Source organism: Peribacillus sp. NJ4, assembly GCF_030348345.1.
Taxonomy (GTDB): domain Bacteria; phylum Bacillota; class Bacilli; order Bacillales; family DSM-1321; genus Peribacillus.
In genome coordinates, this window is sequence record NZ_JAUCFQ010000001.1 from 253,015 (window position 1) to 368,357 (window position 115,343).

At 41.8% G+C, this 115,343-nt stretch carries 110 protein-coding genes and 1 pseudogene (2 of these 111 only partly in view); 96 read left to right on the plus strand and 15 right to left on the minus strand.

Features of this window, described 5'->3' with window-relative positions; all coding sequences use genetic code 11:
• Positions 1–571, minus strand: partial view of a hydrogen peroxide-dependent heme synthase gene (hemQ, locus tag QUF94_RS01290; protein WP_289314274.1) — the 5' portion only. The gene continues 179 nt to the left of window position 1, outside the view; only the first 571 of its 750 coding nucleotides appear in the window; the start codon lies at positions 569–571; its stop codon lies off the left edge, out of view.
• 259 nt (positions 572–830) lie between these two features.
• On the opposite strand from hemQ, the gene pta reads away from it, so the two are divergent.
• Together pta and lipL are read left to right on the plus strand one after the other, a co-directional pair.
• Positions 831–1,817, plus strand: coding sequence for a phosphate acetyltransferase (gene pta, locus QUF94_RS01295; RefSeq protein ID WP_289318255.1), 987 nt, complete (start codon positions 831–833; stop codon positions 1,815–1,817).
• A 34-nt stretch (positions 1,818–1,851) separates the two neighbouring features.
• The gene (lipL, locus tag QUF94_RS01300; RefSeq protein WP_289314275.1) at positions 1,852–2,700 is read left to right on the plus strand and encodes an octanoyl-[GcvH]:protein N-octanoyltransferase; all 849 of its coding nucleotides are present in this window, start codon (positions 1,852–1,854) and stop codon (positions 2,698–2,700) included.
• A 245-nt stretch (positions 2,701–2,945) separates the two neighbouring features.
• Here the strand turns inward: lipL and QUF94_RS01305 are convergent, their stop codons facing one another.
• On the minus strand, positions 2,946–3,692 hold the full coding sequence (locus QUF94_RS01305; RefSeq protein ID WP_289314276.1) for an RsfA family transcriptional regulator: 747 nt from the start codon (positions 3,690–3,692) through the stop codon (positions 2,946–2,948).
• Between the two features lie 292 nt (positions 3,693–3,984).
• Between QUF94_RS01305 and QUF94_RS01310 the strand changes: the two genes are divergently transcribed.
• The 3 genes from QUF94_RS01310 to QUF94_RS01320 all read left to right on the plus strand — a co-directional run bounded on the left by QUF94_RS01310 (position 3,985) and on the right by QUF94_RS01320 (position 6,292).
• Positions 3,985–4,206, plus strand: a complete 222-nt coding sequence (locus QUF94_RS01310; RefSeq protein ID WP_048683566.1) for a YuzB family protein — start codon at positions 3,985–3,987, stop codon at positions 4,204–4,206.
• Positions 4,207–4,442: 236 nt separating this feature from the next.
• Positions 4,443–5,750: an HD domain-containing protein gene (locus tag QUF94_RS01315; RefSeq protein ID WP_148358379.1), complete on the plus strand. Its 1,308-nt coding sequence runs from the start codon at positions 4,443–4,445 to the stop codon at positions 5,748–5,750.
• Positions 5,751–5,782: 32 nt separating this feature from the next.
• Positions 5,783–6,292: a YwgA family protein gene (locus QUF94_RS01320; RefSeq protein ID WP_289314277.1), complete on the plus strand. Its 510-nt coding sequence runs from the start codon at positions 5,783–5,785 to the stop codon at positions 6,290–6,292.
• 29 nt (positions 6,293–6,321) lie between these two features.
• Here the strand turns inward: QUF94_RS01320 and QUF94_RS01325 are convergent, their stop codons facing one another.
• Positions 6,322–6,507, minus strand: a complete 186-nt coding sequence (locus tag QUF94_RS01325) for a 2-hydroxymuconate tautomerase (RefSeq protein WP_061465772.1) — start codon at positions 6,505–6,507, stop codon at positions 6,322–6,324.
• Positions 6,508–6,647: 140 nt separating this feature from the next.
• Between QUF94_RS01325 and QUF94_RS01330 the strand changes: the two genes are divergently transcribed.
• Both QUF94_RS01330 and QUF94_RS01335 read left to right on the plus strand, forming a co-directional pair.
• Entirely contained in the window at positions 6,648–7,322 is a 675-nt protein-coding gene (locus QUF94_RS01330; protein WP_289314278.1) for a site-2 protease family protein, read from the plus strand.
• Between the two features lie 38 nt (positions 7,323–7,360).
• On the plus strand, positions 7,361–7,870 hold the full coding sequence (locus QUF94_RS01335) for a YwhD family protein (protein ID WP_289314279.1): 510 nt from the start codon (positions 7,361–7,363) through the stop codon (positions 7,868–7,870).
• A 148-nt stretch (positions 7,871–8,018) separates the two neighbouring features.
• Here QUF94_RS01335 and QUF94_RS01340 read toward each other — a convergent pair whose 3' ends face one another.
• Positions 8,019–10,088: a transglycosylase domain-containing protein gene (locus QUF94_RS01340; protein ID WP_289314280.1), complete on the minus strand. Its 2,070-nt coding sequence runs from the start codon at positions 10,086–10,088 to the stop codon at positions 8,019–8,021.
• 208 nt (positions 10,089–10,296) lie between these two features.
• Here QUF94_RS01340 and speE point away from each other — a divergent pair, with 208 nt between their 5' ends.
• The 4 genes from speE (at position 10,297) to argS (ending at position 14,404) form a co-directional block, all read left to right on the plus strand.
• Positions 10,297–11,124, plus strand: coding sequence for a spermidine synthase (gene speE / locus QUF94_RS01345; protein ID WP_053348438.1), 828 nt, complete (start codon positions 10,297–10,299; stop codon positions 11,122–11,124).
• Positions 11,125–11,138: 14 nt separating this feature from the next.
• Entirely contained in the window at positions 11,139–12,017 is an 879-nt protein-coding gene (gene speB, locus QUF94_RS01350) for an agmatinase (RefSeq protein ID WP_289314281.1), read from the plus strand.
• A gap of 272 nt (positions 12,018–12,289) precedes the next feature.
• A complete protein-coding gene (locus QUF94_RS01355; protein ID WP_289314282.1) occupies positions 12,290–12,730 on the plus strand; it encodes a YwiB family protein in 441 nt (146 codons plus the stop codon).
• Between the two features lie 3 nt (positions 12,731–12,733).
• Complete coding sequence (gene argS, locus QUF94_RS01360; RefSeq protein ID WP_289314283.1) at positions 12,734–14,404, plus strand: arginine--tRNA ligase; 1,671 nt, start codon at positions 12,734–12,736, stop codon at positions 14,402–14,404.
• A gap of 50 nt (positions 14,405–14,454) precedes the next feature.
• Here argS and uvsE read toward each other — a convergent pair whose 3' ends face one another.
• Both uvsE and cls read right to left on the minus strand, forming a co-directional pair.
• Positions 14,455–15,408 carry a UV DNA damage repair endonuclease UvsE gene (gene uvsE / locus QUF94_RS01365; protein WP_289314284.1) on the minus strand — a complete coding sequence of 318 codons (954 nt, stop codon included), beginning with the start codon at positions 15,406–15,408 and terminating at the stop codon, positions 14,455–14,457.
• A 27-nt stretch (positions 15,409–15,435) separates the two neighbouring features.
• Positions 15,436–16,638, minus strand: coding sequence for a cardiolipin synthase (cls, locus tag QUF94_RS01370; RefSeq protein WP_289314285.1), 1,203 nt, complete (start codon positions 16,636–16,638; stop codon positions 15,436–15,438).
• Positions 16,639–16,939: 301 nt separating this feature from the next.
• Between cls and QUF94_RS01375 the strand changes: the two genes are divergently transcribed.
• The 10 genes from QUF94_RS01375 to QUF94_RS01420 all read left to right on the plus strand — a co-directional run bounded on the left by QUF94_RS01375 (position 16,940) and on the right by QUF94_RS01420 (position 30,825).
• A complete protein-coding gene (locus tag QUF94_RS01375) occupies positions 16,940–19,069 on the plus strand; it encodes a (Fe-S)-binding protein (protein ID WP_289318256.1) in 2,130 nt (709 codons plus the stop codon).
• Positions 19,070–19,269: 200 nt separating this feature from the next.
• The gene (locus QUF94_RS01380; protein ID WP_289314286.1) at positions 19,270–20,460 is read left to right on the plus strand and encodes an acetyl-CoA C-acetyltransferase; all 1,191 of its coding nucleotides are present in this window, start codon (positions 19,270–19,272) and stop codon (positions 20,458–20,460) included.
• A gap of 33 nt (positions 20,461–20,493) precedes the next feature.
• Complete coding sequence (locus tag QUF94_RS01385) at positions 20,494–21,345, plus strand: 3-hydroxybutyryl-CoA dehydrogenase (protein ID WP_289314287.1); 852 nt, start codon at positions 20,494–20,496, stop codon at positions 21,343–21,345.
• A 37-nt stretch (positions 21,346–21,382) separates the two neighbouring features.
• Complete coding sequence (locus QUF94_RS01390) at positions 21,383–22,513, plus strand: acyl-CoA dehydrogenase (RefSeq protein WP_289314288.1); 1,131 nt, start codon at positions 21,383–21,385, stop codon at positions 22,511–22,513.
• 28 nt (positions 22,514–22,541) lie between these two features.
• Positions 22,542–23,681, plus strand: coding sequence for an acyl-CoA dehydrogenase (locus QUF94_RS01395; protein ID WP_289314289.1), 1,140 nt, complete (start codon positions 22,542–22,544; stop codon positions 23,679–23,681).
• A 114-nt stretch (positions 23,682–23,795) separates the two neighbouring features.
• Positions 23,796–24,425: a TetR/AcrR family transcriptional regulator gene (locus QUF94_RS01400; protein WP_289314290.1), complete on the plus strand. Its 630-nt coding sequence runs from the start codon at positions 23,796–23,798 to the stop codon at positions 24,423–24,425.
• Positions 24,426–24,455: 30 nt separating this feature from the next.
• Complete coding sequence (icmF, locus tag QUF94_RS01405) at positions 24,456–27,722, plus strand: fused isobutyryl-CoA mutase/GTPase IcmF (protein ID WP_289314291.1); 3,267 nt, start codon at positions 24,456–24,458, stop codon at positions 27,720–27,722.
• A 138-nt stretch (positions 27,723–27,860) separates the two neighbouring features.
• A complete protein-coding gene (locus QUF94_RS01410; RefSeq protein ID WP_289314292.1) occupies positions 27,861–28,022 on the plus strand; it encodes a hypothetical protein in 162 nt (53 codons plus the stop codon).
• Positions 28,023–28,217: 195 nt separating this feature from the next.
• Positions 28,218–28,808: a DNA-directed RNA polymerase subunit delta gene (gene rpoE, locus QUF94_RS01415; RefSeq protein WP_353957649.1), complete on the plus strand. Its 591-nt coding sequence runs from the start codon at positions 28,218–28,220 to the stop codon at positions 28,806–28,808.
• A gap of 409 nt (positions 28,809–29,217) precedes the next feature.
• Positions 29,218–30,825 carry a CTP synthase gene (locus QUF94_RS01420; RefSeq protein ID WP_289314294.1) on the plus strand — a complete coding sequence of 536 codons (1,608 nt, stop codon included), beginning with the start codon at positions 29,218–29,220 and terminating at the stop codon, positions 30,823–30,825.
• Between the two features lie 349 nt (positions 30,826–31,174).
• Here the strand turns inward: QUF94_RS01420 and QUF94_RS01425 are convergent, their stop codons facing one another.
• Positions 31,175–31,705: a DUF2529 domain-containing protein gene (locus QUF94_RS01425; RefSeq protein WP_289314295.1), complete on the minus strand. Its 531-nt coding sequence runs from the start codon at positions 31,703–31,705 to the stop codon at positions 31,175–31,177.
• A gap of 319 nt (positions 31,706–32,024) precedes the next feature.
• Here QUF94_RS01425 and QUF94_RS01430 point away from each other — a divergent pair, with 319 nt between their 5' ends.
• The 47 genes from QUF94_RS01430 to spoIID all read left to right on the plus strand — a co-directional run bounded on the left by QUF94_RS01430 (position 32,025) and on the right by spoIID (position 75,967).
• Positions 32,025–32,396: a response regulator gene (locus tag QUF94_RS01430; protein ID WP_034315860.1), complete on the plus strand. Its 372-nt coding sequence runs from the start codon at positions 32,025–32,027 to the stop codon at positions 32,394–32,396.
• 245 nt (positions 32,397–32,641) lie between these two features.
• On the plus strand, positions 32,642–33,499 hold the full coding sequence (locus QUF94_RS01435) for a class II fructose-bisphosphate aldolase (RefSeq protein ID WP_214744241.1): 858 nt from the start codon (positions 32,642–32,644) through the stop codon (positions 33,497–33,499).
• Between the two features lie 191 nt (positions 33,500–33,690).
• Entirely contained in the window at positions 33,691–34,341 is a 651-nt protein-coding gene (gene fsa, locus QUF94_RS01440; protein WP_289314296.1) for a fructose-6-phosphate aldolase, read from the plus strand.
• A gap of 210 nt (positions 34,342–34,551) precedes the next feature.
• The gene (locus tag QUF94_RS01445; RefSeq protein ID WP_125159891.1) at positions 34,552–35,835 is read left to right on the plus strand and encodes a UDP-N-acetylglucosamine 1-carboxyvinyltransferase; all 1,284 of its coding nucleotides are present in this window, start codon (positions 34,552–34,554) and stop codon (positions 35,833–35,835) included.
• 99 nt (positions 35,836–35,934) lie between these two features.
• Positions 35,935–36,897 carry a class II fructose-bisphosphatase gene (glpX, locus tag QUF94_RS01450; protein WP_289314297.1) on the plus strand — a complete coding sequence of 321 codons (963 nt, stop codon included), beginning with the start codon at positions 35,935–35,937 and terminating at the stop codon, positions 36,895–36,897.
• Positions 36,898–37,225: 328 nt separating this feature from the next.
• A complete protein-coding gene (rho, locus tag QUF94_RS01455; RefSeq protein WP_289314298.1) occupies positions 37,226–38,515 on the plus strand; it encodes a transcription termination factor Rho in 1,290 nt (429 codons plus the stop codon).
• A 149-nt stretch (positions 38,516–38,664) separates the two neighbouring features.
• Positions 38,665–38,865 (plus strand): 50S ribosomal protein L31, encoded by a 201-nt coding sequence (gene rpmE / locus QUF94_RS01460; RefSeq protein WP_053348458.1) that lies wholly within the window; start codon positions 38,665–38,667, stop codon positions 38,863–38,865.
• 137 nt (positions 38,866–39,002) lie between these two features.
• Positions 39,003–39,608 carry a thymidine kinase gene (locus tag QUF94_RS01465; protein WP_289314299.1) on the plus strand — a complete coding sequence of 202 codons (606 nt, stop codon included), beginning with the start codon at positions 39,003–39,005 and terminating at the stop codon, positions 39,606–39,608.
• A 239-nt stretch (positions 39,609–39,847) separates the two neighbouring features.
• A complete protein-coding gene (locus QUF94_RS01470) occupies positions 39,848–40,303 on the plus strand; it encodes a hypothetical protein (protein ID WP_289314300.1) in 456 nt (151 codons plus the stop codon).
• Between the two features lie 134 nt (positions 40,304–40,437).
• Entirely contained in the window at positions 40,438–41,538 is a 1,101-nt protein-coding gene (gene prfA / locus QUF94_RS01475; protein ID WP_483313674.1) for a peptide chain release factor 1, read from the plus strand.
• Positions 41,531–42,400, plus strand: a complete 870-nt coding sequence (gene prmC / locus QUF94_RS01480; RefSeq protein ID WP_289318258.1) for a peptide chain release factor N(5)-glutamine methyltransferase — start codon at positions 41,531–41,533, stop codon at positions 42,398–42,400. The genes prfA and prmC overlap by 8 nt, the downstream gene beginning before the upstream one ends.
• 149 nt (positions 42,401–42,549) lie before the next feature.
• Positions 42,550–43,479 carry a stage II sporulation protein R gene (gene spoIIR, locus QUF94_RS01485; protein ID WP_289314301.1) on the plus strand — a complete coding sequence of 310 codons (930 nt, stop codon included), beginning with the start codon at positions 42,550–42,552 and terminating at the stop codon, positions 43,477–43,479.
• A gap of 287 nt (positions 43,480–43,766) precedes the next feature.
• Positions 43,767–44,816, plus strand: a complete 1,050-nt coding sequence (locus tag QUF94_RS01490) for an L-threonylcarbamoyladenylate synthase (protein ID WP_289314302.1) — start codon at positions 43,767–43,769, stop codon at positions 44,814–44,816.
• A 75-nt stretch (positions 44,817–44,891) separates the two neighbouring features.
• Complete coding sequence (locus QUF94_RS01495; protein ID WP_289314303.1) at positions 44,892–45,458, plus strand: manganese efflux pump MntP; 567 nt, start codon at positions 44,892–44,894, stop codon at positions 45,456–45,458.
• 144 nt (positions 45,459–45,602) lie between these two features.
• Positions 45,603–46,046 (plus strand): low molecular weight protein arginine phosphatase, encoded by a 444-nt coding sequence (locus QUF94_RS01500; protein WP_289314304.1) that lies wholly within the window; start codon positions 45,603–45,605, stop codon positions 46,044–46,046.
• Between the two features lie 22 nt (positions 46,047–46,068).
• The gene (locus QUF94_RS01505; RefSeq protein ID WP_289314305.1) at positions 46,069–46,326 is read left to right on the plus strand and encodes a hypothetical protein; all 258 of its coding nucleotides are present in this window, start codon (positions 46,069–46,071) and stop codon (positions 46,324–46,326) included.
• A gap of 88 nt (positions 46,327–46,414) precedes the next feature.
• Positions 46,415–46,630 carry a hypothetical protein gene (locus QUF94_RS01510; RefSeq protein WP_289314306.1) on the plus strand — a complete coding sequence of 72 codons (216 nt, stop codon included), beginning with the start codon at positions 46,415–46,417 and terminating at the stop codon, positions 46,628–46,630.
• Between the two features lie 167 nt (positions 46,631–46,797).
• Positions 46,798–47,244, plus strand: a complete 447-nt coding sequence (gene rpiB / locus QUF94_RS01515) for a ribose 5-phosphate isomerase B (protein ID WP_289314307.1) — start codon at positions 46,798–46,800, stop codon at positions 47,242–47,244.
• Between the two features lie 84 nt (positions 47,245–47,328).
• The gene (locus QUF94_RS01520) at positions 47,329–47,922 is read left to right on the plus strand and encodes a TIGR01440 family protein (protein WP_289314308.1); all 594 of its coding nucleotides are present in this window, start codon (positions 47,329–47,331) and stop codon (positions 47,920–47,922) included.
• A 366-nt stretch (positions 47,923–48,288) separates the two neighbouring features.
• Positions 48,289–49,530, plus strand: coding sequence for a serine hydroxymethyltransferase (locus QUF94_RS01525; protein WP_144549282.1), 1,242 nt, complete (start codon positions 48,289–48,291; stop codon positions 49,528–49,530).
• A gap of 237 nt (positions 49,531–49,767) precedes the next feature.
• The gene (upp, locus tag QUF94_RS01530) at positions 49,768–50,397 is read left to right on the plus strand and encodes a uracil phosphoribosyltransferase (RefSeq protein ID WP_289314309.1); all 630 of its coding nucleotides are present in this window, start codon (positions 49,768–49,770) and stop codon (positions 50,395–50,397) included.
• 23 nt (positions 50,398–50,420) lie between these two features.
• A complete protein-coding gene (gene wecB / locus QUF94_RS01535) occupies positions 50,421–51,563 on the plus strand; it encodes a non-hydrolyzing UDP-N-acetylglucosamine 2-epimerase (protein ID WP_289314310.1) in 1,143 nt (380 codons plus the stop codon).
• Positions 51,564–51,649: 86 nt separating this feature from the next.
• Positions 51,650–53,875: a S8 family serine peptidase gene (locus QUF94_RS01540; protein ID WP_289314311.1), complete on the plus strand. Its 2,226-nt coding sequence runs from the start codon at positions 51,650–51,652 to the stop codon at positions 53,873–53,875.
• A 469-nt stretch (positions 53,876–54,344) separates the two neighbouring features.
• Positions 54,345–54,713 carry an ATP synthase subunit I gene (locus tag QUF94_RS01545; protein WP_048685860.1) on the plus strand — a complete coding sequence of 123 codons (369 nt, stop codon included), beginning with the start codon at positions 54,345–54,347 and terminating at the stop codon, positions 54,711–54,713.
• A 22-nt stretch (positions 54,714–54,735) separates the two neighbouring features.
• The gene (gene atpB / locus QUF94_RS01550) at positions 54,736–55,431 is read left to right on the plus strand and encodes a F0F1 ATP synthase subunit A (RefSeq protein ID WP_241589629.1); all 696 of its coding nucleotides are present in this window, start codon (positions 54,736–54,738) and stop codon (positions 55,429–55,431) included.
• Positions 55,432–55,495: 64 nt separating this feature from the next.
• Complete coding sequence (atpE, locus tag QUF94_RS01555; RefSeq protein WP_048685857.1) at positions 55,496–55,720, plus strand: F0F1 ATP synthase subunit C; 225 nt, start codon at positions 55,496–55,498, stop codon at positions 55,718–55,720.
• A 166-nt stretch (positions 55,721–55,886) separates the two neighbouring features.
• Positions 55,887–56,408, plus strand: coding sequence for a F0F1 ATP synthase subunit B (gene atpF / locus QUF94_RS01560; RefSeq protein WP_289318259.1), 522 nt, complete (start codon positions 55,887–55,889; stop codon positions 56,406–56,408).
• On the plus strand, positions 56,405–56,941 hold the full coding sequence (locus tag QUF94_RS01565; RefSeq protein WP_289314312.1) for a F0F1 ATP synthase subunit delta: 537 nt from the start codon (positions 56,405–56,407) through the stop codon (positions 56,939–56,941). Before atpF ends, QUF94_RS01565 begins: the two co-directional genes overlap by 4 nt.
• A gap of 24 nt (positions 56,942–56,965) precedes the next feature.
• Positions 56,966–58,474, plus strand: a complete 1,509-nt coding sequence (gene atpA, locus QUF94_RS01570; protein WP_048685849.1) for a F0F1 ATP synthase subunit alpha — start codon at positions 56,966–56,968, stop codon at positions 58,472–58,474.
• A 37-nt stretch (positions 58,475–58,511) separates the two neighbouring features.
• Entirely contained in the window at positions 58,512–59,372 is an 861-nt protein-coding gene (locus QUF94_RS01575) for a F0F1 ATP synthase subunit gamma (RefSeq protein WP_101223833.1), read from the plus strand.
• Positions 59,373–59,460: 88 nt separating this feature from the next.
• Positions 59,461–60,858 carry a F0F1 ATP synthase subunit beta gene (gene atpD, locus QUF94_RS01580; RefSeq protein ID WP_289314313.1) on the plus strand — a complete coding sequence of 466 codons (1,398 nt, stop codon included), beginning with the start codon at positions 59,461–59,463 and terminating at the stop codon, positions 60,856–60,858.
• Between the two features lie 25 nt (positions 60,859–60,883).
• Complete coding sequence (locus QUF94_RS01585) at positions 60,884–61,285, plus strand: F0F1 ATP synthase subunit epsilon (protein WP_289314314.1); 402 nt, start codon at positions 60,884–60,886, stop codon at positions 61,283–61,285.
• Between the two features lie 361 nt (positions 61,286–61,646).
• Positions 61,647–62,021, plus strand: a complete 375-nt coding sequence (locus QUF94_RS01590) for an NADH-quinone oxidoreductase subunit A (protein WP_289318260.1) — start codon at positions 61,647–61,649, stop codon at positions 62,019–62,021.
• 26 nt (positions 62,022–62,047) lie between these two features.
• Complete coding sequence (locus QUF94_RS01595) at positions 62,048–62,524, plus strand: NuoB/complex I 20 kDa subunit family protein (RefSeq protein ID WP_289318261.1); 477 nt, start codon at positions 62,048–62,050, stop codon at positions 62,522–62,524.
• Positions 62,525–63,745 carry an NADH-quinone oxidoreductase subunit C gene (locus QUF94_RS01600; RefSeq protein ID WP_289314315.1) on the plus strand — a complete coding sequence of 407 codons (1,221 nt, stop codon included), beginning with the start codon at positions 62,525–62,527 and terminating at the stop codon, positions 63,743–63,745.
• Positions 63,746–63,750: 5 nt separating this feature from the next.
• A complete protein-coding gene (locus QUF94_RS01605) occupies positions 63,751–64,848 on the plus strand; it encodes an NADH-quinone oxidoreductase subunit D (RefSeq protein ID WP_289314316.1) in 1,098 nt (365 codons plus the stop codon).
• Positions 64,849–65,856 (plus strand): NADH-quinone oxidoreductase subunit NuoH, encoded by a 1,008-nt coding sequence (gene nuoH / locus QUF94_RS01610; protein WP_289314317.1) that lies wholly within the window; start codon positions 64,849–64,851, stop codon positions 65,854–65,856.
• A gap of 33 nt (positions 65,857–65,889) precedes the next feature.
• Positions 65,890–66,309, plus strand: coding sequence for an NADH-quinone oxidoreductase subunit NuoI (gene nuoI / locus QUF94_RS01615; RefSeq protein ID WP_289314318.1), 420 nt, complete (start codon positions 65,890–65,892; stop codon positions 66,307–66,309).
• On the plus strand, positions 66,306–66,824 hold the full coding sequence (locus QUF94_RS01620; protein ID WP_289314319.1) for an NADH-quinone oxidoreductase subunit J: 519 nt from the start codon (positions 66,306–66,308) through the stop codon (positions 66,822–66,824). Before nuoI ends, QUF94_RS01620 begins: the two co-directional genes overlap by 4 nt.
• On the plus strand, positions 66,821–67,135 hold the full coding sequence (gene nuoK / locus QUF94_RS01625; RefSeq protein ID WP_064467120.1) for an NADH-quinone oxidoreductase subunit NuoK: 315 nt from the start codon (positions 66,821–66,823) through the stop codon (positions 67,133–67,135). The genes QUF94_RS01620 and nuoK overlap by 4 nt, the downstream gene beginning before the upstream one ends.
• Before the next feature lie 34 nt (positions 67,136–67,169).
• A complete protein-coding gene (gene nuoL, locus QUF94_RS01630) occupies positions 67,170–69,041 on the plus strand; it encodes an NADH-quinone oxidoreductase subunit L (protein WP_289314320.1) in 1,872 nt (623 codons plus the stop codon).
• Positions 69,038–70,561 carry a complex I subunit 4 family protein gene (locus QUF94_RS01635; RefSeq protein ID WP_289314321.1) on the plus strand — a complete coding sequence of 508 codons (1,524 nt, stop codon included), beginning with the start codon at positions 69,038–69,040 and terminating at the stop codon, positions 70,559–70,561. Before nuoL ends, QUF94_RS01635 begins: the two co-directional genes overlap by 4 nt.
• Before the next feature lie 3 nt (positions 70,562–70,564).
• Complete coding sequence (nuoN, locus tag QUF94_RS01640) at positions 70,565–72,091, plus strand: NADH-quinone oxidoreductase subunit NuoN (RefSeq protein WP_289314322.1); 1,527 nt, start codon at positions 70,565–70,567, stop codon at positions 72,089–72,091.
• Positions 72,092–72,240: 149 nt separating this feature from the next.
• Positions 72,241–72,483 carry a DUF1146 family protein gene (locus QUF94_RS01645; RefSeq protein WP_061465671.1) on the plus strand — a complete coding sequence of 81 codons (243 nt, stop codon included), beginning with the start codon at positions 72,241–72,243 and terminating at the stop codon, positions 72,481–72,483.
• A gap of 158 nt (positions 72,484–72,641) precedes the next feature.
• Positions 72,642–73,391 carry a YwmB family TATA-box binding protein gene (locus tag QUF94_RS01650; protein ID WP_289314323.1) on the plus strand — a complete coding sequence of 250 codons (750 nt, stop codon included), beginning with the start codon at positions 72,642–72,644 and terminating at the stop codon, positions 73,389–73,391.
• Positions 73,392–73,423: 32 nt separating this feature from the next.
• Complete coding sequence (gene murA / locus QUF94_RS01655; protein ID WP_125159867.1) at positions 73,424–74,725, plus strand: UDP-N-acetylglucosamine 1-carboxyvinyltransferase; 1,302 nt, start codon at positions 73,424–73,426, stop codon at positions 74,723–74,725.
• A gap of 204 nt (positions 74,726–74,929) precedes the next feature.
• A complete protein-coding gene (gene spoIID, locus QUF94_RS01660; RefSeq protein ID WP_289314324.1) occupies positions 74,930–75,967 on the plus strand; it encodes a stage II sporulation protein D in 1,038 nt (345 codons plus the stop codon).
• A 20-nt stretch (positions 75,968–75,987) separates the two neighbouring features.
• Here the strand turns inward: spoIID and QUF94_RS01665 are convergent, their stop codons facing one another.
• Positions 75,988–76,413 (minus strand): VanZ family protein, encoded by a 426-nt coding sequence (locus QUF94_RS01665; protein ID WP_289314325.1) that lies wholly within the window; start codon positions 76,411–76,413, stop codon positions 75,988–75,990.
• Between the two features lie 152 nt (positions 76,414–76,565).
• On the opposite strand from QUF94_RS01665, the gene spoIIQ reads away from it, so the two are divergent.
• The 8 genes from spoIIQ to QUF94_RS01705 all read left to right on the plus strand — a co-directional run bounded on the left by spoIIQ (position 76,566) and on the right by QUF94_RS01705 (position 83,082).
• Positions 76,566–77,504, plus strand: coding sequence for a stage II sporulation protein SpoIIQ (spoIIQ, locus tag QUF94_RS01670; RefSeq protein ID WP_289314326.1), 939 nt, complete (start codon positions 76,566–76,568; stop codon positions 77,502–77,504).
• Between the two features lie 434 nt (positions 77,505–77,938).
• Positions 77,939–78,211 (plus strand): sporulation transcriptional regulator SpoIIID, encoded by a 273-nt coding sequence (gene spoIIID, locus QUF94_RS01675; protein ID WP_034315767.1) that lies wholly within the window; start codon positions 77,939–77,941, stop codon positions 78,209–78,211.
• A 306-nt stretch (positions 78,212–78,517) separates the two neighbouring features.
• Positions 78,518–79,519, plus strand: a complete 1,002-nt coding sequence (mreB, locus tag QUF94_RS01680) for a rod shape-determining protein (RefSeq protein WP_289314327.1) — start codon at positions 78,518–78,520, stop codon at positions 79,517–79,519.
• A 281-nt stretch (positions 79,520–79,800) separates the two neighbouring features.
• The gene (locus QUF94_RS01685) at positions 79,801–80,640 is read left to right on the plus strand and encodes a flagellar hook-basal body protein (RefSeq protein WP_289314328.1); all 840 of its coding nucleotides are present in this window, start codon (positions 79,801–79,803) and stop codon (positions 80,638–80,640) included.
• 55 nt (positions 80,641–80,695) lie between these two features.
• A complete protein-coding gene (locus QUF94_RS01690; RefSeq protein WP_289314329.1) occupies positions 80,696–81,544 on the plus strand; it encodes a flagellar hook-basal body protein in 849 nt (282 codons plus the stop codon).
• A gap of 153 nt (positions 81,545–81,697) precedes the next feature.
• A complete protein-coding gene (locus tag QUF94_RS01695) occupies positions 81,698–81,952 on the plus strand; it encodes a DNA-directed RNA polymerase subunit beta (RefSeq protein WP_063235663.1) in 255 nt (84 codons plus the stop codon).
• Between the two features lie 127 nt (positions 81,953–82,079).
• On the plus strand, positions 82,080–82,508 hold the full coding sequence (fabZ, locus tag QUF94_RS01700; RefSeq protein WP_034315755.1) for a 3-hydroxyacyl-ACP dehydratase FabZ: 429 nt from the start codon (positions 82,080–82,082) through the stop codon (positions 82,506–82,508).
• A gap of 298 nt (positions 82,509–82,806) precedes the next feature.
• On the plus strand, positions 82,807–83,082 hold the full coding sequence (locus tag QUF94_RS01705; RefSeq protein WP_289314330.1) for a hypothetical protein: 276 nt from the start codon (positions 82,807–82,809) through the stop codon (positions 83,080–83,082).
• Between the two features lie 116 nt (positions 83,083–83,198).
• Here the strand turns inward: QUF94_RS01705 and QUF94_RS01710 are convergent, their stop codons facing one another.
• Complete coding sequence (locus QUF94_RS01710; RefSeq protein ID WP_289314331.1) at positions 83,199–83,633, minus strand: YwpF family protein; 435 nt, start codon at positions 83,631–83,633, stop codon at positions 83,199–83,201.
• Positions 83,634–84,000: 367 nt separating this feature from the next.
• Between QUF94_RS01710 and ssb the strand changes: the two genes are divergently transcribed.
• The 9 genes from ssb to QUF94_RS01755 all read left to right on the plus strand — a co-directional run bounded on the left by ssb (position 84,001) and on the right by QUF94_RS01755 (position 95,205).
• The gene (ssb, locus tag QUF94_RS01715) at positions 84,001–84,363 is read left to right on the plus strand and encodes a single-stranded DNA-binding protein (protein ID WP_289314332.1); all 363 of its coding nucleotides are present in this window, start codon (positions 84,001–84,003) and stop codon (positions 84,361–84,363) included.
• A 19-nt stretch (positions 84,364–84,382) separates the two neighbouring features.
• Positions 84,383–84,529 (plus strand): hypothetical protein, encoded by a 147-nt coding sequence (locus QUF94_RS01720; protein WP_289314333.1) that lies wholly within the window; start codon positions 84,383–84,385, stop codon positions 84,527–84,529.
• Positions 84,530–84,973: 444 nt separating this feature from the next.
• Entirely contained in the window at positions 84,974–85,978 is a 1,005-nt protein-coding gene (locus tag QUF94_RS01725) for an ABC transporter ATP-binding protein (protein ID WP_289314334.1), read from the plus strand.
• A complete protein-coding gene (locus QUF94_RS01730; RefSeq protein WP_289314335.1) occupies positions 85,959–86,927 on the plus strand; it encodes an ABC transporter ATP-binding protein in 969 nt (322 codons plus the stop codon). The genes QUF94_RS01725 and QUF94_RS01730 overlap by 20 nt, the downstream gene beginning before the upstream one ends.
• A gap of 41 nt (positions 86,928–86,968) precedes the next feature.
• Positions 86,969–88,585, plus strand: a complete 1,617-nt coding sequence (locus QUF94_RS01735; RefSeq protein ID WP_289314336.1) for an ABC transporter substrate-binding protein — start codon at positions 86,969–86,971, stop codon at positions 88,583–88,585.
• 115 nt (positions 88,586–88,700) lie between these two features.
• Entirely contained in the window at positions 88,701–89,705 is a 1,005-nt protein-coding gene (locus tag QUF94_RS01740; RefSeq protein ID WP_289318262.1) for an ABC transporter permease, read from the plus strand.
• 12 nt (positions 89,706–89,717) lie between these two features.
• Positions 89,718–90,620 carry an ABC transporter permease gene (locus QUF94_RS01745; RefSeq protein ID WP_289314337.1) on the plus strand — a complete coding sequence of 301 codons (903 nt, stop codon included), beginning with the start codon at positions 89,718–89,720 and terminating at the stop codon, positions 90,618–90,620.
• A gap of 207 nt (positions 90,621–90,827) precedes the next feature.
• Entirely contained in the window at positions 90,828–94,565 is a 3,738-nt protein-coding gene (locus QUF94_RS01750) for a S8 family serine peptidase (protein WP_289314338.1), read from the plus strand.
• Between the two features lie 226 nt (positions 94,566–94,791).
• On the plus strand, positions 94,792–95,205 hold the full coding sequence (locus tag QUF94_RS01755; RefSeq protein WP_289314339.1) for a hypothetical protein: 414 nt from the start codon (positions 94,792–94,794) through the stop codon (positions 95,203–95,205).
• A 181-nt stretch (positions 95,206–95,386) separates the two neighbouring features.
• On the opposite strand, the gene QUF94_RS01760 is transcribed toward QUF94_RS01755, so the two are convergent.
• Positions 95,387–96,925 (minus strand): aminotransferase-like domain-containing protein, encoded by a 1,539-nt coding sequence (locus tag QUF94_RS01760; RefSeq protein WP_353957733.1) that lies wholly within the window; start codon positions 96,923–96,925, stop codon positions 95,387–95,389.
• 31 nt (positions 96,926–96,956) lie between these two features.
• Here QUF94_RS01760 and QUF94_RS01765 point away from each other — a divergent pair, with 31 nt between their 5' ends.
• A complete protein-coding gene (locus QUF94_RS01765; protein WP_289314340.1) occupies positions 96,957–97,565 on the plus strand; it encodes a LysE/ArgO family amino acid transporter in 609 nt (202 codons plus the stop codon).
• A gap of 157 nt (positions 97,566–97,722) precedes the next feature.
• On the opposite strand, the gene QUF94_RS01770 is transcribed toward QUF94_RS01765, so the two are convergent.
• Together QUF94_RS01770 and QUF94_RS01775 are read right to left on the minus strand one after the other, a co-directional pair.
• Positions 97,723–100,695, minus strand: a complete 2,973-nt coding sequence (locus QUF94_RS01770) for a DEAD/DEAH box helicase (RefSeq protein ID WP_289314341.1) — start codon at positions 100,693–100,695, stop codon at positions 97,723–97,725.
• Positions 100,688–102,313, minus strand: a complete 1,626-nt coding sequence (locus QUF94_RS01775) for a hypothetical protein (RefSeq protein WP_289314342.1) — start codon at positions 102,311–102,313, stop codon at positions 100,688–100,690. Before QUF94_RS01775 ends, QUF94_RS01770 begins: the two co-directional genes overlap by 8 nt.
• A gap of 115 nt (positions 102,314–102,428) precedes the next feature.
• Between QUF94_RS01775 and QUF94_RS01780 the strand changes: the two genes are divergently transcribed.
• Positions 102,429–102,653 (plus strand): hypothetical protein, encoded by a 225-nt coding sequence (locus QUF94_RS01780; protein ID WP_289314343.1) that lies wholly within the window; start codon positions 102,429–102,431, stop codon positions 102,651–102,653.
• Between the two features lie 177 nt (positions 102,654–102,830).
• Here the strand turns inward: QUF94_RS01780 and QUF94_RS01785 are convergent, their stop codons facing one another.
• The gene (locus QUF94_RS01785) at positions 102,831–103,724 is read right to left on the minus strand and encodes a helix-turn-helix domain-containing protein (protein WP_289314344.1); all 894 of its coding nucleotides are present in this window, start codon (positions 103,722–103,724) and stop codon (positions 102,831–102,833) included.
• Positions 103,725–104,268: 544 nt separating this feature from the next.
• Between QUF94_RS01785 and QUF94_RS01790 the strand changes: the two genes are divergently transcribed.
• The 7 genes from QUF94_RS01790 to QUF94_RS01820 all read left to right on the plus strand — a co-directional run bounded on the left by QUF94_RS01790 (position 104,269) and on the right by QUF94_RS01820 (position 111,783).
• Positions 104,269–104,586, plus strand: coding sequence for a hypothetical protein (locus tag QUF94_RS01790; protein WP_289314345.1), 318 nt, complete (start codon positions 104,269–104,271; stop codon positions 104,584–104,586).
• Between the two features lie 639 nt (positions 104,587–105,225).
• Complete coding sequence (locus QUF94_RS01795) at positions 105,226–106,662, plus strand: hypothetical protein (RefSeq protein WP_289314346.1); 1,437 nt, start codon at positions 105,226–105,228, stop codon at positions 106,660–106,662.
• Positions 106,620–106,874 carry a hypothetical protein gene (locus tag QUF94_RS01800; RefSeq protein ID WP_289314347.1) on the plus strand — a complete coding sequence of 85 codons (255 nt, stop codon included), beginning with the start codon at positions 106,620–106,622 and terminating at the stop codon, positions 106,872–106,874. Before QUF94_RS01795 ends, QUF94_RS01800 begins: the two co-directional genes overlap by 43 nt.
• A 52-nt stretch (positions 106,875–106,926) precedes the next feature.
• A complete protein-coding gene (locus tag QUF94_RS01805; RefSeq protein WP_289314348.1) occupies positions 106,927–107,088 on the plus strand; it encodes a hypothetical protein in 162 nt (53 codons plus the stop codon).
• Positions 107,089–107,292: 204 nt separating this feature from the next.
• A complete protein-coding gene (locus QUF94_RS01810) occupies positions 107,293–109,299 on the plus strand; it encodes a penicillin-binding transpeptidase domain-containing protein (RefSeq protein WP_289314349.1) in 2,007 nt (668 codons plus the stop codon).
• 234 nt (positions 109,300–109,533) lie between these two features.
• Positions 109,534–109,698, plus strand: coding sequence for a hypothetical protein (locus QUF94_RS01815; RefSeq protein WP_289314350.1), 165 nt, complete (start codon positions 109,534–109,536; stop codon positions 109,696–109,698).
• 12 nt (positions 109,699–109,710) lie between these two features.
• Positions 109,711–111,783 (plus strand): SpoIID/LytB domain-containing protein, encoded by a 2,073-nt coding sequence (locus QUF94_RS01820; RefSeq protein ID WP_289314351.1) that lies wholly within the window; start codon positions 109,711–109,713, stop codon positions 111,781–111,783.
• A gap of 39 nt (positions 111,784–111,822) precedes the next feature.
• On the opposite strand, the gene QUF94_RS01825 is transcribed toward QUF94_RS01820, so the two are convergent.
• Positions 111,823–111,981 carry a hypothetical protein gene (locus tag QUF94_RS01825; protein WP_289314352.1) on the minus strand — a complete coding sequence of 53 codons (159 nt, stop codon included), beginning with the start codon at positions 111,979–111,981 and terminating at the stop codon, positions 111,823–111,825.
• Between the two features lie 212 nt (positions 111,982–112,193).
• On the opposite strand from QUF94_RS01825, the pseudogene QUF94_RS28700 reads away from it, so the two are divergent.
• Positions 112,194–112,778: pseudogene (locus QUF94_RS28700) on the plus strand (hypothetical protein); the annotation flags it as partial.
• A 119-nt stretch (positions 112,779–112,897) separates the two neighbouring features.
• Here QUF94_RS28700 and QUF94_RS01835 read toward each other — a convergent pair.
• Positions 112,898–114,328: an alkaline phosphatase gene (locus tag QUF94_RS01835; protein WP_289314354.1), complete on the minus strand. Its 1,431-nt coding sequence runs from the start codon at positions 114,326–114,328 to the stop codon at positions 112,898–112,900.
• 281 nt (positions 114,329–114,609) lie between these two features.
• Here QUF94_RS01835 and secA point away from each other — a divergent pair, with 281 nt between their 5' ends.
• A protein-coding gene (gene secA, locus QUF94_RS01840) for a preprotein translocase subunit SecA (RefSeq protein WP_289314355.1) crosses the window boundary here: on the plus strand, positions 114,610–115,343 show its start. The gene runs 1,648 nt beyond the window's last position; only the first 734 of its 2,382 coding nucleotides appear in the window; its start codon is at positions 114,610–114,612; the stop codon falls past the right edge of the window.

The following is a 115,343-nucleotide window of genomic DNA, read 5'->3' on the forward strand; positions in this document are numbered from 1 at the left end:
CAGAACCGGAAATGATTTGTTTTACTTTACCGGCATAACTGCGGCCAATCAAGCCGTGGGAACGCATTAAGCCTTTGCGTTCTTCCATGGAAAGCATATACCAGTTATCATCTCCATCACGACGCTTGTCCATTGGATAGAAGCATACATGTTTCGCTTTTGGAAGTATCGGATAAAGTCTAGAACGAACATGAGGGTTCTGATAAGGGTCCTCACCATCTCCACCTGCCAAGTAATTGCTTAATTCCACGACGGAAACGTATGAATAAGCGGGAATTGTATACTCGGCAAGCTTCGTTTTGTTGAATTCGTTTTCAATTACATTCAATTCTTCCATGGTTGGGCGGGCAAACATTAGCATGAAGTCCGCTTTTTGACCAACGATGGAATATAGGGCATGGCTGCCTTCATTGTCGCTTTGTGTCATATTCCATTTATCCAGTAAACCTTGGAATTCTGAGATGGCCAATTGGCGTTCGTCACTTGATAACGTTTTCCAAGAAGCCCAGTCGATCAGACGGAAGTCATGTAAACAATACCAGCCATCCAGTGTTTGTGCTGCTTCACTCATTACGATCACTCCTAAGTCTTATTATAACTTTAATATATCATAGTTTCAGTATAAGGAAATTTATATCAACCCGCAAACACCATCACTGTTTTTCGGTGTTCAAACAAATTTCAAATTTACGGAATGGTTGGTGACCAAAGTGGCTGGAATTTACCTAGCTGCTAGAGTATTCTTAAAAGAAGACGACTATGGAATTCTTGCCGAATGGTTAAATATAGGAAAAACAGGGGAAACGTATCTAAAAAAGGAGGAAGAGCCAGTGAGTGATTTATTTGAAATATTGGAATCGAAAGTTATGGGGCATAATTTAAAGATCGTTTTTCCAGAAGGGTTGGATGAACGGATTTTGGGAGCGGCAGGCAGGCTTGCCAAAGCTAAACTGGTGACACCTGTATTGATTGGGGATATCGGGTTGATTCAAGAGAAGGCAAAGGATTTGAAAATCTCCCTTGATGCAATCGAAATATATGATCCGAGGAATTATATCATGATGGATGAAATGGTTGAAGCGTTTGTGAAGGTCCGTGAAGGTAAAGAGACTGATGTACAAGCACGTGAAATCTTAAAGGATGAGAACTATTTTGGAACCATGCTCGTCCATATGAAACTGGCACATGGAATGGTGAGTGGTGCAACGCATTCGACTGCCGATACGGTTCGTCCCGCCCTAAGGATCATCAAGACAAAGCCAGGCGTCCAAAAAACATCGGGTGTATTCATCATGGTCCGGGAAGAAGAAAAATATGTCTTCGCGGATTGTGCGATAAATATAAACCCTGATTCCCAGGACCTGGCCGAAATCGCAATCGAGAGTGCGAAGACTGCACTAATGTTCGATATCGAACCGCGTGTGGCTATGCTGAGCTTTTCTACGAAGGGGTCGGCAAAATCCCCCGAGACGCTAAAAGTAGTCGATGCCGTCGAATTGGCAAAAGAAATGGATCCTGAAATCATATTGGATGGGGAATTTCAGTTTGACGCGGCTTTTGTTCCTTCGGTAGCAAGAAAAAAAGCACCGGATTCCCTTATTCAAGGGGATGCGAATGTTTTTATTTTCCCAAGTCTCGAAGCAGGGAACATTAGCTACAAGATGGTACAGCGCTTGGGTGGCTTCGAAGCGGTCGGTCCGATCCTTCAGGGGCTGAACCGTCCTGTAAATGACCTTTCGAGGGGATGCAGTGAAGAGGATGTATATAAGCTGGCAGTCATTACAGCGGCACAGGGGATTGTGGCGCAGTATCAATAGGCCGCTTGAGGATAAAAAGTAGAGGGAGATTCGTATGAGTGAAACAGATTCATTATTAATGCAGCAAGAGTGGCGGGTTATTGATCAATCCTCCGTTGGACCTCAGTTTCCTGCTCTAGAGTCCTTTGCGATGGATGATACATTTTGCTCTTCCGTAGGGTCAGGTCAATCAGCAGCCGTAGCAAGAGCGTGGGTACACCATCGAACCATCGTCCTGGGTATACAGGATACGAAGTTGCCCTTTCTTAAAAAGGGCTTGGATCATTTAAAAGAACATGATCATCAGGCCATTGTAAGGAATTCCGGAGGGCTGGCAGTCGTGCTGGATGAGGGGGTCCTGAATTTTTCGCTCATTTTTCCTGAAAATGAGCGAAAAATTGAAATCAATCGTGGATATGATGCGATGTGGGAGCTTGTCCAATTGATGTTTTCCGATTTCCTAGTCACGATGGAGGCAAGGGAAATCGTCGGTTCCTATTGTCCTGGAAGTTATGATTTAAGTATAAATGGGCAGAAGTTTGCGGGTATATCCCAACGCAGGATTCGTAATGGCGTAGCGGTGCAAATCTATTTGTGTGTCAATGGAAGCGGGGCTGAACGTGCCAGTCTCGTTAAGGGTTTTTATGATGCAGCTAAAGGAAATGCAGAAACCAAATTCGTTTATCCTGATATCGTCCCTTCGGTAATGGCATCCCTTACAGAATTGTTGGGCGTGCAATTGAGTGTTCAGGATGTGATGCTCAGATTCCTTCATGTCTTGAAGGAACATAGCGGGAGGATATTCTCTGACACTCTTTCTGTTCAGGAATGGCCGTTATATGAGGCATACTTGACAAGAGTGGTCGAACGCAATGATAAAGTATTCGATTCAATAAAGGATTGATATGCAAAAGGCTGTTCCTGTGTCAGGGACGGCCTTTTGGATGTAATACGACTTTAGCATTCACTGAAACTGTAAAAGGGACTGTATGATAGGCAGCAGAGGTGTACCGAACGTCCTTGGACGATTTTATCCTTATTTCTTGGCCATGAAAAAAAGAGCCTTGTTGGCTCCCTTTTTCGGATAAACATGGGTGAATGGCCTTTAGCATGTGGTTGATCTATGTAACTGAACCCCACATTATCAAATTACTCAGCCATTTTTTCCAAATTTCCATTCCGGTCCATCTTGAACTTAGTTGCCGGACGTTCCTCTTCTTCTAACAAGACCAGCTTTCTTGCTCGGTTCATGATATTCATCAAAGTTTCATAATCTTCCTGCATCAAGCCGCTGTTTTGTTCTAAGTGGCTGATTTTATTCTCCAAATCTTCGTTTCGCTTTTTCAGTCCTTTAATTTCGAGCTTCAATCTTTCATTTTCGGTTTTTAATACTTCGGCTTGAAGCATACGGCCATTCATAGATTCCAAATACGCGATGACGGTATCAAGGTTCATGGCTTTTTCCAAAGTTACTGGAGTGTGCTGTGGCTTAGGAGCGAGAGCTTCAGCCACAACGAATTCTTCTGCTGCTTCATAATTGGTGGTATCGACTTCGGATTGCAACTCTAGTTCCTCTTCTTGTACTTGAGAAACCATTATGTCCGAAATCGTTGGGGACGGCGGTGTATAAAGAAGCCGTTTTTTCCCTCCTTGATCTTTTCCAAGAATCCTTTGCCGTTGCTTACGCTGTTTCTTGGCAAGGGATAGCGCTTTATCATAATTATGGCGGACAACTGCATTCCAGCGGAATCCGCATGCGGCAGAGGTGCGATTCAACTTATCTCCTACCTCTTCAAATGCATTTAGCTGAGTGCTGCCTTCCCGCACATGGCGCAATACTGTTTCTGCCAAAAGCAAATCATCTTCTTCTGTCCAGGCGTCTTGACGAACCTTCATTTCTACATACTCCCTTTCTGGTAACTTTTAAAATAAATAACTATATAAAATATCGTGTGGCAGTGATTTATGGAGTGTTCTACTAGCATTTTGGACAAAATTTGGATTTTTTATACAAAAAGGTTGAAAGGATACTAGTTTTTTGATTAATTACATCATTTGCTAGCGGCAGCCCTTTCCTTTTCGCATCATCCAGCCCTCTTGATATTCATAAGTAGAAACGGTAAAATACCTTTTAGTCATATAAATGGAAAGAAAAATAGTTTGTCATGGAAAGGATGGTGACCGGAGGATGTCCAATGAATTCAGAGTGTGCGATGACTGCTTGGCGGTAAACATCAAAACATTAATCCCCCGTCTTGAAAAGCTTGATCCCGACGCGAAAATTGAAGTGGGCTGTCAATCCTATTGCGGTCCTGGCAGAAAGAAGTCATTTGCCTTCGTCAATAACCGTCCAGTTGCTGCACCGACAGAAGACGAGTTACTAGATAAAATCAATAAAAAACTAAAGTAGGATCCATGAGATATAGTTGGAGTGGATTGTTTGCTTTTGATAAATGGAACATGCTGTTCATCACCCAGATTCGACAAACTGCGGTGATTTTTTATTTCCTTATTTTCGAGACTAAACCGACGGGAACTTCCGTTTTCTTACAAAATGACCCCTCTTACTAGAAAGGGGAAAGTTAGGGTTTTTTGTCAAAACACGCTATAATGAGTGCATCGAGATTATGAAAAAGAGGGTAGTTCATGGAATATTCCGGCGAAAAATTACAAGAAGAAAAAGTATTCAAGGACCCGGTGCACCGATATATACATGTTCGTGACCGGGTTATATGGGATTTAATAGGGACGAAGGAATTCCAGCGTCTTCGAAGGATCAAACAGCTGGGAACGACTTATTTAACCTTTCATGGTGCGGAACATAGTCGGCTTAGCCATTCGCTTGGAGTATATGAGATAGTTCGGAGAATCGTCGATGATGTTTTCGAGGGCAGACCGGAGTGGAAACCTGAGGAACGGTTACTATCCCTATGTGCAGCCCTTCTGCATGATTTGGGTCATGGTCCTTTCTCTCATTCTTTTGAAAAGGTGTTTGACCTGGATCATGAGCAATTCACGCAGCAGATAATCGTCGGCGATACGGAAGTGAATAAGATCCTCCTTCGAGTAGGGCGTGATTTCCCAAAAAAAGTGGCAGAAGTCATAGCGAAAACCTATAAAGGCAAATTAGTAGTCAGCCTGATTTCAAGTCAGATCGATGCTGATAGAATGGACTATTTACAGCGTGATGCTTACTTCACTGGAGTGAGTTATGGACATTTCGATATGGAAAGGCTTTTGCGTGTAATGAGGCCCAGGGAAGAACATGCCGTCATAAAACAAAGCGGGATGCATGCGGTTGAGGATTATATCATGAGTCGCTACCAAATGTATTGGCAGGTTTATTTCCATCCAGTTACGAGAAGTGCGGAGGTCATACTTACCAAGATTCTACATAGGGCGAAACATTTATATGAATCCGGTTATGAGTTTGCTCAAGAACCGCACCATTTTTATTCATTGTTCAAGGGAGAAGTGACTTTAACGGACTATTTGAAAATGGATGAAGCGGTGATGCTCTATTATTTCGAAGCATGGGAAGAGGAAAATGATGCGATTTTAAAAGATTTATGCACTCGCTTCGTTAACCGTAAACTATTTAAATATGTGGAATTCCATCCATCGAACAGTCAAATGAACAGATTGATGGAATTAAGGACTTTATTCAAGAAGGCGGGCATCGATCCGGATTATTATCTCGTCGTCGATTCTTCATCAGATCTGCCGTATGATTTTTACCGGCCAGGTGAGGAAGAGGAGAGACTGCCGATTCACTTGCTGAAAAATAATGGCGAAATTCGGGAATTATCGCGTGAATCCGAAATTGTCGATGCAATTTCAGGGAAAAGAAGAACGGATCATAAGTTGTATTATCCAGCAGATTTATTGCGTGATGAATCTACGAAGAAAAATATAAAAAAACAGATTCGTAAGCTTTTGGAGCTATCGGATTAAAGTGGTACATTTTTGGTGAGGAGTGACGAGCCTTGTTTAAGGATCATGCAAACATTATTAATGCAATTTCTACTGCCGGTGAAATCTCGGGTCGGAAAAAATTACAAAAAATCGTTTATATCGCGAAGAAGCTGTCCTTCCCATTTCATGAAAAGTTTCAGTTTCACTTTTACGGACCATATTCGGAGGAGTTGACCTTACGGATTGAAGAGCTCTGCGAAATGGGTTACTTGAATGAAGTAAGGGAAAAAAAAGCAGGGTATTATCAATATTGTTATTCAATTACGGACGCCGGCCAGGATTTCCTATCCATCCAGGAAGTGGAGATGCCTGCTCTTGAGGCATGCTTACTGGATATGAACGAACAGAATGCCCGGTTTTTGGAGCTTGTTTCAACGGTGTTATACTTTGACACGCTTGAAACAGAGGAAGTCACCGAGAAAATTTTCACGCTGAAAAGCAAACAAAAATATACGCTTGAAGAAATTGATGAGGCATATGAATATATTGAGCAGTTAAAAACAAAAGCTAAGCCGAATTGATGGCTTAGCTTTTCCCGATTATGTAAATCTTATTGATCGCTTTTACGGACACCGGCTACTGCCAAGTGATTTTTTGACATTTCTTCAATGAAAATCGTCACGGCTTCAGCTGGTGCTCCAGTTGTTTCCGTAACGGCTGCAGTCACCTTTTCGACTAAAGCCTTTTTTTGTTCGTCTGTACGACCTTCAAGCATTTTGACTGTTACATATGGCATCTATTTTTCCCCCCTTCCTCTCTTATCTTGTAGTGTTTCACAATGGAAAAAGAATTGCAAGACACGGAAGTCAGAGTTTTTTCACTTCTTGCTCTTTTGATGTATACTAACGGTAATAAATATTGGGGGAGAAGCTATCGATGCAATTCTTGGAGCAAATAGAACGGTTTTTGGTTTATCCTTTGGAAAAGCTTCCATATGTCATTGTGTCACTGTTAATCGCATTTACGGTTCATGAATTTTCCCATGCTTATGTGGCCTATAAGTTCGGTGACCCGACTGCAAAGAATGAAGGAAGAGTCACATTGAATCCGATTTCTCATTTGGATCCGATCGGAACTCTGTTGATATTAATAGCCGGATTTGGTTGGGCGAGACCTGTACCGGTTAATCGCTTTCATTTCAAGAATCCAAAATTGGCAGGGGTGCTTGTCTCTTTTGCCGGTCCGTTTAGTAATTTGCTTGTTGCAATTTTGGGGTATTTGATTTTTTACGGGTTGCTGGCGGCAGGCGTTGGACCTGATTTACCGTTCTTCGTTCAGCCATTCTTCGAGGTGCTCATCAACTTAAATATCCTTTTGTTTGTATTTAATCTGTTACCGCTGCCGCCGCTCGATGGTTATAGGATCGTACAGGATCTGGTTTCAGCTGACTTGCGGGCAAAAATGACCCAGTATGAACAATATGGCTCACTGATTTTTTTGATTCTGATCATCACACCGCTGAGCAAGTATACAATTGGCCCGATTTTGAACAATGTTGTACCATTGGTAGGCGACGTCCTGAGTCGGTTCTTTACACTTTTGCTTTTTTAAACGATAGGAAATGACAAACCATAAAGGGGGAAATAAACATGGAAGAACAACCAAAGAAAAAAGTAGGCTTCAATATTATAAAAAATGACCCTACAGAAGGACATGGCGGATATGGAGCGGGGGTTTTAACGCTCGATAATATTTCTCCGGTCATAATCGATGTGGATGCAGGTGAAGCCGAGGTCGATATCGGCGCGATGCATGCAAGGAGTGCAGTGGAAAAAGGAATTAAATTTTTAAAGACTAAAGAAGAGGTACCGAATGCCAAACCTTACTGGCTTGTTTGGGTGACCATTGAAGCCACTCAAAATGGTCCGCACTATGCAGGTGTGACAGCTTGTGAAATGACGGTCGACCGCTCAATTAGACGCGGTTATAAATCGCTTCCGGAGCATGTTAACCGGATGGATAAATCACTGAAACGGCAAATCATCGTCGAGGACATGGATGATAAATCCAAACGTATACTTGCAGACTTCCTGAAAAACCATGATGCAGGAATGTGGGAGCGCTCTTCTGCACTGCTCAAGGAGTCATTGACGGTTTGAATCTGATTTAATCGATGAAATGTTAGGTTTAGTGAAAAATTCACTTGTAGGAAACGGATAAAATAAGTAAACTTAAAGACAGCAGTTTAGACACTGTGGAACTAGGACAGAAAAACCCCGAAGCCGCTACCGGCTTCGGGGTTTTTCGTTATCCCCATGGTTTTAAGACTTTTTTGTACCACGGTGCCTTCTTTTGCTCTTCTTCTTTTGGGGCATGTTTCGGGCTTTCACCCTTAAAGTGCTCGGCACAGTATTCGACAGGTTCGGAGCCTTTAACATAATAAGTCAGTCTTGAGGCAGGACAATCCTTTGTTGCCAATTTTCCACTGACGGGATTTACGTTTACCCCGATTACGTTTTCCGTTTCCTTAAACGATTTTGCTGGTTTACCTTGTAGGCCCTTTTCCATATAAGAAGCCCAGATTTTCTTTGCATAGCCTTTTTCAGCAGGGGTCTCGATCTTTTTGCCTTGATCATATCCAGTCCATACTCCAGCTACAAGCTCCGGTGTGTAACCAATCATCCAGCTATCCGTCGGGGTGGAACCTGATTTGCCGGCATATGGGCGAGTCAGCTGGGAGCTGATGGTGCTGCCGGTCACTTTCGTATAGCCATTTAAGGTTTCATCGAAAACCCCGGTAAGCATCTGAGTCATGACAAATGCCTTATCCTCATCCAAAATCTGTTCCGGTTTCTTATTTTCATCAAAAATCACTTCACCTTTTTGATTTTCCACCTTTTTGATGAACACGGGTTCCACCTTCTTGCCGCCGTTAGCCAGAATGCTGTACGCATTTACCATTTCAATCGCCCTTACACCTGACGTACCAAGTGCAAGGGACGGAACGGCATCCATTTTCGCCGTGATGCCGAAACGATGCGCCGTATCAACCAGGGTCTGTTCTCCAAGGAACAAGTGCGTTTTTACGGCGAAGATGTTATCGGAAAGAGCAATGGCCTGAGCCATCGTTATTTCGCCTTCCGCATATTGATGGTTATAATTATGCGGTGTATATGACGAGTGACCATCATCGAAAGAAAATGTAGTGGTCTCACTTTTTAAAGTGGTAGATGGTGTGAAACCATTCTCCAGCGCTGAGTAGTATAGCAATGGCTTCATCGTGGAACCGGGCTGGCGAACGGCCTGTGTAGCTCGATTGAATGGCGACTCCGTATAATCTTTACCACCGACCAGTGCACGGACTTCCCCGGTGTCCGGATCCATTGCCACTATCGAAGCTTGAATCCCTGAAGACTTGGGTATGGTAGTGGAAAGGACCTCTTCGGCAACATCCTGCTGGGTTTCATCCAGTGTGGTATAGACCTTAAGTCCGCCCAGCTCGATCGTCCGGTCATCTAAGTGAAGCTGTGATTTTAAAGCCTGCTTGACCGCATCCTGGAAATAAGGAGCGGTTTTATTGGTGACCGTTCCGTGCTCGCCCTTTAATGTAAGGGATGTTTGCAACGCTTCCGCGATGTTTTTTCCTGAAATGTAGCTTTTGTTTTTCATGGCTTGCAGGACAACTTTCTGCCTTGATTTCGCTTTTTCAAAGTTATCCAATGGAGAATAATTTGACGGACCTTTTGGTATTCCGGCCAGCATGCTCGCTTCAGGTAGAGTCAAATCCTTGGCATCCTTGCCAAAGTAATATTGACTTGCAGCTTGGGCTCCATATGCGCCATGGCCATAGTAAATCGTATTTAAATAGCCTTCTAGAATTTCCTTTTTAGAGTAGTTCATTTCTAAACGTACCGTATAAAAGGCTTCATTGAGTTTCCGCGACCACGTTTTGTCATGACCAAGAAAAAGGTTCCTGGCATACTGCTGGGTAATGGTGCTTGCACCCTGGACTTTGGACATTGCCTTGATATCCGCAAGGATGGCACCGCCGATCCGTTTTATATCAAATCCATTATGAGTGTAAAATTGACGGTCCTCAACAGCGACAGTTGCTTTGATGAGCTGTGGTGAAATCGAATCCATTCCGGCCCAATAACGTTTCTGGCCATTATCGGTTTCCCCAATCACATTTCCGCTATCACTATAATAGAGCGTGGACTGCGGCACGACCAAAGGAGGCGGACCTAATATTTTTGCATAAATCAGTAAGGAGAGAAGCAATACAAAGAGTATAGTGAGCCCGATTGTGGCAAGGATAATGAAGGCCCGTACATATTTAGTTGTCCTTTTAAATCGTTCGCTTGGAATCAATTCCATTGCTTTCACCTCTCTTATCAGAAAAAGAATCTATTATCTATTACTATTATGGAAAAAAAAGAAATTTTTAAACATAAGAACTGCATTTACGAAATTTATCTTGCATTTCTGCTAGATTCGTCTATAATTTTTCTAGCTAATGACTATACCGATTTTGGGGAACCTATTAGGTGACTGACAATATGAAATGGAAAAGGAGCGTTAATAAATGAGCATTTGGTTTACTGAAAAACAAACAGAGAATTTTGGTATTACGATGAAAGTGAATCGTACTTTACATACGGAGCAAACTGAGTTTCAAAAGCTGGATATGATTGAAACGGAAGAGTGGGGCAATATGCTATTGTTGGATGACATGGTAATGACTTCACAGCGCGATGAATTCGTTTACCATGAAATGGTAGCCCATGTTCCTTTATTCACTCATCCTAATCCAGAAAACGTTTTGGTTGTAGGCGGAGGGGACGGAGGAGTTATCCGTGAAATCCTGAAGCATCCAAGCGTAAAAAAAGCTACATTGGTGGATATCGATGGGAAAGTCATCGAATACTCAAAGAAATTCTTGCCTGAAATTGCAGGCATGCTTGAAGATCCGCGTGTAGACGTACAAGTGGGGGATGGCTTCATGCACATCGCCAAAAGTGAAAATGAATATGACGTGATCATGGTCGACTCAACTGAACCTGTTGGACCTGCTGTCAATTTATTCACTAAAGGTTTTTATGCCGGGATTTCCAAAGCTTTGAAAGAAGATGGGATTTTTGTGGCACAATCAGACAATCCTTGGTTTAAAGCAGACTTAATTCGTGATGTACAACGTGATGTAAAAGAAATATTCCCAATCACTAGCCTTTATTTAGCGAATATCCCGACGTATCCAAGCGGCCTTTGGGCGTTTACGATCGGGTCGAAAAAATATAATCCACTAGAAGTGACGGAAGACCGTTTTCATGAAATCGAAACGAAATATTATACAAAAGAACTTCATAAAGCAGCTTTCGTTCTGCCTAAATTCGTTCAAGATTTAGTGAAATAAGGGAGGCGTGGACCATGAAATTCGATGAAGCCTATTCAGGCAATGTATTCATTAAAAGCCACCCAGTTTTTGACGAATCTGAAGCTGTGCTATACGGTATGCCTATGGACTGGACCGTAAGTTTCCGTCCTGGTTCCCGCTTCGGCCCTACCCGGATTCGAGAAGTTTCGATTGGTTTGGAAGAGTACAGCCCATATTTAGATCGTGAATTAGAAGAAGTTAAATTCTTTGATGCCGGAGATATCCCATTACCATTTGGAAATCCGCAGCGCAGCATCGATATGATTGAAAAATTTGTCGACAGCTTGTTGGATGCAGGTAAGTTCCCAATGGGGATGGGGGGCGAACACCTTGTCACATGGCCTGTCATCAAAGCCATGTACAAAAAGTATCCCGATATGGCCATCATCCATATGGATGCCCATACAGATTTACGTGAGGATTATGAGGGAGAACCACTTTCCCATGCTTCCATCATCCGCAAATCCGCGGAGCTTATCGGTCCGAAAAATGTATATTCTTTCGGCATCCGTTCCGGTTTGAAGGAAGAATTCCAATGGGCAAAAGAAAACGGCATGCACATCTCTAAATTTGAAGTTCTTGAACCTCTTAAAGAAGTACTGCCGCAGTTAGCAGGCCGTCCTGTATATGTAACGATCGACATCGATGTTCTTGATCCTGCGCATGCGCCAGGAACAGGCACCGTAGATTGTGGAGGCATCACTTCAAAAGAGCTTTTAGCTTCGATTCATGAGATAGCCCGATCTGAAATTAATGTAGTCGGCTGCGATTTAGTTGAAGTTGCACCGATTTATGACCCATCCGAGCAGACAGCGAACACGGCGAGCAAGCTGATTCGCGAAATGATTTTAGGTTGGGTTCAAAAAGGTTAATGGATGGAAGACTTGACTGTTCCTGTTTTTTAGCAGGAATGGTCTTTTTTTATCCATCCCTGAAAAGAATTTACACCTGATTGACTCTTTTTTAATTCCACCCCAATGGAGTCATTATTGCGTTAAAATCAAATGAATTGCAACAAGATGATTTCGACAGTTTATCCTCAATTTTTTGGAATTACATTTTATTTTCCGCTCCAAGTTGAAACTTCCTTGAAGAGTATTTATACTTATAAAGTTAAGAACGACATGATGAAGGAAGTGTAGCTTTGACTCTTCATGATATAGATAAGCATGCTATTAAAGTGACTTTACAGACAAAAATCAAGCATGGCTCAGAAACCGAAACGTATGAGCTTGTCACATTTGGTACAAAAATGTATAAAGGTTCAGATTTATATTTGCAATATAAAGAGGAAAGTGAAGTCGGTCAAACACAAACGACCATCAAGCACAAAAAGGATGAAACGATCCTGCTTAGAAATGGTGCCATTAAAATGAGGCAGCTTTTCCGCCTACAGGAAGCGACAAATGGACATTATGAAAGTATATATGGCAGGTTAGGGTTACGGACGACCACGAAGAAAATTCATCATCAATGGGATGAGCAGTCCAAACAAGGGAAACTTGTTCTTAAATATACGTTACATATGCAGGGAAGCGAACCCGGTCAATATGAGATGACGATTTCCTATAAGGAGGAAGCATAGCACATGAATATAGTAAAAGAGGTACAGGAAAAACTGAAAGAAGAAATTAAAGCTGCAGTCATTAAAGCTGGTTTAGCAACGGAAGAGCAGATTCCAAATGTTGTATTGGAACTTCCAAGAGATAAAACACACGGAGATTACTCCACGAATATGGCCATGCAATTAACGAAGGTTGCAAAGAAAGCACCGAAAATGATAGCAGAGGCAATCATCGAAAACTTTGACAATTCAAAAGCGTCCATCGAAAAAATAGAAATTGCAGGACCAGGTTTCATAAACTTCTACATGAATAATTCTTATTTGACAGAATTGATTCCTGTCATTTTGAAAGTGGATGGAGCATATGGGGAAAGTGACTTTGGAAAAGGTGAAAAAATCCAAGTGGAGTTCGTTTCCGCGAACCCGACCGGTGATCTCCATCTAGGTCATGCCCGTGGTGCAGCAGTAGGTGATACGTTATGTAATATCCTGTCTAAAGCAGGTTATGATGTTTCACGTGAATACTACATCAATGATGCAGGTAATCAAATCAATAATTTGGCCATTTCCATAGAAGCCCGTTATTTCCAGGCACTTGGCCTCGAAAAGGATATGCCTGAGGGCGGTTATCATGGCGAAGATATCATTGGAATCGGTAAAACGCTCGCAAGTGAATATGGGGATAAATATGTAAATGCGGATGAAAAGGAACGTTTTGAATTTTTCCGTGAGTATGGCTTGAAATATGAAATGGAAAAATTGAAAACGGACTTGGGAAATTTCCGTGTCGGATTTGATGTATGGTACTCGGAAACATCCCTATATGAAGACGGTAAAATTGATGAAGCACTCAAAGTGTTGAGGGAAAGGGGCCATGTCTATGAGGAAGAAGGGGCTACATGGTTCCGCTCTACGGAATTAGGCGATGATAAGGACCGGGTGCTTATTAAACAGGATGGGTCTTACACATATCTGACACCTGATATTGCCTATCACCGTAATAAATTGGAGCGCGGCTTTGAAACGTTGATCAATATCTGGGGTGCGGACCACCACGGCTATATCCCGCGTATGAAAGCAGCGATCGAAGCATTAGGGTACAAACGCGAGCAGCTTGAAGTGGAAATCATCCAGCTTGTTCACCTGTACAAGGATGGCGAGAAAATGAAGATGAGTAAGCGTACTGGTAAAGCAGTTACGATGCGTGATCTAATTGATGAAGTAGGACTGGATGCAACACGTTATTTCTTTGCGATGAGAAGTGCGGATACTCATATGGACTTCGATTTGGATCTTGCGGTATCACAATCCAATGATAACCCGGTTTATTATGCACAATATGCTCATGCCCGCATTTCCAGCATTTTACGCCAAGGTGTGGAACAAGGGATCAGCTATGAAGGAATCACTGATTTCTCTTCCCTTTCTACTGAAAAAGAAGTGGAGCTATTGAAGAAATTAGGTGAGTTCCCGCAGGCAATAGCGGAAGCAGCCGAAAAACGTATGCCTCACCGCATGACGAATTATATATTCGATCTCGCTTCCACATTCCACAGCTTCTACAATGCCGATAAGGTTTTGGATGTTGAAAAGTTGGAGAGAAGTAAGGCACGTCTAGGACTGGTTAAATCCGTCCAAATTACTTTAAAGAATGCATTAGCTATAATCGGGGTTTCGGCACCGGAAAAAATGTAATGGAAAAAGCGGCTGTTTCTAGCGAAACAGCCGCTTTTTTTTTAGGTTAATTAGCACTCGACTGCACCGCCACTCACCCTTTTTACACCACGAACCTTAGTTATATCTTCAATCAGCTGCAGCATTGCCCGGTCCTTCATCTTGGCCTCGATCATGAAATCCACGTCCTGTCCAAGCTCTTTAAGAACTTTAAAAAGGGGCATGATGAAGTCCAAATCGATATAATCGGCATGCGAGCGAAATTCACCTGCCGATTTTGGGGATGAAATATGAACCTTTGGTACCGCCCCTGCCTGACTCCAAGTGGTGAACACCTCGGTGAGCAGCTCGTTAAGCGGCTCATCTGAAAGGTTTGCGAGATGATGGTGGTAATCGAATACAAGTGGGATGCCTTCCCTCTTACATACGCTCAGGGTTTCAGATGCTGTATAGGTTTTATCATCATTCTCCAAAGTCATTCTTTCCTTGACATGCACAGGAAGCGATTTAAGGTTGTCATGAACCCTTACTATGGCGGACTCTTTATCACCATAGGCCCCACCGACATGGATATTGATGAAAGAGGTGTCCGCAATGCCCATTGCTTCCAGCATTTTATAATGGAACTCCATATCTTTTACGGCATTTTGTGTAATCTCGGGTTTAGGGCTGGTAAATAGCGTAAACTGATTGGGGTGAAAACTGACCCTCATCTTGTGTGCAGTAACCCAATCCCCAAGCTGTTTCCACTCTTTTTTGAAAGGAGTCACGAAATCCCATTCTATTTCGGGATGTGTGGCTAAAGGCACAATGGAACTGGACATCCGGTATATTTCTACTTGATGGGCGGTGTTATATTGAAGGACCCTTAAGGTATTTTCAATGTTCTGCCGTGTCACACTCAGGAGTTTTTCCATCCCTTTTTCCGTGCCAAGTGTGCTATATCGCTTGAAAGTAAGTGTTTTAGCTGGAGAAGCTTCCCATAAACAGGTGGCGTTGGATACGAAACCAAATCTTATTTTCATTATATTTTCTCCTTGAACAACGGGATTTCAAAGAAAAGGGGATAGGATGGAAGCCAACGATTCTTTTATTGAACGGACTACATTCATGGAGGATAGTGCGTCCCCGCTTAATGGCTTGGATTCAGCTAGGTCGTCCGCCAATTCCTTTTCTACATCTCTTATGAATGTCGGGTCAAATACCAGACAATTGATTTCACCATTTAAAAAACAACTGCGTTTATCAAAATTAGCCGTACCGATATCACAGATTGTATCATCAATCAGTATCACTTTGGAATGGTAGAACCCTTTTTGAAGTTGCATGATTTCTGCCCCTTCTTTTAATAGTACCCGAAAGTAGGGAAAGGAAGCTTCCTTGACAAGGGCATGGTCTGAATTTTCGGGCACGATCACCGTAACGGAAACATTGCGTGCAAGGGCTTCCCTTAATTCGTGAAATAAAGTTTCACTGGGAATGAAGTATGGAGTCCCGATAATGATTTTTTTATTGGCTTGCTGAATCAATCGTGTCATGGCCAATTCAAGATCACTTCCATTCGTGACAACAACCTGATTTGCCTGCGACCCGGGATTCAGTGTCGGGAAATAGGCAGGTGTTCTTCTGTAATCCTCGTTTGTATCATGGAACCAATCCGTGAGGAAGACTTCCTGAAGGTCCCTGACCCCCTCTCCGGTCATTTTCAAATGATAATCTCTCCAAGGGTTCAGCTTCTCCCCTTGGTTTATATATTCCTTACCGATATTAAAGCCGCCAAGATAGCCGATTTTGCCGTCTATCACTGTAATTTTACGGTGGTTTCTTTTTTGTATTGTATAGAAAAGGAAGGGGAGTTTCGGTTTAAAGCTAAAAGAAAAATGAACGCCGCTTTTAGTTAGTTCCTGAATGGATTTGCGGGACATCTTTTTACCTCCTACCCAATCGACTAAAAGCCGCACTTCCACGCCCTCTTCCGCTTTTGATTGCAGTAAATTCAAAAAGTCCTTGCTGAATTTATCATTTTTCACAATATAAAAAAGGATATGGATGGAATCCTTAGCTTGCTGGACCTCTTTCATAAAATCATCAAACAGGATTTTCCCTGAAGTGAATACAGTCATGTCACTGTTCCGAGGCGGATATTTAACGTTGGTTGCCTGTTTCATATAACGCTTATGCCCTAACTTAAGATCAACCCAGCACCAAGTGAAGATCAATAAAAATATAGAGGCAAGCTTAGTGATTATTTTCAAAAAAAATCCCCCCTAAATGATTTCATTTTAGTTTGGCTCAAATTCCCTGTTAGTAACCATTAAAAAGCGGGGGAAAGGGTTCTCATTTTTTTTAGAATACAGAAGGGTAATTTACGGAATTGTCGAATTATACATTAATGTGCAGTAACTAAATTTTTTTTAGAAAGAAAAAAGTTGACTGAATGCTCATTCATTATATAATGGAATTAATCAAATTTCAGAAAAATGCCATTTTTCTATTTTATTTAGATGGTTACCTGGCATTTACAATTTACTTAGAGGGGGGAAAGACTGCATGGAAATGAATGGCTTACTATGGATCAACTTAGTTGCATTCCTGCTTGTAATCGCTTACGCCGCCGGTTTATTTGTCTATTTGATAAAAACTCGTATAGCTTATATAAAACTTGGCAAAAAAGTGGAATTCGATAACCGTGTGAAAGATCGTCTTGTGAAAATAGGGGTTTATGTATTTGGACAGAAGAAGCTCTTTAAGGATAAAAAGAGCGGAATCATTCATGCCTTGTTATTTTATGGTTTCATCTTAGTGCAATTTGGCGCAATTGACTTTTTCGTCAAAGGTTTAAGACCGGGGTGGCATTTACCGTTTGGCCCTGTTTATCCAGCCTTTACTTTCTTCCAGGAAATAGTGACGCTTACCGTTCTTGTTGCAATCCTATGGGCGGCTTACCGTCGTTATGTCGAGAAGCTCGTTCGCTTGAAAAGGGATTTTAAAGCAGGTTTGGTTGTCATCTTCATTACCGGTATCATGATTACCGTATTACTGGGGAATGGAATGGGAATGATCTGGCATGGACACGATGCAACTTGGTCAGAGCCAGTCGCATCAAGCATCGCTTTCCTATTCGGCTGGATGGGAACAACAGCAGCAACAGTCGTTTTTTATGTAGCTTGGTGGCTGCATTTACTGATCATATTATCTTTCCTTGTTTATATTCCGCAATCTAAGCATGCTCACTTGATTGCCGGTCCGATAAATGTATTCCTGAATCGCCTGGACAACCCGGGGAAATTGAAACCGGTTGATTTGGAAGAAGAGGTCCTCGACAAAGAAGGCAATCAATATTACGGTGCCAAATATATCGAAGACTTGACGCAGTATCAAATGGTGGACCTCTATGCCTGTGTGGAGTGCGGGCGCTGTACGAATATGTGCCCGGCTACAGGTACCGGTAAAATGCTGTCACCGATGGATATCATCATCAAGATGCGTGACCATTTAACAAATACAGGCGCTGCTGTTACAACGAAGCAGCCATGGGTACCATCTTTTGTTTTTGGAAATAACAAGGGAAATAAGATAGCTTTGGCTGGTGCCGCGCAGGGTGCTCAGGAATCAGCTGCAGCAACGGAAGCTTACAGCCCGAGCCTGATTGGTGAAGTCATTACGGAAGAAGAGCTTTGGGCTTGTACCACATGCCGGAACTGTGAAGATCAATGCCCGGTAATGAATGAACATGTCGACAAAATCATCGATATGCGTCGTTACCTAGTGTTGACAGAGGGCAGACTTGATCCTGATGCTCAACGTGCCATGACAAATATTGAACGTCAAGGGAACCCTTGGGGACTGAACCGTAAAGAGAGAGAAGATTGGCGAAGCCTTCGGGAAGATGTTAGCGTCCCTACAGTGAAGGAATTGCAAAAGGCAGAAGAAGAATTCGAGTATTTATTCTGGGTGGGTTCAATGGGGTCGTACGATAACCGAAGCCAAAAAATTGCCCTTTCCTTTGCTAAATTAATGAATGAAGCGGGCGTCAAGTTTGCGATTCTCGGAAATAAGGAGAAAAACTCAGGGGATACTCCTCGTCGATTGGGTAATGAGTTTGTTTTTCAGGAACTTGCAATGAAAAATATAGAAGAATTCCAGAAGAATGAAATAAAGAAAATCGTTACGATCGATCCGCATGCATACAATATCTTTAAGAATGAGTATCCGGATTTCGGGTTGGAAGCGGAAGTGTACCATCATACTGAATTGTTAGCCAAACTTGTTAGTGAAGGCAGGTTGGTGCCACAGTATCCGGTGAATGAGACCATTACATTCCACGATTCCTGTTACTTGGGAAGGTACAATGAAGTTTACAGCCCGCCGCGTGAAATTTTACAATCCATTGATGGTGTGAAACTTATCGAGATGGAGCGTAACCGTGAAAAGGGTATGTGCTGTGGAGCTGGAGGCGGTTTGATGTGGATGGAAGAGGAAACGGGTAACCGCATTAATGTGGCCCGTACTGAACAAGCACTAGCCGTCAGTCCAACAGTGATCAGTTCCGGATGTCCTTATTGCCTGACCATGCTATCTGATGGGACGAAAGCAAAAGAAGTTGAGGAAAATGTTAAAACGTATGATGTAGCAGAACTACTCGAAAAAGCGGTCATTGGTGAAAATAAATCGATTGCATCTTAATTTAAAATGGAATTGCCTGCTTCTTCTATATGGGATGAAACAAATGGAAGCAGGTATTTTTTTCAATATTTACAAACTAAATATTTTCATTTTTGGGAAAATTGTATAATATAGAATAATATTAAGCGCTTACAACACTATTTTTTTAACTCCATATTGAGCGAGCGTTCAATCAATGTTACTTATAGGGGGAAATAATGATGGCAAAAACAGTGATTATTAGCGGTGTGAGAACACCTTTTGGTAAATTTGGCGGTGGTCTTAGCAGTTTGACGGCATCACAACTTGGTGGAATAGCAATCAAAGAGGCACTTGTTCGGGCAGGGATTGAAGGCAGCCAAGTAGACGAGGTCATCATGGGGAATGTGCTTCAAGCGGGCCAAGGACAAATACCTTCCCGCCAGGCAGCACGTCATGCTGGGTTGCCTTGGGAAGTGAAAACGGAAACCATTAATAAAGTGTGCGCATCAGGACTTCGCAGTGTCACATTTGCTGATCAGATCATTCGCCTTGGTGAAGAAGAAATCATTGTTGCCGGCGGAATGGAATCGATGAGCAATGCGCCTTATATCCTTCCGAAAGCAAGGTGGGGACTAAGGATGGGTGATGGCGAACTGAAGGATACCATGATTTCGGATGGACTTAGCTGCAGCTTTACAGGCGCTCATATGGGGACTTACGGAAACAGTACTGCAGAGGATCTTGAAATCACCCGTGAGGAACAAGATAGCTGGGCTTACGAGAGTCATCAAAAGGCGATAAAAGCAATCGATGGCGGTATTCTTGCAGAAGAAATCATTTCCGTACAGGTGCCCGTGAGAAAAGGCGAACCAATTACCATCGAACATGATGAAGCCCCAAGAAAAGATACATCTGCCGGGAAGTTAGCTAAATTAGGTCCAGCTTTCAATAATGAGGGGACCATTACGGCAGGTAATGCTCCAGGTGTCAATGATGGGGCAGGTGCACTCGTATTGATGAGTGAGGAACGTGCGGAAAAAGAAGGGAAAACGCCTTTTGCCTATATTTTAGCTCATGCAGAAGTGGCAGTGGAAGCAAAGGACTTCCCTAAAACGCCAGGTTTGGTCATAAATGAACTCCTGAAGAAGACAGGTAAATCGATAGAGGAAATTGATTTATTTGAAGTGAACGAAGCATTTGCAGCGGTTGCACTGGCAAGTGGGAAAATTGCCAACATTGAGCCGGGAAAAGTGAATGTTAACGGAGGGGCTGTAGCATTAGGTCACCCAATCGGTGCAAGTGGTGCCCGCATCATCATTACACTGATGCATGAATTGAAACGCCGCGGAGGAGGTTTGGGCATCGCAGCGATTTGTAGTGGAGGCGGTCAGGGAGATGCCATTTTAATTGAAGTGCCGAAGCAAGGATGATAGTTTCATAGATTTTATTGAGGAGGGATTTTCATGAGCATTCAAAAAGTGATGGTCATTGGTGCGGGACAGATGGGATCTGGCATTGCCCAGGTTTGTGCAATGAGCGGTTATGAAGTTCTTTTACACGATTTAAAAGATGAATATGTAGAAAAGGGATTAGGGACAATCACCAAGAACCTTTCCCGGCAAGTTGAAAAAGGGAAAATGGAATCCGGGGAGAAAGATTCAATCCTTTCCCGCTTGACGTCATCGACGGATTTGAAAAATGCAGCAGCGGTGGATTTAGTGATTGAAGCTGCAGTGGAAAATATGGAAATAAAAACGAAAATATTCGCCGAGTTGGATGAAATCACACCACAGCACGTCATTCTTGCATCCAACACTTCTTCGCTTCCGATTACCGAGATAGCCGCAGCCACGAAAAGGCCTGAAAAGGTAATTGGCATGCATTTCATGAACCCCGTTCCAGTCATGAAGCTGGTTGAAATCATTCGTGGCCTTGCTACATCGGATGAAGTTTATAAAGAAGTTGAAAAGATGGCAGAAACCTTGAACAAGGTGCCGGTGGAAGTCAATGATTTTCCAGGTTTCGTAGCGAATAGGATTTTAATGCCGATGATCAATGAGGCCATCTATACACTTTACGAGGGCGTCGCTACTAAAGAGGCGATCGATGATGTAATGAAGCTGGGAATGAACCATCCGATGGGCCCGCTTGCACTAGCTGACTTCATTGGGCTCGACACATGCTTATACATAATGGAAACCCTTCACCAAGGACTGGGTGACGATAAATATCGACCGTGTCCGCTGTTAAGGAAATATGTAAAAGCTGGGTGGCTAGGCAAGAAATCAGGACGCGGCTTTTACGAATATAACTAATCATAGAAAGAATTTGCACCTAGGAAGGAGTGAAGGAATGGATTTCAAGTTTACCGAAGAACAGGAAATGATACGGAAGATGGTAAGCGACTTTGCGGTGAATGAGATTACCCCTCATATCGAGGCAATGGAAAGAGGCGAATTTCCAAAAACGATACTGCAAAAAATGGGTGTGCTTGGTTTGATGGGAATCCCTATCCCGGAACAATACGGTGGCACGGGTATGGACTTCATGTCTTATATCATCGCCATCAATGAGATTTCCAAAGTAAGTCCCACTCTCGGTGTCATACTGTCCGTTCATACCTCTGTTGGCACAAATCCAATCGTTTATTTTGGAACGGATGAGCAGAAGCAGAAATATGTGCCTAAGTTAGCTGCTGGTAAATTTCTTGGCGCCTTTTGCTTAACTGAGCAAAGCTCAGGTTCGGATGCTGCGAGTTTGAAATCAAAGGCGGTAAAGGAAGACGGAGTATATCGAATAAATGGATCAAAGGTATTCATCACAAATGGCGGGGAAGCTGATGTGTTCATTGTTTTTGCCTCAACCGATCCGCAGATGGGAAGCAAGGGAATATCAGCTTTTATCGTGGAAAAAGGGACACCAGGCTTAATCATCGGTAAAGATGAACGTAAAATGGGTCTTCATGGCTCGAGCACCGTGCAGGTAACGTTCGAGGATATGAAAGTCCCTGCAGCCAATCTCCTTGGCGAAGAAGGTGAAGGCTTTAAGATTGCAATGGCCAACTTGGATGTTGGAAGGATCGGGATTGCTGCCCAAGCGCTGGGAATTGCTGAGGGTGCCATGGAACATGCCGTCCAATATGCAAAAAGCAGGGTGCAATTCGGCAAACCTATTGCGAAACAGCAAGGAATTGGTTTTAAACTGGCTGAAATGGCAACGGGCATAGAAGCTTCAAGGCTACTGGTCTATCGGGCGGCTTATTTACGCTCGCAGGGATTGAAGTGCGGTAAAGAGGCGGCCATGGCTAAGCTATTCGCTTCGAGGACGGCTGTCGAGGTGGCGATAGAAGCAGTCCAAGTGTTCGGAGGCTATGGATATACAACGGAATATCCGGTCGAACGCTATTTCAGGGATGCAAAGGTAACTGAAATTTATGAGGGTACCAGCGAAATACAGAGAATGGTCATCAGTAAGAATCTATAATTACGATAAATTTTTGGAGGGCATAGCCATGCAATTTAAATTAACGGAAGAACATGAAATGATCAGAAAAATGGTCCGCGACTTTGCCCAGAATGAAGTGGCTCCGACAGCTGCCGAGAGGGATGAAGAAGAACGGTTTGACCGTGAGATCTTCGATAAAATGGCTGAACTTGGATTGACTGGGATTCCATGGCCTGAGGAATACGGCGGAATTGGAAGTGATTACTTAGCGTATTGCATAGCGATTGAGGAACTTTCCCGCGTTTGCGCTTCTACTGGGGTGACTTTATCAGCCCATACTTCGCTCGCAGGATGGCCAATATATAAATTTGGTTCTGAAGAACAAAAACAAAAATACCTTCGCCCGATGGCACAGGGTGAAAAAATCGGTGCATACGGCCTGACTGAACCCAGCTCAGGCTCAGATGCAGGCGGTATGAGAACGACTGCAAAGCTTGTAGGTGATGAATATATTATCAGCGGTTCAAAAATCTTCATTACGAACGGTGGGATTGCGGATACATATGTCGTCTTTGCATTGACAGATCCAAAATCCAAACAAAAAGGAACGAGTGCCTTTATCGTTGAAAAGGACTTCCCTGGTTTTAGTGTTGGTAAAAAAGAGAAGAAGCTGGGAATCCGTTCATCACCGACCACGGAAATCATCTTTGATGAGTGCCGAGTTCCTAAAGAAAATCTCCTTGGAGAGGAAGGGGAAGGCTTTAAAATTGCGATGATGACACTTGATGGCGGACGGAATGGAATTGCTGCCCAGGCCGTAGGAATAGCCCAAGGTGCATTGGATGCCGCAGTTGATTATGCAAAAGAGCGCGTCCAATTCGGCAAGCCAATTTCTGCACAGCAAGGAATCGGTTTTAAATTGGCGGATATGGCAACGGGTGTCGAAGCTTCCAGGCTATTAACCTATCAGGCTGCCTGGTTGGAATCAGAGGGATTCCCTTATGGAAAAGAGTCGGCCATGTCCAAACTTTTTGCAGGGGATACAGCAATGAAAGTGACGACAGAAGCCGTCCAGGTTTTCGGGGGTTATGGATATACAAAAGATTATCCAGTAGAGCGGTATATGCGCGATGCGAAAATAACCCAGATTTACGAAGGTACACAGGAAATTCAAAAGCTGGTCATCTCACGGATGGTTACTAAATAGGATTGAAACTGAGGTTTTCCGATAAGGTACTGCCCTTACCGGAATTCCCTTTTCAATTTATTCGGAAGAATGTCTTTGGTAATTAAATGATGGGCTTTTAAAAGGAGTTTGAAAATGGAAAAAAGAGAGGTTCTTGCATCTGTAAAGGATGAGCGGCTGGTTGAAAAAAGGCGTACACAAATGATTAAAGGAGCGGTGACCCTTTTTAAGGAAAAGGGATTTCATCGTACGACTACCAGGGAAATCGCCAAAGCGGCCGGCTTTAGTATCGGCACGTTATACGAGTATATCCGAACCAAGGAAGATATATTATATCTCGTCTGTGACTTTATCTATGATGAAGTCCAGGAAAAGCTTCAGAAAGAAATAGAACAGAGTGATGGGACACTTGAAAGTTTGAAGCTGACGATCGCCTATTTTTATAAAGTGATGGATGATATGCAGGACGAAGTGCTGGTCATGTATCAGGAAGTGAAAGCTTTGACGAAAGATGCCTTACCTTATGTTCTGAACAAGGAACTTCGGATGGTGGGCATGTTCGAAAAGGTGATAACGAAATGTGTTGAGAATGGGGAGCTATTTTTGACTGAAAAACAAATAAGCCTTGTTTCACATAACATTTTCGTTCAGGGACAGATGTGGAGTTTTAGAAGATGGGCTTTGCATAAACAGTATACGCTTCAAGAGTATGTTGAACTGCAGACGCAATTATTGATTCAAAATGTATCGCTTCAGAAGCACTGATATAAATATGTTTCAATAAGGAGGAGCCAAATGAGTACAGTCAAAGTGTATAAACCGAAGAATCATATCAGATTCGTTACAGCTTCGAGTTTATTTGATGGACATGATGCATCTATCAACATAATGAGGAGAATCCTTCAGTCCAGCGGGGCAGAAGTCATTCACCTAGGTCATAATCGTTCGGTGGAGGAGATCGTGAATGCGGCCATCCAGGAAGATGTTCAGGGCATAGCCATGTCATCATACCAAGGTGGGCATGTGGAATATTTTAAATATATGTATGACCTACTGAAGGAAAAGGGAGCCGAGCACATTCGGATTTTTGCCGGCGGAGGCGGGGTCATCATCCCGAGGGAAATTAAGGAACTCCATGATTATGGGATTGCCCGTATCTTTTCTCCCGATGAAGGTCGGGAATATGGGCTTCAAGGCATGATAAATGTATTGATGGAGGAGTGTGATTTCTCGACTGTCAAACCATCTTTACAGGAACGTTTTGATGAATTGATCGCAGGGGGGACAAATGCCATTGCCCAATTCATTACCTTTGCTGAAAATAGACTCGATGCTTCCCAGGAATCGGCAGCAGCGGTGGAGAGTCTTTTTGAGCAGATCAAGACTTCGGAAAAGAAGGTTCCTGTCCTTGGGATTACAGGGACGGGCGGCGCTGGAAAAAGTTCATTGACAGATGAATTGATACGAAGGTTCATTAACGAAGTTCCAGACGAGAAAGTCGCCATTCTTTCTGTCGACCCGACCAAACAAAAAACAGGCGGTGCCCTGCTTGGTGACAGGATTAGAATGAATGCGATCTTTTCAGAGCGTGTTTATATGCGAAGCTTGGCCACGCGTCATTCAAAAAGTGAGTTGTCTTTGGCGATAAGGGATGCCATTTCAGTCGTGAAGGCAGCTGGCTTCGATTTAATCATCGTTGAAACGAGTGGAATTGGTCAGGGAGATGCAGAAATTGCCGAGATATGCGATGTATCCATGTATGTAATGACGAGTGAATTCGGTGCGCCTTCCCAACTTGAAAAAATCGATATGATTGATTACGCAGACTTGATAGTCATTAACAAATATGAGCGCAAAGGCTCCGAAGATGCAAAAAACCAAGTTCAAAAACAATACCAAAGAAGCCGTACGCTTTTTGATCAAGATCCATCTGAAATGCCAGTATATGGAACGATTGCTTCCCAATTCAATGACCCAGGCACCAATGCTTTATTCGCTGCACTGATTGAAAAGCTTAATGAAAAATCAGGGACGGATTGGAGTACCGCCTTTTCGAAAGAAGCGGATGTTTACAAGCAAAATGTCATAATTCCAACTGATCGTCGTTATTATTTACGTGAAATCAGTGATACTGTCAGATCGTATCATAAACGTGCGGCTGAACAAGTGCGTATTGCCCGCAGGCTTTTCCAGATTGAAGGAGCAATTGAAGCAGTTAAGGAAAATGAGAATAACGAAGACATGGTGGCTTCTTTAGAAAAATTGAAAAAGGAAACCGCTTCGAATTTATCACCTGAATCTAAAAAAATCCTTTCTGGATGGATGGATTTAAAGGAAAAGTATGCGGGAGAACAGTTTGTAACGAAAGTCAGGGATAAAGAAATCATCACGAAGCTGAAAACAAAAAGTTTATCAGGATTAATGATTCCGAGAGTATCACTGCCTAAATATGTTGATTATGGAGAGATCTTAGGATGGGTATTCCGTGAGAACGTTCCGGGCTTCTTTCCTTACACAGCGGGAGTCTTTCCATTCAAGCGTGAAGGGGAAGACCCGAAGCGGCAATTTGCCGGCGAAGGATCGCCCGACCGAACCAACAGGCGTTTTCATTATTTGTCAAAGGATGATAATGCTAAACGGCTAAGTACGGCTTTCGATTCTGTAACTCTATATGGGGAGGATCCTGATCACCGGCCTGATATCTATGGAAAGGTAGGGGAAAGCGGAGTCAGTATCTGTACGTTGGATGACATGAAAAAGCTGTATGCAGGCTTTGACCTATGCCACCCCTCGACCTCTGTATCCATGACCATCAATGGACCGGCACCAATCATTTTGGCCATGTATATGAATACTGCAGTCGATCAGCAGGTTCAACGGAAAGAAGAAGAGTTAGGCCGTCCCCTTACGGAAGCCGAACTTGAAGAAGTGCAGGCTTATACTCTTCAAACAGTACGCGGAACTGTTCAAGCGGATATTCTGAAAGAAGACCAAGGCCAGAATACATGCATCTTTTCTACGGAGTTTGCCTTAAGATTAATGGGGGATATTCAAGCTTATTTCATCGATCGGAAAGTAAGGAACTATTACTCTGTATCCATTTCTGGCTATCACATTGCAGAAGCGGGTGCCAATCCCATTTCACAGCTGGCTTTTACATTAGCGAATGGCTTTACTTACATTGAATATTATTTAAGTCGCGGAATGAATATTGATGACTTTGCCCCGAATCTGTCGTTCTTCTTCTCGAATGGACTGGATCCGGAATATACGGTTATCGGCAGGGTGGCAAGAAGGATTTGGGCTACAGTCATGCGGGATAAATATGGTGCGAATGAACGTAGCCAGAAGCTGAAATATCATATACAGACTTCAGGGCGCTCCCTACATGCGCAAGAAATTGATTTTAATGATATCAGAACGACACTTCAGGCTTTAATGGCACTGCAGGACAACTGTAACTCCCTGCATACCAATGCGTACGATGAAGCCATCACGACGCCTACAGAAGAATCCGTGCGCCGGGCAATGGCCATACAAATGATCATTACAAAGGAGCATGGGCTCTCAAAAAATGAAAACCCGATGCAAGGTTCCTTCATCGTAGAGGAATTGACGGATCTGGTTGAAGAGGCTGTACTGCAAGAGTTCGATCGCATCAATGATCGAGGCGGTGTGTTGGGTGCAATGGAGACACAGTATCAGCGCGGGAAAATCCAGGATGAATCGATGCATTATGAAATGAAAAAGCATACGGGTGAATTGCCGATCATTGGGGTCAATACGTATTTGAACCCAAATCCTCCTTCTGAAGAAGCTGTGAACAGCATGGAGATTGCCCGTGCAACAAAAGAAGAGAAGGAAGGGCAAATCATCAACCTTCAGGCATTTCAGGAAAGAAATAAGGAGTTCACTGATGAAGCCCTGACAAAACTGAAAGCGGCTGCCATGAATGGGGAAAATATCTTTGCTGAACTCATGAATTGCGTGAGAGTGGCCAGTTTGGGCCAGATAACCAGGGCTCTATACGATGTAGGCGGTCAATATCGAAGAAATATGTAGTGTAAGAAGGGGGCTCCGAAGTTTAGGGGCCTCTTTTTTTAAATAATTTCCGTCTTTTTTAACAAAATGAAGATTTTACCTTATAATTATTTGGAAAAGGGGCAAAAATGAAGAATCAGCCCTATTGGAGTTGAGAAAATGAACCTGAAAATGATTGGATTGATCATAGGTTACATTCTTGCCATGATTATTTTATTTGAGCTGTATGAGCATCAATTGGGTGCCATCTCTTTTTTTATCCTGACTGTTGTCTTTTTTACGGCAGCCTATCGTCAGAAACCGAAAAAAGAAAATGAATGATTTTTCAGTCCTGTGAACGAGAGACCTTAAGGTAAATCTGTGAAAGTATCAGATAGAACTAGCATAAACCCATTTAGATTGTTTATAATGGAGTATATGTCTAGCAGGAATTGTCGTTATTTTATCGAAATACTGTTTTAGATTATTTTTTTATGTGAAAAAACACGGATTTCAGTGTTTGAATAGAGAAGGGAAGTGCGGAATTTGAGTTTAAAACAACACTCAAAAGAGCAATTATTGGAAATGTCCTTAATTGAGATGGCATATGATTTGTTAGTGGAAAGAAATGAACCGATTCCATTTAAAGAATTAATAAGTGAATTAGCTTCGCTGCACCATTTATCAAAAGCGGAAGTGGCAAAAAAAATCGCACAATTCTACACGGATTTAAATGTGGATGGCCGCTTCACTTCACTTGGAGACAACCGCTGGGGATTGAAAACATGGTACCCAGTTGACCAAATCGAAGAAGAAGTTGTACATGTTGTAAAACCTAAAAAGAAAAAGAAAGCTAAAAAGGCTGCTGTCGTTATCGACGATTTCGATGAACTTGAAGACGAAGATCTTGACTTTGACGAAGATGTCGATGATCTGGACGAAGATGAAGATGACGACGATGATGATATCCTAGGTTCTCCAGTTATCGACGAAGTGCTTTTGGATGATGACGTGGATGATGATGACGATCTGGAAGAAGAAATAATTGAAGATGATGCATTTGTCCTGGAAGATGATGAGGACGAAGATGAAGACGAAGAAGAGTTGGATGAAGATAAAGAGAAATAAATAATCGCCCTTGACTTTTTGAGGCGAAATTTGTAGAATCATTTTTGGGCTCCTTAAAAAAGGACACAATGATTAAATTATATCGCTCCCTTACTTTTATTGTAAGCGGAGCGTTTTTGTTTTTAATGATGGAATGAATAAATGACATCATTTTTTTATTTTTAAAAATGATTTCTCGTAGAATTGTAAAAACTATAGAGAACATATTTTGTTTACTGTCATTTAAGGAAATTTATTCTTGTTCATGTATCCTGCATGACTCTCACTAAAGACCTTTAAGTGATTAATGGTTTGTACCGATTTACGGTTTTTAGCTTTTAACCGCTTGTGTGGCGGAAGATTTGATGCAGGTTCTGATTAAAATGTGAAGAACAGCATTGGAAGAAAACATTCTATAGGAGGATATAAGATGACAAAATATATTTTTGTGACAGGTGGAGTAGTTTCTTCCTTGGGAAAAGGGATAACGGCCGCTTCTTTAGGTAGACTTTTAAAAAATAGGGGATTGAATGTTACCATCCAGAAGTTTGACCCTTATATCAACTTGGATCCAGGTACGATGAGTCCATATCAACATGGTGAAGTGTTTGTAACGGATGATGGTGCTGAAACGGATTTGGATTTGGGTCACTATGAGCGTTTTATTGATATCAACCTTGGTAAACACAGCAATGTGACTACAGGTAAAATTTATTCGACTGTCCTGAGAAAAGAACGCCGTGGCGATTATTTAGGTGGAACAGTTCAAGTCATTCCCCATATCACGAATGAAATTAAAGAACGGGTTTTCCGTTCAGGTAATGAAACGAATGCAGATATAGTCATCACCGAAATTGGTGGTACTGTTGGGGATATCGAGTCACTTCCATTCCTTGAAGCGATTCGTCAAATTAAAAGTGATATCGGAATCAATAATGTTATGTATATCCATTGTACACTTGTACCTTACATCAAAGCTGCTGGTGAAATGAAAACAAAACCGACACAGCATAGTGTAAAAGAATTACGCAGTCTTGGCATTCAGCCAAATATCATCGTTGCACGTACAGAAAGCCCAATTTCACAAGATATGAAGGATAAAATCGCTTTATTCTGCGATATTGATAAAAATTCTGTTATCGAGTGTCTTGATGCGGATACACTTTACTCCATCCCTCTTGCGCTTCAAGCACAAAATATGGATCAAATCGTTTGTGATCACTTGAAATTGGACTGTGGCGAAGCGGATATGGAAGATTGGAAAGAATTGGTCAAAAAGGTTACTTCTTTATCAAAGAAAACGAAAATCGCCCTAGTCGGAAAATATGTTGAATTGCAAGATGCTTATCTTTCTGTAGTGGAAGCACTTAAGCATGCAGGTTACGCATTTGATGCAGATGTTGAAATCGACTGGGTGAATTCTGAAGATGTAACAAAAGAAAATGTTGCCGAACTTCTTCAAGGTGCAGATGGAATCCTTGTTCCTGGTGGTTTTGGAGATCGTGGAATCGAAGGGAAAATTGCAGCCACCGAATTTGCCCGCACGACAAAAACACCGTTCTTCGGAATTTGTTTAGGTATGCAGTTGGCATCCATTGAATATGCACGTAACGTCTTAGGATTGCCAGAAGCACATTCAGCTGAAATCAAAGAGGATACTCCAGATCCAATCATCGATCTTCTTCCTGAGCAAAAGGATGTTGAAGATTTGGGTGGTACACTGCGTCTTGGTCTGTATCCATGTAAGCTTATCGAAGGAACTAAAGCATTCGAAGCTTATAATGATGAGGTTGTTTATGAACGTCACCGTCACCGTTATGAATTCAATAACCACTACCGTCAGGCTATGGAAGAGGCAGGATTCGTCTTTTCCGGTACAAGTCCAGATGGTCGTCTGGTTGAGATCATTGAATTGAAAGATCATCCTTGGTTTGTGGCTTCTCAATTCCATCCGGAATTCACGTCACGCCCTAACCGTCCACAGCCGCTATTCCGTGACTTTGTCGGTATGTCTTTAAAGCGCAGCGCAAAACTTTAATAAACAAAAAAACAGCCCATATGGCTGTTTCAGACTGTAGGCAAACTTGAAGGAAATCGAGTTTGCCTACAGTTTTTTTATGGCTTGTAAAATTTGGACGTTGATTTCCATTCCAGGCACTGGCTTTCCGTGGGCGGTCATGGAGCCTCCTCGGCTTGCGCCTGCGGGGTCTCTCTTAGACGCGCTTTTCCCGCAGCAGTCTCGCACCTTCCTCTCCAATCAACTTTGTTATAACATTTAGATAGCAATCAAACCTGAGGAGTTGAAGGTGTTGCTTTGGGTCAGTTGGTTCGGGAACATCATTTGATGTAAGATATATTTCCCGAACCCCTTTTTTTAGATGAATTTATCATTCTTCATCTTCATATTCTTTTATGATTTCTTCAAGAGTGAATTTAATCCCATAATAAGCGAAAAGAGCGGCAATAAGGGTAGGGTACCCATATCGATTTCCAGTTTCATCGGGAATCAATCCTCGTTGGATACGTAAATCTATATGTACGTCAGCCAACTCTAAAAGTGAATCTCCTTTAGAAGGAACGGATGTTGAAACCGCAACAAATGGTATATCTTTTTCCTTTAGTTGTTTTGCCAGCATCAAAGCTTCAAAATCATCCGAATGGCGACTGAATATAAGGAATCGATCTTCCCCGGAAATAGTTTCTACTGATTCATATCTTTGTGCCTTAGGGAAGGGTTCTGCCCCATCTAAAGCCTCGGCAGTGACGCCCTGCATTTCACCAATACCGTGAATGAACACAGTGCCATCCCCAACTACAGCCTGAGCCAGCAAGCGTCCGGCATCCTCCATTTCAAAGGCTTCATTTTCAATCATTTTTTTAAATAAACCGCTTATCTGTGTCGAGAAAATTTTTAACATGAGTAGGGACTCCTTTAAAAAATAATATACTTATTATAAAGGACTTTCCCTTGCATTGACAGGTTTCAGGGCTTTTGATCCAAAGGGCTGAATTTACAAAATCGGTCGAAAAAACAAAAAAATTAAAAATCCTTTTAGCCATACAGCAGGAATTTTGTTACAATTATCGAATATGAACATAGAAATCATGAATGAAATTAATGCGTTTGACTTCATGTGATTTGACGCAATCTATGTAACTACCCTTTTTCGGGTAATATGGCCGATTCGGCTAATACATTTAATTTTTTTATAAATCGGGTAGGGGAGAGGTGATAAAATGCCAGGGAAAATATTGATTGTTGATGATCAATTTGGGATTCGTATTTTATTGAACGAGGTTTTACATAAAGAAGGGTATGAAACATTTCAAGCTGCAAATGGCATTCAAGCCTTGGAAGTGCTAAATAACCATTCACCTGATCTTGTATTACTGGATATGAAGATTCCGGGAATGGATGGAATTGAGATCCTGAAAAGGATGAAAGTGGTCGATCCGGACATCCGGGTCATAATCATGACCGCATATGGTGAACTTGATATGATCCAAGAAGCAAAGGATTTAGGTGCAATGACCCACTTTGCAAAGCCGTTTGATATTGATGATATTAGAAAAGCCGTTCGTGAATACTTACCGATTCAATCTAGTTAACGGTCTTGAAAATTCAATATTATTGACGAAAGAATTGCCGCGGCTATCTTTTTAAGAGGGCCGTGTTTTTTTGGAATAAAATTTGAGGCTTGGCATAGTGTATTTGTTGCTGTTTTTTTGATGTATTGATATGCTAAAAGAGGAGAGATATTCTGATTTATAAGCGTATGCTACTTTAGTTTTAGGGAATATCTAGAAAGAATTAACTTTAAAAATAATAACATCCACTAGTAGGAGGAAATCAAATGCCTTTAGTTTCTATGAAAGATATGCTGAATAAAGCTCTTGATGAAAAATATGCAGTAGGTCAATTCAATATCAATAACCTGGAATGGACCCAAGCTATCCTAGCTGCTGCAGAACAAGAAAAATCTCCAGTAATCCTTGGTGTTTCCGAAGGGGCTGCCCGTCACATGGGTGGTTTTAAAACGACTGTCATGATGGTTCAAGGATTGTTGGAAGACATGAAAATCACTGTTCCTGTGGCCATTCACCTTGACCATGGTTCAAGTTTTGATAAATGTAAAGAAGCTATCGAAGCTGGATTCACTTCAGTAATGATCGATGCTTCACACCATCCAATCGAAGAAAATATCGAAACAACGAAGAAGGTTGTCGAATTCGCTCACGCACGAAATGTTTCGGTTGAAGCGGAAGTGGGCACGGTTGGTGGACAAGAAGATGATGTAATTGCTGATGGAGTCGTATATGCAGATCCTCAAGAATGTGAACAGTTAGTTAAAGAAACGAATGTCGACTGCTTTGCTCCAGCATTGGGATCCGTTCACGGACCGTACAAAGGTGAACCTGACCTAGGCTATAAAGAAATGGAAGAAGTACGGGATTTAACGAACAAACCTCTTGTTCTTCATGGTGGTACAGGCATTCCTACGAAAGATATCCAAAAAGCGATTTCTCTTGGAACATCAAAAATCAATGTGAATACGGAAAATCAAATTGTGTTCACAAAAGCTGTTCGTGAAGTTCTGAATAACGATGCTGAAGTATACGATCCTCGTAAATTCATGGTTCCTGGCCGTGAAGCTATTAAAGAAACTGTCATCGGCAAAATACGTGAATTTGGTTCAAACGGCAAAGCATAATTTTTCAACTGCAGCATAAGGGTTCCATCCCTTTGCATGTAAGATGCCATAGGTAATGTTTCCATTGGGGGGGCACCTCCCCTAATGGTTTCTTTTAGATGCAGGGCTGAATCCAAGCTCTATTTTTTGAAGAATTAGAATTCAGATGCATATAGGGAAAGAAAAAATCGATTACATACGGAGGCTATTTTATGAAATTCTTTATAGATACAGCAAACATGGAAGAAATCAAACAAGCGCACGAACTGGGCGTTTTAGCTGGAGTTACGACTAACCCGTCCCTTGTTGCAAGAGAAAAGGGAGTTTCTTTCCATGACCGGCTAAAAGAAATCACAAGCCTTGTTAAGGAATCCGTTTCTGCAGAAGTCATTGCGCTTGATTTTGAAGGAATGATGGCTGAAGCCAAAGAACTTGTTGCGATTGCACCTAATATCACGATTAAAGTACCAATGACTCCAGACGGTTTGAAGGCTGTTGCAGCTCTTACAAAACAAGGTGTCAAAACAAATGTCACCCTTATTTTCAGTGCTAACCAAGCATTATTGGCAGCTAGGGCAGGAGCGACTTATGTATCCCCATTTTTAGGACGCTTGGATGACATCGGCCAAAATGGTTTGGATTTAATTTCGGATATTGCTGACATATTCGCGATCCATGATATCAATGCTGAAATCATTGCAGCTTCTATCCGCCATCCGATGCATATTACTGAAGCGGCTCTTAAAGGGGCACATATTGCAACGATCCCTTATAAAGTTTTGATTCAATTATTCCACCACCCATTAACGGACAAAGGGATTGAAGCTTTCTTGAAGGATTGGAATTCACGTACTGAAGCATAATGCCTTGCCGCTAAGTCACTATAGATTGCACCGTTTAAATAAAATTAACATAAATTAGAAATTTTTATCTTTTTTTTACATGAATTTTCTACTTTTGTGTAAACTAAAGAACTAGATAGTGAATGTTGTCGGATTATGAAATTCTCCTGTGGTAAAATATTACTTTTTTGAAAGTAGCATCTAAGTGCTTAGCGTGGAAGGGAGTTTATTATGGAAAAACTTAAAATTGCCGGTGGCTATCCTTTAAAGGGAAGCATTCGTGTCAGCGGAGCAAAAAATAGTGCGGTCGCCCTTATCCCTGCAACAATTTTAGCGGACTCTCCCGTAACGATTGAAGGCCTGCCTGATATCTCGGATGTTCAGATGCTGAAAGAGTTAATGGAGGAAATTGGCGGTGAGGTATCCTTTGATGATGGGGAAATGACAGTGAATCCCAGCAGGATGATTTCAATGCCTCTTCCAAATGGAAGAGTTAAGAAGTTACGCGCCTCTTATTATTTAATGGGGGCAATGCTTGGTAAATTCAAAAAGGCAGTGATTGGTTTGCCTGGAGGCTGCCATTTAGGACCTCGCCCAATAGATCAACATATTAAGGGGTTCGAAGCACTAGGCGCACAAGTGACGAATGAACAAGGAGCCATTTACCTTAGGGCGGACGAGCTACGGGGAGCACGCATTTATTTGGATGTCGTTAGTGTAGGGGCAACGATCAATATTATGCTTGCCGCCGTTTTGGCCAAAGGCCGCACTGTGATTGAAAATGCTGCGAAAGAACCGGAAATCATCGATGTTGCCACTTTGTTGACCAATATGGGAGCGAAAATCAAGGGTGCAGGAACGGATATCATCCGTATTGATGGTGTGGAAAGTTTGCATGGGTGCAAACATACAATCATACCGGATCGGATTGAAGCCGGTACTTTCATGATTTTAGCCGCTGCTGTCGGTGAAGGAATCTTGATCGACAATGTCATTCCCCAACATTTGGAGTCATTGACTGCCAAAATGAGGGAAATGGGGATTAATATTGAAGCCGGTGATGATCAGATATTTGTTTCACCGGGAGAAAAATATAAATCCGTAGATATCAAGACGTTGGTTTACCCTGGATTTCCAACAGATCTTCAGCAACCTTTCACTTCTCTTTTAACAAAAGCCAGCGGTTCTAGCATGGTGACCGATACGATATACGGGGCACGATTCAAGCATATTGATGAACTGCGACGCATGAATGCGAAGATCAAAGTCGAGGGCAGAGCGGGCATCATTGATGGTCCTGTCCAACTTCATGGGGCAAAAGTGAAGGCAAGCGATTTACGTGCCGGAGCAGCTCTGGTAATTGCCGGTTTAATGGCTGAAGGGATTACAGAAGTGACCGGGCTTGAACATATAGATCGCGGATATAGCCATCTGGTTGAGAAACTTTCAGGTTTGGGAGCAACGATTTGGCGTGAAGAAATGACGCAAGAAGAGGTGGAGCAGCTTAAAAGCTGATCCCTTTTCTTGTTACCTCATTGTGTTACTATATATGATATAATGTGTTATACTAATATATAAATAAATCATGCTAGTGTACATGAGGGGGAACCGGAAATGGAAAGAAGTTTATCGATGGAGCTTGTTCGCGTAACAGAGGCGGCGGCACTAAATTCTGCTCGTTGGATGGGAAGAGGAAAGAAAGACGAAGCAGATGATGCAGCAACAACTGCAATGCGGGATGTTTTCAATACTATTCCCATGCAAGGGACGGTTGTAATCGGTGAAGGGGAAATGGATGAAGCGCCAATGCTTTATATTGGTGAAAAGCTTGGTACTGGTCTTGGGCCACTAGTGGATGTTGCAGTTGATCCTTTGGAAGGAACGAACATCGTTGCATCTGGCGGCTGGAATGCATTGGCTGTATTGGCGATAGCCGATAAGGGGAACTTGCTTCATGCCCCGGATATGTATATGGATAAAATAGCTGTCGGTCCCGAGGCTGTTGGTCAGATTGATATCAATGCTTCTGTGTTGGACAACCTGAAAGCGGTAGCCAAGGCAAAAAATAAAGATATCCAAGACGTAGTCGCAACAGTATTGAACCGCGATCGCCATTCGAAAATCATTCACGAACTTCGTGAGGCTGGGGCACGTATCAAGTTGATCAACGATGGAGATGTAGCCGGTGCCATCAATACGGCTTTCGATCTTACCGGTGTTGACATCTTATTCGGATCTGGCGGAGCTCCAGAGGGAGTTATTGCAGCTGTTGCCTTAAAATGCCTCGGAGGGGAAATTCAAGGTAAGCTTCTTCCTCAAAATGATGAAGAAGTTGAACGCTGTTTAAAAATGGGCCTTGATGTAGGAAGAGTCCTGAGAATGGAAGACCTTGTTCGCGGAGATGACGCGATTTTTGCTGCGACAGGTGTGACTGATGGAGAACTTTTACGCGGTGTACAATTTAAAGGGCATTACGGCGAAACACAATCCGTAGTCATGCGTGCTAAATCTGGTACCGTTCGTTTCATTGATGGACGCCACAGTCTTAAAATTAAACCGAATGGTTTGATTGACTGAGAACGTTTTTTAGAAAGTATCACCGATAAAAAGCGAGCGGTTTCATCGCTCGCTTTCTCTTTTAAAAAATTTAAGTTGAATAATTAAAATAAAAAAAGTAAAATAAAGCTTGGTCTACTATTAATTGATTTATATATATAAAATCTGCCCTTTCACTCCAAACTTCAAGAAGCCTTCAAATAATTTTCTTCTTTACATGTAAAAATGTATCATCCTTTCTAAGAAAACTCTGGTCGGGTACATGGATTGCGGTTTTTCTTCCATCTAACAAACCATTTCTTTTTCAGTATGGGTGAAAACGTTTAATTAATAAAAGTGTGGTGTCATAATGAATTTAACTATTTCTAATTTAGAAAACATGAAACTAAAGGATCTCTATGAGCACGCGCGTGAATATAAAGTTTCCTATTACAGCAAACTTTCAAAAAAGGAACTTATTTTCGCTATCCTGAAAGCACAAGCTGAGCAGGATGGTCTCCTATTCATGGAGGGCGTTTTAGAGATCATCCCTTCTGAAGGCTTTGGATTCCTGCGTCCAATTAATTATTCTCCAAGCTCGGAGGATATTTATATTTCCGCTTCACAGATCCGCAGATTCGATTTGCGAAATGGAGATAAAGTGTCCGGTAAGGTAAGGCCTCCAAAAGAAAATGAGCGCTATTATGGATTGCTGCATGTCGAAGCCGTCAATGGCGATAATCCGGAATCAGCTAAAGAGCGTGTTCATTTTCCAGGTTTAACACCGTTGTATCCAAACAGGCAAATCAAACTGGAAACGACACCAAAGAACATATCAACTAGAATTATGGATGTCCTGGCACCGGTCGGTTTTGGACAGCGTGGGTTGATTGTCGCACCGCCAAAAGCTGGTAAAACGATGCTCATCAAAGAAATTGCCAATGCGATAACCACGAACCATCCTGAATCCGAATTGATTGTGCTGTTGATCGATGAACGCCCGGAAGAAGTGACGGACATTGAACGTTCCGTTGCTGGAGACGTGGTAAGTTCAACGTTCGATGAAGTGCCGGAAAACCATATTAAGGTAGCTGAGCTAGTGTTAGAACGGGCCATGCGACTTGTGGAGCATAAGCGGGATGTCATCATTTTAATGGACAGCATCACTCGACTTGCCCGTGCTTACAACCTTGTCATTCCACCAAGCGGGCGTACATTATCCGGAGGGATTGACCCTGCTGCATTCCATCGTCCAAAACGCTTCTTCGGTGCGGCAAGGAATATCGAGGAAGGCGGCAGCCTGACGATCCTTGCTACAGCATTGGTAGATACGGGTTCAAGAATGGACGATGTCATTTATGAAGAATTTAAAGGTACGGGTAATATGGAACTGCATTTAGATCGTGCACTTGCCGAAAGACGTATCTTCCCTGCAATCGACATTCGTCGCTCAGGCACTCGTAAAGAAGAATTGTTAATTCCGAAAGATCGCCTGGATAAACTATGGGCCATTAGGAAAACGATGTCGGATTCACCTGATTTCTCAGAGAAATTCCTTCGCCGTCTAAAACAGACAAAAGGCAATGAAGAATTTTTCAGTAAGTTGGATGAAGAAATGACAGAAATGAAAAAGGGACCAGCGAGCGTAAAACGTTCTTAAACAGTGAAAGAAACAAACTGTTGCACAACTAGTTTTAAGTTGCTATAATGAGTTCATGTGTTTTTACAATAAATGTGAGAGTGTTTTTCCCTCACCTTGAAGTATATAACTCTGTTTCGAATGATTCAGGGCAGAAGGAGCTGAAAAGAATGAAAACTGGAATTCATCCAAATTATAAACTTTCAAAAGTATCTTGCTCTTGCGGAAACACTTTTGAAACTGGTTCAGTTAAAGAAGAGATCAAAGTTGAGACTTGTTCAGAGTGCCATCCATTCTATACTGGTCGTCAAAAATTCGCTGAAGCTGGCGGACGTGTTGATCGTTTCAACAAAAAATACGGTATTAAATAAGCCGGACTTTTTAAAAACAGGCAAGTATTTTTCTTGCCTGTTTTTTCTTTTCTGTAAACAAGTAAGAATTTATATAAAGCCGGGTCCACTTCAATTATGGCCAAGGGATCGACAGGTGGAAGGGAGTAGCTGTTTCCATGTATGTAATGAAACAAACAGGCTGGATCGAGCTTATTTGCGGAAGCATGTTTTCAGGTAAGTCTGAGGAATTGATTAAACGAGTCAGCCGTGCTCAATTTGCTAAAGAGCAAATAGCTGTATTTAAACCAGCTATAGATAATCGCTATGCGGAAGAGGCTGTCGTATCACACAATGGCTCTTCTGTGATGGCAAAACCGATTGCCCATTCAACGGATATTTTTAAGTGTTTGGACAAGCCCCTGGATATCATTGCAATAGATGAAGTTCAATTTTTTGATCATGAAATTATCGGGGTTGCCCAGCATCTTGCGGACAGCGGTTATCGAGTGATTATGGCTGGACTCGATCAAGATTTCAGAGGTGAACCATTCGGTCCTATGCCCGTTCTATTATCGCTGGCAGAATCAGTGACTAAGCTACAGGCTGTGTGTGAAGTGTGCGGATCACCTGCGAGCAGGACACAGCGGTTGATAGATGGAGCGCCGGCCTCCTATGATGAGCCGATCATCCTTGTGGGTGCATCGGAATCATACGAGCCCCGCTGCCGCCATCATCACGAAGTTCCAGGTAAGCAAGCTGTTGGGATTAAAGAACATATTTGAATGATGGTGCCCTATGATCCGATGAGATCTTAGGGTGCTTTTTTTTGAAGAAATGGTTAAATCATAGCGGAAAGTGAGTTTATTCTAAAGGCGGTAAGATCTACGCAAAAAAACTGCTGAAGGTATTCAGATGGTAAGACCAATACATGGAAGGGAAATAAAAGATAAATACTGCCCCATTTTGGGAAGGCTAACAAGGAAATGTTCTTCTTAACTAGTCAAAATGGAGGGAAAAAAATATGAAATCAAAACTGTTTTTTATGACGGCCTTTCTTCTTGCTGCACTAACGGCATGCGGTCAAAATGACAATGCAATAAATAATGATTCGGAATATGGTGATCAATCCCGGGATGGCCAGGATTTTGTTGGCAAAGGTTTAAATCGTGTGTCCAATAATGATTGGGATAATGAAGCGGAACGTCCATCGGATCAAGTCCTCAACACACCGCATCATACATCCAATAATTCTCCATCCATGGGGCAGGAAATTGATGAAATCAGAGGGATCATTAAATCGGAAACTAATTATGAGGCAGGCTCCGTTTGGTTTAACGGCAATACCATACATGTTACGGTCCATGATAACGGCGAAATCAAGACGGAAAAAGAAAGAAATAAGGAAAAGCAGCGAATTCAAGGCATTATAACCAAGGTTGTGCCCCAATATAATATAGATGTTGATTTAAAGAAATAACCACAATTTTGAATCCTCTTTGACGTTGATTATTCACCTATACTATAATTAACCTAGAAGTGAACTGAGCTGGGGCACTGAACTACTTATTTATAGTTAGAAAAGATGGATTACTCCCAATACGTTTCATGGAGATGTTTTGGAAAATTTATGAGGTGAATAATTTGTTTGATCGATTGCAAGCAGTAGAAGATAGATATGAAAGATTGAATGAACTATTAAGTGACCCGGAGATCATTAATGACTCTAAGAAGCTAAGGGAATATTCCAAGGAGCAATCCAGTATTCAAGAGACCGCATCGGCTTATAAAGAATATAAAACGGTTCGTGAGCAACTCCAGGAAGCCAAGGCGATGCTGGAGGACAAACTTGATGCGGATATGCGTGAAATGGTTAAAGAAGAGATCAATGAACTTGAAGAGACCATACAAGGCCTTGAGGATAAACTGAAAATCTTGCTCATTCCTAAAGACCCTAACGATGATAAGAATGTAATCATGGAGATCCGCGGAGCGGCAGGCGGAGACGAGGCGGCCTTATTTGCAGGTAGCCTATACCGAATGTATAGCCGTTTTGCTGAGGTTCAGGGTTGGCGGACTGAAGTCATTGAAGCAAGTCCTACAGGGCTTGGAGGCTACAAGGAAATCATATTCATGATTAATGGAAATGGCGCTTATTCAAAATTGAAATTCGAAAATGGAGCCCATCGCGTTCAGCGAGTACCTGAAACTGAATCAGGTGGACGGATTCATACATCTACAGCCACGGTTGCCGTTTTACCGGAAGCTGAGGAAGTGGAAGTCGAAATCCATGATAAGGATGTTCGCGTCGATACCTTTGCATCAAGCGGTCCTGGAGGGCAAAGTGTCAACACGACCATGTCAGCGGTGCGATTGACACATATTCCGACGAATACGGTTGTATCTTGTCAAGATGAAAAATCACAAATCAAGAACAAAGAAAAAGCAATGAAGGTTTTGCGTGCCAGGGTGTATGATAAAATCCATCGCGAAGTGCAGGCTGAATATGACCAAAATAGAAAGCTTGCTGTTGGAACGGGCGATCGATCCGAAAGGATTCGCACGTATAACTTCCCGCAAAACCGCGTTACCGACCACCGTATTGGTTTAACGATTCAAAAGCTGGATCAAATCATGGAAGGTAAACTGGATGATGTCGTGGATGCTTTAATCATGGAAGACCAATCTTCCAGGCTGGAAAATGCAGATGAATAATTCTGCCTTGAAAGTGTTTGAAGCCCTTAAATGGGCTTCTTCTTTTTTAAAGGAAAATGACCGTGACGCCAATGCAGGGGAAATCCTGTTACAGCATTTTTTAAAACTAACGCGCTCCCAGTTACTGGCCAACCTTCATGATGAGCTCAGTGAAGCGGATTTTGGACAATTTAAGGCAGCTGTTGAGCTTCATGCTGATGGAACGCCCATCCAATATATAATAGGCAGTGAAGAATTTTATGGACGGACCTTCTTTGTGAATGAAGAAGTGCTGATACCGAGACCTGAAACAGAAGAATTGATTTATTATACATTACGTAAGCTTCCGGCCGTTTTTATGGAGGGACAGAAGCTCCGTTTAGCGGATATTGGGACAGGCAGCGGTGCAATCGCCATTACGATGAAGCTTGAAAAATCAAACTTGTCGGTGACGGCCACGGACATAGCAGATCCTTCACTTGAGGTGGCGAAGAAAAATGCCGAATCACTTGGTGCCGAAGTGCAGTTCGTGCAAGGTGATTTACTTCAGCCGTTGATTAACATGAACCAGAAAGTGGACATCCTTTTATCTAATCCGCCATATATACCAAATGATGATCAAAAATCCATGTCTGTAGTCGTAACGGGTCATGAACCCCATCGTGCATTATTTGCGGGTATCGATGGTCTGGACTTTTACCGCCGCTTTATGGAACAGTTACCTCTGATCATGGAGGTGCCTGGACTAATCGGTTTTGAAGTGGGCACTGGGCAGGGCCAGGCAGTTGCCGATTTATTGAAGCGGACTTTTCCTGCCGCAGAAGTATCCGTTGTAAATGACATTAACGAAAAAGATCGAATGGTCTTTGCTGAATTAAAATGATTCGTCTCCCTATGTGAGACGGATTTTTTTGTATGGACATCCCTCATTATCGATTTGGAATCTATATTTCCAGCATTAATTTTTTTATTTTTACTAGTTTAAGATAGCTGGAAAATGGTGAGACTAATTCATGTGAGGGGGCGAAGGCGATGAAAACTAAACATTTAGCCATTATTTATCTATTAATCTTAACAATAGGAACGATTGTAAGTATATATATGCCTAAAGCGGAGATGGTCGGTGCAGAAGAAACGATGGTAATTCCGGATGAGGCGATTCGTCTGAGGATACTTGCTAATAGTGATACAGAAAAGGATCAAGCGGTTAAACGGCTGATTAGGGATCAGGTAAATGAAGATATCACAAAATGGGTCGAGGAGCTTACTTCATTGGATGAAGCGAGGGATGTGATCACCTCGCATCTACCGGATATTCAAGCCACGGCTGAGGCAGTTATAAAGGAACATGGTTTGGAACAGTCAGTAAAAGTGGATTTTGGACAAGCCGAATTTCCGACAAAACTTTACGGGCAGTATTTATATCCGGCAGGTGATTATGAAGCTGTGATCATCACACTTGGTGAAGGGGAAGGGGCTAATTGGTGGTGTGTGTTATTTCCTCCACTATGTTTCTTGGATTTTTCAAATGGAACAGCTGTAAGTCAAAGTCCGATTGTCGAGGATGAAGATGAAGGATCTGTAACTTCGGAAGGGAAGGCTTATGCTGCAACGAATGAGGAGAAAGAACCTGTTCCAGAGGAAGCGGTTGAAGAAGAAGTACTGGTTGAAAAGGTAAAAGGGCCAGATGCAGTAGTTGAAGAAGAAGCAATTGAGGAAAGTGTGGAAATACCGCAAAAAACGGTAAAAGAAGAGGTTGTAGAGCCAGAAGTAAAAGGAGAAGTGACAGAAGAAAAAGGCACGGATGAAGTAACGGAGGAAGTAATTGATGGGAATGTAGATGAAAATAAGGTTAAACTTGCGGCATCCAATGAACAAGGTCAACAATTATATGAAGGGGAAAAGGAGCCAGAGGTGAAAGTGAAGTCCTTATTTGCAGAAATCCTAAATGATCTTTTTTAAAAAGAGGGCGGCCCTCTTTTTTTATGATCAGATAATTTCGAAAACATATCCACAGGGTTATTAACAAAAAATCAAAAAAGTCTGTCATTAATCATTAATATCCACAAACTTATCCACGGTTTCGGTAGTGTTATCCACAATTTGTGGATAACACTTGAATTATGTGTATACTTCTTTTATACTTTCAAAGTATATTTCAAGTAAAATTAGTACGATAAGTTGATAATACCGTTCATATAAAAGCGATTATATAAAATAAGAAATGTTAAAAGGCGATGGTGTTTAAGATGAAAACGAAAGTTTGGTCAGTGGATAAAGATGTGGATAATTTACAAAGTTATCCCCAGATTACACAATCAGCTGAATTATTAAAGGATAATCAAGTGGTTGCTTTTCCTACAGAGACCGTTTATGGACTAGGAGCGAATGCCAAAAGTGACGAGGCAGTCAAAAAAGTGTTTGAAGCAAAGGGGCGTCCGAGTGATAATCCATTAATCGTTCATATAGCCTCAGCTGACCAGTTGTCAGGTATTGTAGAGGAGATTCCTGATCAGGCACGAAAGCTGATGGCTGAATTTTGGCCGGGTCCTTTGACTTTGATCATGAAACGAAAACCGGGCCAGCTATCGAATCTTGTGACGGCTGGATTAGAGACGGTGGCTGTCAGGATGCCGGATCATCAGGTTGCACTCGGTCTAATTCGTGCGAGTGATTTGCCCATTGCGGCTCCAAGTGCAAATACTTCAGGAAAACCAAGTCCCACTTCAGCTAAACATGTTGAAGATGACTTGATGGGCCGGATTGCAGGCATAGTCGATGGCGGGACTACGGGTGTGGGTGTGGAATCAACAGTACTTGATTGCACAGTGGAAGTCCCTGTTATTTTAAGGCCTGGCGGGGTGACTCTGGAACAGCTGGAAGCTGTCATAGGGGAAGTCAGGCAAGATGTCGCTTTGAAGAATCAGGAAACGGCGCCAAAAGCTCCGGGCATGAAATATACCCACTATGCTCCGAAGGCCCCTCTATATTTAGTCAAGGGTAATCAAGATTTCCTTCAGAAACTTGTGGATAAAAAAAGAAGTGACGGGTTAAAGGTAGGCATCATAACGGCTTTAGAACATCAACAGGATTATCAGGCGGATTATGTGGTTGTCCCTGGTTCATTAGCGGATTTACATACAGTTGCCACAGGCTTATATGATACTTTACGACAGTTTGATGAGCTGGAGGTCGATATCATTTTTAGTGAAATGTTTCCTGAATGTGGGATCGGAGCCGCTGTCATGAACCGCCTTGAGAAGGCGGCAGGTCATCAAATCATCGAGGAACATGTGTAATAAGGACTGATTTATTCTTCTAATTCTTTTCGGACATGCATAACATGTAGTAGGCACGTCCGAGGGAGGATTGGGATGAATACATTTGCTGGAGAAATCATCACCTTATTGCTCATGGCATTCGCGTTGGGAATGGATGCCTTTTCCGTCGGCCTTGGAATGGGAATGTTTAAGCTAAGGTTGAGGCAAATATTTTTTATAGGGCTGATAGTAGGCATTTTTCATATTTGGATGCCCTTGCTTGGTATGGGGGCAGGCCGTTTCATTTCAGAAAAATTCGGGACCTTTGCTACATACGCCGGCGGTCTATTGTTGGTCATTCTTGGTATCCAGATGTTTATCCCGGGTAAAAAGGAAGAATCTGGTATCAAGGAAAATAAGATGCTGGCTCCGGTCGGGAAAGGTCTATTCATTTTTGCTTTAGGCGTAAGCCTGGATAGCTTCTCAGTAGGGTTAACCCTGGGCATTTACGGTGCAAAAACGATTTTAACCATTCTATGTTTTGGGGTGGCTGCCGCCCTATTAACGTGGGCAGGGCTTCTACTGGGTAGAAAAATGCAAGGGTTGCTCGGGGTGTATAGTGAGATTCTTGGCGGAAGCATCCTGTGTGCATTTGGATTGAAATTATTGTTCTCTTTTTAATTCACTTGACATCATATCTTTCCTTCCTCAACTGTTCCGATTACCGGGGCGGTTTTTATTTATTCTTATGATATCAAGAGTGCTTATTTTTTTGACTATAAAGAACGGGCGATAGCTTATAATGAATAAAAAGGAGGCGTTAAAATGATACGAGTATTATTTGTATGTACGGGCAACACATGCAGAAGCCCCATGGCAGAAGCGATATTAAAAAACAAGAATATTAAGGGTATTGAAGTAAAGTCCGCTGGCGTTTATGCTTCAGCCGGCCAGGATGCTTCATTGCATGCTAAAAATGTATTGATTGAAAATGAAATAGTGCATAATCATCATTCAACGCCTTTATCCGAGAAGGAAATGGAGTGGGCTACTCATATTTTCACCATGACGGAAGGGCATAAAGCGGTCATCATCCGTACATACCCCAAGATGATCGGTAAGACTTTTACTTTGAAAGAATTCGTTATTGACGATAAATATGACAGGGACATAATGGATCCGTTTGGCGGTTCTGAAGACATTTATCAAGAGACGTTCAAGGAACTGCAGGAAATAATAGAAGAATTAGTCATAAGGCTCAAAGAGTAAACGATCTACAGGGGAAAAAAGAATGGCAGAAAGACCACATTATAATAAGTTTGGCTTGCGAAAAAAATTAGTTTTCTTCATCACAGCCCAAGCTCTGATTGTCAATTCATCCTTGCCGTGTTCCAATTTCTTGCTCCCTCCAATTTTATTTGAAAAGATGAGTTCGCTGAGTTTTAGTGTAGGGACGCTTATATTAGGCATATTGGGATCGGGGGTTCTTGCGTTTTTTGCTGCTGTTGTTCAGGGGCACTTCAAATTTGGTTCAAACTATTCAAGTTGAGGTCCAGACGTTGTAAAACACGATCAAGTCATATCGGCCAAATGAATAAGCCCAAAAAGGAACGGATACGGATATAGCAATAGAAGGAATGACAAAAACGGTACATAATGTGGTCGCTGCAGTAAAAGATATTACTGAGCTTGTTGACCATCGAATCGAAAGTGTAGAATCAAGGCAGTCCCAAGAAGTGGTTGCCATTGCAGAAGAAATCTCTGCTGGAGCGGAAGAAGTAACGGCTAGGAAAGCGAACAAGCAATTGTCGTGGAAAAAGTCGAAAAATCGGCTATTGATCTTAAAGTGCTAGCGGAAAGTTGAACAGGACGATTACACGCTTTCACACTTGGCATTTTTTCAGCAGGAAACCTGAGTTGGTTTCCTGCTTCTTTGAGGTCAGAAAAAGGCTGGCCATCCTTTATCTTTTCATAATTTTGTGACACAATAAAATCAAATAAAAGTTAGAGGAGGATTTTGATGAAAGTTGCGATTGCTTCGGATCATGGTGGTATACATATCCGTGAAGAAATAAAGAATTTAATGAATGAGTTACAGATTCCATTTGAAGATTTTGGCTGTGAATGCAGTACTTCAGTGGATTATCCTGATTATGCCTTGCCGGTTGCTGAAAAAGTGGCACAGGGTGAGTTCGATCGGGGTATTTTAATCTGTGGCACTGGAATTGGAATGAGCATTGCAGCCAATAAGGTCAAAGGGATACGATGTGCATTGGTTCATGATGTCTATAGTGCGAAATTGACCCGTCAGCATAATGATACCAATATGTTAGCGATGGGTGAACGTGTCATTGGCCCGGGTCTTGCCAGGGAAATTGCACAAACATGGCTGACTTCGGAATTTGAAGGCGGGCGTCATCAAAACAGGATCGGTAAGATAGCGGAGTATGAAGGTAAACACAGCTAATCGTTAAGGTTTTGGAAAAAAGGATCTAGAGAGATCTCCCTTTTCTTCCGATAGCAAGTTTTCTTATTGAAAGGATGCGTTTTCATGACAAGTGATGCTACATTTTCAAATGAGCTTGAGATATGGGAAAACCAGTTTCGGAAACTATTATTTGAGTTTCAAGAAGAGGCAGCTTTAAAAGAGAAACAGCTACTGGTAATCGGTTGCAGTACAAGTGAAGTGATTGGAAAACGGATCGGTACTGAAGGGACCCTCGACGTTGCGGGGATGATTTTTTCCGTAGTGAACGATTTTCAAGAAAAAACGGGTGTTCAGGTTGCATACCAATGTTGTGAGCATCTAAATAGGGCATTGGTTTTGCAAAGGGAAATCGCGGTTCGAAACAATTATGAAGAAGTTTCGGTTGTACCTGTCAGAACAGCTGGGGGATCGATGGCGACGTTCGCCTATCAACAATGGAAAGATGCTGTCGTCGTTGAGCGCATTAAAGCGGACGCAGGGATAGACATTGGGGACACCTTCATTGGCATGCATTTGAAGCATGTGGCGGTTCCAGTTCGATCTGCAATTAAAGAAATAGGACATGCACATGTGACCATGGCAAAAACCCGCCCGAAACTAATTGGCGGGGAGCGGGCCGTTTATCAGGACATCCCTGAAAACAAGAGTTGTATTTAATGGATGAGACAGCATTTCTCGGATGGGGAATGCTGTTTTCTAATTGAATGTGGGCAAAATCGTAAAGATCAAGTAGGGTTCACAAAAAAAACTTTATTTTGTGGTGCTAATAGAATGGTGATTTTACTCATTAAATATAGGGTTAAAGAGCTATTTAACATGTTTTAGATGTTAAATACGAACATTTTTAAATGAAAAAACATTTAATGTTCGATAAAAATAGACTATCGCTTCTAAATTAGACATGTTAAAATGGAGTAGAATTTTCTAATAATTATTGGTAAGGCTTTTTCATGCTTTCCTGAAGGCATGTTGCACATAAAAACTAAAAAGCGAATCACGCACAATTTGAGGAGGAATTACGGAATGAATCGTTTAGCAAAGCAAGATGAGCAAGTGTTTAACGCAATTCAGCTGGAATTAGGGCGTCAAAGAAGTAAAATTGAGCTTATTGCTTCTGAAAACTTCGTGAGTGAAGCTGTCATGGAAGCTCAAGGGTCGGTCCTGACTAATAAGTATGCAGAAGGATACCCTGGAAAACGTTACTATGGCGGATGTGAGTATGTCGACATCGTTGAAGATCTTGCACGTGAGCGTGCGAAAGAAATTTTCGGCGGAGAGTATGTGAACGTACAGCCTCACTCTGGAGCTCAAGCCAATATGGCCGTTTACTTTACAGTACTTCAAACTGGCGACACAGTGCTTGGGATGAACCTTTCACATGGAGGTCACTTAACACACGGAAGTCCAGTTAACTTCAGTGGTGTTAACTACAATTTTGTTGAATATGGTGTCGACGAAAAGGATCACCGTATCGATTACAATGATGTATTGGAAAAAGCGCGTCAGCACAAACCGAAATTGATCGTAGCGGGTGCAAGTGCATATCCACGGGAAATTGATTTCAAGCGATTCCGTGAAATTGCAGATGAAGTCGGTGCTTATTTAATGGTCGATATGGCTCATATCGCAGGTTTAGTTGCGGCTGGATTACATCAAAGCCCAATTCCTTATGCTGACTTTGTAACGACAACCACTCATAAAACACTTCGCGGACCACGCGGGGGAATGATCATCTGTAAAGAAGAATTCGGTAAGAAGATCGATAAATCCATCTTCCCTGGAATTCAAGGCGGTCCATTGATGCATGTAATATCCGCTAAGGCTGTTGCATTCGGAGAAGCGCTTCAAGATGAATTTAAAGTGTATGCACAACAAATCATCGACAATGCTAAACGCTTGGGCGAAGGTTTAAAGAAAGAAGGATTCACCCTAGTTTCTGATGGAACGGACAATCACTTGATTCTTCTTGATGTGCGCTCTACTGGATTAACGGGAAAAATCGCTGAACATGTTTTGGACGAAATCGGTATTACTGTTAACAAAAATGCGATTCCATATGATCCGGAAAAACCATTCGTTACGAGTGGTATTCGTATTGGGACTGCGGCAGTGACATCACGTGGCTTCGGATTGGAAGACATGGATGAAATAGCTGCAATCATCGGACTTGTTTTGAAAAATAATGAAGACGCTGCTAAGCTTGAAGAAGCAAAACAGCGTGTTGAATCATTATCGAACAAATTTGAATTATATCCTTCATTGTAATATCGGAGCCGCTCCCTTTTAAAGGGGGCGGTTTTTTTGCACCTTATAGAGGTCAGTATGTTAGAAGAGTCCGAATAGTGAAAATAGGTCTGACATCTAAACCTTTATTGAAGATTGAAACGTTTTTCTGTAAAATAGGTTGAAGTGAATTTTAAAAGGACACGAAAAATTTTTCTATTCGATTAGGGAAATCATAAAAAAGCGCAAAACTAAGCAATGGAATTGGAGAGATGCTAAATGGGAAAAGTTTATGTTTTCGATCACCCGTTAATTCAACACAAATTAGCCTATATACGTGATATAAATACAGGAACAAAAGAATTCCGCGAACTAGTGGATGAAGTTGCATCATTGATGGCATTTGAAATCACAAGGGATATGCCGCTTGAAGAAGTGGAAATCCAAACACCTGTAAGCACAGCGAAAGTGAAAATGCTTTCTGGTAAAAAAGTGGGGATCGTCCCGATTTTACGTGCAGGCATAGGGATGGTGGACGGAATCATTAAGCTGATTCCTGCTGCAAAGGTCGGACATGTTGGTCTTTACCGTGATCCCGAAACATTGAAACCGGTTGAATATTATGCGAAAATGCCAAGTGATTTGGCAGAAAGAGAATGCATTGTCGTTGACCCGATGTTAGCAACTGGCGGTTCAGCCATCGAAGCGATCAATTCTATTAAAAAGCGCGGTGCAGTCAATATTAAATTCATGTGCTTGATTGCAGCTCCAGAAGGTGTGGAAGCATTGAAAGAAGCCCATCCTGATGTTGATATTTATATTGCAGGACTTGACGAAAAACTGAATGAACATGGTTATATCGTTCCAGGTCTGGGAGACGCAGGAGATCGTTTATTCGGCACAAAATAAGGAAAGAAACTGAGGTGTCACGAATGAACAAACCGATAAAGGTCATGACAATTTTCGGGACGAGACCAGAAGCTGTCAAAATGGCTCCTTTAGTACTCGAATTTCAAAAACACCCAGAATATTTCAAGCCGATCGTTGCTGTTACGGCTCAGCATCGACAAATGTTAGATCAAGTTCTCGAATTATTTTCCATTCAGCCAGATTATGATTTGAACATAATGAAAGAAAGGCAAACGCTTGCTGATATTACAACAAGAGCGTTAAATGGTCTTGATTCAGTAATGAAGGAAGCCAAGCCTGATATTGTTCTTGTCCACGGTGATACAACCACAACGTTTGTCGCAAGTCTGGCTGCTTTTTATAATCAGATCGTCATTGGACATGTAGAAGCGGGGCTGCGCACATGGAATAAGTATTCCCCCTATCCGGAAGAGATGAATCGGCAGCTTACCGGTACGATGGCGGATTTGCATTTTGCGCCGACTTCAAAAGCAGAAGAGAATCTGCTGAACGAAAACAAGAGAGACAGTATCTTCGTGACGGGAAATACGGCAACCGATGCTTTGAAAACAACTGTACGGTCCACGTATTCCCACCCGGTGTTAAAAGGACTAGGGGAAGACAGGCTCATTTTACTAACCGCCCATCGCAGAGAAAATCTAGGGGAACCAATGAGGAATATCTTCAGGGCCGTCAAGAGAATCATTGCTGAACATGATGACGTTCAAGTGGTTTATCCTGTCCATTTAAATCCTGTTGTTCAAGAGCTGGCAAACGAAATTCTCGGGGACGATCCGCGGGTTCATTTAATCGAACCGCTGGACGTATTGGATTTCCACAACTTCGCTTCTAAAGCCTATCTGATTTTGACTGATTCTGGAGGAATTCAAGAAGAGGCACCGTCACTAGGTGTACCTGTTCTTGTTTTAAGGGATACGACTGAACGCCCAGAGGGGATTGCAGCCGGAACCTTAAGGTTGGCGGGTACTGATGAAAAAACCATATTTAATATGGCACATGAATTGCTCACCAATAAAGGGGAGCATGAAAAGATGTCCAAGGCTTCAAATCCATATGGGGACGGAAATGCTTCGGCCCGTATAGCTGAAGCCATCCGTTACTATTTTAAGCAAGTAAATGTACCACCAACTAGATTTGAATCATAAAAAGGAAAAGCCATGCGGCTTTTCCTTTTTTATTTTGCATACTCCAAGGTTGTTGAGAAAAGATAACTGCTAAGGGGATGATTATATTGGGAAAGAAAACGTTCATATTGTTTGTTTTCCTTTTTATATGTATTTATTCAAATGAAAAGGGATTGGCATCTGTCATTCTGCCTCCTTTACCAAAACTATCTGAATCTAAGGAAGTAACGGCTGTTGTCATGATGGATAAGGCGTTTCAGCAAAAAAAGATCAAAGAGCTGCTTGAAAAATACCCATCCCTTCAATTAAGGAATGTTTATTCGGTTGCCCTGAATGGATTTTCCTTACATGGAAAAATAAATGAAATAGAACAACTCAAAAAGGAGAATGAAATTCAGGCAGTAACGGAAGTATCCATGTATCATGCCGTGTTGGATGAAAGTGTCCCATACATAGGAGGAGGCAGGGTGAGGGGTTTTTTCGATAAGGAGAATCACCGAATCACTGGGAAAGGGGTAAAAGTGGGAATTATCGATACTGGGATCGATTATACACATCCAGATTTACAACGTGCTTATAAAGGAGGGCAGGATCTGGTTGATGGTGATGAAGATCCGATGGAAACCAAAAATCAAGGCGAGCTGGATACAATACACGGAACTCATGTGGCAGGTATCATTGCGGCCAATGGAAAAATGAAAGGCGTCGCACCAGAAGCGGAGATATATGCATATCGAGCTTTAGGACCAGGTGGAGCAGGGGATACAGAGCAAGTCCTGACGGCTATTGAGTCAGCTATGAAGGATAAGGTGGATGTATTGAACCTCTCTCTTGGGAATAACGTCAATGGCCCTGATTTACCTATCTCTCTTGCATTGAATAAGGCTGTGGAAAGCGGCATCGTTGCCGTGACATCAAACGGGAATTCCGGTCCGGCTGTATGGACTGTCGGCTCCCCTGGAACAGCAGAAAAAGCGATTTCCGTTGGAGCGTCGACCCCACCATTAAGGGTTCCCTATATGGTCTACGGACTTGGTTCGAAAAAGTATCAATCTCATTTAACCTTGTTTCAAGGCTCTGAGAAATGGAAGCTGACATTTACTGAGGATGTCATATACGGGGGACTGGGAAATGAAGAAGACCTGAAGCATGTTCGGGATAAGATTGTGTTGATGGAGCGCGGCACACTTACCTTCCAGCAAAAAATATCCAATGCGGAAAAGGCAGGTGCAAAAGGGGTAATTGTTTATAATAATACGAGCGGGACCTTTACTGGAAGCTTGGAAAAAGAAATGAACATCCCTGCTGCTTCTATTAGTAGAAGAGATGGATTGCGACTTAAGCGAATCATGGAGCAAGAGCACAGCAAAACCGTTAATTTTATTTATAAGAACGAGCAAGATAGACTCGCTGATTTTAGCTCTAGGGGGCCGGTAACCGTATCATGGGGAATAAAGCCTGACGTATTGGCACCAGGGGTGGAAATTGAAAGCACCATTCCTAAAGGATATATGTCCCTGGATGGAACAAGTATGTCAGCACCGCATGTTGCAGGAGCATGCGCCTTAATCCTGCAAAAACACCCGGAATGGACTCCTGATCAAGTGAAATCTGCATTGATGAGCACTTCCAAGCCATTGAGGAAGTCTGCTAATCAGTTGTATCACACATATGAACAGGGGGCTGGACGCATCCAGATCGACGAAGCATTAAAAGTGGACACTCTCTTGAATCCAAGCTCATTGTCGTTTGGGATGTATACCAAAAAAGAAGGAATTGAAGAGCATCATGAAACGATAATCATTGAAAATACCGGAAAGGAAAGGAGGAAGTACTCTTTTATGGTCCCATTAAAAGAGACGGGCCTCACTTGGGAATTGCCGAAATCCCTTACTTTGAATCCGCGGGAAAAGAAAAAGATTAAAGTGGGACTGCAGGTCAACCCAGCCAGGCTGAAAAAGGGGGTCTTTGATGGATACCTTCTTATAATGGAAGGAACCAAAAAAATATCCCTTCCTTATTTATATGTAAAGGAAGAGCCGGATTATCCAAGGGTAATGGGTTTTGATTTCGGTCAAGGAGACCAGGTAGGCACATACCGATACGAAATGTACCTTCCCCGGGGGGCTGAAGAATTCGGGATTGCCCTTTATGAGGAAGACAGCTTGAAATTCGTTGGTTATTTGGATTGGTCGAGACCGGCACCTTCCGGTTTGATCAAAAAAGATGTATTGAAAAAGAACCTGCCGCCTAAAGGAGTGTATAAAGCGATAATCTTTGCGAGAAGAGACGGAAGGGAAGATCGGATAGAAAAGACGTTACTTATTGAGTGAACACAGGACAATATGTAAAATAAAATGGATGTCAATAGTATTAAAAAGATAATTTGTGAACAATTCGTTAATAATTACAAACCTGTGACAAATTTCACTAACCACTCATTGACAATGATTCTAGCCTATTGTATGCTAACAAAGGATGTAAAATGAGAGGGTTTTCAGTAGCCCTGCATGCAGATTTTTACAGCATGAAATGTCTTCTATCCTCCACCAAATTCAACCGCGAGGATGCAACTTGCGTCAAATAATTGCCTTCTAAAAATGGCTATGACTTTGATGTCAGCGATTCTTTCTCAAATAGTCGGATCAGTTTTGTTCGGTATCTTCTCTTTGGAAAGATGACTTGTCAGAACCTAAGATTCGAACCGCTGCTATTAGTAATTGGCCTTCTTTGTGGACTTGCTAGGTTTACAAGCAATGCTTCATTCAGTACGAAAATATTTCTCAGGAGATTAAATGAAAAATGCCAGAAATGAAAATCATGTTCAACAGGCAGAGTAAATATATAATTTTTCTTCTGGCGGTTTATGTTGTTGGATGGGGACTTACGAGTTATCAAGCCGTTTTTGCTGGGCTTATACTGGGTACGAGTTTGAGTTTATACAATTTATGGCTGATCAATCAGAAAATGAAAAAGTTCAGTCAGGCGCTCGATGAAGGAAAGAAAACAAAATCTCTTGGGACAATGACTCGAATGGCATCCGCAGGTCTAGCGGTACTCATTGCATTGGAATTTCCGGAGCATTTTCATCTGATAAGTGTTGTATGGGGATTGATGACAGCTTATATTGTCATTTTTATAGATTTTTTCATCCAATTAATACGTCGATAGCGGGGAAGAGAGGTGAATATAGTTGAATCATGGAGCACCCTTACACGATTTTATGGGTCTGACCTTTAACTTGAGTAACGTCCTAATGATAACAGTTGCTAGTCTAGTTGTGTTCATACTTGCTGTGCTTGGCACACGTAAGCTTGCAATGAAGCCAACTGGCATGCAGAATTTCATGGAATGGATTATGGATTTCGTTAAGGGTATTATTAATAGTAACATGGACTGGAGAACAGGTGGTCAGTTTCAACTGCTTGGTATGACTTTGCTAATGTACATTTTTGTGTCCAATATGCTAGGTCTTCCGTTTGCAATTAGTTACGATGGTGTGCTTTGGTGGAAATCACCAACAGCCGACCCAGTTATCACATTGACTCTTGCAGTCATGGTTTTAGGTTTAACGCATTACTATGCAATAAAAATGAAAGGCGCCAAGGGTTACTTTAAAGCTTATAAAAACCCAATGACTCTTGTGGAGGAATTTACAAACTCCTTGACACTTGGTCTGCGTCTATATGGTAACATTTATGCTGGTGAAGTTTTGCTGAGTTTATTAGCGGGATCGCTAGCATTTAGTGGAGCTGCCGGATTTATTGGTGCAATTGTGCCTACATTAGTATGGCAAGGCTATAGTATTTTCGTCGGTAGTATCCAAGCGTTTATCTTTGTCACGTTAACAATGGTTTATCTGTCTCATAAAGTCAGTGACGACCATTAATTATAAGTTCATTTAGAACTAAAAAAATAATAAATTTTGATACAATCTAAGGAGGATATTTATAATGACAGGTTCAGTAGGTCTTCTTGCAGCAGCAATTGCAATTGGTTTAGCAGCACTAGGTGCAGGTATTGGTAATGGTCTTATCGTTTCAAGAACAGTAGAAGGTATCGCTCGTCAACCAGAAGCTCGCGGTATGCTTCAAACAACAATGTTCATCGGTGTAGGTTTAGTTGAGGCGATGCCTATCATCGCGGTAGTAATTGCGTTTATGGTATATGGTGGTTAATAGAACCTTCAAAAAGTTCAAAAATGGCGAAGTTCGTTCCATGTGAACCTTCGCCTTTCCTTTATGTCCACAATCCTGTTTTTATACAGTTTAAGAGCATAGTTTTCTAAAGTTCATATGAATGAACGCTTTAAGAAGTGAAACTCGTGAAGGGAGTGAACCAAGCGTGTTAACAAGCAGCTTTGTACTTGGGTCAACGTCTCATGGCTTTAATGGCGGAGACATGTTATACCAATTAGTAATGTTTATCATTTTGTTAGCGTTGCTGAAGAAATTTGCATGGGGTCCTCTAATGGGCATCATGACTCAACGTGAAGAACATGTTGCAAATGAAATTCAAGCAGCGGAAGCTAGCAGACAAGAAGCACTTAAATATTTAGAAGAACAACGTGAAATCGTAAAACAATCTCGCACTGAAGCGGGACAACTTATAGAAAACGCAAAACTTCAAGGTGAAGCACAGCGTGAAGAGATCGTGAATCAAGCACGTCTTGAAGCTGACCGCGTCAAAGAATCAGCTAAGCGTGAAATCGTACAGGAAAAAGAAAAAGCCATTACGGCATTACGCGAGCAAGTGGCATCTTTATCCGTACTTATTGCTTCTAAAGTAATAGAAAAAGAACTATCCGAAGCAGATCAAGAGCAATTGATTAATGACTACATTCAAGAGGCAGGAGAAGGGAAATGAGCGATATAACAGTAGCAAAGCGTTATGCCGTTGCCCTTTTCCAAATTGCGAAAGAGCAAAATCTCATTAACCAACTTGAAGAAGAGCTTCGCATAGTGAATGAAGTTTTCACAAATGATAATGAGCTATTAAGCTTCCTGGCTCATCCTAAAATGACTAAAGATGCAAAAGGCGCTTTGATTGCAAATGCTTTTGCAAGCCTTTCTTCTTCCGTTCAAAACACTGTGATGTTAATGGTGGAACGTCATCGTACAGATGATGTGACAGCAATGGCACAAGAGTTCATCGAACTTGCGAATGAAGAAAACTCAGTAGCTGATGCAACGGTCTATACAGTTCGTCCATTGACTGAAACGGAAGTGGAAGCTGTGTCTACATCTTTTGCTGCAAAAATCGGCAAAAGAAATTTACGCATTACTAATATTACGGATAGCAATATCCTTGGCGGCATCAAACTACAAATCGGTAACCGCATATATGACGGGACGATTAGCGGTAAGCTAGATCGCCTTAGCAAACAACTATTAGGTTAATATTCACAGATAGGGGTGAAATTCATGAGCATCAAAGCTGAAGAAATCAGTGCGCTGATTAAAAAGCAGATTGAAAACTATCAGTCGGAAATTAAAGTAAGTGATGTTGGTACGGTTATCACTGTTGGTGATGGTATCGCACGCGTTCATGGTTTAGATAATGCAATGTCTGGGGAGCTCTTAGAATTTTCCAATGGTTCAATGGGATTAGCACAAAACCTTGAGCAAAATAACGTGGGTGTTGTTATTCTTGGACCATTCAGAGACATTAAAGAAGGCAGTGAAGTTCGCCGTACTGGCAGAATCATGGAAGTGCCAGTTGGAGAAGAATTAATCGGACGTGTCGTGAATCCGCTTGGACAACCATTAGATGGTCTTGGCCCGATCGCTACGACAAAAACTCGTCCAATCGAAAGCCCTGCAACAGGTGTAATGGACCGTAAATCAGTTCATGAACCTTTACAAACAGGTATTAAAGCAATCGATGCATTAGTTCCAATCGGTCGTGGACAACGTGAGTTAATCATTGGTGACCGTCAAACTGGTAAAACATCAGTTGCGATCGATACAATCCTTAACCAAGCTGACCAAGATATGATCTGTATCTATGTTGCTATCGGTCAAAAAGAATCAACGGTTCGTGGAACAGTTGAAACACTACGTAAAAATGGTGCTTTGGATTACACAATCGTTGTATCTGCATCAGCTTCTCAACCAGCACCACTTTTATACCTGGCTCCATACGCTGGTGTGACAATGGGTGAAGAGTTCATGTTCGCTGGCAAGCACGTTCTTGTGGTTTATGATGATCTTTCTAAACAAGCATCTGCATACCGTGAACTTTCCTTGCTACTTCGCCGTCCTCCAGGTCGTGAAGCATTCCCAGGGGATGTATTCTACTTGCACTCCCGTTTACTTGAGCGTGCAGCAAAATTGAATGACACTTTAGGTGCCGGTTCAATCACTGCGCTTCCATTTGTTGAAACACAAGCAGGCGACATCTCTGCTTACATCCCAACAAACGTCATTTCCATCACTGATGGACAAATCTTCTTGCAATCCGATTTGTTCTTCTCAGGTGTACGTCCTGCGATTAACGCTGGTCTTTCCGTATCACGTGTAGGTGGATCTGCACAAATTAAAGCGATGAAGAAAGTTGCCGGTACATTACGTCTTGACTTGGCTTCATACCGTGAATTGGAAGCATTCTCTCAATTCGGTTCTGATCTGGATGCTGCAACACAAGCAAAACTTAACCGTGGTGCTCGTACAGTTGAAGTGCTTAAGCAAGATCTAAACAAACCGATCAAAGTAGAAAAACAAGTCATGATTTTCTATGCATTGACTAAAGGTCATTTAGATGATATTCCAGTATCGGATATCCTTCGTTTTGAAGAAGAATACTATGTGTTCCTAGATCGTTCTCATCCGGAATTATTAGATCACATTCGCACAACAAAAGGTCTTCCTGAAGACGCTGCTATCGTTGCTGCAATTAACGAATTCAAAAAGAACTTCGTTATTTCTGAATAATAAGGTCTAACTAATTTATAAAGGGTGGTGAGAATGAATGGCCTCTTTACGCGATATTAAGTCTCGGATTACTTCAACGAAAAAGACGAGTCAAATTACAAAAGCGATGCAGATGGTATCTGCTTCTAAAATGAACCGTGCAGAAGCTAATGCTAAAGCATATGTTCCATATATGGAAAAAATTCAAGAAGTGGTATCTAGTATTGCGAACGGAAGCACGGATGCATCTCATCCAATGCTTACTTCACGTCCCGTTAAGAAAACCGGTTACTTGGTAATCACATCGGACCGTGGATTGGCTGGGGCTTACAATAGTAGCATCCTTCGCCACGTTCATAAAACTATTCTTGAACGCCATAAATCCAATGATGAGTTCGTCATTATCGCAATCGGAAGGGTTGGCCGTGATTTCTTTGTCAGCCGTAACATGCACGTAGAGCTTGAAGTAATCGGGGTTCCTGATCAGCCGTCTTTCGCTGACATTAGCTCCCTTGCAAAATCGACAGTGAATTTATATCTGAATGAGCTGTGTGATGAGCTTTATATGTACTATAACCATTATGTCAGCCCAATCCAGCAGGATGTAACGGAAAAGCAAGTCCTTCCGTTAGCTGACTTTAATACTTCCAATGCAACATTGACTTCTTATGAATTTGAACCGAATGCAGAAGAAATTCTTGAGGTATTACTGCCTCAGTACGCAGAAAGTTTGATTTATGGTGCTTTGTTAGATGGTAAAGCAAGTGAGCACTCTGCACGTATGACTGCAATGAAAAATGCGACCGATAATGCAAAAGAGTTGATTGACTCACTTTCATTACAATATAACCGTGCACGTCAGGCAGCGATCACTCAAGAAATTACAGAGATTGTCGGCGGTGCAGCAGCTTTAGAATAAAATCATTAAAGGGGCGGTCGGCCCGGACGATATGCTGGCCGTTCCATAAACTTGATAGTCGTTATAAGCAACGTTAGGAGGGAAAACGATGAATATAGGACGCGTTACTCAAGTTATGGGTCCGGTTGTTGACGTGAAATTCGAAGACGGACAACTTCCTAAGATCTATAACGCGTTAAGAATCGAAAATACAGCGTCTGGTACAGGACTAACTCTTGAAGTGGCCCTTCAACTAGGTGATAATACAGTTCGTACTGTAGCAATGTCTTCCACTGATGGTTTAACTCGTGGTGCAGAGACTGTTGATACAGGAGCTCCAATTTCAGTACCTGTAGGTGAAGTTACTCTAGGTCGCGTTTTCAACGTATTAGGGGAAAACATTGACCTATTTGAACCACTTACAGCAGAGGTGCGTCGTGATCCAATTCACAGACAAGCACCAACATTCGAGGAATTATCAACATCAGTTGAAATTCTTGAAACGGGTATTAAAGTAGTAGATTTACTTGCACCTTACATCAAAGGTGGTAAGATCGGTCTCTTCGGTGGAGCCGGTGTTGGTAAAACTGTACTTATTCAAGAACTTATTAATAACATCGCACAAGAGCACGGCGGTATCTCGGTATTCGCTGGTGTAGGTGAGCGTACTCGTGAAGGGAATGACCTTTTCTACGAGATGACTGATTCTGGTGTTATTAAGAAAACGGCGATGGTATTCGGACAAATGAACGAGCCACCAGGTGCACGTATGCGTGTTGCCCTAAGCGGTTTGACAATGGCTGAATATTTCCGTGACGAACAAGGACAAGACGTTCTTTTCTTCATCGATAACATTTTCCGTTTCACACAAGCAGGTTCTGAGGTTTCTGCCCTATTAGGCCGTATGCCTTCAGCGGTAGGTTACCAACCAACGCTTGCTACTGAAATGGGTCAATTACAAGAACGTATCACTTCAACAAATAAAGGTTCTGTTACATCCATTCAAGCGATCTATGTACCTGCCGATGACTATACGGATCCGGCTCCAGCTACAACTTTCGCTCACTTGGATGCAACAACTAACCTTGAGCGTAAACTTTCTGAAATGGGTATTTACCCAGCAGTTGATCCATTGGCGTCTTCTTCTCGTGCCCTTAGCCCAGAAGTAGTTGGGGCTGAGCACTATAAAGTGGCTCGTCAAGTGCAATCGACTTTACAGAAATATAAAGAACTTCAAGATATTATTGCCATCTTGGGTATGGATGAATTAAGCGAAGACGAAAAAGTAATCGTTGCCCGTGCTCGTAGAATTCAAAACTTCTTGTCGCAGAACTTCCACGTGGCTGAACAATTCACTGGTCAAAAAGGATCTTATGTACCAGTTAAAGAAACAGTCCAAGGATTCAAAGATATCCTAGCTGGAAAATATGACGACCTTCCTGAAGATGCTTTCCGTCTAGTTGGTCGCATTGAAGAAGTTATTGCCAAAGCAAAAGAAATGGCTTAATTAAAGGGACCTAGGAGGGAATGAAATGAAGACCATTAAAGTCAATGTTGTTACTCCCGATGGCCCAGTATATGATGCAGAAGTTGAAATGGTAAGCACTAAAGCTAAAAGCGGTGAGCTGGGAATCATGGCTGGACACGTTCCAACTGTAGCCCCACTTACCATTGGTGCTGTCCGTCTTAAAAATGGAAGCAACACAGACTATGTAGCTGTAAATGGTGGCTTCTTAGAAGTTCGCCCTGATGTGGTAACCATTTTAGCTCAATCTGCTGAAAGAGCTGAAACTATCGATCTTGCACGTGCTCAAGCAGCAAAAGCTCGTGCTGAACAAAGATTGCAGAACAATGATGGATCAAATGATGACAAAAGAGCTAATTTAGCGCTTAAACGTGCCATCAACCGGATCCAAATTGCAGAAATGCGATAACTTTAAATGATGAAAACACCTGATCTAGCCATTCCTGGTAAGATCAGGTGTTTTTTTTAATGGTTTTTCAAGCTATTTATCATTTAATAGCGAAATTTGGAAAAAAATGTTGTGCATTCGAAAAAAAAATCGAATTATAGGATAAAGTATTTTCCATATTAAACCTTCACTCATCGACATGCGATTATCCTGATGATATAATGTATACGCTTACATTAATTGCTTCATACCTCCTCCTGTCACGTTGCTTCTAAAAGAATGTCACCCTGCATAATATTTAAAACGGTATCCACCAAAAAAGAAGACAAGCAAATTTTAAATGCATCCATTTAACATGATTTATCCATAAAGGGAGATGAACATGGGACAGCTGCATATTTACCAAAATAATTATTTAATTGTATTTGTTTTTCTTTGTCTCGGCATTTTATTACCTGTGGTCGCATTATTTCTTGGTAGACTGCTAAGGCCTTATAAACCGACTGATATGAAATATACGACTTATGAAAGTGGAATCGAGCCTTTTCAGGATTCAAGGGTTCAATTCAATGTCAGGTATTATCTATTCGGACTGATGTTCGTCATATTTGACGTAGAAACTGTTTTTCTTTATCCATGGGCGGTTGCCTACGATGAACTAGGGCTGTTTGCTCTGATCGAAATGTTATTTTTTGTTCTTATCCTTATGCTAGGGCTAATATACGCTTGGAAAAAGAAGGTGTTGAAGTGGAATTGAAGTTAGATGAACTTACCCCTAAAGAAATGGAAGAAATGCGTCATAATATTTTTTTATCCACACTTGAACAAATAAAAGGCTGGGCTAGAAGTAACTCACTCTGGCCGATGACTTTCGGATTAGCATGTTGTGCAATTGAAATGATGGGCGTAGGCTCCTCTCATTATGATTTGGACCGGTTTGGTTCGTTTTTTCGGACATCACCCAGACAATCGGATGTCATGATTGTCTCAGGAACGGTAACGAAAAAAATGGCTCCAATAATTAGTAGATTATACGAACAAATGCCGGAACCGAAATGGGTTATTGCAATGGGATCCTGTGCAACTGCAGGAGGGCCTTATGTTCACTCCTACTCGGTGGTCAAAGGAGTAGATCAAATAGTACCTGTCGATGTATATATACCGGGGTGTCCCCCAAACCCAGCAGCACTTATTTATGGAATCAATAAATTAAAAGAAAAAATCCGTTACGAGGCGAAAACCGGAAAGCGGGTGATATAGATGAGTGAAAAGCAAGACTTAGCGAAACAAAAGGCAGCGGCAGCGGCCAAGGCGAAGGCTGTAGCACTGGCTCGAAAACAGGCGAAAGAAAAAGGGACGGAGAATCCGGAAGGAGAAACCGATTTAGCGAAGCAAAAGGCAGCGGCAGCGGCCAAAGCGAAGGCGGCAGCATTGGCCCGAAAACAGGCGAGAGAGGAAGGGACGGAGAATCCGGAAGGAGAAACCGATTTAGCGAAGCAAAAGGCAGCGGCAGCGGCCAAGGCGAAGGCAGCAGCACTGGCCCGAAAACAGGCGAAAGAGGAAGGGACGGAAAAACCGGAAGGAGAAATGGACGTAGCGAAGCAAAAGGCAGCAGCAGCGGCCAAAGCGAAGGCGGCAGCATTGGCCCGAAAACAGGCGAAAGAGGAAGGGACGGAAAAACCGGAAGGAGAAATGGACGTAGCGAAGCAAAAGGCAGCGGCAGCGGCCAAAGCGAAGGCGGCAGCACTGGCCCGAAAACAGGCGAAAGAGGAAGGGACGGAAAAACCGGAAGGAGAAATGGACGTAGCGAAGCAAAAGGCAGCGGCAGCGGCCAAAGCGAAGGCGGCAGCATTGGCCCGAAAGGAATCAAGGGATAATGGTGATGATCTTGAAACTGCGAAGGCAAAGGCTATTGCAGCGGCCAAGGCGAAAGCCGCTGCTGTTGCGAAGGCCAGGACTGCTGTAAAGGAAAGCAAGGAAGTTATCACCCCAGATGATCTTTCTCCAAACCAGTCCAAACTCGATCAAATTGTTCATGCTATTGAAAGGCATGTAGGGCAAGAGGCATTAATAGACCACTATATTAATAGACTATCAAAAGATGTACCCACTTTAGTGGCTAATCCGGATACATATTTCTCAATAGCAAAATTTCTGCGGTATGATGAACAGCTTAACTTTTCGTATTTATCGGAACTTCATGGAACGGATTTTGAATCCCATATGGAAATTTATGTACATTTGCATTCATTCAATATGAACCAATCGGTTGCCTTAAAGGTGAAGCTGGATAGGGATTCTCCCGTTATTCCATCATTAGCTCCATTATGGCCAGGTGCAAATTGGCCGGAATGTGAGGCTTACGATTTATTAGGTATTAATTTTCAAGAACATCCTGACTTAAAGCGGATTTTACTTGGTGATGATTGGAAAGGGTATCCCCTTAGAAAAGATTATCAGCCTTATGATGTGGAGGTGTAAGCCCAATGTTAAGGACCGAAGAAATGCTTCTCAATGTCGGGCCGCAGCATCCGAGTACACATGGTGTTTTTCGGCTTGTCATCAAGATTGACGGTGAAATTATAAAAGAGGCTACCCCTGTCATTGGGTATCTGCATCGCGGTACTGAAAAACTAGCGGAAAATCTGCAATATACACAAATAATTCCATATACCGATCGACTCGATTATCTAGCCGCAATGACAAATAATTATGTGCTTTGCCATGCTGTTGAAACAATGATGGGGGTGGAAATCCCCGAAAGGGCAGAATATTTGCGCGTAATTGCCATGGAATTGGGCAGAGTCGCAAGCCACCTTGTCTGGTGGGGTACTTACTTGCTTGATATAGGTGCGACGAGCCCTTTCCTATACGCTTTTCGAGAACGTGAAATGATCGTTAACTTATTGACTGAATTGTCAGGAGCACGTCTTACATTCAATTATATGCGTGTCGGAGGTGTGAAATGGGATGCTCCTGATGACTGGATTGCGAAGGTGGCCGAGTTTGTCCCTTATATGAGGGAGCAGCTTGCCGGTTACCATGAGTTAGTAACAGGGAATGAAATCTTTGTTAACCGGGTTAGAGGGGTGGGCATCTATACGAAAGAAGAGGCATTGCAGTATTCGCTTAGCGGTGCCAACTTAAGGTGTACAGGCGTGAAATGGGATTTACGGAAAAATGAACCATATTCCATTTACGACAGGTTCACCTTTGATGTTCCTACAAGGGAAGAGGGTGATGCCTTTTCACGCTATCACTGTAGAATGGAAGAAATCGAAGAATCACTGAAAATCATTGAGCAGGCGGTTGAGCAATTTCCAGAAGGGCCGGTTCTTGCTAAGGTCCCAAAAATAATAAAGGTTCCTAAGGGTGAAGCATTTGTCCGAATTGAATCACCAAGAGGGGAAATCGGCTGTTATATCGCGAGTGAAGGGAAAAAGGAGCCATATCGTTTGAAATTTCGCAGACCTTCATTTTATAATCTGCAAATTCTTCCGAAATTATTGGAAGGGGAAAATATGGCAAACTTGATAACGATATTAGGTGCAATCGATATCGTTCTAGGGGAGGTGGATGGATAAATGATCAAGGATTTGCTCCAATCCACTCCTAGCCTACTGAATTTTGGCATTTTTTTTGGTTTGGCAGTCCTGCTGCTATTCGTTGTATTAGGGTTCGTAACCTATGGAATCCTTTCGGAGCGAAAAATCATGGGGTTTATGCAGATGCGTGTCGGTCCCAACCAAATTGGGGGGAAATGGGGTCTCTTGCAGACCGTTGCCGATGTTTTGAAACTTCTGATCAAGGAAGATACGATACCAAAAAAAGCCGATAAGCCGCTATATATATTAGCTCCAGTGATTGCTTTTGCACCGGCTTTCATGGTCCTTGCCACCTTGCCGTTCACCGATGCCTTCCAATTTGCTGATATAGGTGTTGGATTGCTATATTATATTGCCATTTCCGGCATATCGACCATCGGCATCGTCACTGCGGGTTGGGCATCCAATAATAAATATTCTTTGATTGGCGGAATGAGGGCAGCCGCGCAAATGATATCTTATGAAATCCCGTTGGTGATGTCACTAGTGGGAATCGTCCTCTTAACAGGCAGTTTAAACTTGAATGAAATAGTTGCAGCCCAGGAGAAGGTTTGGTTCATTTTTCTTCAGCCGATTGCGTTTATCGTGTTTTTTATTGCATCGGTTGCCGAGTTGAACAGGGTTCCTTTTGACCTGCCGGAAGCGGAATCCGAACTTGTTGCAGGCTATCATGTTGAATACTCTGGATTTCGCTGGGCCTTCTTTATGTTATCCGAATATGTGTATATGTTTGCAATGGCCACGCTAACCACTGTATTATTTTTAGGAGGATGGAATTCTATTCCGTTTTTGGATTTTATTCCGGCAGCCATCTGGTTCGGTCTCAAGTTTAGTGTTGTTTTCTATGTATTGGTCTGGATCCGGGTGACTTTTCCTCGAATAAGGGCAGATCAATTGATGGAGTTCGGATGGAAAGTGCTGCTTCCGGTTGCATTGGCAAATATATTTTTGACGGCACTTATAAAAGAATTAATTAACCTTTTTTAAAAACTTAAGCGGGTCAGAAAGCGAGGGATTTATATGCTTGGTTTAGCAAAAGGTTTAACCTATACATTAAAGAACTTGACGAGGAAAAAAGTGACCTATGACTACCCGAATGAGCCGCTGCCGCTCCCTGACCGATTCCGCGGAATCCAAAAATTCTATCCTGAAAAGTGTATTGTATGTAATCAATGCGTGACTATTTGTCCAACCGATTGTATTCAATTAACTGGTAAAAAACATCCGGACCCGTCAAAAAAAGGTAAAATTATTGATACGTATGACATTAATTTCGAGATTTGCATTTTGTGTGATTTATGTACGGAGGTATGCCCGACAGAAGCAATCGTGATGACGAATAAATTTGAGCTGGCGGAGTATAGCCGTGATGATTTATTTAAAAATCTGGAGTGGCTTGATGAAAATGATGAAAATATCCGGAAGGTGAATAAAGTATGAGTTTGTCCGGTGAATTAATTGCCTTTTTTGGTTTGGCACTCGTCGCCATATTAGGCGGGGTGCTGTTAATTACCTTAACAAAAGTGGTGCACATGGTAATTGCACTCGTTTTTACTTTCTTGAGCATTGCTGGAATTTATATGTTGCTTTCGGCTGAGTTCGTCGCCATTGTCCAGATCCTTATTTATTCAGGGGCAATAACGATTGTGATGTTATTTGGAATTATGCTCACTAAACACCAAGAAAGTGATGAACCCGTTAAAGGGGGCTGGGGGAGATTCTCATTGCTGGCAGCTATTGCTGGATTCGCCGTGGCGGTTTATCTGGGTATTTATAATCTGGATATCCCTGTACAGCCAACCGCCTTGCATGAGGAAAATACAAAACAAATAGGAATCGAACTTTTTTCAAAATATGTCATTCCATTTGAAGTAATGTCGGTACTACTGCTTGTTGCACTTGTCGGCGCCATCGTATTGGCTAAAAAAGATGATGGGGAGGGAGATCGATCATGACGGGAGTTCCCTTGTCGGCTTATCTTGTATTGGCACTCGTTTTATTTTGTATAGGACTGTATGGCGCTTTGACGAAGAGAAATGCGGTCATTGTTTTGATTTCAATCGAGCTGATGCTGAACGCTGCTAATATCAATTTAGTTGCCTTCAGTAAATTCGGTGTAACGCCATCCATTACGGGTCAAGTGTTTTCGTTATTCACGATTACGATCGCTGCGGCCGAGGCAGCTGTAGGGCTGGCTATATTAATGTCCCTTTATCGGAATCGGAAGACGGTCAATGTCGATGAAATGGATATTATGAAGCATTGAAGGTTTATATAAATGAAGAAGGGGATTTGATACGATGATGGAGAACGCTTGGCTCATACCGATCTTTCCACTCGTCACGTTTCTGGTTCTGCTTCTATCGGGTGGGCGGTTGCGGGAACGAGGGGCCTTTATAGGAATAATATGTACAATGGCTTCGTTGGTTCTATCGCTGCTTACCTTGATGGAACGATTTAAAGAACCTACTTATAAAATATCGATAGATTGGCTTTCCTTCGGGGGGACGCAACTTACAGCGGGGTTTGAAATCAACCAGCTTAATGCCTTGATGCTCGTGATCGTTTCACTTGTCAGCCTGCTTGTCCAGATATATTCGAAGGGGTATATGAAGGGTGAAGTGCGATTCTCCATTTTTTATGCTTATCTGGGCTTCTTCACCTTTGCCATGCTTGGACTTGTCATGGCACCAAATTTATTACAGCTTTATATCTTCTGGGAATTGGTCGGGGTGGGATCTTTCCTGCTTATTGGGTTTTACTTTTATAAACTGGAAGCCAAGAATGCAGCGAAGAAGGCATTCATCATGACCAGGATTGGGGATGTAGGGCTCTTAATCGGTATTATTCTACTATTCTGGGAAACGGGAAGCTTTGAATTTGGAGAGATCTTTCAAGCCATTCAATCAGGCGTGATATCAAATGAAAGACTGACTTTGATCGCTATTTTGATTTTTATCGGTGCGGTTGGGAAGTCTGGACAATTTCCACTACACACATGGCTTCCGGATGCGATGGAGGGACCGACTCCGGTTTCCGCATTGATTCACGCAGCAACCATGGTTGCTGCAGGGGTATACCTGGTGGCGACCATGTTTCCGTTATTCGTCGCTAGTGAAGCGGCGATGCAAGTCGTAGCAATAACAGGTGGATTTACAGCCATATTTGCCGCAAGCATCGCTATTGTGCAAAAGGATGTTAAGCGGGTATTGGCCTATTCGACAATCTCTCAGCTTGGTTTTATGATGCTTGCTTTGGGTACTGCCGGATATGTGGCGGGTGTGTTTCATTTAATGACCCATGCCTTTTTTAAAGCATTGCTGTTTTTGGCAGCAGGCAGTGTTATTCATGCTATACATACACAGGACATAGAAGAGATGGGTGGATTATGGGGGAAATTGAATTGGACAGGGCCGCTGTTCTTGACTGGAACTTTGGCGATATCAGGGTTCCCCTTGCTCTCAGGTTTTTTCAGTAAAGATGAAATTCTAATGGCAGCCTGGGAGAACGGCAATTATGTGTTGTTTGGACTTGCGGTGATGACCTCCTTTTTAACCGCGTTTTATATGTTCCGGCTGTTTTTCATGATGTTTGCAGGAGATTCACGCAGTCAAGTAAAACAGGTTAAGGACTCACCTTCCATCATGTTAATTCCCATGCTCGTATTGGCATTGCTTGCTGTAATCAGTGGGTATATCCAAACACCGTGGTTTGGGACTTTCCTGGGAGAGTGGCTTGTGGAGGGAAATGAAACTCTTCTAGGAGCCAGCCATAGTGAGGGACCCGTTTGGATCATGTTCATGGCTGTACTTGTATCACTTGCCGGGATATTCCTTGCATATATGATATATGCTAAAAAGAAGTTACCTCGGGTATGGCTTGTCAAGGAAAACTCCGAGTTATATAGAGTTTTGGAAAATAAGTATTATATTGATGAGATTTACCATTTCACAGCAGGCTATGCAATCAAAGGCTTTAGTATTTTCCTATCTTATTTTGAAAGGTTCGTTGTCGGTGGCTTGGTATCCACCGTAACAAGTTCAATAGAGGGATTGGGGAAATTAGGGTCTAAACTGCAAACGGGACAGGTACAGCAATATGGCATGATAGCCTTTCTGGGACTTGCGGTACTATTGGTGATTTTTGCATTAACTGGGGGGTATCTAAGATGAATGTCTATTTGCTCTCGCTTCTAGTGTTCTCACCGCTGCTGGGCATTGTGATGGTTGCCCTAATGCCGAAGAAAGAGGAAAGGACGATTAAACAATTTGGCTTTTTCGGAACACTGCCTCCCCTTTTCCTATCGTTCTTTCTATGCAGTCAATATTATTCGGGAGTGGCCCTATCCATCTTTGACATTAAGTTGAATTGGATCAGATTTGGGAATTTGGAGATGTATGATCCCAAACTCTTCACAGTTGACTTTGAGTTGGGCCTGGATGGGTTAAGTCTCATCTTCATATTATTGACGACAATCATTTCTTCACTTGCCGCAATCGCCTCCATATATATAAAACAAGAATGGAAAGGGTATTATTTGTTATTTTTGATTTTGGAGATCGGGATGCTCGGTGTCTTCACCGCAGAAAATTTGATCCTTTTTTTCATCTTTTTTGAAATGACCTTGATCCCCGCTTTCTTTTTGATTGGTAGGTGGGGCTTTCTGGAGAGGGAGAAAGCGTCTTATAGTTTTCTGATTTATAATGGCATCGGTTCGGCAGTTTTATTGGTGGTCATTTTGATTTTGTTTGCCAGGACAGGTACGACCAATATTGCGGCATTGACACAGATGATGACAATGGGTGGTGTTTCGCTTTTTGCGCCCATATCCGGTTCGATGAAGTTTGGTTTATGCCTGGCCTTTCTCGTTGCATTTGCGATAAAGCTGCCCGTATTTCCATTTCACAGCTGGATGGTGCGGGTCCATGCGGAAGCACCTCCATCCATAGTCATGATTCATGCTGGTGTCCTATTGAAAATAGGGGCTTACGGAATCATCCGGTTTGGAATGGGGATATTTCCTGAACAATATAAAAGCTTGGCCTTTACCGTTGTCCTGATTGGGGTCCTCAGTTTTTTATATGGTGCATTTCTAGCATTGGTACAAACGGATTTCAAGCTCGTTTTAGCATACTCATCAATCTCGCATATGGGAATCGTCATGATGGGGCTGGGAGCCTTGAATGAAGCGGGCATTCAGGGAGCTATCTTTCAAGTCATATCACATGGGCTAATTGCTGCTTTGTTGTTTTTCTTGGTGGGTGTGTTGTATGAGCGGACGGGAACCACCATGCTTCCTAAGCTTGGTGGATTGGCCAAGTCGATGCCGGTTTTTTCAGGGGTTATGTTAGCGTGCGGGATGGCTTCACTCGGTTTGCCTGGCATGTCTGGCTTCATCAGTGAATTCATGGTATTTCTTGGCTTATTCAAGAGTCAGCCATTGCTTGCAGCAATTGGTGTGATCGGGCTGGTATTAACCGCTGTTTATATCCTGAGGGCGGTCATGTTGATGACCTTCGGGGAAAATGATAGCTTGGTAGAGAAAGAGAAACGGGACCTTAGAGGCTGGGAGCTTGTACCGGCATTGGTTCTTCTCGGTTTGATAATATCTGTTGGGGTATACCCAAATTTGTTAGGCGGGCCTCTTCAAGGAACGATTGAAGCCATGATGCTAGCTTTAGGGGGGCGATGAAGGATGGATTTGAACACAATGCTTTCTTATCATTGGGGAGCGATGATGCCGGAATTCATCATCCTGGGAACGGCCATGATTCTTTCGATATTGGATTTATTCTGGCCGAAGCACTTTAATCGGAGAAAACTGGCATGGCTCGCGCTAACCGGAATCATATTGGCATGTTTGTCACTGATTAGCTTACTATCCTTTGAAACAGTCAGTATCTTATCCGATACGTTTCGGTTAGATTCATTTGCAAAAGCATTTAAGCTACTCTTATTATTCGGAGCGGGCCTAATCATCCTTCTGGCTGAAGAATATGAACCTAAAGAGGGGCTGCGGGAACATCGGGGGGAATTTTATTATCTTTTCCTGACCGCTTTGCTTGGAGCGATGGTCATGTCCTCAAGCGGGGATTTGATAACCCTGTTCGTTGGACTGGAACTTCTTTCCCTTTCATCTTATATACTAGTCGGAATGCGTAAACATGATCGGAAGTCTAACGAAGCGTCCATGAAGTATGTGATAAACGGAGGCATTTCCACGGCAATCACTTTATTCGGGATGAGCTATTTATATGGTGTGACTGGTTCTGTCAATCTAGGCGAGATGAGCCGGACGATGGCTGCGATGACGGACGGTCAGCTGCAATACATCATGGGCCTCGCTTTCTTCATGGTATTTGTCGGTTTATCCTTCAAGATAGCTGCCGCTCCCTTTCATATGTGGGCGCCGGATGTCTATGAGGGGGCACCGACACCGGTCGTAGCCTTCTTAAGTGTAATTTCGAAAATAGCGGGTTTCGTCATCATCCTGCGAATTTTTCTTTCGTTGTTCCTAACGGCATCCGGTGATACATTCGGAGCGCTCGACTTTTTGGAAAAAAACAATATCTATATAGCTTCATTGGCAGGTCTGACAATCATCATTGGAAATGTGATTGCGTTAAGGCAGCAAAATTTAAAACGGTTGTTCGCCTATTCAAGCATCGCCCATGCGGGTTATCTCCTTGTAGCGGTTGCTACATTGGGTGGGGGATATTTCCTGTTGGATACAGTCTGGTTTTACCTACTGGCTTATGTATTGATGAATATCGGTGTATTTGCAGTCATTCAGCTGCTCTCCAGTCAAAGTGGATCGGAAGACATTAGCATTCTTGCAGGACTGGGGAGGAAATCCCCGTATCTTGCCATATCATTTACTGTATTTATCCTGTCACTTGCTGGAATTCCCGGGACGACAGGATTCATTGGCAAACTCAATATTTTCCTTGGAACATTCATTACGGAGCCTGGACATTTTGTCCTTGCGGGGATCATGATCGCAGGTACCATTGTGTCCTATGTATACTATTTCGGATTATTGGTCCAGGTCTATTTCCGACCCATTCATTCAGAGAAGGTCATTAAAATTCGTTGGGGTCTTTACACCGTGTTGATCATTTGCGTAATAGGCACCATACTTTTCGGGGTGGCGCCAAATATTGCCTTTGATTTTATTCATGATCAATTTGGTGAATTTACAGACTTTATTTCGAGTAAATGATATAATGCCTGTATCAGAGGCTTGTTCCATTGGATCAAGCCTCTATTTACAGTTTTAAAAAGATATTTTGCAATTCTTCCTTTTATATTCCAAATACGAAGGGGTTTTGTGTTAGAATAGAGTTCGGGTGTCATTTAGGAGGTATGTACATGTTTTCAGCAATGGGACAGCAGGCTTTAACAGGAATAATTGCACATTTGTTTTTCATAGCAGTTACCTGGTGGGCTTTACAGGCATTACATTTCGATAAAATCTTAAGATCCAATTCGGTCATCAAGGCCAGGGTTTTATACATTTTATTAACGGTTGCCATAGGTTCAGTTGTTAGTAACTTCTTCCTTGACTACCTGGGATTTGCAAACCAACTCCCGTATATGTTTAGTGATGACTGATAAGCTGTAAGACTTTTCTTATAGCAAAATATGATTCTACTCTTGTATTCGCCATGCTTACTGCCATTTTAAGGCGGAATGTGTCACCAATTGTCGGAAAACTCGAAGTATGATCTCTCTCCTTATGGAAAGAATGTGTAAAAGGGGAGGGATTTAACATGTATATTTTAAATAAAAAAATGTTAACATACATAGTATTTCTTGGTTTGATGGTGATTTTAATTGGGAATAGTACGATTGTGGCAGAAAGTAAACCAGATATAGTTAAATTGGTGGGACTGTTACAAAAGGATAAGGATTTAGGCATAGAAGATTGGTCTGTACTCACTAGAGAAATAAAAAAAGAGATTACAACTAAACGAGAGTTTGAAAGCGAAGTTGCGGCTTTAAAACAAAAATACCCTCAATTTCAATGGCACCGGAAAGATGATGCTTCCGGCTGGAAGGCTGAGGCGTTAACTTACAATGTCGATTCAGGTCTAACCGAGTCTATCAAAATAATGACAACGGAAGAGAAATTTGATAAAGTTACCTATGTTATTTACGAAGTGAAGGGAAAAAAGTGGAGAAAAGCTAATTCGGCATTTTTTACGACTACATTCCAGAACAGGGTGAATGACCTATTTATAGGGACTCCTTCAATTTTTTCTTGTATTAAAGGGTCTATCAATGATAATATGGATTCGGTTTTAAACTCTAAAACTGAAGACCTGTTAGATATGTTCCAAGCAAGGGAAATTGAGAGTGTGCATGAAACGAACTTTACATCAATATCTGCACATTCAACATTGTTTAAACAACCTTTGACAAAAGAGAAATTAAATTTGCAGTTTGGGCTACGGACAGAAGGATTGGGTGACCGAACGAACTTTGTAGTTGGCACACCAATCATAACGTTTGAATATTAATATAGAGAAAATGGACGCGGAGGGGAATACTTTTGGAAAAAATCATCGTCCGCGGCGGAAAAAGGCTTAGCGGGACAGTTAAAGTAGAAGGTGCTAAAAACGCCGTTTTGCCAGTTATCGCTGCAACATTATTAGCAAGTGATGGGAAAAGTATCATTAAAGATGTTCCTACGCTCTCCGATGTATATACAATCAATGAAGTATTGCGCAACTTAAATGCAGATGTTGCCTTTCATGACAATCAAGTAACTGTAGATGCATCAAGAGAGTTATTAGAAGAAGCACCATTTGAATATGTACGAAAAATGAGAGCTTCCGTTTTAGTAATGGGCTCATTACTAGCAAGGAATGGCCGGGCCCGCGTTGCTCTTCCTGGTGGCTGTGCCATCGGATCACGTCCTATCGACCAGCATTTAAAGGGTTTTGAAGCGATGGGAGCAAAAGTGAAGGTCGGCAATGGTTTCATTGATGCCGAGGTAGAAGGAAGACTTAAGGGTGCAAGAGTGTATCTTGACTTCCCGAGTGTGGGTGCCACTGAAAACATCATGATGGCAGCAACACTTGCTGAAGGTATAACTGTTCTTGAAAATGTGGCCAAAGAGCCTGAAATTGTAGATCTTGCGAATTTCCTTAATAAAATGGGTGCCAAAGTCAGAGGTGCTGGTACTGGTACGATGAGAATCGAAGGTGTCGATAAATTATATGGCACTGAACATGCGATTATACCTGACCGTATCGAAGCTGGTACATTTATGACAGCGGCTGCTCTTACTGGCGGCAATGTTCTTGTTCAAGGAGCTGTACCTGAACACCTTACTTCCCTTATTGCTAAAATGGAGGAAATGGGCGTTAAAATTCTTGAAGAAGAAGATGGATTACGCGTTATCGGTCCAAAAACCTTGAAGGCCATTGATATCAAAACAATGCCACATCCTGGTTTCCCGACTGATATGCAATCGCAAATGATGGCATTATTATTGCGTGCTGAAGGAACAAGTATGATTACGGAGACCGTTTTCGAAAACCGTTTCATGCATGTTGAGGAATTCCGTCGCATGAATGCCAATATTAAAATAGAAGGTCGTTCTGTTATCGTTAATGGACCAACTAACATTCAAGGTGCTGAAGTAGCTGCAACAGATTTACGTGCCGCGGCAGCGCTCATCCTGACTGGATTGGTTGCAGATGGCATTACTCGCGTTACAGAATTAAAGCATCTTGACAGAGGATACGTTAACTTCCATGGTAAATTGGCATCTCTAGGTGCTGATGTGGAACGTATTAACGAAGATGTACCTGCAGAAACAAAAAAAATTGCAGATTTAAACGCATAAGATAGCTTATAAAACCATTCACGTTCGATACATTGAAACGTGAATGGTTTTTTTTGTTTTGTTCCAGCATTCATCGCCTCCGGTTAAATAGTTATCGTTTTTCTATTCATAAAAGCTTGTCCTTCGACATACATTTGTTATGTAAAGACCCTGCTGGATAAAGATTATACGGCAGAGAAAACAAGTGTAGGGAGGCTCAGGAATTTGAAAGCAATCAAACCGATGATCGTACTATTCATAGCAGTAGCATTCGCAATTATCATGATTCCAGCAGTGCTTGTGCTTCCATTTTCAAATGATAAGACAAGTGGGGAGTTAGCCGAACAATTAGATAAGAAAGTGAAGAATGAGGGGAAAGAGGTAAGTGCAAATGAAATGAGTTCCGTTGAAGTTGCCGTTTACCGTACCTCTGCAAAAAAGATTGAAAAACTGCCGATTGAATCGTATTTGACTGGTGTGGTTGCAGCTGAGATGCCAGCAGATTTTGAGGAAGAGGCGCTGAAGGCACAAGCATTGACAGCGAGAACTTATATCGTCAATCAGCTCATAAGCGAAAGTCGATTGGGCCTGCCGGATGGTGCCGATGTAAGCGATACGGTCATGCACCAGGTTTATAAGAATAATGATGAGCTGAAGAAACAGTGGGGCTCTGATTATAAATCGAAGATGAAGAAAATTGACAAAGCTATAAAAGAAACAGCGGGTCAAATCCTAACCTATGAAGGAAAACCGATTACTGCCACATTTTTTTCGACCAGCAATGGCTACACGGAGAATTCCGAGGACTATTGGCAAGCTGATTTTCCCTATTTAAAAAGTGTATCCAGCCCATGGGATAAAGAAGAATCACCAAAGTTTTATAATAAAGTTGTAGTGAATACTGCAGATTTTGAAAACAAACTGGGTGTAAGCCTTTCATCTGGAACATCAATAGGAACCGTCATTGAAAGAACATCAGGTAATCGTGTTGGTGTGGTGGAAATCGGAGGAAAGAAAATGACAGGAAAACAGATTCGTGAAAAGCTTGGGCTGACATCATCCGATTTTAACTGGGAGCGTCAAGGCAACCAGATTGTCATCACGACAAAAGGTTCTGGACACGGAGTTGGAATGAGTCAATACGGTGCCAATGGGATGGCCAGGGAAGGAAAAACCTATGAAGACATCGTAAAATATTATTATAAAGGCGTCAAAGTTCAGTCTTCAAGTAAGTGGCTGAATACGATGACGGCAAAAAAATGAGAGATGGGGATTCCCATCTCTCATTTTTTTGCGCTTAATTTTTCTATAATGGTCAAAAAGCCGCGTTCACGCTTGAAATAATGATATTGGACATGAAAATAGACTGCAGCCACTCCAATGATATCTTTAATTACATCTATTAAGGTAGCGGTGCGGTATGGGATGAATGATTGGTGGTATTCATCAATAACTCCGTAAAGGCAAGCTACAAGGGCCGCCAACAGGCTTAAACCAGGTTTCAGTTTTTGGTTTGCAGCAAGGGCCGAAACCAATAATATATACAAAAGGGCAAATTCGACCAGATGAAGTGCCTCTTTGATAAAGCGGTCAATTGAGGATGAGGGAAGATCAAGAATCATATCATCGGGGTTGCTCGACATTATCCAAATGGCAATCATATATAGAAAAGGCAATAACGTTAACACAAGTTTAAAGGCTTTTTTCATGAATTAAACATCCTTCAACAGTAAGATACCAAACATTTTACCATTCTACGAATAAAATCGGTTTCATTTCCGCAAAATAAATCTAAAAAAATTTTTTCCTGAATGTATATAATCTTAACAAAATGTTCAGAATGATTGCTGAGGTGATTAATATGAGAGAGGAAGAAAAGAAACCAACTTCCACAATCCGACGTATACTAAAACAACGTTGGGCATTATCAGCAATCTATATCGCAAGTGCAGCCATAATCTTAGCCGCGGCCTTCTTATTACAAAATAGTTTTGATGATTCAGCTAAAGATGGCAAAGAGGAATCAGCTGAAACAGGAAAAAACTATGGTCAGCCTTCTGTCGAGGTTAATAGTAATCTTGAGACAATCAAGATGCCTGTAGCCGATGCAGACAAATCGGTTATCAAGAAACAGTTTTATGATGTGAATGCGGATGAAAAGGCACAAGAAGAAGCATTGGTTTTCTACAACAATAGATATGAGCAAAACAAAGGTATAGACATTGCAATGGAAGATGGAAAATCTTTCGATGTAAAAGCTTCCTTAAGTGGAAATGTAACGAAAGTTCAAGACGACGCGTTACTTGGAAATTTAGTTGAAGTAGAGCATGAAGATGGTGTCGTCACTCGTTATCAATCTGTTAAAGACATTAAGGTTGCAGTCGGTGACAAAGTGAAACAAGGACAAGCAATTGCTACAGCTGGAAAAAGCCAAATCAACGAAGAAGCTGGCGTGCATGTCCACTTCGAAATCAGGAAAGATAACATTGCGTTAAATCCACTTGATTTTGTTAATAAACAAGCTTCTGCCATTCAATCGGCAACTGAAGCAGAAGGCAGCGAACTTAACGATTCAACTGATAAAGAAGAAACACCTGCAGTCGAAGGATCTGAAACTGATAAAGAAGAAACACCTGCAGTCGAAGAATCTGAAACTGGCACGGATGAAACGCCTGCCGTTGACGAAACTGACGAGGGCACTGATTTAGAGAGTGGCACTGATGAGGAAGGCTCTGTCCCAGGTGAAGATGCAACTGAGGAAAGCGATTCCTTAAAAGATTCGTTAAATCAATCTAATTAAGATTAAGATTTTTAATTAAATCAAAACAAAAACCTAGAGCGTTACGAATGACAACAACTGAAAATTTGGTAAAAAGAAGCCGTTCAATTTGAACGGCTTCTTTTTTTCTTTCGAGGAAATATTGGCCCATATGCTGAAACATTTGAATTTCCGACAAATTTCTCGGGAAATAATTTGATTTTAAGGAAAATAAACAAATGAAAATTAGAAATAAATACAAACCGCCTGTCCCATTAGGCATATATTCTTAACCAAGCTAATAAGATGTTATAAACCATGCAAAGAGAGTGTTTGAGGTGAGGAATCGTTTATTACAAATTATCTAATAGGTGAATAATTCTATCTTTCATTGTTTATAGGGCAGCGGTATTCGATTCGAAAAATACGAATCTCATTTCACACTTCTCACATCCAATTTGGGGAGGTCGAGTGGTGTGCACGATTACATCAAAGAAAGAACTATCAAGATAGGAAAGTATATCGTGGAAACTAGAAAAACAGTCCGCGTCATTGCAAAAGAGTTCGGAGTCTCTAAAAGCACAGTGCATAAAGATTTAACTGAGAGGCTGCCAGAAATAAATCCTGATTTGGCTAACGAAGTCAAGGATATATTGGATTATCATAAATCCATCCGTCACCTTAGAGGTGGAGAAGCGACAAAATTAAAATATAAACGATCTGAAAGAGAAGAAGAAATCGTTAAATAATTTTTGATACCATTCCGGCAATTGGAAGTGAATTAAGCAAATCAGGGAATGAATAAGGGGGCATGAAGTGTGTCAGCCTATTCCTTAACCTTGATTGCGGTTCCATGCCGGGATTTTTTTATGGGAGAAGAAGGGGGATAGTGCTTAAGACATCTATTTTTTTTACATATTGGAAAAATAGGAAATAATAGTCTGTATTAGTGTTTATTTATAATTCATACTTACTTGTGTCAATGCAATATGGTAAAATAAACAATTAGGACAGAAGTAGGTTATATGTGAGGATATTCAAGGAGGATTTAAGAAATGTTTGCTAGAGATATTGGGATAGATCTTGGAACAGCCAATGTTCTTATACATGTCAAAGGTAAAGGAATTGTGTTAAATGAGCCTTCGGTAGTAGCGATTGATAAGAATACGAACCGTGTTCTTGCTGTCGGGGAAGAAGCTCGTAAAATGGTAGGCCGTACTCCAGGAAACATCATCGCAATTCGTCCTTTAAAAGACGGTGTCATTGCGGATTTTGATGTAACAGAATCGATGCTTAAGCATTTTATCAATACATTGAATGTGAAAGGATTCCTTTCAAAGCCTAGAATTTTAATCTGCTGCCCGACCAACATAACAAGTGTCGAACAAAAGGCGATTAAAGAAGCTGCTGAAAAAAGCGGAGGGAAGAAAGTATTCCTTGAAGAAGAACCAAAAGTGGCTGCAATCGGTGCCGGCATGGATATTTTTCAACCAAGCGGCAATATGGTCGTAGACATTGGCGGGGGTACAACGGATATTGCCGTTCTTTCAATGGGGGATATCGTTACATCTTCTTCTATTAAAATGGCCGGTGACAAATTCGATAATGAAATTTTACATTATATCAAGCGGAAGTATAAGCTTCTGATTGGTGAACGTACAGCGGAAAACATTAAAATACAGGTTGCAACCGTCTTCCCTGGTTCACGTAATGAAGTCATCGATATTCGTGGACGCGATATGGTATCAGGATTACCTAGAACCATTTCGGTCAATTCGGTAGAAATTGAGGAAGCTCTTCGCGAGCAGGTTTCCATCATTGTACAAGCTGCAAAAAGCGTACTTGAGCGGACGCCGCCTGAACTTTCTGCTGATATCATCGACCGCGGTGTCATTTTAACAGGTGGTGGAGCATTGCTTCACGGGATTGATTTACTCCTTGCTGAAGAACTTAAGGTCCCAGTACTCGTTGCCGAGCACCCAATGGATTGTGTAGCAATCGGAACAGGGATCATGCTTGATAATATGGATAAATTGCCACGGCACAAATTCAACTAAAAAGCGGATGGAAATCTGCATCATAAGATAGGGGTCTAAGGTTCAGACAAACATGAGGCATAGAGAAAGTGCGTGCAGTTCTAGTACTGATGAGCAATAGGCCCTCTTCTTTTAGTCGAGAATTTAACACCATTCCTTTAAATCTGACCTAGCCTACGATAAAAGACAAATTCTTCTGCCTAATGCTTTTTCTTTTTCCTTAAGATACTGATGTTCATGACCGATAAGATAGATATGGGAAATTGAACGGGATAAGTTATGTAGAATGAGGAGTGAAGAAGATGTTAAGAGGTTTTTATACGGCTGCTTCCGGGATGCTTACACAGCAAAGGCGCACAGAATTGCTCACAAACAATATGTCCAATGCGAATACAACAGGGTATAAAGCGGATCAAACGAGTGTAAGGTCGTTTCCGGAAATGCTTATCAGCAATATAGGTGGTAAAACGATTCCTACGGAGAACAAATTCAGTATGTCTCAATTATCCCAGGTTGGGGGGCTCAGTACGGGCGTTTACGTACAGGAGGCGAATCCTTTATTTACCCAGGGTACATTGGAGGAAACCCAGCTTAATACGGATATTTCCTTGGCTGATGAAAACCTTCCGATCATTGAAGAAACCGGCCGGCAAGGGTCGGTGTTTTTTACTGTTCAGGATGGTGAGGGCGACGTCCGTTATACGCGCAACGGCAATTTCACTCTAGATGGGAAAGGGTATCTGACTACACCTGCCGGTCATTATGTATTGAACGAAAATAATGAACGGATCCAGCTTGATAGCGATCGGTTCACTGTAACGGAAAACGGTGTTATTTTGGAAGGAAATGTTCAAACGGCACGTTTGGGCATCGGTTATTCAGATGATCCATCATCACAGCTCATGAAGGATGGGGAAGGCCTTTATAAGGCAGTGAATGATGGGGATTTACCTAACGCATACGCGGCTGCAGATATTGGTTTTTCTACTAAGCAAGGCTTTCTTGAAGGCTCCAATGTTGACCAATCGAGAACGATGACAGAAATGATGTCGGCATACCGCTCGTTTGAAGCGAGTCAGAAGGTTCTTCAAGCCTATGATAAAAGTTTGGATAAAGCGGTCAATGAAGTTGGCAGGCTTTAATTGAACATTAGAAGAAAAATGCCTTTGGAAATTTGAACATGTAAGGGGAAAATCCATGAATCGGACCATGATGACAGCGACCAATACGCTGAACCAACTTCAAAGTAAAATCGATCAAATAAGTAATAATATCGCTAATGTGGACACGACTGCCTACAAAAAGACCCAAACGAGTTTCAATGACTTATTGACACAGAGTTTCAATAATCAACCGAGTGATATCAAGGAAAAAGGAAGGTTGACCACACCTGGCATTCGACAGGGAACAGGTGCTAAGATAAGCCAATCTCAATTGGTGCTTTCACAGGGAGCCTTAAAGACGACGGACCGTAATCTTGATGCTGCATTCACTAGGGAGGACCAATTCTTCACCGTAAGCGTTCAGGACGATAATGGGGTCAATACAAGGCTTACAAGGGATGGGTCCTTTTATTTATCTCCTAATGCCAATGATCCCGATCAAATGATGCTCGTTACCTCTGCGGGACATAAAGTCCTTGATGAAAATGGTGAACCGGTCCTCATAGAGGGAAATATTAAAGACATTAAGATTTCGGAAAATGGCATATTGATAGTGGATACGGAAGAATATGGCGAAAGTAGTTTTGGGCTAGGAATCGTCTCGGTAAAGAAACCACAATTTCTTGACCGGCTAGGGGGAAATTTACTTGGCCTGCCCGAAAACTTCAATGCCTTGGGTGTTACTGAAGAAGATATCATGACTGAATTAACAGCGGATTCCCGCAACCAGGCAGCAGTCCGTCAAGGCACTCTGGAGTCCTCAAATGTCGATCTTTCCAAAGAAATGACGGATCTAATCAATGTTCAGCGTTCTTACCAATTTCAATCCCGGGCAGTAACGATGGCTGATCAAATGAGTGGATTAGTCAATGGAATCCGTTAAGGTATCTGGTAAATAAAATGTCTCCCTGCGGAATTAGAGCAAATCGGTTATAATGAATTCATAACAGAATCATTCGTGCCTATCATTTTGCATAGCTGCTGAATTTCTAAAATCAGTCGGCGAGTTTTCTTAAAAGGAGCTTTCACATTCAATATGGAACAAAATCGTGTAATGAGACAACAAATTGAAGAAGAGATAAAGGAAGTTGAGACGAAACCGAATCGTAGAATCAAGGTCCGTCTTTTGCCTATTTGGCTTCGTTTACTCATTGTTATCGGATTGATTTTCATTGCTGTATTATCCGGGGCACTATTAGGATACAGTGTGATTGGTGGAGGAAATGCTATGGATGTTTTCCAAAAATCCACATGGACCCATATTATTGATATAGTGAACAAGGGCGCGTAGTTCCATGTTTTTTGCAGTAGTTGCTGTTGTTATCGGATTTATATTACATGGCAACTGCGCCTCTGTCTTCATGACAGGGGTGAGTTTACGTTATTTTTGAAATATTTAAGTCATAGGAGGAACAAGTATGCTTGATATCACACAAATAAAGGAAATTATCCCGCATCGTTATCCATTCTTATTAGTCGACCGGATCATAGAAATAGATGAAGGGAAAAGAGCGGTTGGATTGAAGAATGTCTCAGCAAATGAAGAATTCTTTAATGGTCATTTCCCCGATTATCCAGTAATGCCTGGTGTTTTAATTGTAGAGGCATTAGCGCAAGTTGGTGCTGTAGCCGTTTTGAAACAAGAAGAATACAAAGGACGGCTTGCATTTTTCGCTGGGATTGATAATTGCCGCTTTAAAAAGCAAGTTAAACCAGGTGATCAGCTGCGTCTGGAAGTGGAAATAGTGCGTATGAGAGGGTCAATGGGTAAAGGGAAAGCAGTGGCAACGGTAGATGGAGAAACAGCATGTGAAGCCGATATCATGTTTGCTTTTGGTGACAAATAAGAAGTGCATTCATTTTCCGTGAAAGGGAAATAGAATATTTTAATTATATTTCTCAAAAAATGGTTTAAGGAATCGTAAAGCGGTGTATATAAATAGCACTGCATTGCTTTTTTAAAGCAAGAGCGGTTTTTAGAACTTTCTATTCTCCCTTTGAATGCCGGACATTTTTATGTCCGGCATTTTTTAATGATTAAATTCCAATTAGCAGATTTTCTTTTTAAATTTAAAATAGGACGCAAGTTATTTTCACATTCGGGCAAAATAGCTAATGATAAAGAAAGAAGGGAGGTTGCCAAAAATGATGAAGAAAATTTTTGCACTAATTGGGGGATCTTTATTATCTATTATGTTCCTTGCTGGATGTGGAACGGATAATGATGACAACAACAATCCCGCACCAGAAGAAGATAACAACATCATTGAAGATGATAACAACGGTACAGATGATAACGACATGAATGATAACGATGATGGAGTGCTTGATAACGGCGATAATGACGTTGATGATAACATCGATAATGATGCCGATGACTTGATTAAAGACAATGATAAAAATGACGACAAAAATAAGTAATTAGCACAGAATGAGAAAGACTGGCTTAGTTAAGAAGAGGATTTACATCCTTATTCGTCTAAGTCAGTCTTTTTTATGTCCATTCGATTAGGGGATGGGAATTATGGGAAGGATTTTTATTTATTTGTTGCCAATTTAGGCTTTGAGCGGATTTTTTGCTTGAACTCTTTTATTAATTCATCGCCGGCAAGACCCTTTTGGACCAAATCTTCTAGAAGGAGTTCTGCATATTTGCTCCGCGTTTTTTGGATGTGACCAACGAATAAAAGGCTATAATGGTTGCCCACTTTTCTTATCGTGCGTAGAACAGTGTGAAACAGGGCCGGTTCATTGTCCTTTTTGGTAATGACGGCCTGGATATACACCTCTCCGTCAATATTGGGAAGTGAGGATTCAAGCTCCTTGAAATGATTTTCTTCTACAAAGGCCTCAAGTAACCATGATCTAGCGTCGTTTTCTTTATTTATAATCAGTCCATCTGTTAATGCAATATCAATCAAGGTTAAATTCTCAGTAACAATTTGCAACGAGATCAATTTAAATGATTTCATCTAATTCCTCCGTTTCTTGCCAGAAGAGTGGTAATTACCGCTCTTAAACGTAAATTTTAATCTTCCGGAATGGTTCATATCGATTAATCCTTTTAAAGGTAATTATATCATACTAAAAAACAGTCCCTTAATGAAATGAAAACCCAACAATTGTCTAAATTATGAAGGATAGAATAAAAATTTGCAAAATATTTAATTTTGTTAACTATTCGTTTTTTACCTAATTTTGATCGGCAAAAAATGATTTTGCATCAGTTCAAACGGCTTTTTAAGAAGAAAAAGGGTGTAATAAGCCCATTTCCTTCATTTTTTAATCGATGGAAGAAAGAGTATGATAAAAGCATATTAGAGAGGAAGGAGTGAAAAAATGATTAACCAAGTTACCCTCGTCGGCAGGCTTACGAAGGATCCCGAATTAAGATACACACCCGACGGCAAGGCTGTTTCCAATATCACATTAGCAGTCAACCGGAACTTCCGTAATACTGTTGGTGACTATGAGGCGGACTTCGTACAGTGTATCATATGGAAAAAGTCGGCTGAAAATACTGCTCAGTATTGTAAAAAAGGTGCCATGATCGGCATCACAGGCAGAATAAAAACAAGGAGATACGAAAATCAAGAGGGTAAATATGTATATGTAACTGAAGTGGTCGCCGAGAGGGTTCAATTCATTGGATCTAAACAAAATGATGTTAAGCCCAAGGAGATTGAACATATTGGTTTATAGTCTTATGTGGAGGTTGATCATGTGTGAGGATATGAAGCTTGCCTGGGCAGGAGCAAGCTCGCTTTATAAGACCATACAAAAGAAAAAGCGGATGGAAGAACTCATTAGTGATTTAATCTATCATGTGGTGAAGACCCATGTGAAAACTTCCAATAATGAATCATGAATTAGTACAGATTAATTTGAAACTTACTCAATTGGATAAACAAAACAAGTATTTATATGAACATAATGAAAAATTAATGCAACGTATTTCAGCACTTGAACAAAGGCGTAAAATATTTCGATGACGGGAAAAATTCCGTTAAGCTTGTCTGTAGTATATAGAGTTCATTTTCACCCCTTCATTCCCCAAAGGCTAATATAGCTTTTTCCTCGCTGGAAACTCCGATTTACCCTCATATGGAATCAAGTTTTCTGATTCCCTTCCTTTAATGACTGCAAACAAGCAGTCTTTTTTTCATGCCAAAATGTGTGAATTTAAACAAAATAAAAAAATAATTCTGCCAAATTAGAATTTTTAGAAAATATATTGTAATATTTTAATTTTGATGCAATAATAAACCCAATAATATAATTGGAAAAAAAGTTATATATAGGAAGTGATTTGATGGACGAACCAATTATTAAGGTGAGTGGGCTGCGAACCAGTTTTCGTACTGACGATGGGGTGATCCCTGTCGTGAATTCAATCGATTTTCACGTCAAACCTGGTGAAGTTTTAGGTATTGTAGGAGAATCAGGATGCGGAAAAAGCGTAACTTCTTTGTCCATCATGGGTCTGGTTTCTTCACCTGCTGGTAAGGTGGAGGGAGAAATCCTTTTTAAAGGAGAGAATATCGCAAATGCCTCTGAAGCGAAAATGAGAAAAATTCGCGGGAATGATATAGCGATGATATTCCAGGAACCGATGACAAGTTTGAATCCTGTGTTCACTATTGGCGAGCAGTTGGTGGAGACGCTTCGGATACATAAAAAATGGAACAAAAAGCAGGCGCGGCAAAGAGCGGTAGAAATGTTGAAGCTGGTTGGGCTTGGTCGTGCCGAGGAATTGATTAATGAATATCCGCATCAACTTTCAGGTGGAATGAGACAAAGGGTCATGATAGCAATGGCCATGATCTGTGAGCCGAAACTCCTTATAGCCGATGAACCGACAACGGCTTTGGATGTGACGATCCAGGCACAAATCCTAGAGTTAATGAAGAATTTGAATAAAGAAACAGATACGGCAATCATGATGATTACCCATGATCTTGGCGTTGTGGCGCAAATGTGTGAACGTGTCATCGTCATGTATGCCGGCAAGGTAATAGAGGAAGGAAATGTGCAAACGATTTTCCAAAACCCTAAGCATCCTTATACGGTCGGATTACTTCAGTCAATTCCGGATATGCGGATAAAGAAAGAGCGACTTTACTCGATACCGGGTAATGTTCCAAAACCTGGGACAAGCAGCCTCGGTTGCCAGTTTGCCCCTCGGTGCTCCCATGCCATGGAGCAATGTTTGAATGAGACACCGTCTCTTATGAAATTTGATGAGGGCCAGCATGTTCGTTGCTGGCTGTATGAAGATGGGAAAGGAGCTGCCCTGCATGAATCAAACATTGGTTAAGGTAGAAAACCTAAAGAAACATTTTCCAATTAAAGGAGGGGTTCTAGGAAAGACCATTGGAGAGGTCAAGGCAGTGGATGGTTTGTCTTTTTCCATTTATAAAGGGGAAACTTTAGGCCTTGTCGGAGAAAGCGGTTGCGGAAAGTCGACAACGGGAAGATTATTGCTTCGATTGCTTGAGCCGAGTGAGGGGAATGTTTATTTCGAAGGAAAAGACCTGACGGCTTTATCTTCCCGTGAAATGAGAAAGATGCGCCGTGAAATGCAGATGGTCTTCCAGGACCCCTTCGCTTCCCTCAATCCCAGGCATACTATTGAAAAAATATTGGAAGAACCGCTCATCGTTCATGGGGTTAAAGATAAAAAGACGCGAAAGGCCCGTGTACAGGAACTCCTTAAGGTTGTTGGCTTAAGCAGTTACCATGCTAAAAGGTATCCGCATCAATTCAGTGGTGGCCAGCGGCAGCGTATTGGCATTGCGAGGGCACTTGCCGTAAACCCCAAGCTGATCATCGCCGATGAGCCCGTATCTGCACTGGATGTTTCGATTCAGGCCCAGGTCTTGAATCTCCTGCAGGATTTGCAGGAAGATTTTGATTTGACCTACTTATTCATTGCCCATGATCTTGGAGTGGTAAGGCATATCTCCGACCGTGTCGGTGTGATGTATCTTGGACATATAGTTGAATTGACGGAAAGTGAGGGACTTTATGAAGATCCACTTCACCCATATACCCAGGCTTTATTATCGGCCGTACCGATCCCGGATGTGGAATACAAGGGGGATAGGGTAATCCTTCAGGGAGATGTTCCAAGCCCATCAAACCCGCCTGGAGGCTGTCCATTCCATACGAGATGTCCGAAAGCCATGGTAGAGTGCAAAACGGAAAAGCCAATCCTGCATGAACATAAACCTGGTCACTACGTTGCTTGTCATTTATACAATTGACACGACGTATACATAAATTCGCAAAAATAAGGGGGAAGAATATGAAGAAAACATTAGCTTTATTGTTGACTGGTATCCTGGCTCTTTCACTAGCGCTAGCGGGATGCTCCTCGTCTACATCAAAAGAGAAAGATGATGGTAAAGGGGGATCGAGTGATGCAAAAGGCGGCGTATTGATTTACGGTAAAGGCGGAGATGCGGTCGGTCTTGACCCAGCTATCGTAACCGATGGGGAATCATTCATCGTCACACAGCAGATTTTTGAAACGCTTGTGAAATATGGGGAAGATGATACGGAAATTAATCAGGGTCTTGCAGAATCATGGGAAGTGTCCGATGACGCAAAAAAATACACATTCAAATTGAAAACCGGCATCAAGTTCCATGATGGTACTGATTTCAATGCAGATGCGGTCGTAAAAAACTTTCAACGCTGGGCGCAAAGTAAGGATGAAGGTAAGTTTGCTTACTATGCTTCCATGTTCGGAGGATTTGAAGGTGATGAAGGCCATGTGATCAAAGAAGTAAAAGCTATCGATGATAGCACGGTGGAATTCACTTTGAACCGTCCGCAAGCTCCATTCCTGAAAAACCTTGCCATGCCTACATTTGCAATAGCCAGTCCGACTGGATTTGAAAAAGAGGGAGACAGCTTCACCAAGAATCCATCTGGTACAGGTCCTTTCAAATTCAAATCATGGAAACCTGGCGATACGATTGAAGTGGTGAAAAACGATGACTATTGGCAAGATGGCCTGCCAAAACTTGATGGAATCACGTTTAAGGTCATTAAAGATAACTCTGCGCGTTTAAATGCTGCAATCAAGGGTGAAATCGACCTGATGGACGGTTTGAACCCAAGTGATATCAGTAAGGTTACAGGAGATGACAAACTGCAAATATTCGAACGTGCATCCATGAACGTCGGGTACTTTGCTTTCAATGTTGAGAAAGCACCATTCGACAAGAAAGAAGTACGTCAAGCAATCTCGCATTTGATCAACAAAAAGGAAATCATTGATAATTTTTATGAAGGCACTGCAGAGCCTGCCAAGAATCCTATGCCGCCATCCGTTTCTGGCTACAATGACAAAGTCGAAGACTATGATTACGATGTAGAAAAAGCGAAAGAACTGCTTAAACAAGCTGGACTTGAAGACGGATTTAAAATGGACCTTTGGGCAATGCCGGTACCGCGCCCATATATGCCAGATGGTCAAAAAGTGGCTGAAGCCATTCAAGCAAGCCTAAAACAAGTCGGCATCGAAGCTAATATCGTTTCGTACGAATGGGCTGCATATTTAGAGAAAGTGCAGGCTGGTGAAGCTCAATCCTTCATGATGGGCTGGACAGGCGATAATGGAGATGCGGATAACTTCCTTTATACATTATTGGATAAAGATAATATCGGCTCCAACAACTATGCCCGTTATGCAAACGATGAAGTTCATGAGCTACTGATTGAAGCTCAGTCCACGGCAGATGAAGCCAAGCGTAATGAGTTATATGGAAAAGCTCAGGAAATCATCCATGATGAAGCTCCATGGGTTCCACTTGTCCACTCTTTACCACAGCTAGCCGGATCTAAGACAGTCAAAGGGTTTGTTCCACATCCAACTGGTTCTCAATCCCTTGTGAATGTTTCTCTAGAAAATTAACCGTACGAACCGGGTAGTATGGAATCTTGCATGCTTCCCGGTTTTGTTATGGAATGCATTTCAAAATGATCGAGGGCGCTTCGAAGGACCCTTATTTAAAAGGCGGGTGATTGTTTTGTTTTCCTATACCGTACGACGTTTAGGATCTCTCATTCCAGTGTTACTCGGAATGGCATTTATTGTATTCATGATGATTCGGGCGATTCCTGGAAATCCAGCACAGGTGATTCTAGGGCAGCAAGCAACAGAAGAGGCAGTCGCTGCAATGACAAAGGAACTTGGTTTGGATAAACCTTGGTTCATTCAATTTTGGGATTACTTATCAGGCCTGTTAAAGGGTGACCTGGGTGTATCGTTAAAAACGAATAGTCCGGTTTCTGAAGAAATTGGGCCATACCTCATGGCCACGATAGAGCTGGCATTGATCGCCATGATCATTGCAGTAGTCATAGGTGTGAATGCAGGGATAATATCAGCTTGGTTCCAAAACTCATGGTTTGATTATGTAGCAATGGTTATTGCGTTAATTGGTTTGTCCATGCCTATATTCTGGCTGGGATTAATGGAGCAATACATCATTTCAATACAATGGGATTTACTTCCGACGACTGGACGGGACAATATCAGGGATCCTGTTGAGGCCATAACCGGTCTGTATATGATAGATACACTCATTGCTGGCAGAGTGGATCAGTTTTTCGAAGTGATCAAACATCTCATTTTGCCGGGAATTGCGCTTGCGACCATTCCAATGGCCATTATTGCAAGGATGACACGTTCGTCCATGCTGGAAGTTATGAGATCGGATTTCATTCGTACGGCTCGTGCCAAGGGAATGAGAATGTTTTGGGTTGTTTACAAACATTCCTTTAAGAATGCCTTAATTCCAGTGGTTACGGTTATCGGCCTCCAGACAGGATTACTTTTAGGCGGCGCCATATTAACGGAAAACATTTTTGGGTGGCCTGGTATCGGTACATATATTTATGATGCAATACTATCTCGGGACTATCCGGTCATACAGTCCGGAATTCTCGTCATCGCCTTTCTGTTCGTCATGATTAATCTAGTTGTGGACTTGTTGTATGCAGCGATCGATCCTAGGATTAAGTATAAATAGGGAGGGAAACTCATGCCTGAAATAGCAACGAATACATCGCCAATCCTTCCTCCCAAAGAGGCAGAGGAAAAAGTCATCTCTCCCTGGAAGGAAGGATGGAAAAGCTTTAAGAAAAATAAAGTAGCCCTTGTTGGTCTGGGGATTGTTTTATTTTTCATCTTAATAGCCGTCTTCGCACCGCTAATAGCACCCTATTCATTTGAGGGACAAAAGCTAAGTGATAAACATTTGGCACCATCTGCGGAACATTGGTTTGGAACGGATGAATTTGGCCGTGATATTTTGAGCAGGGTCATTTATGGCTCGCGCATATCAATAGGAATCGGCTTCTTATCTGTAGCCGGGTCTGTCGTGGTTGGATCTTTTTTAGGAATCATTGCCGGTTATTACGGTAGGTGGATAGATACGATCATATCGAGGGTCTTTGACATCATTCTGGCCTTCCCGAGTATCTTGCTGGCCATTGCTGTCGTGGCCGTTTTGGGACCTTCCCTTCGCAATGCACTTATTGCCATTGCCATCGTCAATGTCCCGATATTTGGCCGGCTTCTACGTTCACGGGTCTTAAGCGTGAAAGAAGAGGAATATGTAACGGCCGCGAAGGCCATTGGAATGGGAGATGGCCGCATTCTCCTTCATCACGTCCTTCCGAATAGCCTTGCACCGATTATCGTCCAGGGTACCTTGGCGATTGCTACTGCCATAATTGAGTGTGCAGCACTTGGCTTTCTCGGTCTCGGTGCACAGCCGCCAGCACCAGAGTGGGGAAAAATGCTTGCCGATTCAAGAGCGTTCATCATTCAAGCACCATGGACGGTTCTTTTTCCTGGGCTTGCGATCATGCTTACGGTACTTGGCTTTAACCTAATGGGAGATGGCCTGCGTGATGCTCTGGATCCAAGAATGAAAAACTAGAAGTAAAAGGTGATGTTAGTTTTAACATCACCATCTTTTTGTCGTCTATCTTGTAAATCTATTAAAATATGAAAAATAATAACAATATCCTAGTTTGAAATAGGAAAATAGTGACTATTATCTCTTAAATTCACCCCAAAAGTTGTGATATTTTTATACTAAGTAAGAATATTCCAAAAATACATTATTTTAGAGGAGGAAAGTTCATTGATTAAACGTAGCTTGTCCATTCTAGCAATCTTTCTATTAGTATTTACTGCAAGCGTTTCCGCAGCCAAGCTCCCAGATCCCCCGACCGGTTCGGGCGGTGCAGGTGAGAAGAATCAGGAAAGTATTATAAAACTGAAGAAAAATGATTTGGGGAAGAAATACAAAAGCAACGAGAAGGTCAGGGTCATCGTAGAGATGAAGGATGCCCCGGCAATAGAAACGGCTTCGAAAGAAGGGAAACTTTTTAAACAGCTATCGAAAAATAAGAAACAACAATTAAAGTCCGAAAAATTAGCTGTTCAGAAGAAATTGAAAAATAAGGTGAAAGAGAAGAAAATAGCTTTCAAGGAACTTGAAAGTTTTACCACAGTCGTCAATGGGTTCAGTGGTGAACTTCAATATGGTGAAATCAAAAAGGTGGAAGCCATGCCTGAAGTTGCTGAAGTACATATAGCGAATGAATATGAACGTCCTGTAGAAAAACCCGAGATGCTTTATAGTAAAGAACTTGTCCAAGCCCAGGAAGCTTGGAGGGAATATGGATATAAAGGGGAAGGGATGGTCGTCGGGATTATCGATACTGGAATCGACCCATCTCACCGTGATATGGTCCTGAACGACGAGAATAAGGCAGAACTGACTGAAAGTGAAATTAGCGGAATGAAGGAATCTAGCCATCTATTAGGCAACTATTATACGGCGAAGGTACCTTATGGATATAATTACATGGATGAAAATGAAGAAATCCTTGACCTTGGTGAAGGGGCCTCCATGCATGGAATGCATGTAGCAGGGACGGCTGGTGCCAATGGAGATGAAGCGAATGGCGGCATTAAAGGGGTCGCTCCTGAAGCCCAGCTGCTTGCTTTAAAGGTCTTCGGGAATGATCCCGCCATGCAGACAACATGGGGAGATATATATATTAAGGCAATTGACGACGCAATCATCCTTGGGGCGGATGTGCTAAATATGAGCCTTGGCTCAACTGCAGGTTTTGTATCAGCAGAAGATCCGGAGCAGCAGGCAGTATCCAGAGCTGTTGATAATGGGATCCTCATGTCGATTTCAGCAGGAAACTCGGCTCACTTTGGAAATGGATTTGCAAACCCATCAGCCTCGAACCCGGATATTGGCGTTTCAGGTTCACCTGGACTTGCTTATGATTCGGTACAAGTGGCCTCGGTCGAGAATAACTATATGGATTTGGATGCGGCGACTTATGATATAAATGGGCAAGTAGGAAAAGCGCCGTTCATGTCGGCTTCGAGCGTACATCCCAATGCTTTAAAAGAAAAGACGCATGACTTGGTTGCCGCGGGTCTTGGGACGTCGGAGGAGCTTTCCAAAGTGGATGTAAAGGGCAAGTTCGCCCTCATCGAGCGCGGCACACTTTCTTTTATTGAAAAGACTCAAAATGCCCAGGCAGCAGGAGCGGCAGGAGTCATTATTTACAATAATGCTGATGGATATATCTCCATGGCTACAGATCAAAACATCACGATTCCTCAGCTGTTCATGTTGAAATCGGATGGTGCAAAGCTGAAAGCGGCCTTAACTGATGGAGAAAAGGTGAAGATTACTTTTAATGGTGATAAAACAAAAGCTGTAAATCCAGAAGCAGGAAAAATGAGCGCATTCAGTTCATGGGGAGTCGCACCGAACCTGGATTTCAAACCGGAAATCACTGCTCCAGGCGGACAAATTTATTCGACGTTGAACAACGATGAATATGGAATGATGAGCGGTACTTCGATGGCCGCGCCACATGTATCCGGAGGCTCTGCACTGGTTCTTGAAAGAGTGGATAAAGACTTTAAATTAGATGGATCTGCCCGGGCCAATTTGGCTAAGAACCTGATGATGAATACTTCAAAGCCATTAATGGATCAGGGGGTCGTCAATAACGCCCTTGCATGGGAGAATCCTTACTCTCCTCGCAGGCAGGGAGCTGGAGTCATGCAGCTCCAATCCGCATTGTCCACACCTGCTGTCGTGACGGAGGTGTTCACGAAAGAAGCGAAGGTTGCAATGAAGGAGATCGGCAATAAGTTCGCCTTTACTTTAAAGGTTGAAAACTTCAGCAACAAAGCAGTCAAGTATGATGTAAAAGGAAATATCCAAACAGACTATGCAATCCAGGGACAACTGGGTTATTCCGCGCACCAGTTAGAGGCACAGGAAATAAAGGACGCTTCTATTAAAATTAATAATAAAGATACAAATAAGATTACCGTACCTGCAAAAAAATCGGTTACATTCGAAGTGAAGGTGGACATAACCGATGCAAAGGTACTTGGCGATGACCTTCAGACTCTTGTAGACGTTGACAAGGTCTTTCCAAACGGATATTTTGTTGAAGGGTTCATTTCATTGAAGGATCCAGCTGACACTAATCCGGAACTGCATGTACCCTATGTAGGGTTTAAAGGGGAGTGGGACAAGGCCCCAATCCTTGATGGCACTAAATATGATAAAGAGTCTTTCTATGGCATGGCAGGTGGAGTATCGACAGAAGGTGAAGATTTCACTTATCTTGGCTACGACCCTGCGGGGAAAACATTTAATGGCAAAAATATTGCGATTTCCCCAAATGGCGATGGAGCGCAGGATGACTTCGTGCCTGTCCTATCATTCTTAAGGAATGCGAAAAAGGTAGAATACAATATATTGAATGGTGAAAACAAATCAGTCCGGAAACTTCGCACAGAGAATAATGTGCGTAAGGACTATTATGATGGTGGGGAAGGGACCGCATACTCACTTAATCCAGCCCGTAAATGGGACGGTAAAATCAATAATGCACTTGCTAAGGATGGGGTCTATCATTTTGAAATCAAAGCGATGATAGATTACGAGGGTGCAAAATGGCAGACTTTTAAAATGCCTATCAAAATCGATACGGTAAAGCCGACAGTCAAGATTTCTAAAAAAGGCAATGTATTAACCATCCAAGGTAAGGATAATTTGAATGGTTCAGGACTTGCTTATTACGATGTGCAAGTCGATGGAGCATCCATCATGGAGGAGCCGCTCCCGGCGAATTCGAAACAATTCACCCTACCTGATGTAAAAGGGGAAAAGGTTCAAGTAGTGGCAATTGACTATGCAGGTAATGAAAAAACGGCTGAAACTGAATTAGCCAGTGATTCAGCTCCAATCGATAATCATGCACCAGCTGTAAAGATCAAAAGTCCTGAAGCATTAAGCGTGAACAATAAAAACAAAATCAAAATAACAGGAGATATTGAAGAAGCGTCGGAAATAAAGGAATTTAAAATAGATAATAAAACGGTCCCTGTAACGTATAACAAAACGAATAATAAATATGAATTCTCATATGAAAAGAAATTTGAAGACGGCGTCAAAAGCTTTACGGTTAAAGCGACAGACAAATGGGATAACACGGTTTCCTTTAAACGGACGATTATGGTCGATACAACAAAACCAGGTATAAAAGTTAAAGGCGTACCGGCAACTGTAGGATTCAAAGGGAAAAATCCAAAAGTGGATGTGACGGTAGAAGATAATTTCGATGAAATCCGCCTTTACCTGAACGGAAGCGAAGTATTCTATAATGAATTCAAGGAACCATATAAAATGCGTGCCTATAAGAAGAAGATAGAGGATCTGGAACTGCCGCTTAAATCAGGCAACAACAAGTTTGAATTTAAGGTGACCGATCTTGCAGGAAATGAATCGAAGAAATCCTTTAACATCAATAAAGCAAAAAAATAACGAAAGGCAGCCCTCTTACCCAAGAGGGCTGTTTTTGCGTAAAAAGATTTCCGGATTATGAATTTGGAGTATGAATTCTTTCGTGATGATTTTGGAGTAGTTTGCTGCGTTTTCACCGTGCTAATATGGAAATCTATTAGTGAGGAAGTATTTTCATTATCTAGCAGGTAAATAGTGAAAGGTAAAGGAATTAGGTATAAAGAACTGATAAAAAAGGAGGATATCTATGTATCGTAAGAAGTATTCGAGCAAAAAGGTATATAATCGTGGAATTACAGTGAAATTTGAAAGAAAAGGAAGCGACTCATCACTTACAAAACCGAGTTTCTTTGATGCACTTCAGCACGTCAATTCTCCATTTGAAAAAGAGCCCCGCTCAGATTCACCCTATCAGGATTTTCCGCTATTTCAGGAGGTAGCCCTTTCTTTTTTTGAAAAGGGTGCTAAAACATCAATTAATTATGACCCACACCAAGAAAAAATCACCATTGAGGAAAGTTCAGATGAATATCATCAGAATAAGGGGGAAGCGCTTGCCGAAATCCTCGATCATATCATGATCAATCATGGAAATCACCATTCTTTTTTCATCATCCAACTGAAAGAATGGAACGTAAAAAGGAAATCAGGCACTCCGTGACTTTCTTTACATTTCTTAGGCAGGACATTGAAAGCAGGTCACTTTCGTTAAAGTGGAACGTAATTCGACAAGGTTCGTTACCCGGTACATGTAAATTGTTCAGTTCAATATGAATGGGGGCTGCCACGAGCAGCTCCATTAATGTCTCAATACGATGAGGCGCTTTTGATCATTCAAGAATTCAAACTAACGAACGAATGATCTTTGAAAGGGTTTGAATGCCATAAGCTAATTGGTCCTCCGAGGCGTATGAATATGAAAGCCGTAGATGTGTCGTGTCATTTGGTTCATATATGTACCCCGGATTAAGGAGTATGTTCTCTTTTATCGCTTGCTTGAAAAGATTTGGATTCACGATGGGTTTACATAATTTTAACCATATATAAAATCCGCCTTGAGGTATATTCCATTCGGCCAGTCCCTTAAAATATTGATTGAGTAGAGATAATGTAAAATCTCTACGTACTATCAACTCATGCCTTAGCCACTCTAAATGCTTTGAATATTGACCACTTGCCAACCATTCTGCCACAAGGTATTGGGAAAGTGCACTGGAACCGTAATCCATTTGCATTTTAATATCTGCTAAACGTTCAATCACAGTTATTGGACCAGCAACCCATCCGATGCGCAATCCGGGGCTTAACGTTTTGGACATACTGCCAATGTGCAATACAAGGCCATCTGCATCAAGTGATTTTATAGGTAGCGGTGGTTCCTTTTCAAACCACAAGTCACTATATACGTCATCTTCAATAATCGGAATCTGTTCTTTTTTGCATATGGATAGGAGGCTTAGTCTTTCTTCTTTTGTCCATGTAGTATTTGTTGGATTGTTGAACGTTGGAACAGTATAAAACAATGAAGCTTTCTTCTTTTCAATGATGCGCTTCATTTGTGTGGGAATACTTTCACGGCCTTGGTTTGATAAACCTACTAAGTTCATGCCCGCTGATTGAAAAGGATGAACAGAATTTAAATAGGAAGGGGATTCATGTAAAATCATTGATCCCTTTTGAAGTAAACCGACTGAAATCAATTGGAGTGCTTGAAGCCCGCCAGAAACGATCATGAGGGAGCTGGGGCTTGCCTTGACCCCTTTTGTTTCTAAATAAACACTTATACATTGGCGGAGCCTTTTATCGCCCTTTGGTTCAGAATAACCCAATGAGTGGGCATCGAAAGAAGTGGAATGCAGCGTCTTTTCGATTTTTTTTGTCGGCAGGAGAGACGGTGAAAGTTCGCCCGTGCCTAATCTGATGATGGTGGTGTCTGTTTCATACTGATTAATGTCCTGAATCGTTTTTAAATTAGGTTCATGAAGGCCATTCCGGACATAGTTTCTCCAGTCGGGCTGTTTGCTGGAGACGAGCACATTCCATGTGTTATTCGAAACGAATGTACCGGACCCTACCTTGGTTTCCAAAAGTCCATCTGCAATCAACTCATCTATAGCTGTAATGATGGTACTTCGGTTAACGCCAAAGGAATAGGCCAATGAGCGTTGTGCTGGAAGCTTGGTCGCAACGGGCCATTCCCCCCTTGTTATTTGTTGTTTCATCCAATCCACTATTTGTTGGTGAAGTGATATGTTGGATGTCCGGTTAGGTCTCCATTCGATGATCATACGAAAAATCACTCCTTTCAGGTCTATATTCATTATAAATTGGTTGGATTGAAAACCAACCAATTGGATGGTCATTTCCTTTGTTTTTTTCATTATACTGAATGTGGGGGAGGGAGGTATTCGTATGGGACCATTTTTTCATGGATTATTATTGGCATTAGGACTGATACTGCCATTAGGAGTCCAAAATGTATTTATTTTTAATCAAGGAGCAATCCAACCTACGTTAAAAAAAGCATTGCCTGCAACGATCACAGCTGCCATTTGTGATACCGTACTCATTCTGTTAGCCATTTTAGGTGTATCGTTGATTGTCATGCAATATGATTGGTTGCGTCTTACGTTAATCATAATCGGAGTTATATTCCTATTGTATATGGGTTTTCAGATTTGGTCTGCCAAAGCAAATACACAGTCAGATGCTCAAACTATGCAAATGTCCGTTAAAAAACAAATTGTATTTGCTTTATCGGTATCATTACTCAATCCACATGCAATCTTAGATACGATAGGTGTAATCGGTTCTAGCTCACTTGTTTACTCAGGAACTGATAAAATGATTTTCACGGGAACATGCATCGTTGTGTCATGGTGCTGGTTCCATGGATTATGTCTTGCGGGACGATTGCTGAAAAAGGTTGATACATCAGGCAAATTCCTTGGAATATTAAATAAAATCTCTGCACTCATCATCTGGATTACGGCTCTCTATATGGTGAAATCGTTTTTTTGAAAAAATGATATTGTGCAGCATTAACCACTTTATGGGCACTTTTAAAAAAATGAAGGAGAATACATATTATATGTATTCTCCTTTTATGTCTTGATAAGCAACACCCCGCACTCATTCATCTTCATATCGAGAGAGCGGGTGTTTGAGTGTGAGAACATTATTGAAGAGCAACCAAGTCCTTGATTTCCTCTGTGGAAAGTTCGGTGATCCAGTTGTCACTGCTGATGATTTCGTCGTTCAGGGCTTGCTTTTTATCAAGCATCTGGTCGATTTTTTCTTCCAGTGTCCCTGTGCATATTAGCTTATGAACGTGAACGAAACGCTGTTGCCCAATTCGGTATGCACGGTCGGTGGCTTGATTTTCAACAGCTGGGTTCCACCAGCGATCATAGTGAATCACGTGGTTTGCTTCTGTTAAATTGAGCCCGGTGCCACCTGCTTTCAGCGAGAGAATAAAGATAGGGAACTCCCCATCTTGGAATCGGGTGATCATTTCATCACGCTGTTTCTTGTTCGCACTCCCGTTCAGGAATGGCACTTCAAAGCCATACCGTTTTTCCAACAATTCTTTCATCATATTGCCCATCCCGATATATTGTGTAAAAATGAGACAGCTTTCATCCTGTTCGCGGACAGCATCGACAAGCTCAGTCAGCTTCTCGAGTTTGCCTGATCGGTTAGGCGCCTTCATGATGTTTTCCTTGTCCATCTCTTTTAAGTAAAGAGCTGGGTGATTGCAGAGTTGCTTTAGCTTATTCAGCATCTGCAGGATGATGCCTTTTCTTTCAAAGGCCGACAGTTGTTCGATATCAGTAAATGTATCTTTGATCAATTGTTCATACAACGACGCTTGCTCTGTGGTAAGCGGTACGAATTCTTTTTGTTCTTGCTTATCCGGGAGATTAAGTGCGACTTCTTTATCGCGTTTTGTACGGCGGAGTAAAAATGGCTGTATCAAACGCTGTAATTCTTTGACTTTATCCTTCTGTTCATCACGTTCGATGGTCGCCACATATTTTTCCTGAAACTGACCTAGCGTTCCAAGATAACCTTTATTGATGAAGTCGAAAATCGCCCATAGCTCACTTAAACGGTTTTCCATTGGCGTACCCGATAAGGCAATATGATGCCTGCCATTTAGCTTGCGGACCGCTTTGGATTGCTTTGTTTGGGCATTCTTGATGTTTTGTGCCTCATCAAGGATTACGCTGCTCCAATGGATGGAGGACAGTTCAGCTACATCTTGGTGGGTCAGGCCGTAGGATGTTAAGACAATATCGTGGTCCGCTGCCAGTTTAGTAAATGCTTCACCCTTAGCCCGATTTGAACCGTAGTGAAGGTGAACTTTAAGTGTTGGTGCGAATTTTTCCAATTCCTTTTGCCAGTTGCCTAATACTGATGTTGGGCAAACGATGAGCGCCGATTGTACAGAGACGGTTTCGGGTGGAGAGGTATTCACCTCAGCCTCATCGCTGCTCTCTTCGTTACTTTCCTCTTCGACGATGATCGTTTCACTCTTTTGTTCGTCCAAGGGAGTAGTGGGCAGCTCTTTACTTGCTCCTTCTTTGTCTTTCACATGAAGGAGGTAGGCAATCATCTGGACAGTCTTCCCAAGCCCCATATCGTCGGCTAGACAAGCACCAAAACCATGCTCCCTTAAAAAAAGGAGCCAGCTCATGCCCAGTTTTTGATAAGGTCGTAAATCGCCTTGAAGTGTATTGGGGACGGGCAAAACGGATATGTTTTTTGTTTCCCTGAGTCTTCCCACCATTTTACGAAGCTCCTGGTTCAATTCAAATTGAATCCGGAGCATTTCGTCGTTTTCAGAATCGTTATCGCTATCTTCATTTACGCCATTCAACAATTCCTGCTGCAGCAAATCAGTCAGCTGGATTCCTTTTTCATTAGCCGTTTCCATCAGCTCCTGAATTTGTTTAATGAAAGCGGGATCAAGCTTGACCCATTGGCCACGGATGAAAACAAGCCGCCTTTTTTCATTGACGAGCTCCTCGAACTCCGCCTCAGTGAGCTCTTTGCCATTTAATGAGAAACGCCAATCAAAGTCCATTAAAGCCTTTAACCCGACATAAGAAGGGCCGCGATTTGATTGGCTCTTTACTTTTGCCTTAACCTTCAAAGAGGACTCCTTCAAGGCAAGCCACCAGGATGGAAGGAGAATTTCGACGCCAAGAAACAGGAGTTTTTCGCTTGCGTCGGTCAAGAACTCCCATGCATCCGTTTCCGAAATCTCCCTTTTTAGACGTCCATTCTCTCCAAGCCATGGCACGACGAGTTGCCAGCGTTTCGTAGCACGCACCACTTCACTTGCATACTTATTCCAGCCACGCGGCAGTTTCTTTCCTGTATATGTTTCGATGATATTCTCATCCTTTTTGGAACGAAGGGTGACATCGAGTATCCAAGGCCCATTACCATCAGGAGGCTCAGTTAAACGGAGGCCTATAGTGAATGGTTTGGGATCGGGTTGGGTCCCGAGCCATTCCTGCCAGCTGTCTTTGTCAAAAAAGGATTGCAATTCTTCGGGAGAAAGCCGTGAATCCTTTAATGCCCCGACGGCTTCACTCCATTTATGCTGCATGGGTGAATAGTTTTTTAAATACATATTAGCGGCACCGTTATACCACTTTTCGATAAATGTACGATTGGTTTCCAGTTCAGGTGAAGGGAGATCCAAAGATATTTCTTCTTCCCAAAACGAAGGGACGAATTCCTCCTCCACCTCTTCCGGCAGCTTCCAGCCGATGGAGTCCAACTGAAGATTAGTGAAATCCGGTACGGGGATTCCAGCTTCTATGGATTCATGAAGCACAGGCGCTGCCGACAGGCAAAGGGAGGATATCTCGGACCATTCCCATTCTATGAAGGAATTAAAGCTTTCCCTTGCAAAAAAGTTGAGAAGTCCCCAAGCGTCAAGAATGAATACAGGACTTCCATCAACTAAATCCGTGGTCATTTTAGTACCATAAAAGCTTGCGTCATCCCAATTGAATAACAGCCTGCGTATATAATTGGTATTGAGGAAGGTATTCTCTTCATTGACTACGCCAAGGGCGTAGGATCCGTTTTCGAGAGCCGCTATTTTGATTTTTAATTTCCCTGGATTAAACATCGATAAGCTTACCCCTTTTTAGTTCTTCTTGGAAAGCGCGAAGCCGTTTGGTTGAATCAGCTACATAAAGTATATAGCGTTCGAATACGTCTTCCTTTTTGCTCTTTTTGTAGATGGTGCGCATCCTTTTCAAATAACGGACAGCTTGCTTATATGCAGGTCGGTTTTTTAAGGAAACTTTTTCCTGAACTGCATGATAATATAGGGGCAAGATTAGTTCCGGTTCTTTTGAGACCACTTCTTTGATGGATTCACTGCTGATTAAGTCAATGCTGATTTCTGAGTAAATATGCATCTCCACCCATTTTTTATATTGTCCTTGTTCAAAAAGGAAATTTGCATAATTCCAATAGCTGTGCGGAAGTGTAGCTCTGTAAAATTTCTCAAGCAAATCGGTTCGTTTTAGCTTATAACAGCAACTGTTAATTAAAGTCGTAAAGGTCCGTACGAAATCTACCCGCTGATAATAATCGGATAAATCCGCAAGAAACTCCTGGACATTAGCGTTGATGAATTCAATGAAAGGGATGGCGCGTGACCGGTTGTCTGATTCAGACAGGAGGTTCAGCCAATAAAAAATGTATGGACAGGCTTCCTTCTTCAATTCATGGAGTAGTTCAATCGCTTGCTTATCATGATTATCCAGAAGGGATAGGTGAATGGCTGCGAGGGAATAGGACGTCCTCTCAGTCGTGCCCATATACTTTTCAGGAAGTTCTTTCTTGATTCGTTCCAGTTCCTCTTTACGCCATGAGGAGTTGGAGAATAAGTAGCTCCAAATCTCCCGGTAGAGGTCGATCTTTTCATATTCCAGACCATCTCCTCCATCCAGCAGCTTGGCTACATCCTCCTTGATGCTGAAAACGAAGGGATCAAAGGCGAATGGCCTAGCTTGCCGGCTAAGCGGCTGCACCGTTTCATGAAGCTCTTCTGCTAGGTCGACAGCAAGTGCATAAAAGACCCGGATCATTTGCGTCTGACTTTTATGTAACTGAATCATTCTCAGTGTCAGCTGCATCGTGCAAAATTGCGTAACGAAATGGTAAAGCAGTTTCCATTCCCTTTCCATTGGAGCTTTAGAGCTAAGGCGTTTTAAGTAAGTTTGTATATGGTTTTCAATCATATAAGTAGGCTCGCCAATATGAGGCTCGACATGTTCCTCAAAGGTAACATTCACGAATTGCTTCCATGATGGATAGCTTTTATCTAAGGTGATGGATTTCTCCCCAGCCTGTTTAAGTAAATCACTCGCCCGTTTTACTTGCTGCAGTGCTTGGGCGGTTGAGGTATTTTTTGGTGCTTTCCATTCGCTCAGCCAGTCGGAAACACTAGCGTGTTCTGAATACGAAGAAAAGAAAACGGCCATTTGATGCCGGCAAATGAACCTTGAATCACATGTACAGCTTCCATCCTGAGGGAAGAGTAGGTTCAGCCTGGCCTTAAAGCGCGTTTCATCCTGTACCTCAGCCGTAATCGTATCTGCCGCTTCTTCTTTAATATCAACAAGCCCCTGACGGTATAACTGAAGCCCTTGATTCACCACGTCCGAATCTTCCGGATTCCCGGCCTCCAAAAATTCCGCCAGCCGCTCCCCAACTAACAACAACTCCCGCTCCATACTCTCCTCCTTCAGGGTCAAGCCCTGTTTACCAAAATTATATTTTTGTATGATCATGAACCATCAGTACTTTAACAATCGTAGTCTTGCCTGGGTTAACCAAGGAATTGCCACAGTGACAATTTTAAAAGCCATCACAGCATATGTACCATGCTTGACTTTTTTCGTGGCCATTCTCTTTCCGTCTTTTCATTTAACCCCTGTAAAAGTCAATATCGTCAAAAACCCCCTTGAATATAAGCGGTTCGGATATATAGCCTTCCAAACAGGAAAAACTAGCATTCATGCTAACCATGCCACAAATCCTTCATCCGCTTCACATTGCCAAATAGCCAAGTGATGAGGGGCAGGAACCATTTTTAAAAGTGGGTTTTTGAAGCATCTCTTTATTATACTTCATTTTGGCTTGGAATTTGAAATGTAGAATAGAGGTTTTGGAAATGATGAGTCGAGAGCTTATACATATTCTTGGTGAATGGGAAGAGCCATTCCCGTGGGAATGGCTTTATATATAGAATTAGTTTATTTTCATTTCATTCTTCCAACTGTCCAACTTTTTGTTGATGAATGTAGCGAAGGTATTATTTTTTTGTAATGTGAAGAGAAATGCTGACTTTTCCAAGTACTCTTTTGCCTCTTTAAAGTTACCTACGAGTTCAAAATTGTAACCTAAATGGTAATGTAAATCCGCTAACGCATATAATTGATCATGTTCGAGGCACCACTTTATGGCATCTTGGCAGCAGGCAATGGATTCTTCATATCGGACCAGGCGTGTTAAGACTCTGCCGAAATTATAGGATAAGCGTGTCTTTAGCGTTTTATCGGTCAAAAAGGGCAGGGCTTTCAAGTGATCTAAAGCTTTCCTTAACAAGGCAAAGGCATTTTCGTATTGTTCTTCGGCAACATACATCACACCAAGGCTACTCAAGATTTCAAGCTCCCGTTCCGAATAAATTTTATCAGTCGTATGAGTGATGGCGATGGCCTGATTAATAAACTCAATGGCTTTATCTAAATCTTTATTTTTTTCATATTCGTATATTCCCTTGTGCCAAAGAATCAATTGATGATTCTTTTTATTCTGAAGAAAGAGCGGACTGTTCTCCTCAGCCTTAACAATTTGCTGCATTTCTTCATAATTTCGGGTTCTTCTGGCTATTTTTAATTGATAAATCACTTCTTCGACATAATCCAGCCTAGGGGTCATACCAATATCGAAAAAATAGTTTACATCAACGCCTAAACGTTGAGAAATTAAGTAGAGAGTGGATGCATATGGATAGACATCGCCCTTTTCAATCTTACTGATCTGTGCTTGTGTACAAATACCGGATGCCAACTCTTCCTGGGAAAGTCCGATTTGTTTACGTAGCTCTTTGATCTTTTGTCCAACTGCAAAAAAATCCATTTTGATTCTCCTTAAAATATGCCTAGAGTTATATTTTGTTATGAAAAATCGGTGAAAGCTGTATGTACAGGTCCTGAATGGTTTAAATAGATTCTTTAGTCGAAATTAATGGTTTTAAGAAATGTGGTTAAATATAACTATAGAATTAATTTCTATTTTAACCAATATTTTTTTAAAAGAAAAGGAGGAATGACCTATGAAAAAAAGTACTAAAGCATTAGTCGTATCTTTTCTTATCATCGCTGCTTTTGTTATTGTCCCAAGCGAATTACCAGGCCTTTACGCAGAACTTCCAGGTTTATATAAATAAGTAATGAAGCTTCCTATTATTCATTCAAGCATCTTCATATGAAGGTGTTTTTTTTATTCTTATTAATAGATTATTCTTTTGCGCATATTCCTTTAGTTATAATTATCCATGCAATGGGGGTGAAAGGTCCATTTGGTAGGTGTGGAAGAAACGTGAGCGTAGTTTGGAACGCCTATTTCCTTTTATTAATTTTGTTATAGTGTAAATAATAAAACGGAGAGAGGTGTAAGGTTAATGATTGATATTAATATGAAAGTTCAACCCTCTTTTTACGATGATGAATGTGCCATTGTGTTTTCTTTTTCTTTTGATAAGGCAACCAGGAATATTGGTGAAGCTGTGGTGTACACATGCAAAAAATCAGATGGAAAAGAATACAGCCAAGATCATATAGATACAGATGTACAAGAAAAAATCGCTTATATTAAAGAATTTTCGATTGTAGATGAATATCAGGCAACCTCCATGAAGAAAATTCAACATTTTTTGAATGTAATCGGTATCAAAAAATGTGTGAGGCAAAACCTTAACGGAAATGAAATCGCATTTTAAACGATAAAAACTCATGACACCATACATGTCATGAGTTTTTACCATTTAGATGAGAGTTTTGAGAATTCATTTTCATTTTTTTGATGAAATCGCTCATTTGTTTCCTTTCACTTGGTTTTGAGTTATTTGTTCTTTCGAAAAATTTAAAGTGTTGTTTATTGTTATCGGATTTCATGATGTCTCTCCTTTGCTTTTTTTTATTTACCCTTATTCCATTATTTAAAACGTGATTTTCATGATTTATGGATGGTTCAATGAAAATCTTATGATTATTCCTAAAGTTATATTTTCATCTGTGAATCTCTGTATATAAGGATTAATTAGATAATACTTAGTTCTAAAGCCCAAATATGGAGGGATTTCGCGGTTTATCATCCTGAAAATAAATGCTAAAATGGTCCGAATATCGGATTTTTCATTAGAAACATCAGTTTCTAGTACCCTAAAGTGAAGAGGGTTGAAGAACTCTTTTCGATGGCCCCCGAGCACTTGCTTGGGGGATCTTTTTTTTTATTTGGTCAATTTGTCCAATTTATTTCTATAATATGTTTCGTTTTGTTTGTATATACATGGGTAAATAATAATTAAATAAATGAATTAACCCTTGTTTGTCGCAGGTTTAATCGGAGGAATATATTTATGGATGTGAAAGATAAGAATGATGCCACGAAGCGAACTTTCCAGCAGTACATTTTTCCGTTTACGCTTGAAGGAAATATGATTGAAAAGTTTGTGGAAAAGTTGTTGGAGGACAATTTCGTTTTTCTGAACTTGAAAGATATGGAACAACAAAATCAATTTTATGGTAGCCATAAAGTTTCACACCGTAAATTGGAAAAGTATTTCATGCCTTACATCGAGCCGATATTATTTCCAGGAAACGCAAAACAGAAGGAAGGCTTGCGGCGCTTTACGAAAAAACTGGATATTGATTGTACCTTCGAATCACCCTATTTAAATACCCCATTTATTATTAACTCTATAGATATCTTCATATGTCCATTTCATATTGGCATGATGAATCTCCGTGTTACGTTACCTGAAGGACTTTCATATAATGATGTTCTCTATTTTGGAGATACATTCCGAATCCTTGAACCGATTGCTGATGACGAAGAAAAAACGAAAGTCGGCTGTAGGGAAAATCAGTATGAACAGGTGAAGGATTTCATCTTCAATGAACTATTGCCGCCAATGGAAGAATATATGGATGAAGAACAAGCGGACCCGACCTATTTTGGAAGTTTACCCTTCTTCATCGATGAAAGAATGTACGTGATCAGTTACATTGCATTCCCTGAGAATCGTGATATTTCTAAAACTGACTTATTCCGGATCAGTGAACTGAACGGGTATGACAATGATGGGGAGCCATATATAGGCGCATTAAACCCTGATTATATTGAAAGGTATTATCAAGAAAGGGTTTATGACAGGTGGGGCAAGGAAACCTATTATGTAACAAGCATGTATCATTTCGCGTGTGTCACGAAAGCGACAGGTAAACTGGAACAGGAACTGGCAAGCGAAATGTACGGCCAGCACTTTTACACGGTGTTGCTTTTCTTCTATTATAAAATCGTACTGCTCAAATTGGCTCATGAACACTCCCGAATAGATGTGGAAAAAGATCAATCGGATACGGAACAGCTGATTTTCATGATCACTGAGTTTTCTGCAAAATATTTATTTACTGAAGTCAATAGTACGGCTATCGGTAAAGAGCTATTCAAAAAAACGGATGAAACCTTCAGGATCGCCCCTCTCTATAAAGAAGTGAAGGAAACACTTTCCTACCTTTATCAAAACCAGGATAAACTGGCTGGGAAAAGCAGTAATTATCTCTTGCAAATACTAACGATTTATACCGTTATTTCCGGGATATTCGGAATGAATCTATATATTGAAGATTGGAAAGGGAAGTTACCGTGGAAAGCATATATGAATTACTCCCTATACGAATGGGTAGCTGTCATGGTGACGACGAGCGGTCTCATCATTTCGAGCATCCTGGGCTTTTTCTTCTTGAAAAAATGGTTGCAAGAGAAAAAAAGCCGAAAAAAAAGAATGCTTTAGTTTTTCGAAAAAGGGGAATTAGGAATTGCCTCACCCAACGATTAGTGGATGAAACCCTCACTGGTTTGATGGAATTTGCGATACTCCTGCCGAATAACTGGCTAGCCTGGACCACGCAGGATGCTTGCTTTGATGCGGCTTGGCAGACGGTCGGCGGAAAGGATTTGCGGATTTCCGAAAACAACTGGACCTTTTTTAAGAAAAAACTGTAGCTGCTGGTTTTATTTCAAACCATGAATTTAAAAGAAAACTTGAATTTCCTTCATGTTTTTTTACTTTATTATAGTAGATGAAATCTTCACTGGATTGAAGGGATTTGCGACACTCCTGCTGAATAACTGGCTAGCCGGGACCCCACAGACACTTGCTTTGATGCGGCTTGGCAGACAGTCGGCGGAAAGGGAACGGATTTCTGAAAACAACTGAAACGTTTAAAAAACTGTAGGCAAACTCGCTTTCTTCGAAGTTGTCTATAGTCTGAAGTCCTGTACAATATGTACAGGACTTTTGCTTTAGAAAAAACATGGTTAATTAGCAAAATCAAGAAATCGGTCATACAAAATCCCCCATTCCCCTAATATTTTGATAAACTATAGGTATATCACTCTAACTATTCATTAGGAGGAAATCATGAAGAAACTAGCTTTAGTTTCCAGCTTATTGTTAATGAGCGTATTGTTCCTGGCAGGATGCTCGGATGAGCCAACTCCAGAAGATCGCTTTGCAGCATATACGAAGCTTTGGAATAAACAGGATTTTACGAAGATGTACGATTATCTGTCACCGGAGACAAAGAAAGAAATCAGTGCGGATGAATTTGCGAAACGTTATGAAAAAATTTATACGGGCATAGAAGTCGACCAATTAAAGGTGGACTATAAACAGCCAAAAGAAGAAAAAAATCATAAAGATGGAGAAAAGGTGAACCTTGCTTATACCGTTGATATGTCCACTATGGCAGGTGCAGTCAGCTCTGACCATAAAGCGACCCTTGTCAAGGAAGGGGAAGGTGAGGAAGAAAATTGGTACATCCAGTGGGATGAAAGCTATATATTCCCTCAATTGGAAGCCGATGAAAAGATATCTGTTGAATCTTATCCAGCCATTCGCGGGGAAATTGTCGATCGAAATGAACGCGGTCTTGCCATGAATGGAACGGTAGCAGAAGTAGGAATTGTGCCAGAGAAAATGGCCAATGAATCCGAAACAGTTAAAAAGGTCGCTGGAATCCTCAATATGACCACCGACGAAGTGAATCAGAAATTAAAACAATCATGGGTGAAGCCCAGCTATTTCGTCCCCATCAAGAAAATGTCAAACGATAATACCGCGACCTTGGAAAAGCTATCAAGCATTGCTGGGGTATCGGTCAATAATACGGAAGAACGCATATATCCATATAAAGAGGCGACTGCCCATCTAATTGGATACGTCGGCGAGGCATCAGCCGAAGACTTGGAGAAATTGAAAGGGAAAGGTTATACCGCAAGTGACGTTATTGGCAAGCGGGGCCTTGAGGAAGTTTTAGAAGAAAGGCTTAAAGGGAAACCTGGCGGTAAAATCTTTATTAAATCAGAAGATGGCGAAGAAAAAGTGATTGCTGAAAAGCCTGCTGAAGAGGGAGAAACAATTACATTGACCATCGATGCCGAGCTTCAAAAGGATATCTTTAAGCAATATAAGAACGAAGTTGGATCAGCATCGGCACTTGATCCGAAAAGTGGTGAAACGCTTGCACTTGTTTCAAGTCCGTCATTTGATCCTAATAAATATATATTCGGAATAACAAAAGCGGAACAAAAAGCGCTTGAAGAAGACCCAAAAAAACCGCTCTTAAACCGTTTCAGTTCGACGTTTGCACCTGGTTCAACCATTAAGGCGATTACTGCGGCAATCGCTTTGAAAAATGGTGTGGATCCGAATGAGACAATAAATATCCAAGGAAAAACGTGGGCCAAATCGACATGGAAAGATCATTCCATTACAAGGGTTTCTGACCCCGGTGTTCCAATCGATATGGAAAAGGCATTAATTTATTCAGACAATATTTATTTTGCCCAAAAAGCATTGGGGCTTGGAAAGGAAAAATTCTCAAATGGACTCAAGGCATTCGGATTTGATGAAGCTTTGAACTACGATTATCCGATCAAAGCATCGAGCATTGGTAAAATCGACAGTGAAGGACGCTTGGCAGACGCTGGATATGGTCAAGCTCAAGTCCAAATGAGCACTCTTCATCTCGCTATGACCTATTCAGCCTTCTTGAATGAAGGAAACATCCTGGCACCTTCGTTAATAACAGGAGATAAAATGGAAAAGAAAATATGGAAGGAAAATGCCATATCAGCAGACCAAGCAAATCAGATCACCAAGATGCTGACACAAGTAGTGGAACATCCTAAGGGAAGCGGACATGGAATAAATGATCTTGGCATAAAAATCGCAGCCAAAACGGGAACTGCTGAAATCAAGGCATCCAAAAACGCTGACGGAACAGAAAATGGTTGGTTTGTTGCAATGGACTTAGAAGACCCAGAACTTCTCATGGCATGGATGGTAGAGGATGTAAAAGGACGGGGCGGCAGCCATGTCGCTATCGATCATATGAAACCGGTTTTGAAGAAGTATTTAAAGTAAAGAAATAAGTACCCATCAAAAAATGGTTAGATGCATCGAGCATTTACCAAATAAAAAGCTGGACATGTTTTCTTCCATGTCCGGCTTTTTATTTTTTAACGGTTAAGGATTTCAGTACCTTCATAAATAATCAAAAACGTTATGTTATTCAACCTCAATATTAAAGGTTGGATTTGAAGGATAATGAGTCGTACATACAGAATGTAAAAAGAGAGTTCAGTAAACCTTAAAAGTTTGTCATCCAAAAAGGAGTTAAAAACAAGGAATGAAAATCATGGAACATGGTTCAGCAGCAGTGACATCATCCAGGATTATTATATACTCCCCCATGCCATTGGATTGAACGTATCAGGATTAATGCGTCCGGAAATCTTTGAAAGACAAATAGAATTGGAATGAGGATGAAAAGGAATGAGGAGTTTAAAATATTTGTTTATTGCTTTCTTTATCATTTTTTCTGCATTTCCTTCTCCTGAAGCAACGGCAACGGAAGAGAATACAACGATGGAAGTGAAACTGAAGAATTACTTAGGGAATCAAACCAGTGTCAAATTAACGGCAACCGGGGACTACCGTACTTCAGGGGGAGAGATATTCATCAAGGCGGGTGAAGATCTGACTTTGAAAGTGGAGTCAGCAAAAATTGCCGTTTACAAAGGTTCTAAGAAAGCGGGAGCTTATGCTTCCTTCAAGATAATCCCTGTTAAACCAGATGCTTCATTGTCCATAAACGGCCGGCCGTATCCAGGCTCATTTTCATTTACAGTGGAGGGCGGTTACATTCGGCCAATCAATCATGTTTACATTGAAGATTATCTAAAGGGCGTTGTGCCGCGGGAGATGCCTGCACTATGGCATGCCGAAGCCTTAAAAGCACAGGCGATTGCCGCTCGGACTTATGCTCTTCGCCATCAATCCACATTAATTGATGATACGGTTTCTTACCAAGTATATGGAGGGGCGGACGGTCACTACCAAACTAATTCTGCCATTGATCAGACAACGGGTATGGTAATCAAACAAGATGATGAAATAATCGAAGCGTTCTTTTCCTCAAGTAATGGAGGCATGACCGAATCGAATTCAAATGTTTGGTCAAGTGGTAATCCTCTTGCATATTTAACTATAAAAGAAGATTCCTATGATCCAAAAACCAATTGGGCGATAACGCTGGACAAGCAGCAAATCGACCTGTCAAAAAAAGATTTATCTAATCCGGATGAATGGTGGACAAGTGTACAGGAAAAAGATAAAGCGGTTGTACCTAGGCTCAAGGTTTGGCTGAATAATAATGGATATGCGAATAAAGATATTAAAATAACGGAGATTCCCGTCTTAACATTTACCGATAAAAAAACGGGAGGCCGGGTTACGAAAGGCTCCATCCAACTGAAATTCTATGTAAGGGATCTTGTTGATGACAGGGGGAGCCTTTTGGAGCAAAAGATTAACCTTACCAATGTAGCGGCTTCCAAAATCAGGGGCATGGTGGGACAAGGTGTGATGAAAAGCTATCTGGTTGACCATTCATCTTCCAATCCTTCCAGAATTGCAATTGAAGGGTCAGGATACGGACATGGGGTCGGGCTAAGTCAGTTTGGAGCGAAAAACAGAGCGGAAGCAGGTCAATCGTATCAAGAGATTTTGGCATTTTATTACCCTAACACTAATATAGAAAAGGAATATGGAAAAGTAGGGGCTGGAGCTAAAACGGATCTTGACGTGAAGGCGGCACCGAATTCAATAAACATGAAAGCGAAGACGGATCATGAAAAGGATGAAGTTGGAATCACTTATTCCCTTAAAGAAGATGCTGTAGTTTCACTCACGATTAAAGATAGTAAAGGGAAAGCCCTAACTAACCCAGTTCGTGACCAAACAATGAAAAAAGGTACCCATTCAGTAATCTGGAACACGAAAGCGGTAAGTGACGGTACATATGGAGCGGAAATATCAACAATGGACCGAAGCGGTAATGAAGGTTCGGCAACAATGGTGATTAAGATTAGTAAGGATACGTCGGTACCGAAAATCACCGATGTCAAAATTTCTGGAAATTACAGTACCGAGAAAGCGAACATAACGTATACAATAAATGAAAACTCTAAAGTGAAAGTGGAAATCAAGAACAGTAAGGGCAAAGCGGTTGGCACCCTTTCCGAAAGGCAGGTCATTAAAGGCAGGCAATCGGCAACCTGGGATTTCAAAAATATGAACAACGGGATGTTCACGGTGACAATCACCGCTAAGGATGGGAGTGACAATAAGAAAACCGTTTCAACGAAAATCCCCATTAGGAAGACGACGGGAATCGTGACAGCAAACGCATTATCTATTAAAGAAAATAGAAATAATTCTTCTGAAACGATCGGGAAACTATACAAGGATCAAACCGTAACGATCCTAGCTCAACAAGATGAGTGGTATAAAGTGAAAAAGGGAAGCCAGATTGGGTATGTTGTAAAAAAACATGTGAAAAAATGAATGATTAAGACGTCATTTATGGCGTCTTTTTTTGTTCCTTTATATATGGTTAAGGTTCTTCATCAAATTCACGAGTAAAAGGCGCAAACTCACGAGTAAACAGCACGAATTCACGAGTAAAAAGCGCAAACTCACGAGTAAACGGCACAAACTCACGAGTAAAAAGCGCAAACTCACGAGTAAAAGGCGCAAACTCACGAGTTAAAAGCGCAAACTCAGAGTAAAAAGCCCAAATTCACGAGTAAAAGCGCAAACTCACGAGTAAACAGCGCAAACTCACGAGTAAACAGCATGAATTCACGAGTAAACAGCGCAAACTCACGAGTAAAAAGCCCAAATTCACGAGTAGACGCACAAACTCACGAGTAAACAGCGCAAACTCACGAGTAAACAGCGCAAACTCACGAGTAAACAGCACGAATTCACGAGTAAACAGCGCAAACTCACGAGTAAACAGCGCAAACTCACGAGTAAACAGCGCAAACTCACGAGTAAACAGTACGAATTCACGAGTAAACAGCGCAAACTCACGAGTAAACAGCACGAATTCACGAGTAAACAGCGCAAACTCACGAGTAAACAGCACGAATTCACGAGTAAACAGCGCAAACTCACGAGTAAACAGCACGAATTCACGAGTAAACAGCGCAAACTCACGAGTAAACAGCACGAATTCACGAGTAAACAGCGCAAACTCACGAGTAAGCAGCGCAAACTCACGAGTAAACAGCACGAATTCACGAGTAAACAGCGCAAACTCACGAGTAAACAGTACGAATTCACGAGTAAACAGCGCAAACTCACGAGTAAACAGCACGAATTCACGAGTAAAAAGCGCAAACTCACGAGTAAACAGCGCAAACTCACGAGTAAACAGCGCAAACTCACGAGTAAACAGCACGAATTCACGAGTAAACAGCGCAAACTCACGAGTAAAAAGCGCAAACTCACGAGTAAACAGCGCAAAACTTCAGGAATATCGCACAATTTCGTGAGTAATTGGCCCAAACTTCGGAGAAATCCCCCAAAACTTGAGTTAACGCACCTCAATAGAAATGAATACCGAAAAAATCAGTTAATGAGACAGGAGAACCATCTTAAAAGAAGAATGAATTCATTCTTCTTTTGTTTTATGCTGACCGGGTGTGAACGGAACACCGGCGGCTTTTGTGATGATTTTCGAAACATCCGTATTTTCAATGACCCCATCAAAGGCTTCACTTCCTGGACCCGAAGCAAAAACGGGTATCATATTGGCGGTGTGCCCTCCTGTGGAACTGGCAGCCCTTATGCTTCGATCAGCTACACCTGCCTTATGATGCTTGGCGATGGTGCTTCCGATTTCCCAATCAATTTGATGCTGTGGATAGACAAGCGTTCTATTCTTTCTAACGTTAGCGATGAATTGATGAACTTCCTGATCCGTAAGGGATATATGTGCATACTTCTTGAATGTGGAAACGACACTTTCTGGATTGATTTCGTTATTTTTATTGAATGTAAGCTGTTTGGACATATATTCAGAAGAAACCCTGATTTTTTTCAATGCAGGGATATCCATGGTCTCAGATGCGGAGGTCCCCATTGTTTCGTGGTCTGCAAGCACAACAATCAAAGTATCATTTCTATTTTTTGCCCAATTCACAACCTCTTTGACGGTCTGGTCAAACTCGATCGTTTCCTTCCATATTCCAGTGATATCGGCTGCATGCTCCATGTGGTCAATACGAGCACCTTCAGCCATCAGGAAGAATCCCTTATCCCCCTGAGATAAAATATCAATCGCTTTGGATGTCATTTCGGGTAGAGATGGCTCTTGTGAATGTAATACTTCTTTATCCAGCTTAAAATTCATATAGGTAGGGTGAAATAACCCTAATAGTTTTTCCGTTTTATTAATGGAACTAAGCTCTTCTTTAGTGGTTGTAATCCCATAGCCTGCTTTTCTAAATTTAGTGATTAAATCCTCGCCATTTTGCTTATCTGCCCCGAAATAGCTGGCACCTCCGCCGAGAATGACGTCTATCCGGTTCTCAAAGAGCTGCCTCGCGATATTCGCGCCGCCTGTCCACCGGTTAGACACACTTGCACCAAAGGCAGCAGGAGTGGCATCGACTACCATATTGGTTGAAATGATCCCGACTTTTTTTCCATTCGCCTGAAATGCATCCAATACACTATCTACCTCGGAACCATTGACATCGACACCGATCGATTCATTGTTGGTTTTTATTCCAGTGGCAATCGCGGACCCTCCTGCTGCCGAGTCAGTGACGTAATTATTGGCGGAATACGTGCGCATCAGGGCAATGTGCTCCAGTTTTTCCAAATGCAAAACGCCTGTCTTTCCGTATTCCAATTGTCGGGCAATTTCTATTGCACCTAACCCCATGCCGTCGCCAATCAGCAATATGACATTCTTGGGGGCGTTTTTGATCTCTGCTTGAATAGGAGAGGCCATGCAAATAATGCAGATAAGAACGAGTAATCCAAAGTGATGAGGCTGTGTAAGTTTAAGAATGAATCTTGTGGATGTCTTATTCATCTGGAATCCTCCATTGGGTGAAAGTCTTCCTATTATTTGTTTAAATCGATAAAAAAACCCCTTCCTGATAGGAAGGAGCATTAATTTTCTATGTGAATTTCATCCAGACTGGACTAGGATGACTGTAGCTTTTATAACTTTTACAATATTGGAATAAAAGAAGGAAGGGTGAAAAAACCTTCTATATAATTTCAATATATAGGTAATAATTTATAAACAGTAAATATATAACTGATATAATTTCACTAGAGTTCAATTGAAATAATAGGAGAGAAAACCCTATGCTATCCAGTATGAAAAAGTTCTTCAAAGAAAGCTCTAAAGACTTAAAGAGAATTTATAAGTTGGTAGAAGATGTGAATCGACTAGAGGGTAAATATGAAAGGTATTCTGATCAAGAATTATGCGGAATGAAGGATAGATTTAAAAGCTTATTGGATGCTGGTAAAAATATATCGGATATACAAACCGAAGCTTTTGCGGTAGTAAGGGAGGCTTCTAAACGAGTGTTGAACCTTAGGCACCATGATGTCCAGCTTGCAGGCGGCTTTGTCCTGAGTGAAGGGGGCATTGCACAAATGAATACGGGAGAGGGGAAGACACTTGTCGCTACCTTGCCTAGCTATTTACATGCACTGTACGGGAATGGTGTCCATATTATTACGGCCAATGAATATTTGGCCAGACGTGATAAAGAGTTAATGGGAAAAATTCATGAATTTCTAGGGTTGACGGTCGGTTTGAACATTTCCCAAATGGGGCCTACTGCAAAACGTGAAGCTTATGGGGCAGATATCACGTATGGAACGGCAACAGAGTTCGGTTTCGATTATTTGCGTGACAATATGGTTTTCCGAAGAGAAGAAAAGGTTCAAAGAGGACACCGATTTGCCATTGTCGATGAGATTGACAGCATCCTGATTGATGAAGCGAGGACACCATTAATCATTGCGGGCAAGGCAAGCGACGGAACCGAGCTTCACCAGATCACCGCACAAATCATGAAGTCATATAT

What these genes read in the sequence shown, in the direction of transcription:
- lipL (WP_289314275.1), top strand. Translation starts at nt 1,852, where the DNA reads ATGAGTGAAACAGATTCATTATTAATGCAGCAAGAGTGGCGGGTTATT.
- QUF94_RS01305 (WP_289314276.1), bottom strand. Translation starts at nt 3,692, where the DNA reads ATGAAGGTTCGTCAAGACGCCTGGACAGAAGAAGATGATTTGCTTTTG.
- QUF94_RS01310 (WP_048683566.1), top strand. Translation starts at nt 3,985, where the DNA reads ATGTCCAATGAATTCAGAGTGTGCGATGACTGCTTGGCGGTAAACATC.
- QUF94_RS01315 (WP_148358379.1), top strand. Translation starts at nt 4,443, where the DNA reads ATGGAATATTCCGGCGAAAAATTACAAGAAGAAAAAGTATTCAAGGAC.
- QUF94_RS01325 (WP_061465772.1), bottom strand. Translation starts at nt 6,507, where the DNA reads ATGCCATATGTAACAGTCAAAATGCTTGAAGGTCGTACAGACGAACAA.
- QUF94_RS01330 (WP_289314278.1), top strand. Translation starts at nt 6,648, where the DNA reads ATGCAATTCTTGGAGCAAATAGAACGGTTTTTGGTTTATCCTTTGGAA.
- QUF94_RS01335 (WP_289314279.1), top strand. Translation starts at nt 7,361, where the DNA reads ATGGAAGAACAACCAAAGAAAAAAGTAGGCTTCAATATTATAAAAAAT.
- QUF94_RS01340 (WP_289314280.1), bottom strand. Translation starts at nt 10,088, where the DNA reads ATGGAATTGATTCCAAGCGAACGATTTAAAAGGACAACTAAATATGTA.
- speE (WP_053348438.1), top strand. Translation starts at nt 10,297, where the DNA reads ATGAGCATTTGGTTTACTGAAAAACAAACAGAGAATTTTGGTATTACG.
- speB (WP_289314281.1), top strand. Translation starts at nt 11,139, where the DNA reads ATGAAATTCGATGAAGCCTATTCAGGCAATGTATTCATTAAAAGCCAC.
- argS (WP_289314283.1), top strand. Translation starts at nt 12,734, where the DNA reads ATGAATATAGTAAAAGAGGTACAGGAAAAACTGAAAGAAGAAATTAAA.
- uvsE (WP_289314284.1), bottom strand. Translation starts at nt 15,408, where the DNA reads ATGAAAATAAGATTTGGTTTCGTATCCAACGCCACCTGTTTATGGGAA.
- QUF94_RS01375 (WP_289318256.1), top strand. Translation starts at nt 16,940, where the DNA reads ATGAATGGCTTACTATGGATCAACTTAGTTGCATTCCTGCTTGTAATC.
- QUF94_RS01380 (WP_289314286.1), top strand. Translation starts at nt 19,270, where the DNA reads ATGGCAAAAACAGTGATTATTAGCGGTGTGAGAACACCTTTTGGTAAA.
- QUF94_RS01385 (WP_289314287.1), top strand. Translation starts at nt 20,494, where the DNA reads ATGAGCATTCAAAAAGTGATGGTCATTGGTGCGGGACAGATGGGATCT.
- QUF94_RS01390 (WP_289314288.1), top strand. Translation starts at nt 21,383, where the DNA reads ATGGATTTCAAGTTTACCGAAGAACAGGAAATGATACGGAAGATGGTA.
- QUF94_RS01395 (WP_289314289.1), top strand. Translation starts at nt 22,542, where the DNA reads ATGCAATTTAAATTAACGGAAGAACATGAAATGATCAGAAAAATGGTC.
- QUF94_RS01400 (WP_289314290.1), top strand. Translation starts at nt 23,796, where the DNA reads ATGGAAAAAAGAGAGGTTCTTGCATCTGTAAAGGATGAGCGGCTGGTT.
- icmF (WP_289314291.1), top strand. Translation starts at nt 24,456, where the DNA reads ATGAGTACAGTCAAAGTGTATAAACCGAAGAATCATATCAGATTCGTT.
- QUF94_RS01410 (WP_289314292.1), top strand. Translation starts at nt 27,861, where the DNA reads ATGAACCTGAAAATGATTGGATTGATCATAGGTTACATTCTTGCCATG.
- QUF94_RS01420 (WP_289314294.1), top strand. Translation starts at nt 29,218, where the DNA reads ATGACAAAATATATTTTTGTGACAGGTGGAGTAGTTTCTTCCTTGGGA.
- QUF94_RS01425 (WP_289314295.1), bottom strand. Translation starts at nt 31,705, where the DNA reads ATGTTAAAAATTTTCTCGACACAGATAAGCGGTTTATTTAAAAAAATG.
- QUF94_RS01430 (WP_034315860.1), top strand. Translation starts at nt 32,025, where the DNA reads ATGCCAGGGAAAATATTGATTGTTGATGATCAATTTGGGATTCGTATT.
- QUF94_RS01435 (WP_214744241.1), top strand. Translation starts at nt 32,642, where the DNA reads ATGCCTTTAGTTTCTATGAAAGATATGCTGAATAAAGCTCTTGATGAA.
- fsa (WP_289314296.1), top strand. Translation starts at nt 33,691, where the DNA reads ATGAAATTCTTTATAGATACAGCAAACATGGAAGAAATCAAACAAGCG.
- QUF94_RS01445 (WP_125159891.1), top strand. Translation starts at nt 34,552, where the DNA reads ATGGAAAAACTTAAAATTGCCGGTGGCTATCCTTTAAAGGGAAGCATT.
- glpX (WP_289314297.1), top strand. Translation starts at nt 35,935, where the DNA reads ATGGAAAGAAGTTTATCGATGGAGCTTGTTCGCGTAACAGAGGCGGCG.
- rho (WP_289314298.1), top strand. Translation starts at nt 37,226, where the DNA reads ATGAATTTAACTATTTCTAATTTAGAAAACATGAAACTAAAGGATCTC.
- rpmE (WP_053348458.1), top strand. Translation starts at nt 38,665, where the DNA reads ATGAAAACTGGAATTCATCCAAATTATAAACTTTCAAAAGTATCTTGC.
- QUF94_RS01465 (WP_289314299.1), top strand. Translation starts at nt 39,003, where the DNA reads ATGTATGTAATGAAACAAACAGGCTGGATCGAGCTTATTTGCGGAAGC.
- QUF94_RS01470 (WP_289314300.1), top strand. Translation starts at nt 39,848, where the DNA reads ATGAAATCAAAACTGTTTTTTATGACGGCCTTTCTTCTTGCTGCACTA.
- prfA (WP_483313674.1), top strand. Translation starts at nt 40,438, where the DNA reads ATGTTTTGGAAAATTTATGAGGTGAATAATTTGTTTGATCGATTGCAA.
- prmC (WP_289318258.1), top strand. Translation starts at nt 41,531, where the DNA reads ATGAATAATTCTGCCTTGAAAGTGTTTGAAGCCCTTAAATGGGCTTCT.
- spoIIR (WP_289314301.1), top strand. Translation starts at nt 42,550, where the DNA reads ATGAAAACTAAACATTTAGCCATTATTTATCTATTAATCTTAACAATA.
- QUF94_RS01490 (WP_289314302.1), top strand. Translation starts at nt 43,767, where the DNA reads ATGAAAACGAAAGTTTGGTCAGTGGATAAAGATGTGGATAATTTACAA.
- QUF94_RS01495 (WP_289314303.1), top strand. Translation starts at nt 44,892, where the DNA reads ATGAATACATTTGCTGGAGAAATCATCACCTTATTGCTCATGGCATTC.
- QUF94_RS01500 (WP_289314304.1), top strand. Translation starts at nt 45,603, where the DNA reads ATGATACGAGTATTATTTGTATGTACGGGCAACACATGCAGAAGCCCC.
- QUF94_RS01505 (WP_289314305.1), top strand. Translation starts at nt 46,069, where the DNA reads ATGGCAGAAAGACCACATTATAATAAGTTTGGCTTGCGAAAAAAATTA.
- QUF94_RS01510 (WP_289314306.1), top strand. Translation starts at nt 46,415, where the DNA reads ATGACAAAAACGGTACATAATGTGGTCGCTGCAGTAAAAGATATTACT.
- rpiB (WP_289314307.1), top strand. Translation starts at nt 46,798, where the DNA reads ATGAAAGTTGCGATTGCTTCGGATCATGGTGGTATACATATCCGTGAA.
- QUF94_RS01520 (WP_289314308.1), top strand. Translation starts at nt 47,329, where the DNA reads ATGACAAGTGATGCTACATTTTCAAATGAGCTTGAGATATGGGAAAAC.
- QUF94_RS01525 (WP_144549282.1), top strand. Translation starts at nt 48,289, where the DNA reads ATGAATCGTTTAGCAAAGCAAGATGAGCAAGTGTTTAACGCAATTCAG.
- upp (WP_289314309.1), top strand. Translation starts at nt 49,768, where the DNA reads ATGGGAAAAGTTTATGTTTTCGATCACCCGTTAATTCAACACAAATTA.
- wecB (WP_289314310.1), top strand. Translation starts at nt 50,421, where the DNA reads ATGAACAAACCGATAAAGGTCATGACAATTTTCGGGACGAGACCAGAA.
- QUF94_RS01545 (WP_048685860.1), top strand. Translation starts at nt 54,345, where the DNA reads ATGCCAGAAATGAAAATCATGTTCAACAGGCAGAGTAAATATATAATT.
- atpE (WP_048685857.1), top strand. Translation starts at nt 55,496, where the DNA reads ATGACAGGTTCAGTAGGTCTTCTTGCAGCAGCAATTGCAATTGGTTTA.
- QUF94_RS01565 (WP_289314312.1), top strand. Translation starts at nt 56,405, where the DNA reads ATGAGCGATATAACAGTAGCAAAGCGTTATGCCGTTGCCCTTTTCCAA.
- atpA (WP_048685849.1), top strand. Translation starts at nt 56,966, where the DNA reads ATGAGCATCAAAGCTGAAGAAATCAGTGCGCTGATTAAAAAGCAGATT.
- QUF94_RS01575 (WP_101223833.1), top strand. Translation starts at nt 58,512, where the DNA reads ATGGCCTCTTTACGCGATATTAAGTCTCGGATTACTTCAACGAAAAAG.
- atpD (WP_289314313.1), top strand. Translation starts at nt 59,461, where the DNA reads ATGAATATAGGACGCGTTACTCAAGTTATGGGTCCGGTTGTTGACGTG.
- QUF94_RS01585 (WP_289314314.1), top strand. Translation starts at nt 60,884, where the DNA reads ATGAAGACCATTAAAGTCAATGTTGTTACTCCCGATGGCCCAGTATAT.
- QUF94_RS01590 (WP_289318260.1), top strand. Translation starts at nt 61,647, where the DNA reads ATGGGACAGCTGCATATTTACCAAAATAATTATTTAATTGTATTTGTT.
- QUF94_RS01595 (WP_289318261.1), top strand. Translation starts at nt 62,048, where the DNA reads ATGGAAGAAATGCGTCATAATATTTTTTTATCCACACTTGAACAAATA.
- QUF94_RS01600 (WP_289314315.1), top strand. Translation starts at nt 62,525, where the DNA reads ATGAGTGAAAAGCAAGACTTAGCGAAACAAAAGGCAGCGGCAGCGGCC.
- QUF94_RS01605 (WP_289314316.1), top strand. Translation starts at nt 63,751, where the DNA reads ATGTTAAGGACCGAAGAAATGCTTCTCAATGTCGGGCCGCAGCATCCG.
- nuoH (WP_289314317.1), top strand. Translation starts at nt 64,849, where the DNA reads ATGATCAAGGATTTGCTCCAATCCACTCCTAGCCTACTGAATTTTGGC.
- nuoI (WP_289314318.1), top strand. Translation starts at nt 65,890, where the DNA reads ATGCTTGGTTTAGCAAAAGGTTTAACCTATACATTAAAGAACTTGACG.
- QUF94_RS01620 (WP_289314319.1), top strand. Translation starts at nt 66,306, where the DNA reads ATGAGTTTGTCCGGTGAATTAATTGCCTTTTTTGGTTTGGCACTCGTC.
- nuoK (WP_064467120.1), top strand. Translation starts at nt 66,821, where the DNA reads ATGACGGGAGTTCCCTTGTCGGCTTATCTTGTATTGGCACTCGTTTTA.
- nuoL (WP_289314320.1), top strand. Translation starts at nt 67,170, where the DNA reads ATGATGGAGAACGCTTGGCTCATACCGATCTTTCCACTCGTCACGTTT.
- QUF94_RS01635 (WP_289314321.1), top strand. Translation starts at nt 69,038, where the DNA reads ATGAATGTCTATTTGCTCTCGCTTCTAGTGTTCTCACCGCTGCTGGGC.
- nuoN (WP_289314322.1), top strand. Translation starts at nt 70,565, where the DNA reads ATGGATTTGAACACAATGCTTTCTTATCATTGGGGAGCGATGATGCCG.
- QUF94_RS01645 (WP_061465671.1), top strand. Translation starts at nt 72,241, where the DNA reads ATGTTTTCAGCAATGGGACAGCAGGCTTTAACAGGAATAATTGCACAT.
- QUF94_RS01650 (WP_289314323.1), top strand. Translation starts at nt 72,642, where the DNA reads ATGTATATTTTAAATAAAAAAATGTTAACATACATAGTATTTCTTGGT.
- QUF94_RS01665 (WP_289314325.1), bottom strand. Translation starts at nt 76,413, where the DNA reads ATGAAAAAAGCCTTTAAACTTGTGTTAACGTTATTGCCTTTTCTATAT.
- spoIIQ (WP_289314326.1), top strand. Translation starts at nt 76,566, where the DNA reads ATGAGAGAGGAAGAAAAGAAACCAACTTCCACAATCCGACGTATACTA.
- mreB (WP_289314327.1), top strand. Translation starts at nt 78,518, where the DNA reads ATGTTTGCTAGAGATATTGGGATAGATCTTGGAACAGCCAATGTTCTT.
- QUF94_RS01685 (WP_289314328.1), top strand. Translation starts at nt 79,801, where the DNA reads ATGTTAAGAGGTTTTTATACGGCTGCTTCCGGGATGCTTACACAGCAA.
- QUF94_RS01690 (WP_289314329.1), top strand. Translation starts at nt 80,696, where the DNA reads ATGAATCGGACCATGATGACAGCGACCAATACGCTGAACCAACTTCAA.
- QUF94_RS01695 (WP_063235663.1), top strand. Translation starts at nt 81,698, where the DNA reads ATGGAACAAAATCGTGTAATGAGACAACAAATTGAAGAAGAGATAAAG.
- fabZ (WP_034315755.1), top strand. Translation starts at nt 82,080, where the DNA reads ATGCTTGATATCACACAAATAAAGGAAATTATCCCGCATCGTTATCCA.
- QUF94_RS01705 (WP_289314330.1), top strand. Translation starts at nt 82,807, where the DNA reads ATGATGAAGAAAATTTTTGCACTAATTGGGGGATCTTTATTATCTATT.
- QUF94_RS01710 (WP_289314331.1), bottom strand. Translation starts at nt 83,633, where the DNA reads ATGAAATCATTTAAATTGATCTCGTTGCAAATTGTTACTGAGAATTTA.
- ssb (WP_289314332.1), top strand. Translation starts at nt 84,001, where the DNA reads ATGATTAACCAAGTTACCCTCGTCGGCAGGCTTACGAAGGATCCCGAA.
- QUF94_RS01720 (WP_289314333.1), top strand. Translation starts at nt 84,383, where the DNA reads ATGTGTGAGGATATGAAGCTTGCCTGGGCAGGAGCAAGCTCGCTTTAT.
- QUF94_RS01725 (WP_289314334.1), top strand. Translation starts at nt 84,974, where the DNA reads ATGGACGAACCAATTATTAAGGTGAGTGGGCTGCGAACCAGTTTTCGT.
- QUF94_RS01730 (WP_289314335.1), top strand. Translation starts at nt 85,959, where the DNA reads ATGAATCAAACATTGGTTAAGGTAGAAAACCTAAAGAAACATTTTCCA.
- QUF94_RS01735 (WP_289314336.1), top strand. Translation starts at nt 86,969, where the DNA reads ATGAAGAAAACATTAGCTTTATTGTTGACTGGTATCCTGGCTCTTTCA.
- QUF94_RS01745 (WP_289314337.1), top strand. Translation starts at nt 89,718, where the DNA reads ATGCCTGAAATAGCAACGAATACATCGCCAATCCTTCCTCCCAAAGAG.
- QUF94_RS01755 (WP_289314339.1), top strand. Translation starts at nt 94,792, where the DNA reads ATGTATCGTAAGAAGTATTCGAGCAAAAAGGTATATAATCGTGGAATT.
- QUF94_RS01760 (WP_353957733.1), bottom strand. Translation starts at nt 96,925, where the DNA reads ATGAAAAAAACAAAGGAAATGACCATCCAATTGGTTGGTTTTCAATCC.
- QUF94_RS01765 (WP_289314340.1), top strand. Translation starts at nt 96,957, where the DNA reads ATGGGACCATTTTTTCATGGATTATTATTGGCATTAGGACTGATACTG.
- QUF94_RS01770 (WP_289314341.1), bottom strand. Translation starts at nt 100,695, where the DNA reads ATGTTTAATCCAGGGAAATTAAAAATCAAAATAGCGGCTCTCGAAAAC.
- QUF94_RS01775 (WP_289314342.1), bottom strand. Translation starts at nt 102,313, where the DNA reads ATGGAGCGGGAGTTGTTGTTAGTTGGGGAGCGGCTGGCGGAATTTTTG.
- QUF94_RS01785 (WP_289314344.1), bottom strand. Translation starts at nt 103,724, where the DNA reads ATGGATTTTTTTGCAGTTGGACAAAAGATCAAAGAGCTACGTAAACAA.
- QUF94_RS01790 (WP_289314345.1), top strand. Translation starts at nt 104,269, where the DNA reads ATGATTGATATTAATATGAAAGTTCAACCCTCTTTTTACGATGATGAA.
- QUF94_RS01795 (WP_289314346.1), top strand. Translation starts at nt 105,226, where the DNA reads ATGGATGTGAAAGATAAGAATGATGCCACGAAGCGAACTTTCCAGCAG.
- QUF94_RS01800 (WP_289314347.1), top strand. Translation starts at nt 106,620, where the DNA reads ATGGTTGCAAGAGAAAAAAAGCCGAAAAAAAAGAATGCTTTAGTTTTT.
- QUF94_RS01805 (WP_289314348.1), top strand. Translation starts at nt 106,927, where the DNA reads ATGTTTTTTTACTTTATTATAGTAGATGAAATCTTCACTGGATTGAAG.
- QUF94_RS01810 (WP_289314349.1), top strand. Translation starts at nt 107,293, where the DNA reads ATGAAGAAACTAGCTTTAGTTTCCAGCTTATTGTTAATGAGCGTATTG.
- QUF94_RS01820 (WP_289314351.1), top strand. Translation starts at nt 109,711, where the DNA reads ATGAGGAGTTTAAAATATTTGTTTATTGCTTTCTTTATCATTTTTTCT.
- QUF94_RS01835 (WP_289314354.1), bottom strand. Translation starts at nt 114,328, where the DNA reads ATGAATAAGACATCCACAAGATTCATTCTTAAACTTACACAGCCTCAT.